Annotated in this window: 110 protein-coding genes (1 of these 110 cut by a window edge); 109 read left to right on the forward strand and 1 reads right to left on the reverse strand. The window is 46.0% G+C overall.

What is annotated here, in order from left to right; genetic code table 11:
• The 5 genes from pknB to spoVM all read left to right on the forward strand — a co-directional run.
• On the forward strand, positions 1-1,570 hold the 3' portion of the coding sequence (gene pknB, locus ACQCVH_RS05555; protein ID WP_426834802.1) for a Stk1 family PASTA domain-containing Ser/Thr kinase. Its footprint begins 407 nt before the window's first position; only the last 1,570 of its 1,977 coding nucleotides appear in the window; the start codon falls outside the window, past its left edge; the stop codon is at positions 1,568-1,570.
• A 20-nt stretch (positions 1,571-1,590) separates the two neighbouring features.
• Positions 1,591-2,472, forward strand: coding sequence for a ribosome small subunit-dependent GTPase A (gene rsgA / locus ACQCVH_RS05560; protein WP_426834803.1), 882 nt, complete (start codon positions 1,591-1,593; stop codon positions 2,470-2,472).
• 1 nt (position 2,473) lies between these two features.
• On the forward strand, positions 2,474-3,118 hold the full coding sequence (gene rpe, locus ACQCVH_RS05565; protein WP_426834804.1) for a ribulose-phosphate 3-epimerase: 645 nt from the start codon (positions 2,474-2,476) through the stop codon (positions 3,116-3,118).
• Positions 3,119-3,209: 91 nt separating this feature from the next.
• Positions 3,210-3,860, forward strand: coding sequence for a thiamine diphosphokinase (locus tag ACQCVH_RS05570; protein ID WP_426834948.1), 651 nt, complete (start codon positions 3,210-3,212; stop codon positions 3,858-3,860).
• 105 nt (positions 3,861-3,965) lie between these two features.
• Positions 3,966-4,046, forward strand: coding sequence for a stage V sporulation protein SpoVM (spoVM, locus tag ACQCVH_RS05575; protein WP_022543708.1), 81 nt, complete (start codon positions 3,966-3,968; stop codon positions 4,044-4,046).
• 238 nt (positions 4,047-4,284) lie between these two features.
• Here spoVM and rpmB read toward each other — a convergent pair whose 3' ends face one another.
• Positions 4,285-4,473: a 50S ribosomal protein L28 gene (rpmB, locus tag ACQCVH_RS05580; RefSeq protein ID WP_009795956.1), complete on the reverse strand. Its 189-nt coding sequence runs from the start codon at positions 4,471-4,473 to the stop codon at positions 4,285-4,287.
• A gap of 314 nt (positions 4,474-4,787) precedes the next feature.
• Here rpmB and ACQCVH_RS05585 point away from each other — a divergent pair, with 314 nt between their 5' ends.
• The 104 genes from ACQCVH_RS05585 (at position 4,788) to dapA (ending at position 114,975) form a co-directional block, all read left to right on the forward strand.
• Positions 4,788-5,150 carry an Asp23/Gls24 family envelope stress response protein gene (locus ACQCVH_RS05585; RefSeq protein WP_009795954.1) on the forward strand — a complete coding sequence of 121 codons (363 nt, stop codon included), beginning with the start codon at positions 4,788-4,790 and terminating at the stop codon, positions 5,148-5,150.
• Between the two features lie 16 nt (positions 5,151-5,166).
• The gene (locus tag ACQCVH_RS05590) at positions 5,167-6,849 is read left to right on the forward strand and encodes a DAK2 domain-containing protein (RefSeq protein WP_426834805.1); all 1,683 of its coding nucleotides are present in this window, start codon (positions 5,167-5,169) and stop codon (positions 6,847-6,849) included.
• A 155-nt stretch (positions 6,850-7,004) separates the two neighbouring features.
• Positions 7,005-9,044 carry an ATP-dependent DNA helicase RecG gene (gene recG / locus ACQCVH_RS05595; protein WP_426834806.1) on the forward strand — a complete coding sequence of 680 codons (2,040 nt, stop codon included), beginning with the start codon at positions 7,005-7,007 and terminating at the stop codon, positions 9,042-9,044.
• Positions 9,045-9,152: 108 nt separating this feature from the next.
• Positions 9,153-9,722 carry a transcription factor FapR gene (fapR, locus tag ACQCVH_RS05600; RefSeq protein ID WP_426834807.1) on the forward strand — a complete coding sequence of 190 codons (570 nt, stop codon included), beginning with the start codon at positions 9,153-9,155 and terminating at the stop codon, positions 9,720-9,722.
• Positions 9,723-9,759: 37 nt separating this feature from the next.
• Positions 9,760-10,761, forward strand: a complete 1,002-nt coding sequence (gene plsX, locus ACQCVH_RS05605; protein WP_426834949.1) for a phosphate acyltransferase PlsX — start codon at positions 9,760-9,762, stop codon at positions 10,759-10,761.
• Positions 10,762-10,793: 32 nt separating this feature from the next.
• The gene (fabD, locus tag ACQCVH_RS05610) at positions 10,794-11,738 is read left to right on the forward strand and encodes an ACP S-malonyltransferase (protein ID WP_426834808.1); all 945 of its coding nucleotides are present in this window, start codon (positions 10,794-10,796) and stop codon (positions 11,736-11,738) included.
• On the forward strand, positions 11,738-12,481 hold the full coding sequence (fabG, locus tag ACQCVH_RS05615; RefSeq protein ID WP_426834809.1) for a 3-oxoacyl-[acyl-carrier-protein] reductase: 744 nt from the start codon (positions 11,738-11,740) through the stop codon (positions 12,479-12,481). The genes fabD and fabG overlap by 1 nt, the downstream gene beginning before the upstream one ends.
• A 93-nt stretch (positions 12,482-12,574) precedes the next feature.
• Positions 12,575-12,808 (forward strand): acyl carrier protein, encoded by a 234-nt coding sequence (locus ACQCVH_RS05620; RefSeq protein ID WP_009795947.1) that lies wholly within the window; start codon positions 12,575-12,577, stop codon positions 12,806-12,808.
• 229 nt (positions 12,809-13,037) lie between these two features.
• Entirely contained in the window at positions 13,038-13,817 is a 780-nt protein-coding gene (gene rnc / locus ACQCVH_RS05625) for a ribonuclease III (protein WP_426834810.1), read from the forward strand.
• A 13-nt stretch (positions 13,818-13,830) separates the two neighbouring features.
• Positions 13,831-17,397, forward strand: a complete 3,567-nt coding sequence (gene smc / locus ACQCVH_RS05630) for a chromosome segregation protein SMC (protein ID WP_426834811.1) — start codon at positions 13,831-13,833, stop codon at positions 17,395-17,397.
• Between the two features lie 80 nt (positions 17,398-17,477).
• Entirely contained in the window at positions 17,478-18,467 is a 990-nt protein-coding gene (ftsY, locus tag ACQCVH_RS05635) for a signal recognition particle-docking protein FtsY (RefSeq protein ID WP_148973882.1), read from the forward strand.
• Between the two features lie 545 nt (positions 18,468-19,012).
• Positions 19,013-21,382: a hypothetical protein gene (locus ACQCVH_RS05640; RefSeq protein WP_426834812.1), complete on the forward strand. Its 2,370-nt coding sequence runs from the start codon at positions 19,013-19,015 to the stop codon at positions 21,380-21,382.
• Complete coding sequence (locus ACQCVH_RS05645; protein ID WP_426834813.1) at positions 21,379-22,314, forward strand: ABC transporter ATP-binding protein; 936 nt, start codon at positions 21,379-21,381, stop codon at positions 22,312-22,314. Before ACQCVH_RS05640 ends, ACQCVH_RS05645 begins: the two co-directional genes overlap by 4 nt.
• Positions 22,311-23,150 (forward strand): ABC transporter permease, encoded by an 840-nt coding sequence (locus tag ACQCVH_RS05650; protein WP_426834814.1) that lies wholly within the window; start codon positions 22,311-22,313, stop codon positions 23,148-23,150. The genes ACQCVH_RS05645 and ACQCVH_RS05650 overlap by 4 nt, the downstream gene beginning before the upstream one ends.
• Before the next feature lie 13 nt (positions 23,151-23,163).
• On the forward strand, positions 23,164-24,762 hold the full coding sequence (locus ACQCVH_RS05655; RefSeq protein WP_426834815.1) for a hypothetical protein: 1,599 nt from the start codon (positions 23,164-23,166) through the stop codon (positions 24,760-24,762).
• Between the two features lie 5 nt (positions 24,763-24,767).
• Positions 24,768-25,784: an AAA family ATPase gene (locus tag ACQCVH_RS05660; protein ID WP_426834816.1), complete on the forward strand. Its 1,017-nt coding sequence runs from the start codon at positions 24,768-24,770 to the stop codon at positions 25,782-25,784.
• Positions 25,777-26,643: a DUF58 domain-containing protein gene (locus ACQCVH_RS05665; RefSeq protein ID WP_426834817.1), complete on the forward strand. Its 867-nt coding sequence runs from the start codon at positions 25,777-25,779 to the stop codon at positions 26,641-26,643. Before ACQCVH_RS05660 ends, ACQCVH_RS05665 begins: the two co-directional genes overlap by 8 nt.
• Before the next feature lie 11 nt (positions 26,644-26,654).
• The gene (locus ACQCVH_RS05670; protein ID WP_426834818.1) at positions 26,655-28,421 is read left to right on the forward strand and encodes a vWA domain-containing protein; all 1,767 of its coding nucleotides are present in this window, start codon (positions 26,655-26,657) and stop codon (positions 28,419-28,421) included.
• Complete coding sequence (locus tag ACQCVH_RS05675; RefSeq protein ID WP_426834819.1) at positions 28,405-31,173, forward strand: VWA domain-containing protein; 2,769 nt, start codon at positions 28,405-28,407, stop codon at positions 31,171-31,173. Before ACQCVH_RS05670 ends, ACQCVH_RS05675 begins: the two co-directional genes overlap by 17 nt.
• Before the next feature lie 108 nt (positions 31,174-31,281).
• Positions 31,282-31,614, forward strand: coding sequence for a putative DNA-binding protein (locus tag ACQCVH_RS05680; protein ID WP_426834820.1), 333 nt, complete (start codon positions 31,282-31,284; stop codon positions 31,612-31,614).
• A 12-nt stretch (positions 31,615-31,626) separates the two neighbouring features.
• A complete protein-coding gene (ffh, locus tag ACQCVH_RS05685) occupies positions 31,627-32,976 on the forward strand; it encodes a signal recognition particle protein (RefSeq protein WP_224903388.1) in 1,350 nt (449 codons plus the stop codon).
• Between the two features lie 169 nt (positions 32,977-33,145).
• Entirely contained in the window at positions 33,146-33,418 is a 273-nt protein-coding gene (gene rpsP / locus ACQCVH_RS05690; protein ID WP_009795931.1) for a 30S ribosomal protein S16, read from the forward strand.
• A gap of 11 nt (positions 33,419-33,429) precedes the next feature.
• Positions 33,430-33,660 carry a KH domain-containing protein gene (locus ACQCVH_RS05695; protein WP_426834950.1) on the forward strand — a complete coding sequence of 77 codons (231 nt, stop codon included), beginning with the start codon at positions 33,430-33,432 and terminating at the stop codon, positions 33,658-33,660.
• Positions 33,661-33,780: 120 nt separating this feature from the next.
• Positions 33,781-34,167 carry a YlqD family protein gene (locus ACQCVH_RS05700; RefSeq protein ID WP_426834821.1) on the forward strand — a complete coding sequence of 129 codons (387 nt, stop codon included), beginning with the start codon at positions 33,781-33,783 and terminating at the stop codon, positions 34,165-34,167.
• A gap of 15 nt (positions 34,168-34,182) precedes the next feature.
• On the forward strand, positions 34,183-34,701 hold the full coding sequence (gene rimM / locus ACQCVH_RS05705) for a ribosome maturation factor RimM (protein WP_426834822.1): 519 nt from the start codon (positions 34,183-34,185) through the stop codon (positions 34,699-34,701).
• Entirely contained in the window at positions 34,698-35,447 is a 750-nt protein-coding gene (gene trmD / locus ACQCVH_RS05710; protein WP_426834823.1) for a tRNA (guanosine(37)-N1)-methyltransferase TrmD, read from the forward strand. The genes rimM and trmD overlap by 4 nt, the downstream gene beginning before the upstream one ends.
• Before the next feature lie 129 nt (positions 35,448-35,576).
• Positions 35,577-35,921, forward strand: a complete 345-nt coding sequence (gene rplS, locus ACQCVH_RS05715) for a 50S ribosomal protein L19 (protein ID WP_224903403.1) — start codon at positions 35,577-35,579, stop codon at positions 35,919-35,921.
• Positions 35,922-36,435: 514 nt separating this feature from the next.
• Positions 36,436-36,987 (forward strand): signal peptidase I, encoded by a 552-nt coding sequence (gene lepB / locus ACQCVH_RS05720; protein WP_426834824.1) that lies wholly within the window; start codon positions 36,436-36,438, stop codon positions 36,985-36,987.
• 32 nt (positions 36,988-37,019) lie between these two features.
• Positions 37,020-37,892: a ribosome biogenesis GTPase YlqF gene (ylqF, locus tag ACQCVH_RS05725; protein ID WP_426834825.1), complete on the forward strand. Its 873-nt coding sequence runs from the start codon at positions 37,020-37,022 to the stop codon at positions 37,890-37,892.
• A 164-nt stretch (positions 37,893-38,056) separates the two neighbouring features.
• Positions 38,057-38,824: a ribonuclease HII gene (locus ACQCVH_RS05730; RefSeq protein WP_426834826.1), complete on the forward strand. Its 768-nt coding sequence runs from the start codon at positions 38,057-38,059 to the stop codon at positions 38,822-38,824.
• 12 nt (positions 38,825-38,836) lie between these two features.
• Complete coding sequence (locus ACQCVH_RS05735) at positions 38,837-40,717, forward strand: hypothetical protein (RefSeq protein ID WP_426834827.1); 1,881 nt, start codon at positions 38,837-38,839, stop codon at positions 40,715-40,717.
• Entirely contained in the window at positions 40,714-41,013 is a 300-nt protein-coding gene (locus tag ACQCVH_RS05740) for an EscU/YscU/HrcU family type III secretion system export apparatus switch protein (protein ID WP_426834828.1), read from the forward strand. The genes ACQCVH_RS05735 and ACQCVH_RS05740 overlap by 4 nt, the downstream gene beginning before the upstream one ends.
• A gap of 325 nt (positions 41,014-41,338) precedes the next feature.
• Complete coding sequence (gene sucC / locus ACQCVH_RS05745) at positions 41,339-42,499, forward strand: ADP-forming succinate--CoA ligase subunit beta (protein WP_009795918.1); 1,161 nt, start codon at positions 41,339-41,341, stop codon at positions 42,497-42,499.
• A 16-nt stretch (positions 42,500-42,515) separates the two neighbouring features.
• Positions 42,516-43,418 (forward strand): succinate--CoA ligase subunit alpha, encoded by a 903-nt coding sequence (sucD, locus tag ACQCVH_RS05750; protein ID WP_224903421.1) that lies wholly within the window; start codon positions 42,516-42,518, stop codon positions 43,416-43,418.
• Positions 43,419-43,516: 98 nt separating this feature from the next.
• Positions 43,517-44,347, forward strand: coding sequence for a DNA-processing protein DprA (gene dprA, locus ACQCVH_RS05755; protein ID WP_426834829.1), 831 nt, complete (start codon positions 43,517-43,519; stop codon positions 44,345-44,347).
• 455 nt (positions 44,348-44,802) lie between these two features.
• On the forward strand, positions 44,803-46,878 hold the full coding sequence (gene topA / locus ACQCVH_RS05760; RefSeq protein ID WP_426834830.1) for a type I DNA topoisomerase: 2,076 nt from the start codon (positions 44,803-44,805) through the stop codon (positions 46,876-46,878).
• Between the two features lie 230 nt (positions 46,879-47,108).
• Positions 47,109-48,416, forward strand: coding sequence for an FADH(2)-oxidizing methylenetetrahydrofolate--tRNA-(uracil(54)-C(5))-methyltransferase TrmFO (gene trmFO, locus ACQCVH_RS05765; RefSeq protein ID WP_257990607.1), 1,308 nt, complete (start codon positions 47,109-47,111; stop codon positions 48,414-48,416).
• Positions 48,417-48,478: 62 nt separating this feature from the next.
• On the forward strand, positions 48,479-49,381 hold the full coding sequence (xerC, locus tag ACQCVH_RS05770) for a tyrosine recombinase XerC (RefSeq protein ID WP_426834831.1): 903 nt from the start codon (positions 48,479-48,481) through the stop codon (positions 49,379-49,381).
• A 22-nt stretch (positions 49,382-49,403) separates the two neighbouring features.
• Positions 49,404-49,946: an ATP-dependent protease subunit HslV gene (gene hslV, locus ACQCVH_RS05775; RefSeq protein WP_009795911.1), complete on the forward strand. Its 543-nt coding sequence runs from the start codon at positions 49,404-49,406 to the stop codon at positions 49,944-49,946.
• Between the two features lie 111 nt (positions 49,947-50,057).
• Positions 50,058-51,464, forward strand: a complete 1,407-nt coding sequence (gene hslU / locus ACQCVH_RS05780) for an ATP-dependent protease ATPase subunit HslU (protein ID WP_009795910.1) — start codon at positions 50,058-50,060, stop codon at positions 51,462-51,464.
• 116 nt (positions 51,465-51,580) lie between these two features.
• Positions 51,581-52,360, forward strand: coding sequence for a GTP-sensing pleiotropic transcriptional regulator CodY (codY, locus tag ACQCVH_RS05785; RefSeq protein WP_148975396.1), 780 nt, complete (start codon positions 51,581-51,583; stop codon positions 52,358-52,360).
• A gap of 545 nt (positions 52,361-52,905) precedes the next feature.
• Positions 52,906-53,295 (forward strand): flagellar basal body rod protein FlgB, encoded by a 390-nt coding sequence (gene flgB, locus ACQCVH_RS05790; RefSeq protein WP_426834832.1) that lies wholly within the window; start codon positions 52,906-52,908, stop codon positions 53,293-53,295.
• 2 nt (positions 53,296-53,297) lie between these two features.
• The gene (gene flgC, locus ACQCVH_RS05795; protein WP_426834833.1) at positions 53,298-53,756 is read left to right on the forward strand and encodes a flagellar basal body rod protein FlgC; all 459 of its coding nucleotides are present in this window, start codon (positions 53,298-53,300) and stop codon (positions 53,754-53,756) included.
• A gap of 12 nt (positions 53,757-53,768) precedes the next feature.
• Positions 53,769-54,077 carry a flagellar hook-basal body complex protein FliE gene (fliE, locus tag ACQCVH_RS05800; RefSeq protein WP_426834834.1) on the forward strand — a complete coding sequence of 103 codons (309 nt, stop codon included), beginning with the start codon at positions 53,769-53,771 and terminating at the stop codon, positions 54,075-54,077.
• Positions 54,078-54,168: 91 nt separating this feature from the next.
• Positions 54,169-55,755, forward strand: a complete 1,587-nt coding sequence (gene fliF / locus ACQCVH_RS05805) for a flagellar basal-body MS-ring/collar protein FliF (protein WP_426834835.1) — start codon at positions 54,169-54,171, stop codon at positions 55,753-55,755.
• 11 nt (positions 55,756-55,766) lie between these two features.
• A complete protein-coding gene (fliG, locus tag ACQCVH_RS05810) occupies positions 55,767-56,780 on the forward strand; it encodes a flagellar motor switch protein FliG (protein WP_426834836.1) in 1,014 nt (337 codons plus the stop codon).
• Positions 56,773-57,537: a flagellar assembly protein FliH gene (gene fliH / locus ACQCVH_RS05815; RefSeq protein WP_426834837.1), complete on the forward strand. Its 765-nt coding sequence runs from the start codon at positions 56,773-56,775 to the stop codon at positions 57,535-57,537. The genes fliG and fliH overlap by 8 nt, the downstream gene beginning before the upstream one ends.
• Complete coding sequence (fliI, locus tag ACQCVH_RS05820; protein WP_426834838.1) at positions 57,538-58,866, forward strand: flagellar protein export ATPase FliI; 1,329 nt, start codon at positions 57,538-57,540, stop codon at positions 58,864-58,866.
• Positions 58,856-59,299: a flagellar export protein FliJ gene (fliJ, locus tag ACQCVH_RS05825; RefSeq protein WP_426834839.1), complete on the forward strand. Its 444-nt coding sequence runs from the start codon at positions 58,856-58,858 to the stop codon at positions 59,297-59,299. Before fliI ends, fliJ begins: the two co-directional genes overlap by 11 nt.
• A gap of 8 nt (positions 59,300-59,307) precedes the next feature.
• Positions 59,308-59,925, forward strand: coding sequence for a MotE family protein (locus ACQCVH_RS05830; RefSeq protein WP_426834840.1), 618 nt, complete (start codon positions 59,308-59,310; stop codon positions 59,923-59,925).
• Positions 59,926-59,938: 13 nt separating this feature from the next.
• Positions 59,939-61,267 (forward strand): flagellar hook-length control protein FliK, encoded by a 1,329-nt coding sequence (locus ACQCVH_RS05835; protein WP_426834841.1) that lies wholly within the window; start codon positions 59,939-59,941, stop codon positions 61,265-61,267.
• An 8-nt stretch (positions 61,268-61,275) separates the two neighbouring features.
• Complete coding sequence (gene flgD, locus ACQCVH_RS05840; RefSeq protein ID WP_426834842.1) at positions 61,276-61,911, forward strand: flagellar hook assembly protein FlgD; 636 nt, start codon at positions 61,276-61,278, stop codon at positions 61,909-61,911.
• A gap of 17 nt (positions 61,912-61,928) precedes the next feature.
• A complete protein-coding gene (locus tag ACQCVH_RS05845) occupies positions 61,929-62,318 on the forward strand; it encodes a TIGR02530 family flagellar biosynthesis protein (protein WP_426834843.1) in 390 nt (129 codons plus the stop codon).
• Between the two features lie 78 nt (positions 62,319-62,396).
• On the forward strand, positions 62,397-63,326 hold the full coding sequence (flgG, locus tag ACQCVH_RS05850; RefSeq protein WP_426834844.1) for a flagellar basal body rod protein FlgG: 930 nt from the start codon (positions 62,397-62,399) through the stop codon (positions 63,324-63,326).
• A gap of 49 nt (positions 63,327-63,375) precedes the next feature.
• Positions 63,376-63,591: a flagellar FlbD family protein gene (locus tag ACQCVH_RS05855; RefSeq protein WP_257990625.1), complete on the forward strand. Its 216-nt coding sequence runs from the start codon at positions 63,376-63,378 to the stop codon at positions 63,589-63,591.
• Positions 63,581-64,009 (forward strand): flagellar basal body-associated protein FliL, encoded by a 429-nt coding sequence (gene fliL, locus ACQCVH_RS05860; RefSeq protein WP_257990626.1) that lies wholly within the window; start codon positions 63,581-63,583, stop codon positions 64,007-64,009. Before ACQCVH_RS05855 ends, fliL begins: the two co-directional genes overlap by 11 nt.
• A 38-nt stretch (positions 64,010-64,047) precedes the next feature.
• On the forward strand, positions 64,048-65,046 hold the full coding sequence (gene fliM / locus ACQCVH_RS05865; protein ID WP_094767452.1) for a flagellar motor switch protein FliM: 999 nt from the start codon (positions 64,048-64,050) through the stop codon (positions 65,044-65,046).
• Positions 65,036-66,253 (forward strand): flagellar motor switch phosphatase FliY, encoded by a 1,218-nt coding sequence (gene fliY, locus ACQCVH_RS05870; protein ID WP_426834845.1) that lies wholly within the window; start codon positions 65,036-65,038, stop codon positions 66,251-66,253. Before fliM ends, fliY begins: the two co-directional genes overlap by 11 nt.
• Positions 66,254-66,274: 21 nt before the next feature.
• Positions 66,275-66,637, forward strand: coding sequence for a chemotaxis protein CheY (cheY, locus tag ACQCVH_RS05875; protein WP_094767450.1), 363 nt, complete (start codon positions 66,275-66,277; stop codon positions 66,635-66,637).
• Between the two features lie 22 nt (positions 66,638-66,659).
• Positions 66,660-67,313 (forward strand): flagellar biosynthetic protein FliO, encoded by a 654-nt coding sequence (locus ACQCVH_RS05880; RefSeq protein WP_426834846.1) that lies wholly within the window; start codon positions 66,660-66,662, stop codon positions 67,311-67,313.
• A complete protein-coding gene (fliP, locus tag ACQCVH_RS05885) occupies positions 67,306-67,971 on the forward strand; it encodes a flagellar type III secretion system pore protein FliP (protein WP_094767449.1) in 666 nt (221 codons plus the stop codon). The genes ACQCVH_RS05880 and fliP overlap by 8 nt, the downstream gene beginning before the upstream one ends.
• Positions 67,972-67,983: 12 nt before the next feature.
• Positions 67,984-68,253 carry a flagellar biosynthesis protein FliQ gene (fliQ, locus tag ACQCVH_RS05890; protein ID WP_094767448.1) on the forward strand — a complete coding sequence of 90 codons (270 nt, stop codon included), beginning with the start codon at positions 67,984-67,986 and terminating at the stop codon, positions 68,251-68,253.
• A 4-nt stretch (positions 68,254-68,257) separates the two neighbouring features.
• Positions 68,258-69,034 carry a flagellar biosynthetic protein FliR gene (fliR, locus tag ACQCVH_RS05895; protein ID WP_257990630.1) on the forward strand — a complete coding sequence of 259 codons (777 nt, stop codon included), beginning with the start codon at positions 68,258-68,260 and terminating at the stop codon, positions 69,032-69,034.
• Entirely contained in the window at positions 69,034-70,119 is a 1,086-nt protein-coding gene (flhB, locus tag ACQCVH_RS05900; RefSeq protein WP_426834847.1) for a flagellar biosynthesis protein FlhB, read from the forward strand. Before fliR ends, flhB begins: the two co-directional genes overlap by 1 nt.
• Before the next feature lie 41 nt (positions 70,120-70,160).
• Positions 70,161-72,197: a flagellar biosynthesis protein FlhA gene (gene flhA / locus ACQCVH_RS05905; protein ID WP_257990632.1), complete on the forward strand. Its 2,037-nt coding sequence runs from the start codon at positions 70,161-70,163 to the stop codon at positions 72,195-72,197.
• Entirely contained in the window at positions 72,194-73,309 is a 1,116-nt protein-coding gene (gene flhF, locus ACQCVH_RS05910; protein ID WP_426834848.1) for a flagellar biosynthesis GTPase FlhF, read from the forward strand. Before flhA ends, flhF begins: the two co-directional genes overlap by 4 nt.
• A complete protein-coding gene (locus ACQCVH_RS05915; RefSeq protein ID WP_426834849.1) occupies positions 73,306-74,175 on the forward strand; it encodes a MinD/ParA family protein in 870 nt (289 codons plus the stop codon). Before flhF ends, ACQCVH_RS05915 begins: the two co-directional genes overlap by 4 nt.
• 7 nt (positions 74,176-74,182) lie before the next feature.
• A complete protein-coding gene (locus tag ACQCVH_RS05920) occupies positions 74,183-75,277 on the forward strand; it encodes a protein-glutamate methylesterase/protein-glutamine glutaminase (protein WP_426834850.1) in 1,095 nt (364 codons plus the stop codon).
• Between the two features lie 21 nt (positions 75,278-75,298).
• The gene (locus tag ACQCVH_RS05925) at positions 75,299-77,341 is read left to right on the forward strand and encodes a chemotaxis protein CheA (RefSeq protein WP_426834851.1); all 2,043 of its coding nucleotides are present in this window, start codon (positions 75,299-75,301) and stop codon (positions 77,339-77,341) included.
• Positions 77,342-77,371: 30 nt separating this feature from the next.
• Positions 77,372-77,833, forward strand: coding sequence for a chemotaxis protein CheW (locus ACQCVH_RS05930; protein ID WP_426834852.1), 462 nt, complete (start codon positions 77,372-77,374; stop codon positions 77,831-77,833).
• On the forward strand, positions 77,830-78,471 hold the full coding sequence (locus tag ACQCVH_RS05935) for a chemotaxis protein CheC (RefSeq protein ID WP_426834853.1): 642 nt from the start codon (positions 77,830-77,832) through the stop codon (positions 78,469-78,471). The genes ACQCVH_RS05930 and ACQCVH_RS05935 overlap by 4 nt, the downstream gene beginning before the upstream one ends.
• Positions 78,464-78,961, forward strand: coding sequence for a chemotaxis protein CheD (locus ACQCVH_RS05940; RefSeq protein ID WP_426834854.1), 498 nt, complete (start codon positions 78,464-78,466; stop codon positions 78,959-78,961). The genes ACQCVH_RS05935 and ACQCVH_RS05940 overlap by 8 nt, the downstream gene beginning before the upstream one ends.
• 151 nt (positions 78,962-79,112) lie before the next feature.
• Positions 79,113-79,877, forward strand: coding sequence for a FliA/WhiG family RNA polymerase sigma factor (locus tag ACQCVH_RS05945; RefSeq protein WP_426834855.1), 765 nt, complete (start codon positions 79,113-79,115; stop codon positions 79,875-79,877).
• A gap of 24 nt (positions 79,878-79,901) precedes the next feature.
• Positions 79,902-80,180, forward strand: coding sequence for a hypothetical protein (locus ACQCVH_RS05950; protein WP_426834856.1), 279 nt, complete (start codon positions 79,902-79,904; stop codon positions 80,178-80,180).
• An 11-nt stretch (positions 80,181-80,191) separates the two neighbouring features.
• Positions 80,192-80,866, forward strand: coding sequence for a hypothetical protein (locus ACQCVH_RS05955; RefSeq protein WP_426834857.1), 675 nt, complete (start codon positions 80,192-80,194; stop codon positions 80,864-80,866).
• Between the two features lie 147 nt (positions 80,867-81,013).
• Complete coding sequence (gene rpsB / locus ACQCVH_RS05960; RefSeq protein WP_009795872.1) at positions 81,014-81,715, forward strand: 30S ribosomal protein S2; 702 nt, start codon at positions 81,014-81,016, stop codon at positions 81,713-81,715.
• A 91-nt stretch (positions 81,716-81,806) separates the two neighbouring features.
• Complete coding sequence (gene tsf, locus ACQCVH_RS05965; protein ID WP_224903530.1) at positions 81,807-82,688, forward strand: translation elongation factor Ts; 882 nt, start codon at positions 81,807-81,809, stop codon at positions 82,686-82,688.
• A 105-nt stretch (positions 82,689-82,793) separates the two neighbouring features.
• Positions 82,794-83,519 (forward strand): UMP kinase, encoded by a 726-nt coding sequence (gene pyrH / locus ACQCVH_RS05970; protein ID WP_009795870.1) that lies wholly within the window; start codon positions 82,794-82,796, stop codon positions 83,517-83,519.
• Positions 83,519-84,076 carry a ribosome recycling factor gene (frr, locus tag ACQCVH_RS05975; RefSeq protein ID WP_009795869.1) on the forward strand — a complete coding sequence of 186 codons (558 nt, stop codon included), beginning with the start codon at positions 83,519-83,521 and terminating at the stop codon, positions 84,074-84,076. Before pyrH ends, frr begins: the two co-directional genes overlap by 1 nt.
• Before the next feature lie 289 nt (positions 84,077-84,365).
• Positions 84,366-85,142 (forward strand): undecaprenyl pyrophosphate synthase, encoded by a 777-nt coding sequence (locus tag ACQCVH_RS05980; protein WP_426834858.1) that lies wholly within the window; start codon positions 84,366-84,368, stop codon positions 85,140-85,142.
• Between the two features lie 19 nt (positions 85,143-85,161).
• Complete coding sequence (locus tag ACQCVH_RS05985; RefSeq protein ID WP_426834859.1) at positions 85,162-85,959, forward strand: phosphatidate cytidylyltransferase; 798 nt, start codon at positions 85,162-85,164, stop codon at positions 85,957-85,959.
• A gap of 43 nt (positions 85,960-86,002) precedes the next feature.
• Positions 86,003-87,145 carry a 1-deoxy-D-xylulose-5-phosphate reductoisomerase gene (locus ACQCVH_RS05990; RefSeq protein ID WP_426834860.1) on the forward strand — a complete coding sequence of 381 codons (1,143 nt, stop codon included), beginning with the start codon at positions 86,003-86,005 and terminating at the stop codon, positions 87,143-87,145.
• A 248-nt stretch (positions 87,146-87,393) separates the two neighbouring features.
• Positions 87,394-88,671: an RIP metalloprotease RseP gene (gene rseP, locus ACQCVH_RS05995; RefSeq protein WP_426834861.1), complete on the forward strand. Its 1,278-nt coding sequence runs from the start codon at positions 87,394-87,396 to the stop codon at positions 88,669-88,671.
• A 129-nt stretch (positions 88,672-88,800) separates the two neighbouring features.
• The gene (locus tag ACQCVH_RS06000; protein WP_426834862.1) at positions 88,801-90,507 is read left to right on the forward strand and encodes a proline--tRNA ligase; all 1,707 of its coding nucleotides are present in this window, start codon (positions 88,801-88,803) and stop codon (positions 90,505-90,507) included.
• 981 nt (positions 90,508-91,488) lie between these two features.
• Positions 91,489-95,811: a PolC-type DNA polymerase III gene (locus ACQCVH_RS06005; RefSeq protein ID WP_426834863.1), complete on the forward strand. Its 4,323-nt coding sequence runs from the start codon at positions 91,489-91,491 to the stop codon at positions 95,809-95,811.
• A gap of 337 nt (positions 95,812-96,148) precedes the next feature.
• Entirely contained in the window at positions 96,149-96,622 is a 474-nt protein-coding gene (rimP, locus tag ACQCVH_RS06010; protein ID WP_426834951.1) for a ribosome maturation factor RimP, read from the forward strand.
• 42 nt (positions 96,623-96,664) lie between these two features.
• Entirely contained in the window at positions 96,665-97,849 is a 1,185-nt protein-coding gene (nusA, locus tag ACQCVH_RS06015; RefSeq protein ID WP_426834864.1) for a transcription termination factor NusA, read from the forward strand.
• A gap of 16 nt (positions 97,850-97,865) precedes the next feature.
• Positions 97,866-98,147 carry an RNase P modulator RnpM gene (rnpM, locus tag ACQCVH_RS06020; protein ID WP_035403514.1) on the forward strand — a complete coding sequence of 94 codons (282 nt, stop codon included), beginning with the start codon at positions 97,866-97,868 and terminating at the stop codon, positions 98,145-98,147.
• Positions 98,147-98,449 carry a YlxQ family RNA-binding protein gene (locus tag ACQCVH_RS06025; protein ID WP_009795854.1) on the forward strand — a complete coding sequence of 101 codons (303 nt, stop codon included), beginning with the start codon at positions 98,147-98,149 and terminating at the stop codon, positions 98,447-98,449. Before rnpM ends, ACQCVH_RS06025 begins: the two co-directional genes overlap by 1 nt.
• 19 nt (positions 98,450-98,468) lie before the next feature.
• The gene (gene infB, locus ACQCVH_RS06030; protein ID WP_022543721.1) at positions 98,469-100,715 is read left to right on the forward strand and encodes a translation initiation factor IF-2; all 2,247 of its coding nucleotides are present in this window, start codon (positions 98,469-98,471) and stop codon (positions 100,713-100,715) included.
• Positions 100,715-100,996 (forward strand): DUF503 domain-containing protein, encoded by a 282-nt coding sequence (locus ACQCVH_RS06035; RefSeq protein WP_009796000.1) that lies wholly within the window; start codon positions 100,715-100,717, stop codon positions 100,994-100,996. The genes infB and ACQCVH_RS06035 overlap by 1 nt, the downstream gene beginning before the upstream one ends.
• Positions 100,997-101,010: 14 nt before the next feature.
• Complete coding sequence (rbfA, locus tag ACQCVH_RS06040) at positions 101,011-101,382, forward strand: 30S ribosome-binding factor RbfA (protein WP_022543722.1); 372 nt, start codon at positions 101,011-101,013, stop codon at positions 101,380-101,382.
• 102 nt (positions 101,383-101,484) lie between these two features.
• On the forward strand, positions 101,485-102,402 hold the full coding sequence (truB, locus tag ACQCVH_RS06045) for a tRNA pseudouridine(55) synthase TruB (RefSeq protein ID WP_426834865.1): 918 nt from the start codon (positions 101,485-101,487) through the stop codon (positions 102,400-102,402).
• Between the two features lie 32 nt (positions 102,403-102,434).
• A complete protein-coding gene (gene ribF / locus ACQCVH_RS06050) occupies positions 102,435-103,391 on the forward strand; it encodes a bifunctional riboflavin kinase/FAD synthetase (protein WP_426834866.1) in 957 nt (318 codons plus the stop codon).
• A gap of 118 nt (positions 103,392-103,509) precedes the next feature.
• Positions 103,510-103,779 (forward strand): 30S ribosomal protein S15, encoded by a 270-nt coding sequence (gene rpsO, locus ACQCVH_RS06055; protein ID WP_009795996.1) that lies wholly within the window; start codon positions 103,510-103,512, stop codon positions 103,777-103,779.
• A gap of 240 nt (positions 103,780-104,019) precedes the next feature.
• A complete protein-coding gene (gene pnp / locus ACQCVH_RS06060) occupies positions 104,020-106,140 on the forward strand; it encodes a polyribonucleotide nucleotidyltransferase (RefSeq protein WP_426834867.1) in 2,121 nt (706 codons plus the stop codon).
• A 231-nt stretch (positions 106,141-106,371) separates the two neighbouring features.
• Positions 106,372-107,373, forward strand: a complete 1,002-nt coding sequence (locus tag ACQCVH_RS06065; protein ID WP_426834868.1) for a polysaccharide deacetylase family protein — start codon at positions 106,372-106,374, stop codon at positions 107,371-107,373.
• A gap of 46 nt (positions 107,374-107,419) precedes the next feature.
• A complete protein-coding gene (locus ACQCVH_RS06070; RefSeq protein ID WP_426834869.1) occupies positions 107,420-108,658 on the forward strand; it encodes a M16 family metallopeptidase in 1,239 nt (412 codons plus the stop codon).
• Positions 108,659-109,476: 818 nt separating this feature from the next.
• Positions 109,477-109,722: a YlmC/YmxH family sporulation protein gene (locus ACQCVH_RS06075; protein ID WP_022543725.1), complete on the forward strand. Its 246-nt coding sequence runs from the start codon at positions 109,477-109,479 to the stop codon at positions 109,720-109,722.
• A 286-nt stretch (positions 109,723-110,008) separates the two neighbouring features.
• Positions 110,009-110,917 (forward strand): dipicolinic acid synthetase subunit A, encoded by a 909-nt coding sequence (gene dpaA, locus ACQCVH_RS06080; protein ID WP_426834870.1) that lies wholly within the window; start codon positions 110,009-110,011, stop codon positions 110,915-110,917.
• Positions 110,907-111,506: a dipicolinate synthase subunit B gene (locus tag ACQCVH_RS06085; protein WP_426834871.1), complete on the forward strand. Its 600-nt coding sequence runs from the start codon at positions 110,907-110,909 to the stop codon at positions 111,504-111,506. Before dpaA ends, ACQCVH_RS06085 begins: the two co-directional genes overlap by 11 nt.
• Positions 111,507-111,764: 258 nt before the next feature.
• Positions 111,765-112,814, forward strand: coding sequence for an aspartate-semialdehyde dehydrogenase (gene asd, locus ACQCVH_RS06090; RefSeq protein WP_426834872.1), 1,050 nt, complete (start codon positions 111,765-111,767; stop codon positions 112,812-112,814).
• Positions 112,815-112,843: 29 nt separating this feature from the next.
• Complete coding sequence (gene dapG, locus ACQCVH_RS06095; protein ID WP_426834873.1) at positions 112,844-114,088, forward strand: aspartate kinase; 1,245 nt, start codon at positions 112,844-112,846, stop codon at positions 114,086-114,088.
• Positions 114,089-114,105: 17 nt separating this feature from the next.
• Complete coding sequence (gene dapA / locus ACQCVH_RS06100) at positions 114,106-114,975, forward strand: 4-hydroxy-tetrahydrodipicolinate synthase (RefSeq protein WP_426834874.1); 870 nt, start codon at positions 114,106-114,108, stop codon at positions 114,973-114,975.
• Positions 114,976-115,343: the final 368 nt, after the last annotated feature.

The raw sequence follows: 115,343 nt of genomic DNA on the forward strand, positions 1-115,343 counted from the left end.
GCCGCATAATATCCTGGTTGACCGGCTCGGGAATGTGAAAATTACAGATTTCGGGATCGCCATGGCCCTGAGTTCAACGAGCATCACCCAAACCAACTCTGTGCTTGGCTCCGTACATTATCTTTCCCCTGAACAGGCAAGGGGAGGGATGGCCAATAAGAAATCTGATATCTATTCCCTCGGAATTGTGATGTTCGAGCTGCTGACCGGCAGGCTGCCGTTTTCAGGAGAATCTGCAGTTTCCATCGCGCTTAAGCATCTTCAGTCCGAAACCCCTTCATTAAGAAGGTGGAATCCGTCTATTCCCCAAAGTGTTGAAAATATCGTATTGAAGGCAACTGCGAAAGACCCCTTTCACCGGTATGAAAATGTAGAGGATATGGAGGAAGATATCAGGACCGCTCTAGAACCGGGCAGGATGAATGAGAAGAAATTTTCGGTGCCGGATGATGATGATGCTACAAAAGCAATTCCGGTGATCACCAGTGACCACCCTTATCAGAATATGGACGAAACGCGCGTACATGAAAAGGATGATAAAGGCTCTTCTTCGGGTCCGGCTCCTGCTGCCAAAAAACAAAAAAAAGATAAGAAAAAGAAGAAGAAGTGGCCGATTGTCCTTGTTTCTCTTTTTCTCTTCTTTGTTGTCTTGGGAGTACTGGCCCTGACAGTCCTTCCTGAGCTGTTTCTGCCAAAGGAAATCGAGGTTCCTGATGTGGCAGGGGAAACAATTGAGGATGCCACATCCATACTGACAAAAGCAGGTTTTGAGGTGGAAGATCCGGTCGAGATTAATGATGAAGAGGTAGAAGAGGGACTCGTTATCAAAACCGATCCGAAAGCCGGCAGGATGGCGAAGGAAGAATCCAGTATAACGATATATTTAAGTTCCGGGAAAGAGAAGTTTGAAATGTCGGACTATACCGGAAGATCCTTTGAAGAGGTCGAAAGCCTCCTTGAGAAAGAGGGCTTTACACAAATCACCCGGGAGGACGCCAATAATGAGGAAGAACCTGAAGGAACAATCCTTGAGCAGTCTATCGATGAAGGGGAAGAAGTAATCCCTGGCGAAACCGAGATCGAGTTCACCGTAAGCAGTGGACCAGCACCCATTGTCCTGAAGGATCTTACTGGTCTCAATCTAAAGGGCGTGCAGGATTATGCCGAATCAACGGGACTGAAGATCGATACATCGAAAGAAGAGTACCATGATACAGTTGAAAAAGGCCTCGTCATCAGCCAGTCGCAGCCCGCAGGAACTGAGCTTGGCAAAGGTTCAGGCCTGTCAGTCACCTTCTCAAAAGGCAAGGAAGAGATTCCTCCAAAAACAGTGCCCGTAGAAATCACGATACCATATGAGCCTGAGGAAGAAGGGGAGCCGCAGGAGATCCAGATCCTTGTGGAAGATATGAATAATAAGATGACAGCGCCTTTTGATACCTTCTACATTACGGAAGAACGTAAGTATAATTTGGAACTATTGATACAGGAAGGCAGCAAAGCGTATTATAAAGTTCTGAGAAACAGCCAGCAGATTATTGATGAAGAAGTCGATTATCCCGGGAACTAAAAAGAATTAGGAGTGTTTGTATGCCTGAAGGCAAAATCATTAAGGCATTAAGCGGATTCTATTATGTGCTTAGCGGCGAAAGAACTGTGCAATGCAGGGGCAGGGGAGTGTTCAGGAAAAACAAGATCACCCCCCTTGTCGGAGACAATGTCGTATATCAGGCAGATAACGACAGTGAAGGATATATCCTTGAAGTGAAAGAAAGAAAAAATGAACTGGTCAGGCCTCCGATTGCCAATGTGGACCAGGCAATCCTCGTCTTTTCAGCTTCTGAGCCGGATTTCAGTACAGCTTTGCTGGACCGTTTCCTTGTGCTGGTTGAATTCAACCATATCCAGCCGGTTATCTGCATCTCAAAAATGGATCTGGTAAATGAAGAAGAGAGAATGAAGATAGAGGACTATGCAGCTTCTTACAGGGACGCAGGCTATGATGTGCTGCTGACTTCTTCAGAAAATGGGATCGGGATTGATGAACTGCTTCCTTTCCTTGAAAGAGGAATTTCAGTTTTTGCCGGGCAGTCGGGAGTAGGGAAATCTTCTCTCCTCAATGCCCTCAGGCCAGAGCTGGAACTCAAAACGGACAACATTTCCTCACATCTGGGAAGAGGGAAGCATACAACCCGCCATGTAGAGCTGATTGAAATCGGCCAGGGATTTGTTGCTGATACGCCGGGATTCAGCTCCCTTGAATTCACCGATATTGAAGCAGAAGAATTGAATTTCTGCTTCCCGGATATCAGGGAAAAAAGCGAAGCCTGCAAATTCCGTGCCTGCCTGCATATTTCTGAGCCGAAATGTGCGGTGAAAGCAGCGGTCGACAACGGAGAAATTCCGCAGTACAGATATGAGCATTACAAAGATTTCCTCCAGGAAATAAAAGATAGAAAGCCGAGGTATTAATATGGTTAAGATTGCACCATCGATATTATCTGCAGATTTTTCCCGGCTGGGAGAAGAAATCAAGGATGTAGAAAGGGGAGGGGCCGACTATATCCATGTGGATGTAATGGATGGCCATTTTGTCCCGAATATCACGATCGGCCCGCTGATTGTAGAGGCAGTCAGACCGATTACAAAGCTTCCCCTTGATGTGCATCTGATGATTGAAAATCCAGATCAGTATATCGAAGCCTTCGCCAAGGCAGGCGCCGATTATATTACAGTCCATGCAGAAGCATCCAGGCATCTGCACCGGACGATCCATCTTATCAAATCTTATGGTGTAAAAGCAGGCGTCGTCCTGAATCCGGCGACTCCGGCTGAAGCTCTTAAGCATATCATCCAGGATATCGACATGGTCCTTCTGATGACAGTGAATCCTGGTTTTGGAGGCCAGAAATTCATTTCTTCGGTGCTTCCGAAAATCAGACAGGTAAAAGAAATGGCTGCAGAGCAGAAGCTGGATCTTGAAATTGAAGTTGATGGCGGTGTGAATGAAGAGACGGCAAAGCTCTGTATAGAGGCAGGCGCAAATGTCCTTGTGGCCGGTTCTGCCGTATATAATCAGAAAGACCGCGCGAAAGCAATCGCTGCACTTAGGGGATAAAGAATAAGAATAAGAAAAAGAAAAAGAAAAGCCAGCTGATGATTCGGCTGGTTTTTCTTTAAGCAATTACAGATAAAGGCAGGTGTTACCGCTGATTATTCATATTTTAGCAGGAGGGCCAGTGGATCTTCTTCCGGAACTTGAAGCTGGAGGAGAAGGGGAGATCTGGGCAGGAGTGGACCGGGGAGTCTTCACCCTGATTTCAAAAGGAATTGTTCCACAGGCTGCATTCGGTGATTTTGATTCCGTATCCCTGGAAGAAATGGAGCTAATTAAGCAATCAGTAAAGGAAATCAAGCTGTTCAATCCCGAGAAAGATGAAACAGATATGGAGCTTGCCATCATCTGGGCACTGAAGCAGGAACCGGAAGCCATTAAAATATATGGAGGAACCGGCGGGAGGCTCGACCACTTCTTTGCCAATGTACAGCTCCTGATCGGGCCGCACCTGAAAGGGGGAAGCACCCATACCCATATCGAGCTGATAGACAGCAGGAATATCATATATGTCAAAGGCCCCGGGGCTTATTCTGTCCTGCCAATGGAGAATATGAAATATGTCTCCTTTGTCCCTGTGACGAGCCATATAAAGGAGCTGACGCTCAAAGGCTTTAAATATCCGCTGAAAGATAAATACGTACCGCTCGGCTCCACCCTGTGCATTAGTAATGAACTTATTGATGATTATGGTACTTTTTCATTTACCGAAGGCATAATAATGGTGATAAGGAGTCATGATTAAAAGTCTTAAAACAAAGTGTACTCATCTTAATCTTTTGAATATGATGTTAAGGGCGCAAAAGAGGACAGAGAGATTTGCGGTTAGATGGCGAGGAGGGACATATCCATGAAGTTTTATACGATTAAATTGCCGAAGTTTTTAGGCGGACTTGTCCGCGCGATGCTAGGAACCTTCAAAAAGGAATAAAAGTGATAGATCCATAGCAGAACGTACAAAAAACAGTCACACCTTCATCAGCATCCGGACGCCGGGTGCTGTTTTTTTTCAAAAACAAAGCTTGTTAAACATTAATGTTGATTTGATAAGCACGAAAATCATCCTGGAACACTAACAAGAAAAGATGAGCTGGATATCTGGATGCAGTGGCAGTTATCTCCCTGTAAAATATAAAAAAGGACATCCGCGGGATGTCCTTTTCGAGCTGTTACACTCGTTCTACTTTACCTGATTTAAGCGCTCTTGCAGAAACCCAAACACGTTTAGGCTTACCGTCTACAAGGATGCGAACTTTTTGAAGGTTAGCTCCCCAAGTACGCTTGTTTGCATTCATAGCGTGGGAACGCTTATTGCCTGAAGTTGTTTTTCTACCTGTTACGACACATTTGCGTGGCATGTATATTTCCCTCCTAACTCACAAAGCTTGAAACTATTTTTTCATGCTTTCATTTGCAATGATCATATTGCTCAATCTAAGTAATGGAAAAACAGTAACGAGTATGTTTTTCGGCATTAAAAGATACTTTAATAATTTATCATACAACCCAAATGAATGCAATAGTTGTGATGCAACCTTTCAAGAAAATTTCCTTGACATAGTATACGGGAAGCTGCCCTATAATAAGAAAGGGGAAGTATAGCTTTTAAATTTACCCTTGATATAGTAAAATGACTTTAGTCAAGGAGCAATTTCCAAAGGGGGAACGACTCATGTCCATTGAATTAAAAACGAAATTCGGGCAAATTGATATATCTAATGATGTGATCGCTACTATTGCCGGAGGCGCAGCTGTTGACTGCTACGGCATTGTAGGGATGGCTTCCAAGAATCAGATTAAAGACGGGCTTACGGATATTCTGCGCAAGGAAAACTTTACACGCGGTGTGATTGTGCGCCAGGAAAGCGAAGAAGTACATATCGATATGTATATTATTGTGAGTTATGGAACGAAAATTTCCGAGGTTGCCCACAACGTGCAATCAAAAGTAAAGTACACCCTTGATAAAACTGTTGGACTTGCCGTTGACTCGGTTAATATTTACGTTCAGGGAGTTCGTGTAACGAACCCGTAGTGAGGAGGAAAGATTTGTGTCAATTACAGTTTTAGATGGAAAGCGTTTCGCGGAAATGGTGATGCAGGGTGCAAACCACTTATCCTCTAATGCCAAATATGTAGATGCGCTAAACGTTTTCCCGGTTCCTGATGGAGATACAGGAACCAATATGAATTTATCGATGACTTCCGGAGCGAAGGAAGTCAGAAATAATGTCCAGGCGCATATTGGAAAAGTGGGCACTGCCCTTTCAAAAGGATTATTGATGGGTGCCCGCGGGAATTCGGGTGTCATCCTGTCACAGCTGTTCCGCGGCTTCTCTAAAGCAATTGAGCAAAAGTCTGAAATAACAGCAAGCGAGTTTGCAGACGCACTGAATACGGGTGTTGAGACCGCCTATAAAGCTGTCATGAAGCCGGTTGAAGGGACGATCCTGACCGTTGCAAAGGATTCTGCCCGGAGGGGCGTGCAGGCTGCGCAAAATGAGGATGATATTATCAAAGTCCTTGAGGAAGTCCTGAAGGAAGCAAAAGCTTCGCTGAACCGGACCCCTGACCTGCTGCCTGTACTGAAGGAAGTCGGTGTTGTGGACAGCGGCGGGCAAGGTCTTGTTTTTGTTTACGAAGGCTTTCTTGCTGAGCTGAAGGGCGAAAAGCTCCCTGACGCACCTGCCTCTCTCCCGAGCATGGATGAAATGGTAAATGCCGAGCATCATAAATCTGTTCAGGGGCATATCAATACGGCAGATATCGAATTCGGCTATTGCACTGAATTCATGGTTAAGCTTGAAGAAGAAAAGCTGAGCGGAAAAAGCTTTTCTGAAGATCAATTCCGTCAGGATCTTAGCCGTTTCGGTGATTCTCTTCTCGTGATTGCCGATGAAGAACTGGTGAAGGTACATATTCATTCTGAGCAGCCCGGAGATGTGCTGAGCTATGGCCAGAGATATGGCAGCCTGGTGAATATGAAGATTGAAAATATGCGCCAGCAGCACACAAACATAGTGGGCGAGACACATACCCCGCTAAGGACCGGAGAACCGGCCAAAACAAATGAGAAGCTAGAGTACGGCATTGTAGCTGTGTCAATGGGCAGCGGCATTGCGGATCTCTTCAGAAGCATCGGCGCCCATGTTGTCATTGAAGGCGGACAGACAATGAATCCGAGCACCGAGGACATTGTGAAGGCAATAAAGGATGCGAACGCCAAAAAGATCATCATCCTGCCAAACAACAAGAACATCATTATGGCTGCCCAGCAGGCTGCCGAGGTAGCAGAGGAAGACGTTGTTGTCATTCCATCCAAAACTGTGCCGCAGGGTATGGCTGCACTGCTCGCATTCAATCCGGGTACAGGCCTGGAGGACAATGAAAGCGGCATGAGCGAGGCTCTAAGCCATGTCAAGACAGGACAGATCACTTTTGCTGTCCGTGACACGAGCATCGACGGCCTTGAAATTGAAAAAGAAGATTTCATGGGCATCGCGGATGGCAAAATCGTTGTCAAAGACAAGGATAAGACCGAATCGGCCAAAAAGCTCCTCACCCATATGATTGATGAGGATGCTGAAATCATTACAATCCTTAAGGGCGAGGATGCATCCGAGGAAGAACTGAAGGTTATTGCAGACTTCCTGGAAAAAGAATACGAGGACATTGAAGTTGAAGTGCATGATGGCAAACAGCCATTGTACGCTTTCATTTTTTCAATCGAATAGCAGTACAAGGAAATAGAAGGGGATGCCCCTTCTATTTCTATCTATGCAGGCAGGCAATGCCCCCGAAACCCGCCGAAGCTTCCAAAAAGAGATCCCCGGTGCATCCACAGCCAAATTCTCCTATAAAGTAAAATCGAAATCAGGTGATTAAAAATATGTTGAACGAACCAGTTACAAGTATAAAAGGAATAGGTGCAGAGACCGCTGAAGCACTGGCAGATATGAATATTTCTACTGTCGGCGACCTTATGGAGCATTTCCCGTTCCGCTATGAGGATTACCGGCTTAAAGACCTGTCTGAAGTCAAGCATGAGGAAAGGGTTACAGTGGAAGGGAAAATTCACAGCGAGCCTTTGCTTACTTATTATGGAAGAAAACGGTCGCGCCTGACGATAAGAGTCCTTGTCGGCCGTTATTTGATCCAGGCGGTATTTTTTAACCAGCCTTATTTAAAAAAGAAATTTGCCATCAATGATTCAGTCACGATAACAGGAAAGTGGGACCAGCACCGCCAGATGATTTCCGCCAGTGAGATCCATCTGGGGGAGAATACAGCTTCCAAGGATTTTGAACCTGTATACGCTGTGAAAGGCAGCATTACTGTCAAAGGCATACGCAGGTTCATTGGACTGGCGTTCAGCCAGTATGCTGGCAGCATTGTGGAGACGCTGCCTGAGCGGCTTCTTGAGCAGTATAAGCTCCTGAACAGGAAAGATGCCCTCAGGGCGATGCATTTTCCGGGAGGGCCCGAGGATTTGAAGCAGGCAAGGCGCAGGTTTGTTTATGAAGAATTCTTATATTTCCAGCTCAAAATGCAGGCGCTCAGAAAATTCGAGCGTGAGCAGTCAAAAGGGATCGTCCAGACTTATGATTTGAAAAAGCTGAAAGAATTCATCGGCTCGCTTCCTTTTCCTTTGACTGGAGCCCAAAAAAGAGTAGTGAACGAAATCCTGTCTGATATGAAATCCCCGTACCGGATGAACAGGCTTCTTCAAGGGGATGTAGGCTCCGGCAAGACGGTCGTAGCCGCAATCGGTTTATATGCAGCAGCAACAGCAGGCTATCAGGGGGCACTGATGGTCCCTACAGAGATACTGGCAGAGCAGCATGAGAAATCGCTCAAAGAGCTGCTTGAGCCGCACGGCCTTTCGTGTGAGCTGCTGACGAGCTCTGTGAAGGGGAAAAAGAGAAAAGAGATCCTCGCCAGGCTGGCGGAAGGAGAAATCGATGTCCTGGTCGGGACACACGCCCTTATCCAGCAGGAGGTCGAGTTCAAGCGGCTCGGATTTGTCATAACAGACGAACAGCACCGGTTTGGCGTAGAGCAGCGCCGGGTGCTCCGTGAAAAGGGTGAAAGCCCTGATGTACTGTTCATGACGGCAACTCCGATCCCAAGGACGCTTGCCATAACGGTGTTCGGGGAAATGGATGTATCTATTATTGATGAAATGCCTGCAGGCAGGAAGACAATCGAAACTTACTGGGCGAAGCAGGAAATGCTCGACCGGATCCTCCAATTCATGGAGAAGGAGCTTTCGAAAGGCAGGCAGGCGTACGTTATTTGCCCGCTGATTGAGGAATCGGACAAGCTTGATGTCCAGAATGCAATTGATGTCCACAGCAATCTGACATTCTATTATCAGGACCGGTATAAGGTAGGGCTGATGCATGGCAGGCTCCACCCGGAGGAAAAGGATGAAGTGATGAAAAGCTTCAGCCGCAATGAGATCCAGGTTCTTGTTTCTACAACTGTCGTTGAAGTTGGGGTCAATGTGCCTAATGCTACCATTATGGTAATCTATGATGCCGAGAGATTCGGTTTATCCCAGCTGCACCAGCTGAGGGGAAGGGTCGGACGGGGAAGCGAACAGTCTTACTGCATCCTCCTTGCTGATCCAAAATCAGAGGTCGGGAAAGAACGGATGAAAATCATGTCTGAGACAAACGATGGCTTTGTTCTCAGTGAAAAGGATTTGGAACTGAGGGGGCCGGGAGACTTTTTCGGCCGCAAGCAAAGCGGCATGCCTGAGTTCAAGGTAGCTGATATGGTCCATGACTACCGTGCTCTGGAAACGGCTCGAAATGATGCATCGAAGCTGATACAATCCAGCATCTTCTGGGAAGGCCCGGAATATATGATGCTGAGGGAATATCTTAAAAATACAGGCGTGTTCCAAGGAGAAAAGCTTGATTGAAGCGGGAAGCAGACGAAGACAGAACGGGAAAGTTCTGCCTTGCGCTCTGCTTTTTTTTTATATATACTACTATTAGTACCTAGTCTTAATATCTCGGCGGTGGAGGATATGAGAAAAAACAAAAAAGAACGCCAGCAGATGCTGGTTGAAACGATAAAGGAGAACCCCTTCATTACAGACGAGGATCTGGCCGACCGTTTTTCAGTCAGCGTCCAGACCATCCGGCTCGACCGTCTCGAGCTTTCCATTCCCGAGCTTAGGGAAAGGATCAAAAATGTTGCGGAGAAATCCTTCGAGGATGAAGTTAAATCACTTCCCATTGAAGAAGTCATTGGAGAAATCATTGACATAGAACTTGATAATACGGCGATTTCTATATTTGACGTAAAAGAAGAGCATGTATTCAAAAGGAACCGGATTGCCCGCGGCCACCACCTTTTTGCACAGGCCAACTCACTGGCTGTCGCTGTCATAAATGACGAGCTGGCGCTAACAGCTAAAGCAAGCATACAGTTTACCCGATCAGTACACCAGAATGAAAGGGTAATCGCAAAAGCAAAAGTCGTTAAGATCGACAACTGCTCCGGCAGGACACTTGTAGAGGTTTCAAGCTTTGCGAACAATGAACTGGTTTTCAAAGGCGAGTTCGACATGTTCCGTTCCCATAGAGAAGCATGAAAATAATCCGTTAACAAGCAGGGGATGATGCAGAATGATTAAGATTGCGATAGATGCAATGGGCGGGGACAACGCCCCAAAGGAAATTGTACTCGGGGCCATGAAGGCTGCAGCAGAATTCAAGGACATACATATTACACTTGTCGGTGACGAAAAGAGAATCAGGGAGCATCTGGCAGAGAGTGAGAGAATTGAAATCATCCATACAGAAGAGGTGATCCTTGGCACCGATGAACCAGTCAGGGCAGTGCGGAGGAAGAGGGATGCTTCAATGGTCCTGGCTGCAAGGCAGGTCGCTGATGGCAATGCGGATGCCTGCATTTCAGCCGGCAATACAGGCGCACTGATGGCAGCTGGATTATTCGTTGTAGGAAGGATCGAGGGCATTGAAAGGCCGGCATTATCGCCTACGCTGCCGACAATAGATGGCAAAGGTTTTCTGCTCCTTGATGTTGGTGCAAATGTCGATGCCAAACCTGAACATCTTCTGCAATATGCGGTCATGGGCTCTATATATTGTGAAAAAGTCAGGGGCGTCTCTAACCCCCGCGTAGGCCTTTTAAATATCGGCACAGAAGAGAAAAAAGGAAATGAACTGGCTAAAAATGCATTTGGATTGATTAAGGATGCCGGACTTAATTTTGTCGGGAATGTAGAAGCAAGAGACCTTCTTGAAGGTGCGGCAGATGTAGTCGTTACCGACGGCTTTACAGGGAATATGGTTCTAAAGACGATAGAAGGCACCGCCTTATCCGTCTTTAAAATGATGAAGGAAGCCATGACAGGCAGCCTGAAGAGCAAGCTGGCAGCAGCAGTGCTGAAGCCTGATCTTGTCCAGCTGAAATCAAAGATGGACTATTCGGAGTACGGCGGGGCAGGTCTGTTCGGACTGAACGCTCCTGTCATCAAGGCCCACGGGTCCTCTGACAGCAATGCGCTCTACAGCGCAGTCAGGCAGACACGTGAAATGGTGCAGAATAATGTGGCGGAAACAATAAAAGCAGCTGCGGAAAAGCTGCCTGGAGCAGGCAGGGAATAACCTGCAGATTTCTTTGAAAAGGAGAAGGGAAAATGGGGAAAATTGCATTTCTATTTCCTGGCCAGGGTTCACAGACTGTTGGCATGGGGAAATCTTTGGCAGAATCAGATGATAAAGTAAAAGCTGTCTTTGACCAGGCAGACCAAAGGCTGAATGATAAGCTTTCAAGCCTGATATTTGAAGGGCCGCAGGAGACACTGACATTAACAGTCAATGCCCAGCCGGCACTTTTGACGACAAGCATTGCCCTTCTTGCGAAGTTCCGTGAATCTGGAATCAAGGCTGATTACACAGCCGGACACAGCCTTGGTGAATACACTGCCCTTGTTGCTGCAGGCAGCATTTCTTTTGAAGATGCGGTGCATGCGGTAAGAAAAAGAGGCGAGTTCATGGAAGCAGCTGTTCCAAACGGTGAAGGCACAATGGCAGCAGTCCTCGGCCTCGGCAGGGATGAACTGCGTGCAGTAACAGAGAAAGTTTCAGAGGAAGGGCATCCGGTACAGCTGGCAAACCTTAATTGCCCCGGGCAGATCGTAATTTCCGGTTCGAGGGAGGGCGTAGAGCTGGCTTCCGCAAAAGCGAAAGAAGCAGGCGCCAAGAGGGTCCTTCCGCTGGATGTCAGCGGACCGTTTCACTCATCTCTCATGAAGCCGGCAGCAGAGAATCTGCGGGATGTCCTGGACAGCATCACGGTTTCTGATGCACAAATTCCAGTCATCTCCAATGTTAGTGCTTCAGAAATGACGGAATCAGGGGATATTAAAGAAAAGCTTGTCCAGCAGCTTTATTCCCCTGTGCTGTGGGAGGATTCCATTGAAAGGATGTTCGGCCTCGGAGTCGATACATTCATTGAAATTGGCCCGGGAAAAGTCTTATCAGGGCTTGTGAAAAAAATTAACCGCTCAGCCAAAACATATGCTGTTTCAGATGAAGCAAGCTGTGCGGCTGCAATTGAGGCGTTAAAGGGGGAACAGTAATGAAGCTGGATGGCAAGTCAGTGATCGTAACAGGTGCTTCGAGGGGAATTGGCCGCGAAATTGCATTGGAGCTTGCGAGGCAGGGAGCCAATGTGGCAGTCAATTATTCGGGGAGCGAGGCAAAAGCGAACGAGACTGTTGAAGAAATCAAGGCGCTCGGACGTGATGCTTTTGCTGTAAAGGCAGATGTGTCGGACAGTGAGGCTGTAACGGCTATGATGAAAGAGACGCTTGAAAAATTCGGAAGCATTGATATTCTTGTCAATAATGCCGGCATCACCCGGGATAATCTTCTTATGAGAATGAAAGAGGAAGAATGGGATGAAGTCATCAGCATCAATCTTAAAGGTGTCTTCCTTTGCACGAAGGCGGCTACCAGGCAGATGATGAAGCAGCGCAGCGGGAGGATCATCAATGTATCCTCGATTGTCGGTGTCAGCGGCAACCCTGGCCAGGCCAACTATGTTGCCGCTAAAGCAGGCGTCATCGGCCTGACAAAAACTTCTGCAAAAGAGCTGGCTTCAAGAGGAATCACTGTCAATGCCATTGCCCCTGGCTTCATCTCGACTGATATGACGGACAAGCTCAATGAAGAAGTGAAAGAACAGATGCTGTCAGGGATCCCGCTCGGACGGCTTGGCGAACCTTCAGACATTGCAAAGGTGGCTTTGTTCCTGGCTTCAGAGGACAGCCGCTATATGACTGGGCAGACCCTTCATGTTGACGGCGGAATGGTGATGTAGAGCCTCTTCTGCAGATAAAAGAAAAAATTGTTCTGCTGAACATTTATTAATCCGCAAAAATGCTCTATAATGTCTTGAGGGGAGGTGACAAGCATGGCAGATGTGTTAGAACGTGTAACAAAGATCATCGTAGATCGTCTTGGTGTTGAAGAGTCTGAAGTAACATTGGAAGCTTCTTTCAAAGAAAATCTTGGCGCAGATTCCCTGGATGTAGTTGAACTGGTTATGGAACTGGAAGATGAATTCGATATGGAAATCTCTGACGATGATGCAGAAAAGATCGCAACAGTCGGCGACGCTGTGAATTACATAAAAGCTAATGTGTAATCGTTAGATTGAGCAAAGCTCCGTTTTGAACGGGGCTTTCTTCTATAAAGGCGGATACAGGGATCATTTAAATGCCGGCAGAGCCCGGTTAAATTAATGAAATGGCCCATTGATCCAAAAGGCTGGAAGCGGTCTGGAATATTCAGGATGCTTTCAGGTTTTTTTGCGTTTTTAAGATTTATTACGTAAACTGATAATGTATGTAAACTATTAGCAAGGTGGAGGCATTATGCGCAAGAACAATAAAGACCAAGAGAAAAAAGCATACCGCGCGGCAGAAATGCAATTCAGGGAGTTCCAGAAGAAAATCGGGCTTTCCTTTGAGAATGAAAAGCTGCTGAAGCAGGCTTTTACACATTCATCGTATGTGAATGAGCATCGGAGAAAGCCGTATGAAGATAATGAACGGCTTGAATTTTTAGGGGACGCCGTACTTGAACTGACTGTATCCCAATTTTTATATAAGAAATATCCCATGATGAGCGAAGGAGAGCTGACAAAGCTGAGAGCGGCAGTTGTATGTGAGCCATCCTTGGTTGCTTTCGCCAATGAGCTTGAGTTCGGGAAGCTCGTCCTTCTTGGCAAAGGGGAGGAAATGACAGGCGGAAGAGAGCGTCCGGCTTTGCTTGCAGATGTGTTCGAAGCATTTATCGGTGCATTATACCTGGAAAAAGGGATAGATACAGTCATCGGATTTTTAGAGCAAACGGTCTTTCCAAAAATCAATTCGGGTGCTTTTTCTCATGTGATGGATTTCAAGAGCCAGCTTCAGGAGCTCGTCCAGCGTGACGGAGCGGGTTCAATTGAGTATAAGATTCTTCAGGAAAAAGGCCCTGCACACAGCAGGGAGTTTGTCTCGCGTGTTTCCTTGTCAGGTAATGAGCTCGGGACAGGGACAGGCAGATCGAAAAAAGAAGCAGAACAGCACGCGGCCCAGATGGCGCTGGAGATTTTAAAATCCCATTTGCAGAATGACCCAACATCCCAAGAAAACCAACCGAGAAGCTAGGAGGGATATATCAGTGTTTCTGAAACGGCTAGATATAGCAGGCTTTAAATCCTTCGCCGAGAAATCCTCTGTCGATTTTGTCCCTGGCGTAACAGCTGTTGTCGGCCCGAATGGGAGCGGCAAAAGCAATATTACTGACTCCATCCGCTGGGTGCTTGGCGAGCAGTCCGCAAAGTCCCTGAGAGGATCTAAAATGGAGGACATCATCTTTGCCGGAAGCGACAGCAGGAAATCGCTGAACTTTGCAGAGGTGACACTGACCCTTGATAACGAAGACCAGTTCCTCCCGCTTGATTATAATGAAGTGAGTGTAACGAGGAGGGTTTACCGCTCAGGGGACAGTGAATTTTATATAAACAGCCAATCGTGCCGCTTGAAGGATATCATCGATCTGTTCATGGATTCCGGCCTTGGGCGGGAGGCATTCTCCATTATAAGCCAGGGGAAGGTAGAAGAAATCTTAAACAGCAAGGCGGAAGACCGGAGGAGCATATTTGAAGAAGCGGCCGGTGTCCTGAAATATAAAACAAGAAAGAAAAAGGCAGAGGCCAAGCTTCTTGAAACGCAGGAGAACCTGAACAGGGTGAATGATATCGTCTATGAGCTCGAAAGCCAGGTGGAGCCGCTGAAGATCCAGTCTTCCATCGCAAAGGACTATCTGCAGCAAAAAGAAGAGCTGGAAAAAATTGAGGTTGCCCTTACAGCCTTTGAGATTGAGGACCTTCACGGAAAATGGGAGGCTCTTTCCGCTGTGCTTGAAAAGCTGAAAAAGGAAGAAGAGGCTTTGGGCGGTGCAATCGGGGAAAAGGAAGCTGAAATCGAGGTGGCAAGGGCAGGCATTGCAGACCTTGATGAGTCCATCAATGATCTGCAGGGTGTGCTGCTTAACGCCAGCGAGGAGCTGGAAAAGCTCGAGGGCAGGAAAGAGGTCCTCAAAGAGCGAAAGAAAAATGCTTCCCATAATAAAGAGCAGCTGAAGAGAAATATAGAAGAGCTTGGGGCAAAGGAAGCTTCTCTTAAAGAAAGAAAAGCAATGCAGCAGGAGATTGCCGATGTCCTTCAGAAAGAGGCAGCTGAGCTTCAGAAAAATCTGAGAGAAAAGCAGGCTGAGCTGAAGCTTTATAGTGAAAATACAGAAGAAAAAATCGACTCTCTCAAGAGTGACTATATTGAACTCCTGAACAGGCAGGCTGCTTTTAAAAATGAGTTTCAATATATCGGCCAGCAGCTGGCCCAGCAGGGTGCAAAATCAACCCGGCTTGAGTCTGACAATGAAAAGTTTCTCGCAGAACGAAAGCAGATAGAAGATCAAAAGAAAGAAATCATCGGCAGGCTTGCACAGATACAAGGCGAGCTTGAGGAGCAGGTCCGCCTATTCAAGACTGAGCAGGCCAAGACCGAATCGCTGAAAACGAACTATCAGAAGCAGGAAACCACTCTTTACCAGGCTTATCAATATCTTCAGCAGGCCAAGTCCCGCAAAGATATGCTGGAAGAGCTGGAGGAGGACTATTCCGGCTTCTTCCAGGGAGTCAAAGAAGTACTGAAGGCAAGGGGCGGTGCGCTAAAAGGCATTGAAGGTGCGATTGCTGAGCTGATTGGAGTGCCGAAGCAGTATGAGACAGCGATTGAAACCGCGCTTGGAGGAGCAATGCAGCATGTTGTGGTAGCGAACGAAGAGAATGGCCGCAGCGCCATCCAGTTCCTGAAGAAGCATTCATACGGCCGGGCGACCTTCCTGCCGCTGAATGTCATTAAAGGGAAGTCGCTGTCACAGAGCCAGCTTCAATCCCTCAAACAGCATGCATCCTTCATTGGTGCTGCCGCTGACCTGGTCTCTTTTGATTCAAAATATGAAGAGGTCATCAAAAACCTTCTCGGAAATGTTATCGTTTCAAAGGATCTAAAGGGAGCCAATGAAATGGCAAAGATCCTCAATTACAGAAGCCGGTTTGTTACAATGGAAGGCGATGTCGTAAACCCGGGCGGCAGCATGACAGGCGGCGCCGTCAAGCAGAAATCCTCTTCTTTGCTCAGCAGGAAGACAGAGCTTGAAGAGCTGAAAGAACGTTTGGCTGAAATGGATTCCAAGACACAGCTGGTGGAAGAGCAGGTTAAAAGGGTTAAGGGAGACATAAATAAGCAGGAAGAACTGATCGAAAACCTGCGCAGATCCGGGGAAGAACTGAGACTGAAGGAAAACTCCCTGAAGGGCGATCTCCGGGAAGTGGAAATGGCTGAGAAAAACATAAATGAACGACTATCCTTGTATGATATGGACAAGTCGCAATCTGCCGAAGAGTCCCTGAAGCTTTCAGCCAGGAAAGCTGAACTCGAGCTTGAGCTTGAGAAGATGCAAAAAAGCATCTCAGGTCTGGAGGAAGAAATCGAGGTGCTGACACAGCAGAAAAACACTCAGATGACCTCCAAGGAAACGCTTATGGACATGATCGGCGAGCTTAAGATAACACTTGCGTCCAAAAACGAACAGCTGAACTTTGCTAAAGATACTTTCGCATCCATTGAGGGGGAGCTGGCGGAGACATCCGAGAAGCTCCAGACCTTTAGGGAAGATTTGTCGCTGCTGTCATCAGAGCTGACCAGCAGCTCTTCAGGCGAAGAAGTGCTTGAGGAGGCGGCAAGGAAAAAGCTGAAGGACAAGCAGGAAGCCATCGACCTTATCTCCTCCAGGAAAGAGGAGCGCCTTAAGCTTCAGGAAGCACTTGAAGACCTGGAGCTCTCAGCCAAAGAGCTTCGCCGCCTTCATAAAGGCATGACTGAAAGCATGAAGGATGAGGAAGTGCGGCTGAACAGGCTGGATGTAGAACTGGATAACCGCCTGGCCCATCTGAGGGAGGAATATCTGCTAACCTTTGAAGCCGCAAGGGAAGAGTATCCGCTCCACATCCCTGCTGAGGAGGCGCGGAAAAAGGTTAAGCTTATTAAATTGTCGATCGAGGAGCTTGGGACAGTGAACCTTGGATCCATCGAAGAATATGAACGCGTATCAGAGCGATATGAATTCCTTTTGGCACAGAAGGATGATTTGCAGGAAGCGAAGGACACTCTCTTCCAGGTGATTGATGAAATGGATGAAGAAATGAAAAAAAGATTCCGGCAGACATTTGAAGGAATCAGATTCCATTTTGAATCTGTATTCCAGGCTCTGTTTGGCGGAGGCAGGGCAGATCTAAAGCTGACTCAGCCTGACGATCTCCTTAATACAGGGGTTGACATCGTCGCCCAGCCGCCAGGCAAAAAGCTGCAGAATCTGGGGCTTTTATCAGGCGGGGAGAGGGCGCTTACGGCAATTGCGCTGCTATTCTCAATCCTGAAGGTGCGCCCCGTTCCGTTCTGCATCCTTGATGAAGTGGAGGCTGCGCTCGATGAAGCCAACGTCCAGCGCTTTAGCCAATATTTGAAGAGATACAGTGAGGAAACACAGTTTATCGTCATCACTCACCGCAAAGGGACGATGGAAGAAGCAGACGTCCTGTATGGTGTAACGATGCAGGAATCAGGTGTTTCTAAGCTTGTCTCAGTCAGACTTGAAGAAACCCGCGAGCTTGTCGCGCAATAGACAGGCAGGAGGCTGCCGGAAAAGGGGTGCCAGCTCTTTTTCCGGCGATACATACTGATGAATGAGAAGGAAGTGAACAGATGAGTTTCTTTAAAAAACTGAAAGATAAAATTACGAAGCAAACTGATACAGTGACTGAAAAATTCAAGGATGGCCTGACAAAAACGAGGGATAATTTTTCCGGCAAGGTCAATGATCTTGTTGCCAGGTACAGAAAGGTCGATGAGGACTTCTTCGAAGAGCTCGAGGAAATTCTCATTCAGGCCGACGTGGGTTTCGATACGGTCATGGAACTTGTTGAAGAGCTGAGAATGGAAGTGAAGCGCAAAAACATCCAGGATCCGCAAGGCGTGCAAAGCATCATTTCCGAGAAGCTGGTTGAAATATATGAGGGAAGCGGGGAAGCATCTTCCGCTTTGAATATCCAGGAAGGCGACCTGACAGTCATCCTGTTCGTCGGTGTCAATGGGGTCGGCAAGACAACCTCCATCGGCAAGCTGGCACATAAGTTCAAGCAGGAAGGAAAAACCGTTCTCATGGCCGCAGGGGATACCTTCCGGGCCGGGGCAATCGAGCAGCTTGAAGTATGGGGAGACCGTGTCGGCGTCGACGTCATCAAGCAGGCAGAAGGATCTGATCCGGCAGCTGTTATGTTTGATGCCGTCAGGGCGGCAAAATCAAGGAATGCAGATATCCTTCTTTGTGACACAGCAGGTCGCCTGCAGAACAAGGTCAACCTGATGAAGGAACTTGAAAAAGTCAAGCGGGTAATCGAAAGGGAAATCCCCGGCGCCCCGCATGAAGTATTGCTCGCCCTTGATGCAACAACAGGCCAGAATGCCATGATCCAGGCAAAAACCTTCAAGGAAGCAACAGATGTGAGCGGAATCGTCCTCACAAAGCTTGATGGAACCGCAAAAGGCGGCATCGTGCTGGCCATCCGCAAGGAACTTGACATCCCCGTCAAATTCGTCGGTCTCGGAGAAAAAATGGACGACCTGCAGGAATTCGACGCAGAACGATATGTCTACGGCCTATTCGCTGACATGGTTGAGAATGCGGAAGAGTAAATTCTAAGAGGTAAGCAGCTGCATATGCAGCTGCTTTTATTTTGGAGAGAAAGGGTACGGTTTGGGTTAGCATCCTATTGTAGTATCAAAAGTCCATAGTGCTGCCATTCGCCTTTTATTTAATAAGCATAAACTTGCTGCAAAAAAAATTGGAACCCGTTGATTGGAGTGGAAGGCACGTAGACTCCTGCGGGATTGCAGCGGCAGAGCTGAGACCCCGCAGGAGGTACGACGAGAAGGCTTAGCGCCGCCCCGCGGAAAGCGAAGTGCCTGGAGCGGAAATCAACATACTTCATTTGCGAGCAAAACTCTTTTAAAATGTTCTGGCAGTCTGCAAAACGCAGCCTGTTTTTTTGTGCTTTAAAATGGTTTTTTTTCTCAATCCCTGTAGGGGAATCCTGATTTATTTCGTCTATTATACATGAGCCGGCACCGCTTGCCGGAAAAGCAAAGTCAGCAATAGATTTATATTTTCAAAGAATTGCAAACTTTTGCCGGCTCCTGTTCGTCTATTGTAGTGGAATAATTATCTGGGGGGAGTTTTTTTGCGTAAACATACAAAAGCAATCATCGCTGTAATTGCAGCACTGCTGCTGTTTCTCATTTTAAACCAGCCTGCACATGCTGCACCGGCAGCCATCAGCATTTCAGTAGAGGCAGGCCTGGACGGAAAAGTAAAAAGGGGAAAAGGCTTTCCCTTGACTATCAAAGCTGAAAATACAGGGGAGGCGTTCAGCGGGGATCTGCTGATTGATTTCCACCCTTCCTATAATTCCGGCGGTGCCATGAGCATCAAGGCAAATCTGCCGGAAAATGCTTCGAAAACCTTTCATATAACAATACCAGGCAATTCCGAGGACCACCCATCATCTTATCAGAACCTCCCTGCTATTCACCTTTACAAAGGGAGCTGGAAGGACGGGAAAAAAGTAAAGTTCTCCGGTGACACCAAGCTGAAGGCGAAATATATAGAAGGCGGAGAAATGACGATGGGCATCCTGAGCGAGGACTATGACCGGCTCAAGGAGCTGAGGATCCTCCCCTCTGCAGCGGTAGAGACGCTGGAGCTGAAAAAAGAACAGCTGCCCGAAGAGGGGCTCGGGCTTGAAATGCTCGACTATCTCCTCATCGACGAATTTGCCGTCTCAGACCTTGCAGAGGCCCAGCAAAATGCCATCAAGGAATGGGTCGGGAACGGTGGAATTCTGATTGCCGGCGCTGCTCCTGATGCCGGCCAGTCTTTAGGTGTCCTCTATTCGCTCCTGCCGATGAAGCCGGATACAGAAGGAAAGTCTTCTGCATCCTTTCTTATGGAAAAAGGAGAGAAAGAGCTTCCGTTCAAGGAGCTGCCTATGTTTTACGGCCCTGTGAAAAATCAGGCAGAGATCCTCTCTTTAAGCGGGAATGTCCCTGCAGCAGTGAAGGCGGACTATGGAAGCGGTACAATACTGCAGACTGCCTTTTCACTCGGCGATGAGCCGCTGTCTTCCTGGACTGGCTACAGCAGATGGTTTGACGGGATTCTGCAGTCAGTTCCGGCCCCAACTATGGCAGGAAGCCAGTATGGATCGGATATTTATGATCCGCTGACCTATGAATTCGCTGAAGCTAATGAATATTTCCCTGCTTCCAGCTTTTCAATCGGCCAGCTTTTGCTGCTGCTCATCGGCTATGTAATCGTCATTGTTCCGATCCTTTATTTTATTTTGAAGAAGCGGGACAAACGCGAGCATGCTTGGTGGATCATCCCTTCTTTAGCCGTGCTGATGTCAGGGGCCATTTTTGGCATTGGAGCAAAAGACAGGCTTGGCAAGCCTCAGGTCAACCAACTGGGCGTCTATAAAGCGGAGGACAGCCGGCTTGTCGGTATTCAGGCAGCAACCCTGCTTTCAAACACAAGCGGTGAATATGCATTTTCGGTTCCGCGCGGGGAGTTCAATGCGATTCCCAGCACCTTGAATAGACCGGGGTCCGATCATACAGGCGGCGCTGTCATTGAACAGAGCCGCAAGGATACCAGGATTATTTTTAATGCCGTAGAATACTGGTCATCCAGGACCATATTCGGCAAATCGCAAAAAGAAAAGGACGGCGGCCTGAAGGCTGATCTGACGCTTAAAGACAAACGGCTGTCAGGCACTGTGACAAACACCTTCCCATATGATTTTGAAGAGCTGTATTTATGGACCGGCTCGAATAAGATCAATGTCGGCAGTCTGAAAAAAGGTGAAACACTGAAAGTCGACGAAAAAGTAAAGACTGACTTTCTTACTGCTCCGTATATGTCCGGCGCCGGCTATGGCCACCCGGGGCCAGGCCGGGATCTTGACCAAATGAAAAAAGAAAGGCTTGAATATGCAGCTTCTGCATTCCTTTTTTCAGGAAGCGGGACTGCTGAAGGCCCGGTGCTGGCCGGATTTACGAGGGACAGTGTCATTGAGGCAGATCTTCTGTCCAAAAAAGAAAAAATTTCAGACCTGAATCTCATTTTTGAACCATTTGAAGCGAAGGTTGATTTTACAGGCCGGTTCTCCCTGTCCAATGAGGTGCTTAGTACCGAGCTTGAGGCGGTGCAGGGCATGGTTTACGAAAAGAATGTCAATGGCAGCAAAGATCAAATGATGGCTGAAGATGGAGAATATCATTTTATTGCAGCCCTTCCCGCACAAATGAAAGGGAAATCCCTTGCATTTAATGAACTGTCCATAGTAACGAAAGCCAAATTTGCAGAATATGCGATCCTGAACCACGAATCCGGCGAAATGGAGCCCTTCGACTCAAAGCTTACTATCCAGGAAAAAATCGTCCGCTATATTGGCAAAGATGGAAAAGTGGTTGTCCGCATTGTTAAAACATCGAAGGACCCTCAGATCACGATGCCGAAAATTACGATTAAAGGGGAGGCATCCTCATGATAGAGATAATTGATTTAACGAAGAGGTATGGTAAATTTACAGCCCTGAACAGCTTGAACCTCCAAATTGAGAAAGGTTCGGTCTTCGGGTTTGTCGGCCAGAACGGCGCCGGCAAATCGACCACCTTCTCTATTCTGGCGACACTATTGGCGCCTACATCAGGCACCGCCTATGTAAATGGCTATAATGTCGCTAAGGAGCCGAAAATGGTGCGCCGGCAAATCGGCTATATGCCAGATTTTTTTGGGGTCTATGACCAGCTGAAGGCAGAAGAATATCTGCATTTTTACGGAGCCAGCTATGGGCTTGATTTTAAGGAAAGGGAAAAGCTGATTCCCCAGCTCCTGGATCTGGTAAACCTTGAGCATAAACGCGATTCTTACGTTGACCTCCTTTCAAGGGGAATGAAGCAGAGGCTGTGCCTGGCAAGGAGCCTTATCCATGACCCGGAAGTCCTGATTCTCGATGAACCGGCTTCAGGATTAGATCCGAGGGCGCGCGTAGAAATGAGGGAGATACTGAAGGAGCTGAAGAATATGGGGAAGACCATACTCATATCCTCCCATATTCTCCCTGAGCTGGCGGAAATGTGCGACACGATCGGGATCATCGATCAAGGGATGCTGGTAGCTGAAGGGTCAGTCACAGAAATACAGGCAAAGCTGCGCGGGGAGAAGTTGATTATGGTGAAAGTCCTTAAGGATCTACATAAAGCCTTTTCATTTTTTGAGGACAATCCCGGCGTGAGCGGGCTGAAGCCCGGGGAAGCGGAAAATGTACTCCAGTTTGTATACAAAGGCGATGATGCCGGCCAGATTGCTCTCCTGAAAAACGCGATAGGAGCCGGTCTTTCGATTGCAAGCTTTGCAGAAGCAGAAACCGACCTTGAGGATGTATTCATGGAAATTACGAAAGGAGTGGAACTTTCATGAAAAATTTTGCCGTCAATCCTGTGCTGAATAAAGAAATTAAACTTCGGTTCCGCTCGTTCAAGAGCTTTCTCGGCGTATTATTTTACCTGCTGGCTTTAAGCGTCATTATTTTGGGCTTTATTTTTATTAATATGCTTTCGAACAGCCAGGGGTATTTTAAGCCCGACCAGAGCAGGGAGATGTTCATTGTTCTGTCCTTCCTGCAGCTTGCCCTGATATTGTTCATTACACCCGGACTGACAGCAGGGGTCATCAGCAGTGAACGGGAGAGGCAGACCCTTAATATCATGCTGACGACGACACAGAGCTCCGCGAGCATCATCATCAGCAAGCTCGTATCAGCCATTTCCTTCCTGCTTCTGCTTATCATTGCCAGCCTTCCGCTGTATAGCATAGTCTTCCTTTTTGGAGGGGTCTCGCCTGGACAGGTGGTCATGACACTCGGGTTTTACATTTTTACGATCATAGTTTACGGCAGCCTTGGCGTATTGTTCTCAACGCTGATCAGGAAAACAGTCGTTTCCATGGTTACAACCTATGGGGCCACGCTTTTTCTGGCAGGGGGAACGGCATTTCTGACGATGATTTTGATGCAGTTAGGAAATATGAATCCAAATGTGCAGACAGACAGCCCGTTTGCTTATTTTACAGCCATGCTCAATCCGGCCATGGTCCTTCTAGGAATCTTTAATCCTGAATTTCTGCGGGAGGTTGCAAATGTGACGGGCATTCAATTTCCGCTCTGGATCGCCCACCTGATCGCAAGCTCGGTGATTTTCCTGCTGGCGCTGCTGATCAGCATAAGAAAGCTAAGGCCAAATATGAAAAAGGGATAGGAGTTGTCAGCGTATGGCCAAACAAAACCGGGAGCAGTTCTTAAACCTGCTGAAGCCTGTCCGGCGCCAGCTTCTCTTTGCAGCTGCACTGAAGGAGCTTCAGCTTCTCCTCTTTTACGGAGGTGCCATAATACTCATTGTCCTGCTTATGGCGCGGACGGTGGTCATCCCGGATCTGCCGGTATATCTTTTCTCAGCTGTTCTTGTGTCCCTAACTTTATCTTTCTGGAGGTTCTGGATCAGGAAGCCGGGCTTTCGGGAGGCAGCAGCCGTTTACAACCGCTTTGTACCTGATGACAGGGTGCTTACGGCATACTCGCTTTTGGACAGCGAGGGACTTGTAGAGCAGCTGCAGCTGGAAGAGGCCTTATCTTATCTGAAGAAGAACCATGAGTCTGTATTGAAGAGGAAAAAGCAATTCTTATACCCTAAATGGGTCCTCGGAGCGCTGGCTGTCCTTCTGGCAGTTTCAGCCGCTGCTTATCTTCCCAGCACGACAATGGAAAAGGCAAGCCAGCTTGAAGAAGAAAAAGAAATGGTAGAATCCGCTGAAGAAGAGCTCAAGGAAAAAGCAGAGAAAGAGAAGGATCCGGAAACACGGAAGCTGATTGAAGAGGCGGCAAAGGAAATCAGCAAGCTTGCCTCTGCCGCAGAGGCTTTAAAAGAGCTTGAAAAACAGAACAAGTCGCTGGAGCTGCAGAAAATGAAGGAACTGGAAAGGCAAAGGATGCTTGAAGAAACCAAAAGCCGGCTTAATAATGCCGGTTTAAGCTCGCTTGCAGCTGCACTCGATAACAATGAACTGAACAAAGCCATGAAGGAGCTGAAAGAATTGCAGAAAAATCCTGCAGAGCTTTCAGATGGCCAAAAAGAGGCTCTCCAGGAGCTGGCACAAAAGGGCGGTCCTTTGACAGATGAAGAGATTGCCAGGCTGGCAGAACAGCTGGAGCAGGCATTGAACTCCTCCGGCACATTGTCCAGGCTCGCTGCCGCACAGCAGGCAGTCGGCCAGACAGGGACAAAACTCCACAGCCAAATGACTGCTAATGGAATGAACCCCGGCCAGCTGGCTCTCTCAGGATCCTCCGGACAGACAGCTTCCGGGCAGAATCCCGGGCAGAACGCCGGCAGCGGCGGCCAGCAGCCTGGCAAAGGAAACTCAGGGAATGGATCCGGAAGCGGATCAGGTTCAGGATCTGGGTCAGGTTCAGGATCTGGGTCAGGTTCAGGGTCAGGATCGGGCACTGGTGGTTCAGGATCAGGCTCTGGAGGGGCTGGTTCTGGCACCGGGTCCGGCAGCGGCTCAGGAGGGAAAGGATCAGGGGCCGGAGCCGGGCTTGGCCAGGGTTCAAGGGAGCTTCTGACTGTACCGGAAAGGCTTGCTGGCCAGGTTAATACGGAAACTGATTCAGGCCAATTAGGCGATGGAGGGCCGGCAAGACAAAGCGAGGGAGCCGGGCCCATCCTGCGGGGGAGCGCCAGGCCGTACAGCGAAGTCTATGAATCTTATGAAAGATCTTACCGGGAAAGCTCCGAGCGCTACAAGATGCCTGATGAACTGGCAGAAATCGTAAAGAATTATTTTACAAGCATAGATCCTGATGGGGAGTGAGGAATATGGCGTCAATAGAAGAGAAAGCAGACCAATTTAAAGAAGCGGCCGCTATCATGGATAAAGTGAAGGAAGAAATCAGGTCGTTTATCGTCGGGCAGGAGGATGTGATCGATCAGGTCCTGTGGAGCATCGTGGCCGGCGGCCATGTGCTGCTTGAGGGCCTTCCCGGCATGGGGAAGACCATGCTGGTCAAGACAATATCGGAAAGCATGGATCTGAAATTTTCGCGGATCCAGTTCACACCGGATCTCATGCCATCAGATATAACAGGAACCATGCTTCTGCAGCCTGACGGGAGCGGGAAGCAAGCCTTTGTTTTTCATGAAGGGCCTTTATTCGGGAATATCATCCTCGCAGATGAAATCAACCGTGCGACACCGAAAACACAAAGCTCGCTGCTGGAAGCGATGGGGGAAAAAACAGTAACAATCATGGGTGAAACAAAAATGATGGACCGCCCATTCTTTGTTCTGGCCACCCAGAATCCGATAGATATGGAAGGAACCTACCCGCTGCCGGAAGCACAGCTTGACAGATTCATATGCAAAATTCAGGTCTCATACCCGTCGAAGGAAGAATTGAAAGAGATTGTATTAAGGACGACAGGGATCCGGCCTGCCGCTGTCCACAAAGCGGCGGCAAAAAAAGATGTATTGGAGATCCAGGCTTTGGCAAAGGAGATCCTGGTCAGTGAAGAAATGATTGATGCAGCTGTATCGATCATTTCAGCCACGCATCCAGAGTCGCCTGATGCAACGGAGATGGTGAGGCAGTACATCCAGTTCGGGAGCGGTCCAAGGGGACTGCAAAGCCTGATCATGATGGCAAAAGCAAGGGCGATGTCACAGGGAAGATACCATGTTTCCATGGGAGATTTAAGAAAGACAGCTCTCCCGGTGCTCCGCCACCGCCTTATAGTCAACTTTGAAGCTGACAGCAGCGGCATTACGGCAGACGAAATTATCCGGGATCTGGCCGAATCCAGGAATCCTGTCCGGGATGGCCGTCAGCATGCATAAAGGAGGCGTACTTCTTTCAAGGCTGCAGAAAAAGCGCCTTCAGGTGAAAACGAAAAAGCGCGGCGCCCATAAAGGGACACGGCAGTCCAGCAGCTTTGGTTCCTCTCTTGAATTTTCCGACTTCAGGCTCTATCAGCCGGGAGACGATGTCAGGCAAATCGACTGGAATGTTTACGGACGCACCCAAAAGCATTATATAAAGCGGTTCCTCGATGAACAGGAGATTTCAGCTGCTGTTTATCTGGACACATCTTCTTCCATGCAAAGCATCGATCAAAAATGGAAGCTGGCAAAAGAATTGGCCGCTTCGCTCTGCTATATTGCCCTTTCAGGAGGCGACAGGCTCTATTTCGCATCTTTGCCTTCTGGAAGTACAGTCCCTCTAAGAAGAAAAGGAGCCAATTACAGCAAGCAGGTATATACAGAAATCCTCCAGATGGAAGGTGCCGGAATCAATGAGGGTTATTCAGAGCACTTAAGCCGTGCCCTGCAAAAAAACCAGCAGCTGTCCATCCTCATTACCGACACTATGGAGCCGCTCAGCAGTCTTGAGTCTGCAATGAAGAGGATAGGGGCCATGAAGCAGGATTTCTGGCTGCTGCAGATTCTGGCTAAGGAGGAAGCCGAGCCGTTTTACAGTGGAGATATCAGGCTGATTGACAGCGAAAGCAGTACTTCTGTTAATGTCAGTATGAATCCCGTGATTGTTGATAGATATAAGAAGAGGCTTGAAGAGCATGGCAGGCAGCTTGAGGCGGCTTGCAGGAAATATGGAGGGCATTTTGTACCGATTACAGCTGACACAGACATCCAGACCATTTTATTGCGCATCCTGCCTGGTAAAGGCATGTTGAATTGAGGTGAAACACGATGCTCTTTTTTAGCCCGATCTATTTTTTATTAGGCTTTTTTATCATCGCCTTTATATTATTCTACTTCTTCCGGAAGCAATTTGATGAGAAAATCATTCCTTCCAATATGCTTTGGATGGAGGCAGTGAATGAATGGCAGGCATCGCCATGGCTGAAGAAGCTTCAGCAGAATCTATTATTCTGGCTGCAGCTTCTTGCCCTTCTGCTGCTGCTGTTTGCGCTGGTCCGGCCTTACTGGTTAGGAGAAGAATTAAAGGGGAGCCGCCTGATATTTGTTGTCGATCCCTCTGCATCCATGCTTGCTGAAAGAGATGGCGAACCGATCTTTGAGAAGGCAAGGGAGAAGATGCTTTCGCTGGCCGGCAGCCTGGCCGGCCAGGAGGTTACTCTGATAAGAGCCGGGGAGAATCCGGAAATCCTCCTTTCAGGGGAAAAGGAGAAAGCGGCGGTTAAAAAGTCAATCAGTGCTCTAGAAATTACTTATGAGCATGAAAACATGACTAAAGCGCTGCAGCTGGCCAACTCTTTGGCAGATGCAGAGAATTCAGCTATATACATATTTTCTGATGGGCTTGAAAAAGAAGAAGCCGCAGCCCTGGATGAAGGAAATTACACAGAAGTCCATAATTTCGGTAAAGAAGGGCAGAATCTTGCACTTTTATCTTTTGGTGTTGTCCGGGAAGAAGAGGGGATTGCCGGTGGCGCTGCCGTTGAGAACCAGTCACCGGAGGAAGCCGCTTTTTCCTTCCGGGTTGTATATGAGGGCCAGGTGCTTTATGAGCAGGAAGTGGAGATTGAAGGAAACGGCCAATCTGTGATCCAGATTCCCGGCCTCCCCAAGCATCCTTACTATAAGGCAGAAATAAAGGCGGATGATCCTTATCAAGCCGACAATGAGCTGACAGCGATCTTTAATGAACCGAGCCGAAAGGTGGTTGCCGTAGGGAGCATCAGTCCATTTGTGCTGAAAGGCTTTGAAACATGGGGGGCTGAACTGGTTCAGGCTGAACCTTCATCGTCTGCAGCCGCGGGAGAAGGGATATACCTGACAGATGGCAGCAGCCTTGAGGCAGCAGAGGGAAGGCCTGTAATCATCTTCAATTCGGAAACAGGCAAGAAAAAGCTGGAAGAACCGCCGGAGGCCGCCAATGATCCGATTCTTGAACATGTAGGGGCTGAAAATATCTTCATTGATTCCTCCTACGAGCCGCTTAAAGGTGATTGGGAAACCCTCCTGCAGTCAGGCGGGCGGCCTCTGATTCAGAAGGGAACACAGGATGGGACTCCGGCTTTGGCGATCAATTTTGCTTTAGGCGATTCTGATTGGCCATTGCAGCCCGGTTTTCCGGTCTTCCTGTATAATGCCTATCAATGGCTGGCCGCCCAGTCTGATTTTCTTGGCTATTTTTCACCAGGGGAAGAGAAGTGGCTTAATGCAGGAGCGGGCTCTTCTTCGTTCGAGATATACGATGATGAAAACGAAAATCTGTATTCACTGGATCTGGCGAAGGAAAACTTTGCTGCTCCCTATAAGCCGGGAGTCTACCAGGCTGCTGCTGGGGAAGAACATTATTTTTTCTCTGTCCTGCTCGATGACAGGGAAAAAGCCGCCAGGCATGCCTCTTCCTTTACGATGAATGATAAAATTGCTTCAAATGGCTATGAGGAAAAAGAGCAGAACGGACTTTGGTTTTGGCTCGCATTATTCGCTCTCATCCTGATAGCAGCAGAATGGGAGGTGTTCAGGCGTGGGAATAGAATTTAAACACCCTTTTATGCTTTTGCTCATCATTCCTTCCATGCTCCTGGTATTCTTGTTTATCAAGACAGCAAAGGGGAGAGGAAATAGGAAGGGAGCAGCTGTGATGAGGGCCATCGTGTTCATTTTGCTTGCCTTTGCGCTGGCTGTCCCTTCAATCAGACTGCCTGCTCCAGGAGAAGCAGTGGTTTTCATCGCCGACCGCTCTGCCAGTGTGCAGGGCAGGGAAGGAGAGTTGCTGGATTTCATCGATGCCGGAATTCAGTCCAAAGGAAAGGAAGATTCCTATGCCGTGATATCGGCTGGAGAAACAGCTGCTGCTGAAAGCTCGCTGTCCAGTATGAAGGGAGAGTTCCGGGAGTTCAGTACTGACACCGGGAAGGGTGAAACGAATCTCGAGGCAGGCATTCAGCTGGCTTCGACTCTCATGCCGCAGGAAACCCCTGGGCGGATTGTCCTTTTATCAGACGGAAGGGAAACGGCTGGAAGCAGCCGTGAAGCGGCAAAGCTTTTAAAGAATCGGGGGATAGAGCTTGATTATGTCCTGCTGGACAGCAGCAGGAAAGAGGACATGTCCATTTCCAGCCTGGAAGTCCCCCCCGCCTTATATGAAGGCGAAGAAGCATCCATTACCATTGCGATTGACAGCAATTCTGCAAAAGAAGCTGATTTAAGGCTTTCTGTTAACAGCAGGGAAGTCTTAAAAGAGAGAATTACGGTCAAAGAAGGAAAGAATGTCTACACCTTCAAGCACAAAATGGACGAAACCGGCTTATCGGCAATCAAGGCTGAAATTTCCGCTGAAGGAGATGGATTCATAGAAAACAATGCATTGCAGTCTGCCGTCAATATTAAAGGAACCCCCAGGGTTTTGATTGTAGAGCAGGAAAAAAGCCAGCTTGAAACCATACTGGACGGGTCCGGACTTCTGGCGGATTCCATCGTGCCGGAAAAACTGCCTGCCTCACTTTCCGGGGTCCTTCCATATCAGTCCATCATTTTCAATAATATACCGGCAACGGTGGTTTCCGAGAATCAGATGATGCTTATCGAGAAGGCTGTAAAGGAATTTGGCTCAGGATTTATTATGGCGGGGGGAGAGAACAGCTTTGGTCTTGGCGGCTATTTCAAAACGCCGATAGAAAAGCTGCTGCCTGTCAGCATGGATATTAAAGGGAAGAAGGAAATGCCCTCCCTCGGCCTTGTGATTGTAATGGACCGTTCCGGAAGCATGGCAGGGAGCAAGCTGGAACTGGCAAAAGAGGCGGCAGCAAGATCAGTTGAACTCTTGCGCGAGAAAGATACTTTGGGATTCATAGCATTTGATGACCGCCCGTGGGTTATCGTGGAAACCGGACCGCTTGACAATAAAAAGGACGCGGTGGACAAAATTGGCTCCGTCACTCCCGGGGGAGGGACGGAAATTTTTACCTCCCTCGAAAAAGCGTACGAAGAGCTGGAGGACCTTAAGCTCCAGCGGAAGCATATCATCCTCCTTACAGACGGGCAGTCTGCCAGAAGCGCTGATTATGAAAGCATGATAGAAACGGGGAAAGAAAACAATATTACTCTATCGGCGGTGGCGCTTGGGAGCGACGCGGACCGGAATCTGCTGGAAGAGCTGGCTGAACTCGGTGCCGGGCGCTTCTACGATGTTACGGACTCCTCAGTGATTCCAAGCATTTTATCAAGGGAAACCGTCATGGCGACTAGAACTTATATTGAAGACAATCCTTTTTATCCGTCTATACAGGCGTATCCGGAATGGGGCGATTTTTTTGCAGGCGGCGTTCCGCAGATGAATGCCTATATTGCTTCTGAAGCCAAACAGGGTGCAGAGGTTCCCCTTCTCAGTGAAAAAGAGGATCCAGTCCTGGCTGAATGGCAGTATGGCATCGGTCATACAATCGCCTTTACTTCGGATATCAGCGGAAAATGGTCTGGAGACTGGGCCCGGTGGGAAAAGTGGCCGCAGTTTATGAATAAACTCGCCAGCATCTCGCTGCCGAAATATGAGAGCGAAGCTTACAGCCTTTCAGTCCGAAGGGAAAACGAAGAAACGGTCGTTTTGCTTGAAGGTAACAGCAAAACTGCCCTTCCTGCAGAAATAGCAGTTGTTTCAGATAATGGGGAAAAAGTGGATGCCAGCACTAAACTGGCAGCTCCCGGCAAGTACGAAATTAAAATGCCTTCAGAGCCTGGCATGTTTTATGTCAATATCAGCCAGAAAACCCTGACAGGAGAAACAAGGACCTATAAAACCGGCTTTACTCTCCCATATTCAGAAGAATATTTATGGCAAAAACAAAATGAAGGACTCCTTAAGGAAATATCTTCCTTGACGGGAGGGAAGCGGCTGGAAGAAGGCAAGGAGGCATTCCGTCCGCTGAAGGCAGGAAATTTTGAAAGGGCCTCAATCAGCGAATGGCTCCTTCTTGCGGCATTCCTCCTCTTCTTTGCCGAGATAGCGGCCAGGAGGTTCGGGCTCAAGCTGATTCCGAAGGGACAAAAGGCTAAGAAGGCTGCAGCGTCCGATAAAAAAAGGCTAATAGAGAAAACAGCCTCCGCCAGGCGGAGGGCGGCTGACAGGCAGAAAGGTGTCCAGGTACCGGAGACCCGCGTGCAGGAAGCAGAATCTGCCGGGCGGCAGGCTGAGATCCGTAAACCAAAAGGGCGCTCCGGAGCACCAAGCGTCAGCCCGGATGAGCGGGAAGAGAGAATGAAGCGCCTTCTGGAAGCCAAAAAGAGGAAAAGCTGACAAATGCCGAAGGAGCGGCGCCGGGCCCGGATTTCCTTGACACAGTTTGGGGTTCTGTGTAAACTGTTTTATTGTAAAGGCTTTTCACTTAACAAGGGGGAATGAGCTATGCTGGAGAAGACGACGAGGATGAACTATCTGTATGACTTTTATCAGTCGTTGTTGACGCCGAAGCAGCGGAGCTATATGTCCCTGTATTATCTGGATGATTATTCGCTCGGTGAGATTGCCGAGGAATATGACGTCAGCCGGCAGGCAGTGTACGATAACATCAAGCGTACCGAAGCAATGCTGGAGGAATATGAAGAAAAGCTGCTGTTATTTAATAAATTTCAACAGCGCAGCAAACTTATTCGCGACATGAGAACTTTTCTTGAAGAAGGCAGTCCTTCCCATCAAAGTCTGATGGAAGCAGTGGCTGAGCTAGAGAAATTAGATTAGGAGGCGGCATATATGGCATTTGAAGGATTAGCCGACCGACTGCAAAATACGATACAGAAGATCCGCGGCAAAGGGAAAGTATCCGAGGCGGACGTTAAAGAGATGATGCGCGAAGTACGCCTGGCCCTTTTGGAAGCAGACGTCAACTTTAAGGTTGTCAAAGAGTTTGTGAAAAAGGTCAGCGAACGTTCAATCGGCCAGGAAGTGCTAAAGAGCCTGACGCCGGGCCAGCAGGTTATAAAGGTTGTTAAAGAGGAGCTTACCGAACTGATGGGCGGAGAGCAGAGCAAAGTGGCGGTATCCAATCGCCCGCCGACCGTGATCATGATGGTCGGTCTCCAGGGTGCCGGTAAAACGACCACCACCGGAAAGCTTGCGAACCTGCTCCGGAAAAAACATAACCGCAATCCGCTGCTTGTGGCCGCGGACATCTACCGTCCGGCTGCCATCAAGCAGCTTGAAACGCTCGGAAAACAGATCAATATGCCTGTATTCTCTCTCGGCGACCAGGTATCGCCTGTTGAAATAGCAAGGCAGGCCATCGCCAAGGCGAAGGAAGACCACCATGATTATGTGCTGATCGATACGGCAGGGCGCCTCCATGTGGATGAAGCCCTCATGGATGAGCTCAAAGAAATCAAAGAGCTTTCTAAGCCGGATGAGATCTTCCTTGTCGTAGATGCAATGACAGGCCAGGATGCAGTGAATGTCGCCCAAAGCTTCAACGAGCAGCTGGGGCTGACAGGTGTCGTCCTGACAAAGCTTGACGGCGATACACGGGGGGGAGCTGCTCTTTCCATCCGTTCTGTCACCAGCACGCCGATCAAATTCGTCGGACTCGGGGAAAAGATGGATGCAATTGAAGCCTTCCATCCGGAAAGAATGGCGTCCCGGATACTCGGTATGGGAGATGTCCTCACCCTGATCGAGAAGGCCCAATCCAACGTTGATGAAGAAAAGGCAAAAGAGCTCGAGAAGAAAATGCGGACAGCTTCCTTTACGTTTGATGACTTCCTTGACCAGCTGGGCCAGGTCCGAAATATGGGGCCGCTGGATGAAATCCTGAAAATGATGCCCGGTGCCAACAAAATCAAGGGACTTAATAACATGCAGATCGATGAAAAGCAGATCGCGCATGTTGAGGCCATCATCAAATCGATGACAAAGGAAGAAAAGACGCATCCTGAAATCATCAACTCTAACCGCCGGAAGAGGATTGCTAAGGGCAGCGGCAGGACCGTACCCGAAGTGAACCGTCTCCTCAAGCAGTTCGAGGATATGAAAAAAATGATGAAGCAGATGACAGGAATGCAGCAGAAGGGCAAGAAAAAAGGCTTCAAGCTGCCTTTCAATCCGTTCTGATCTTTGTCCATCTGTGCCCGGAAATACTGTCCCGGCGTGCTCTGAAGCACAGCGGGACAGCCGTGGAAATCAAGTTTTTATAACATGTAAAGAAAAAACACTTTACAAACCATTTATCTATTGATATTATACTATCTTGTGTGAAACTATTCGGAGGTGCTTATTTAACATGGCAGTAAAAATTCGCTTAAAACGTATGGGAGCTAAAAAATCCCCTTTCTATCGTATTGTAGTAGCAGATTCTCGTTCTCCTCGTGACGGACGATTCATTGAAACAGTTGGAACTTACAATCCAGTTGCACAGCCTGCTAAGGTTGAAATCAACGAAGAGCTTGCTCTTAAATGGATGAACGATGGCGCTAAGCCTTCTGACACAGTACGCAACCTGTTCTCAAAAGAAGGCATTATGGAGAAATTCCATAACGCTAAGAACGGCAAGTAATTCTGCGCGTGATGAAAGAGCTTATCGAAACGATCGTTAAGCCCCTGGTTGATTTTCCCGATGATGTCCGGGTGGATGTCCGGGAAGATGACCACCGCGTTACCTATCAGCTTTCTGTCAACAAGAGTGACATGGGAAAAGTGATCGGGAAGCAAGGGCGCGTCGCTAAATCGATACGGACTGTTGTATATGCAGCAGGATCATCACAGCAAAAAAGAATTTTCATGGAAATAACTGAATGAGCTTTTCCCGAGGCATAGCCGGAGGAATTAGAAAAAGGAGGGGGATCCCCTCCTTTTTTTCCCATTCAGAAAAGCTTTTATAAGTAGGTTCGGTACCAGGATGCTGAAGGAGGCTTAAGGGTGAAAATACTTCAAACCGCCACAGTTAAACAGATCTTAACCGAAAAAAGCAAAAGGAAGCTTCTTGAAACCTATATGGAAAGAAAAACGCAGCTTTTGAAAGAATGCGAACAGCTTCGCTTTGAAGTGAAAAAGATTGAGAAGTCGAAAAATTTCCAGCAGGCAAGTCTGTCTGCCAATTTTGAAAAAGAAACAGGCAGGCGCAAAGAAAAGATCAAGCTGCTGGAGTTTCAAATAGAACAACTACATATGCTACCATTAGGCAGTGAACTGAAGGAAAAAGAAGTTCAGGCTGTCGTGGAGATCGGCATTGGCGACGCCTGGGATGAAGTATCGGCAAACAAAACCATCATCATCGAGGATGGAGTCATTAAAGAAATTCGCTAGAGGTGATCGGCAAAGATGGAAAAGTGGTTCAATGTAGGGAAGATTGTCAATACACACGGTGTCAGGGGCGAAGTAAGGGTCGTATCACGCACCGATTTTCCGGAAGAGCGCTATAAGGCAGGCAGCCATTTATTCTTGTTCCTGGCGGGGTCCAAGGAGCCTGTGAAGCTGACTGTAAAAACACACAGACAGCATAAATCGTTTGATCTGCTTACTTTTGAAGGCCTGGACAGCCTGGATGAGGCGGAAAAGCTTAAAGGCAGCCTATTGAAGGTCTCAGAAGATCAGCTGGGGCAGCTGGAGGAGAATGAGTATTATTTCCATGAAATTCTCGGCTGCACCGTGAAAACAATTGATGAAGAAGAAATAGGGCAAATAACGGAAATCCTGACCCCTGGCGCCAATGATGTATGGGTGGTCAGCAAAAAGGGGCAGAAAGATATATTGATCCCTTATATTGAGGATGTTGTCAAGAAAGTGGATGTGAAAGAAAAAGTCATCATCATTGAACCGATGGAAGGCTTGCTGTCATGATGAAAATTGATGTACTTACTTTATTTCCTGAAATGTTCGGCGGTGTTTTCGGCCATAGCATCCTGAAGAAGGCGGAAGAAAATAACGCCGTCAGCTACAATGTAGTCAATTTCAGGGACTATGCCGACAATAAGCATAAAACGGTTGACGATTATCCTTACGGCGGGGGAGCCGGCATGGTGCTGAAGCCCCAGCCGATATTTGACGCGGTTGCCGACTTAAAGGGGAAGGCAGGCGGCGGAGAGCCGAGAGTCGTCCTCCTATGCCCCCAGGGTGAGCGGTATACCCAGAAAAAGGCGGAGGAGCTTTCATCCCTCGATCATTTGATTTTTGTGTGCGGCCATTATGAAGGCTACGATGAACGGATAAGGGAGCACCTTGTGACAGACGAGATTTCCATCGGAGACTTCGTGCTTACCGGGGGGGAGCTTGGGGCCATGGTGCTGATTGACAGCATCGTCCGCCTTCTCCCGGGTGTCCTCGGAAATGAGGAGTCCCATATGAAGGATTCGTTCAGCACCGGTTTTCTGGAGCATCCGCATTATACACGGCCGGCGGACTTCAGGGGGATGAAAGTGCCTGATATCCTAACCTCAGGCAACCACCGCCTTGTTGATGAGTGGAGGATGAAAGAGTCTCTGAAAAGGACCTATCTCCGCCGCCCGGATCTCTTTGAAGGGGCAGAGCTGACAAAAGAGCAGCTCCGCCTTCTCGAAGAAATAAAAAAAGAGCATAATAGCTATTGATGACAGGCATTGTTTATGTTATGATAGTTTTTGTGGCTTGGGCTGAGTGATCGGCCGGGTCTTATAACGATGTTCCGCTGCAATAAAGAAAGTCTGTGCAAGAGCATCTGTTGGAAGGAGTTGAAAACGATGCATAAATTAATCGAAGAAATTACAAAAGAACAGCTTCGCGCTGATGTTCCTGCGTTCCGTCCTGGTGATACTGTACGTGTACACGTTAAAGTTATCGAGGGTACCCGCGAACGTGTTCAGGTGTATGAAGGTGTTGTAATTAAGCGTCGTGGTGGTGGAATCAGCGAAACTTTTACAGTACGTAAAGTTTCTTATGGTGTAGGCGTTGAGCGTACATTCCCTGTACACACACCAAAAATTGCGAAGCTTGAAGTTATCCGCCGCGGTAAAGTACGCCGTGCGAAACTTTACTACCTGCGTAACCTGCGCGGTAAAAAAGCTCGTATCAAAGAAATCCGATAATAGTAAAGCGGCGGTGCACTCTGCACCGCCAATTGCGAAGAAGGAGCTTGTATATCAAGCTCCTTTTTCACATAAAAGCGTTAAGTATGAAGTGCTAATCAGCCGGATCCGGCCTTGGCCAAACTCGGCGCCAGCCGGGTTTTTTCGTTTGGCTTTTTTAAAGATAAGAAAATGTATTTTTGTAGTTTGATTATTGTCTAGCAGCAGCGCCTCCCCCCCTCGAGATCACAAGCCAATGACGTGGCGGTCTTAGTCTGCGTTCCTTAAGGGTGACCAAGGCGCTTGCGCATTTCTTACACCCGATCTCCTTTTGCAGCTGCACGGCCTGACTTCCGGATTTTATCAGGCTCTGGAAGCGCCGGGCGCTTAAATGGCAGAAAATAGGCCAATACTAGGAATTATACATCCCATCGTGTTTAGTGCAGTGAAATAATGTAAATGTAAAGAATGAACCATGCAGATTATCAGCAGGACGCTGGATTATATTTTTTAGCAGAGATTGGTGGGAACTAACATGGGAAAGAGCAAAAGTGAATTCTGGGAATGGACAAAGGCGCTGATCATCGCTGTGCTCCTTGCGGCCGTCATCCGCTATTTCTTATTCGCCCCGATCGTGGTGGATGGACTGTCGATGATGCCGACGCTGCACGATACGGACAGGATGATCGTGAATAAGTTCTCGTATAAGCTTGGTGAACCAAAGAGATTTGACATCATCGTCTTCCGCGCCCCGGAAAATAAGGATTACATAAAAAGGGTAATCGGCCTGCCGGGTGACAGGATCGAATACAAAGATGATATTTTATACGTAAACGGCGAAGCGGTCGAGGAGCCTTATCTGGATGAATACAAGAAAGAGGTCATCGACGGGCCGCTGACAGAGCCTTTTACACTTGAAGATAAGATCGGGCAGGAGACCGTGCCTGAGGGCCATCTCTTCGTAATGGGCGATAACCGGCGCTACAGCAAGGACAGCCGCCATATCGGCACCATCCCGATGGAAAAGGTGCTTGGGGACACAAATATCATCTATTGGCCCCTTGAGGACTTCCGCATCGTAAAATAACAATTATTCTTAGTCAGGAAAGGGTGGCAGCCTTGACAATACAATGGTTTCCAGGGCATATGGCAAAAGCCCGCAGGCAGGTCACAGAAAAACTGAAGCTTGTTGATATAATCTTTGAGCTTGTCGACGCGCGCCTGCCGCAGTCTTCAAGAAATCCGATGATCGACGAAATCATCCAGCATAAACCAAGGCTTGTGCTCCTCAATAAGGCTGATATGGCTGATAAAGAAGCCACCAGGGCCTGGATCCGCTATTTTAGCGATAGAGGGATCAAAGCGCTGGCCATCAACTCACAGGCAGGGTCCGGCATGAAGGATATCTCCTCTGCAGCACAGGAAATATTGAAGGAAAAGTTTGACCGGATGAGAGCTAAAGGTGTAAAGCCAAGGGCAATCAGGGGAATGATTGTTGGAATCCCGAATGTCGGCAAATCAACGCTCATCAACCGCCTTGCAAAGAAAAATATTGCCAAAACAGGCAATATGCCCGGGGTGACAAAAGCACAGCAGTGGATTAAAGCTGGCAAGGAAATGGAACTCCTGGATACACCGGGGATTTTATGGCCGAAATTTGAAGATCAGGAAGTGGGCCTCAAGCTGGCTCTTTCAGGTGCGATAAAAGATACGATATTAAATCTTCATGACATCGCCATTTATGCACTGAAGTTTCTTGAAAAACACTATCCTGAAAGACTGCTGGAAAGATACAGCCTTGAAGAATTCCCGGAGGAAGCGGTAGAAGCCTTCGATAAAATCGGAAGGCTTCGGGGCTGCTTAATGGGCGGGGGCGAAGTCGATTATGATAAAGTCGCAGAGCTGATCATCCGGGAAATCAGGACAGAGAAGCTTGGCCCTTTATCATTCGAACATCCATCAGATTTTACAGACGGCGGACCGGCTGAATAAATCGCCTATTTTTGTCCGCAATACTGTTTTAAAAATGTTAAAATAAAATAGCAGCAATGAATAAAGGCCTCTGCATGGGGCCTTTATTTTTTGATATATATCCGGAAGGGCCCTGGCATGGCGACTGGCCCTTCCTTCTACATAACGGCATAAGGGTGGATGGAATGAAACAGCTTACAATCAGTGAAATCAGCGAGAAGCTGAAGGACCTGAAAGACAACAAAGACCCATTCTTGGGAGAGCTTAAATCGGATGAACGCAAAGGGGTACAGCAGCTGCTCGCGAGATGGGACAGACAAAGGGCCGAGGAGGCCAGGCTTTACGGCCGGTACCAGGAAATGACTGTATACGAACGAAGGCTGAAGAAAAGCGGATGGACAATCATCGCAGGTACGGATGAAGCTGGCAGAGGGCCGCTGGCCGGCCCTGTTATCGCAGCAGCAGTCATATTGCCGGAAGGTTTCTATCTTCCGGGCCTTGATGACTCCAAGAAGCTGTCTGAAGCAAAGAGGGAAGAGTTTTATAAAGAAATCATGTCCGGCGCCGCTGCTGTCGGAGTGGGCCGGATCGGGGCGGGGGAAATCGACCGGATTAACATTCTTCAAGCTTCCAGGAAAGCAATGCTTCTGGCCTTGGCAGATATGGGCAGCACACCGGATTATTTATTGACAGATGCGGTCGATCTGGATGTCCCCTATCCTGCAGAGGCAGTCATAAAAGGCGACAGTAAAAGTGTGACGATCGCTGCCGCATCTGTTATAGCCAAGGTAACGAGGGACCGGTATATGAAGGAACTTGACGAACTGTATCCTCACTACGGCTTCGGCCGGAATATGGGCTACGGCACCCGGCAGCATCTTGAGGCAATTGAAAAGCACGGGATCGTCAATGAGCATCGAAAAAGCTTTGCCCCGATCAAGGGCATGTATTAGAGGTGAAGAGGAATGGATCCGCTGAATATTGTCGGTTCAATACTGCAGAACAGAAACAGCGGCGGTCCTAAGCCGCTTGCCTTGAACCCCGGGCAAATTGTAAGCGCAAAGGTCATCAAGCTTCATCCCAATCAGACAGCAGAGGTCTTAATTGGAGGGCAGAAGGTGATAGCGCAGCTTGAAACAGCATTGTCTGTAAATGAGCGGTACTGGCTGCAGGTCCTGCCGGGGGATGGGGCTCCGCGGCTGAAGCTTCTACCTGGTGCTGAAGCACAAAAGGGAATGAACGCTGAAGAAGTATTGCTTAATAAGCTGGCAATTGCAGCCGCCAAGACGAATATTGATTTGGTCTCTTTTTTGGTAAAAGAGCAGCTGCCGATTACAAAAGAGGGCTTGTCCGCGATTGCAGAATGGCTCGGCGGCAGCCGTCCTTCAGAGAATCAGCTTGAAGCAATCAAGCAGGCCCTGGCAAGACAGCTGCCGGTTTCAGGCAAGGTTTTGGATTCTTTGATGGCTGCACAGGGGGGGAAGCCCATCCAAGCCCTTCTCACAGAGCTTGTGGACCTGCTGGAACAGCCTGGTATTAGCACTTCAGGAAAAGCGCTTCTCCATATAGCAGCAGACCTTGGTGCTTCATTGAAGATGAAGCGGGGGGAAGAATCACTCGCCTTCTTAGTGAAAGAATGGCTGGGCAGCCAGGACGGGAAGCGGGCCGAAGGGGCAAGGCACCTGCTGGAGGCAGCCGGCGCCCTGCCAAAAGGGCTGAAGGAGCCTGACCTTCTTCAGCGGATTCTTCTAGCCGGCGGACAGGCTGGCAGGCCGGCAGGCTCCCTGGAAGACCTCTTTAAGGCTTTTGCCGGCAGATTGAAGGGGAATATGCCTTTATCCTTTACGGGGGCAGGAGAGGGGACGGAGGGGGCGAAAACTGCACAGAATGTCTCATTATCAAATTCGAATGGAGAAAACCAGCCTGCAGGCCGCCCTGCTCCAGCTTCTCTGCAGCCGGAACAAACTGCGGGAGCATGGAAGGAACAGCTTTTTTCCGCGCTTGCCAGCAGAGGCATGAAGCCGGCAGAAGCCATTCAGCTTCTGCGGATTTTGCATCCGCAAATGCCTGAACTTGAAAAGGTGTCCGAAAACATCAGGCTATTATCTGAAGGGAACCCAGAAGAGCAAGGAGATCAGAGTATGGACGCCAGGCAGGCGCTGCTGGGCGAAATCTCGGCAAAAACAGCCGCGGCTGCCGGAGCCGGGGACGGACTGCTGCAATCAAGGCTAACGCACATACTTAAAAGCCTTGGCTATTCCCATGATCATGCAGTGCTCAGCTTCCTGTCGGGCGGGGATGAAAGCGGCTTAAAGAATGAAACACTTAAAATGATGCTTTTGCAGTTCCTGGAGGAAGGTCCTTCCATCCAGCACAAAGAGGCAGCAGAACAGCTGCTGAATAAATTGACAGGAAACCAGCTATTGGCTCAAGAAACAGGGCCGCTGCAGCAGTATATATTCCAGCTGCCTGTCCCGCTGTGGAACAGGACAGCGGAAATGACCATGCAGTGGAGCGGAAGGAAGCTGTCTGATGGGCAGATCGATCCTGCCTATTGCCGAGTCATTTTCTACCTGGACTTAGACCATTTAAAGGAAACGGCAGTCGATGTACAGGTCCAGAACAGGATCGTGCAGATAAAGGTCTTTAACGGGGACAGCCGGATCAGGGAATGGGCAGCCCCTTTTATAGGCGGTCTGAAAGAAGGGCTGGAAGGCCTGGATTACCGGCTTTCTTCGGTAGTCTTTGAAGAAAGCGGCGGGATCCATGCGAATTCGAAAGGTCCGGCTCAATACCGGCCATTGTCCGATTCAGGGAAATACAGCGGAGTTGATATTAAGATATGAAACAGAATGACCGGAACATCAGGAAGGAAGCGGTCGCCCTATCTTATAAAGAAGGGCATGATGCCCCGAAGATTACGGCAAAGGGCAAAGGGCTGACAGCCGAGAATATCCTTGAAAAAGCGAAAGAGCATAATATTCCCATCCAGGAAGATCCGTCGCTGGTCGAATTGCTGGGAAAGCTGAACATAAATGAAAATATCCCTGAGGAGCTGTACCAGGCAGTGGCCGAAATTTTCGCCTTTGTTTATAAAGCTGACCGCCGGGCAGGAGAGCACAGCAGGGGACAGGGATCATAGCCTGTCCTCCCCGTTTTGGGCAGTTAAAGTCATCCTGTGGGAAGAGCGCTTTTCAAAGTCCAATATTTTCTCTTAGAGAGCGGCGGTAAAGACCGGACCAGAGCGGTGAATGATCATCATTTCTTAAATATATTTCTATGCTGCAAAAATAATTTATTAATCCAAAATATGAAAACGCTTTAATTTACAGGGATTTTTATAGATACAAATTTTCAAATTTTTAAAGAAATATAATATTTTAGTCATAATTGTAGACAAGGTTGGACTCATTTTATAAAATGAAAGCGCAGTCTATTTTTTGAAGAGTTTGATAGGAGGATGGGAAATGAATATTCATGAGTACCAGGGAAAAGAAGTCCTCAGAAAATACGGGGTAACGGTTCCGAATGGAAAGGTCGCTTTTACAGTAGAAGAAGCAGTAGAAGCAGCCAAAGAACTTGGCACAGAGGTAGTTGTAGTTAAAGCGCAGATCCATGCCGGCGGACGCGGAAAAGCGGGCGGCGTCAAGGTTGCGAAAAACCTCGATGAAGTACGTACATATGCATCTGAAATCCTGGGGAAAACATTGGTCACGCACCAGACAGGCCCTGAAGGGAAAGAAGTAAAGCGCCTCCTTATTGAAGAAGGCTGTGATATCCAGAAAGAATATTATGTCGGCCTTGTGCTTGACCGTGCAACTTCCCGCGTAGTGCTGATGGCATCTGAAGAAGGCGGCACAGAAATCGAAGAAGTTGCTGAAAAAACACCAGAAAAGATTTTCAAGGAAGAAATCGATCCGGTCATCGGCCTGACAGCTTTCCAGGCGCGCCGCATCGCTTTCAATATCAATATTCCGGGCAAGCTTGTCAACCAGGCAGCAAAGTTCATGCTCGCGCTTTATAATGCTTATATTGAGAAGGACTGCTCTATTGCAGAAATCAATCCGCTTGTTGTCACTGGCGACGGTAAGGTAATGGCGCTTGATGCAAAATTGAATTTCGATTCAAATGCGCTTTACCGCCAAAAAGATATTCTTGAGTACCGCGATTTGGAAGAAGAAGATCCAAAAGAAATCGAAGCTTCAAAGTATGACCTCAGCTACATTTCCCTTGATGGAAACATCGGATGCATGGTCAACGGTGCAGGCCTGGCAATGGCGACGATGGATATTGTCAAGCATTACGGCGGCGACCCTGCCAACTTCCTTGATGTTGGGGGCGGTGCAACAGCAGAGAAAGTAACGGAAGCATTCAAAATCATCCTTTCTGATCCGAATGTAAAAGGAATCTTTGTCAACATCTTCGGCGGCATCATGAAATGCGATGTTATTGCAGAAGGCGTTGTTGAGGCTGCAAAGCAGGTTGGCCTGAAAGTGCCGCTTGTTGTACGCCTTGAAGGCACGAACGTAGACCTTGGCAAAAAGATTCTCGCAGAATCCGATATTGATATTATCGCAGCGGATTCCATGAGTGACGGGGCAGAAAAAATCGTTTCACTAGTAGGTTAAGAAAGGGGAATTTGACGTGAGTGTATTCATTAATAAAGATACAAAAGTAATAGTTCAAGGGATTACAGGTTCAACTGCCCTTTTCCATACAAAGCAGATGCTGGAATACGGCACACAAATCGTCGGGGGCACAACTCCAGGCAAGGGCGGCATGGAAGTGGAAGGAGTACCTGTATTCAATACAGTTCAGGAAGCTGTTAAAGAAACAGGTGCTACTGCCTCTGTTATTTATGTTCCTGCTGCTTTTGCTGCAGATGCCATCCTTGAGGCGGTTGATGCAGAGCTTGACCTGGCCATCTGTATTACAGAGCATATTCCTGTTCTTGATATGGTTAAAGTGAAGCGTTATATGGAAGGCAAGAAGACCCGCCTGGTCGGCCCTAACTGCCCTGGCGTCATTACGCCTGATGAGTGCAAAATCGGGATCATGCCAGGATATATCCATACAAAAGGGCATGTTGGCGTAGTGTCCCGCTCCGGTACACTGACTTATGAAGCTGTTCATCAGCTTACACAGGCTGGAATCGGCCAGTCCACTGCAGTAGGCATCGGCGGAGACCCGGTCAACGGAACAAACTTCATCGATGTTTTAAAAGCATTCAATGAAGATCCGGAAACAAAAGCGGTCATCATGATCGGTGAAATCGGCGGAACGGCTGAAGAAGAAGCGGCTGAATGGGTAAAAGCTAATATGACGAAGCCTGTAGTCGGCTTTATCGGTGGCCGTACAGCACCTCCAGGGAAGCGTATGGGCCATGCCGGCGCCATCATCTCAGGAGGAAAAGGAACTGCTGATGAAAAAATCCGTGTTATGAACGAATGCGGAATCCAGGTTGCTGACACTCCGTCCGTAATGGGTGAAACCCTGATTAAGGTCCTGAAAGAAAAAGGCCTTTACGACGAATGCAAAACGCACTAAACCTATAGATTAGTTTTTTCGGTCCCCTTGCTTCAAGGGGACTATTTCTCCTTCTTCTAACTCCCCACCCAATAAAAATCCTATCAGGAGGTCCCCAAATGGACGAATTCAAGCTTAAATTTATCTCCCTCCACCACACAAGTTCCTGGAGCAGCATTTATCATTACCTAAAGAAAGATCCCCACATGAAAACCCCTCTTTCAGCAGACCATAAACTTCTATTCCCGAATAAAAGCAGCCTGGAGAAAACGGTAGAGAGAATCAGACAATACGAGAAAAATGGGATTCACTCTATCACCATATTTGACCCGGAATATCCCCCGCTTCTTAAGGAAATTTATCAGCCTCCCTGGGTCATATATGCAAAAGGTGACATCCGCTTTTTGCATATAGATCCAAAGCTTGCTGTCGTGGGCTCCAGGCAGATAACAGGATACGGAAGAAGCGCTATCAAAAAAGTTTTTCCAGGGCTGATGGAAAAGGGCGTGCTCGTCGTAAGCGGACTGGCAGCCGGAGTGGATGCCGAGGCGCATGAAGCAGCTATTTCTCTCGGTGGCCGGACAATCGGTGTCATTGCTGGCGGCCTTCACCATATTTACCCAAAATCCAATGAACAGCTGGCCAAAAGGATGATGGAGGATCAGCTTGTCATTTCTGAATATCCGCCTGATGTGAGGCCGGACAGATGGCAGTTCCCAATGAGGAACAGAATCATCAGCGGGCTTTCACAAGGGACCTTTATAATAGAAGCAAAAAGCAAGAGCGGCTCGCTGATTACGGCAAACTATGCCGTCAATGAGGGAAGGGATGTGTTTGCCTTGCCGGGAAGCATATTCAGCCCTGCTTCCGCAGGCACGAATGAATTGATTCAGCAGGGAGCAAAGCTGATTGCGAATGCAAGTGAAATCCTTGAAGAAATGAATTTTTAAGAAAAAAGCCGTTTTCTTGAACAAAGAATTTCTTAGAAAAAGGCATAAAAGTATGCTTTTGAATTGTATAATTCATCACAGTCCATTTTCGATGAAAAAGTCTGAAATTAGAAAATTTATGTCAAAAAGGTTGAAATTATTTAAAATCTGTTATACATTGTGCAACAGACGCAATGCAAAGGCTGCGAAACAGGTTGAAACCGTTTGCGTGTCCCGCCAGTCATATTTGGCATTCAATATGCTGCTTTCAGAGATTTGACAACCAATGGCAGCATGGACAATAATAATGGAATATTTCGCCCCTGCAGGATTGCAGGATAAAAAATATATAAAAAAGAAATCTGCAGCTGCTGAGCTTCTGCAGAATATCAGTCAAAAAATAAAATAATTCCAGCGCCGCCCGTACACAAAAGACAGCAGGCGGCCAATCTTATCCCTCTTAAGGAGGATGTTTAATGGCAGATTATTTAGTAATCGTAGAGTCGCCGGCGAAGGCGAAGACAATTGAAAGATACCTGGGAAAAAAATATAAAGTAAGAGCATCCATGGGGCATATAAGGGATCTCCCGAAAAGCCAGATGGGCGTAGATGTTGAAAACCGTTTTGAACCAAAATACATCACCATACGCGGCAAGGGCCCTGTATTAAAAGAGCTTAAAACAGCTGCAAAGAAAGCCAAGAAAATCTATCTCGCGGCTGACCCGGATCGCGAAGGGGAAGCCATTGCCTGGCATTTGGCGCACAGCCTGGACATGGATGTCCATTCTGACTGCCGTGTGGTTTTCAATGAAATCACAAAGGATGCCATCAAAGAATCTTTTAAAACTCCGCGGCCGATAAATATGGATCTGGTGGATGCCCAGCAGGCGCGCAGGATCCTGGACAGGCTCGTAGGCTATAATATAAGCCCGTTATTATGGAAGAAAGTGAAAAAAGGATTGAGCGCCGGAAGGGTTCAGTCAGTGGCAGTCCGGCTGATCATTGACCGGGAAAAGGAAATCAAAGAATTTGTCCCGGAAGAATACTGGTCGATTGATGGTGAATTCCTGAAAGGAAAGTCCGTGTTCGAAGCGTCCTTCTACAGTGCGCAGGGAAAGAAGACGGATTTGAAATCAGAGCAGGATGTAAAAGAGATCCTTGGTATGATGAAGGGGAACAAGTTCACTGTTGCCTCCGTCTCGAAAAAGGAACGGAAACGGAATCCGGCTGCTCCCTTCACAACATCTTCCCTTCAGCAGGAGGCAGCCAGGAAATTAAACTTCAGGGCCAAGAAGACGATGATGCTTGCCCAGCAGCTGTACGAAGGTATTGACCTTGGATCAGAAGGGACAGTCGGTCTCATCACCTATATGAGGACAGACTCGACCCGGATATCTGAAATCGCACAAACCGAAGCGGCAGGATACATCACAGAGTCTTATGGCAAGGATTATCTTCCTGGGGAGAAGAAAAAAGAAACGAAGAAATCCAATGCACAGGATGCGCACGAAGCCATCAGGCCGACAAGCACCCTGCGCGAGCCGGCAAGTCTTAAAGAGTTTTTATCAAGGGACCAGCTCCGCCTGTATAAACTGATATGGGAAAGATTTGTGGCAAGCCAGATGGCATCAGCAATCATGGATACAATGAGCGTGGACTTGAAGAACGGGGAAGTTGTCTTCCGGGCAACCGGTTCTAAAGTGAAATTCCCGGGTTTTATGAAAGTCTACGTCGAAGGCAGCGACGACCAGGCTGAGGAAAAGGATAAAATGCTTCCGGATTTGAAGGAAGGCGACGAGGTCTTAAAGAAGGATATCGAGCCGAAGCAGCATTTCACTCAGCCGCCGCCGCGCTATACAGAGGCAAGGCTCGTCAAGACGCTTGAGGAGCTCGGAATTGGAAGGCCATCAACCTTTGCCCCGACATTGGACACGATCCAGAAGCGCGGCTATGTAGCGCTTGATAATAAACGCTTCATTCCTACAGAACTGGGAGAAATAGTCCTGGAACTGATCCTGGAGTTTTTCCCGGAAATACTGGATGTTGAGTTTACAGCCAAGATGGAGCAGGATCTGGATGACGTTGAAGATGGCAAAGAGAATTGGAAAAGCATTATAGAAGAATTTTATAAAGACTTCGAAAAGCATCTCGCCATAGCTGAAAAAGAGATGCAGGAAGTTGAAATCAAGGATGAGCCGGCAGGAGAAGATTGTGAAAAATGCGGCCACGAAATGGTCTTTAAAATGGGCCGCTACGGCAAATTTATGGCTTGCTCCAATTTCCCTGAGTGCAGGAACACAAAAGCGATTGTGAAAGAAATCGGTGTGAAATGCCCGAACTGCAAGGAAGGGAATATAATAGAAAGAAAAAGCAAAAAACGCCGCATCTTCTATGGCTGCGACCGGTTCCCGGAATGCGAATTCATCTCATGGGATAAGCCGCTTGCCAGACAGTGTCCGAAATGCGATAATGTCCTGGTTGAGAAAAAGCTTAAAAAAGGCGTACAGGTTCAATGCATCGAATGTGACTATAAGGAAGAAAAGCAAGGCTAAGGGTGGGCTTTATGCTCACTCTTTTCTGTTTTGCTGAAAAATGCGGCAGTGTAAGCCTTGAAACTTTTTTATTTTTCATACGTATTGTACAATGCAGATTGGATATGAATGAATGCCGTCCATTTTGGGAAGAAAATTAAAGATTGGACAGGCCTGTGAAAGAGATAAGAAATCCAGCTGGATCAATAAACCAGTTTAACTATTCATAAGAATACCTGGAGGTTCGTAAAATGAAAGAAGCAGTAATCAATGTTATCGGTGCAGGGCTCGCCGGAAGTGAAGCAGCCTGGCAGATCGCCAAAAGGGGAATAAAGGTAAATTTGTATGAAATGAGGCCTGTAAAACAGACCCCGGCCCACCATACTGATAAATTTGCCGAGCTTGTCTGCAGCAATTCACTGCGGGCCAATAATCTGACAAACGCAGTCGGCGTGCTGAAAGAGGAAATGAGGATGCTTGACTCTGTTATCATCCAGTCTGCTGATGCATGTGCTGTACCGGCTGGGGGAGCCTTGGCTGTCGACCGCCATGAGTTTGCCGGCAGGGTGACAGAGCAGGTCAGAAACCATCCTAATGTAACTGTAATGAATGAAGAGGTGACCGAAATTCCAGAGGGGATCACTGTCATTGCAACCGGTCCTCTGACGAGTGAATCATTGTCCAAGCAGCTGAAGGAGCTGACAGGCGAAGATCATTTATATTTTTATGATGCAGCAGCGCCGATCATTGAAAAAGACAGCATCAACATGGAAAAGGCATATCTTAAATCAAGATATGATAAAGGGGAAGCAGCTTATATCAACTGCCCGATGACGGAAGAAGAATTTGAAACATTCTATAACGCCCTCATCAGTGCTGAGACGGTTCCATTGAAAGAATTCGAAAAGGAAATTTTCTTTGAAGGATGCATGCCGATCGAGGTTATGGCAAACAGGGGAAAGAAAACCATGCTGTTTGGTCCGATGAAGCCTGTAGGCCTGGAAGACCCGCGGACAGGCAAGCGCCCATATGCAGTTGTCCAGCTGAGGCAGGATGATGCGGCAGGAACTCTTTATAATATAGTAGGTTTCCAAACGCATCTGAAATGGGGCCCTCAAAAGGAAGTGCTGAGGCTGATACCGGGATTGGAAGAAGCAGAGATTGTACGCTATGGCGTCATGCACCGCAACACTTTCATCAACTCGCCGAAAGTGCTGGAGGCAACTTACCAATTCAGGAACCGTGAAGGCCTGTTCTTTGCCGGGCAGATGACAGGTGTGGAAGGATATGTAGAATCAGCAGCAAGCGGCCTGATCGCAGGCATTAACGCAGCGAGGCTGGCAGAGGGCAAAGAACTCCTGGAATTCCCTCATGAAACGGCCATCGGCAGCATGGCAAGATATATCACGACAACGAACTCTAAAAACTTCCAGCCGATGAATGCCAATTTCGGCCTGTTCCCTGAACTGCCGGTTAAGATCAAAGGCAAACAGGAGCGCAATGAGCAGCATGCCAACAGAGCACTGGAAACAATTCAGAACTTTGTGAAAAATATGTAAATTTTATTGCACGAGCTATTAAATTGTGATACTATTTAGTAGCTCTTGTGAGGTGAATCATTTTGAGCCCAAATGTGAACGATTCGTTACAATCATTTATTGAATATTTACAAATAGAAAGAAATTATTCACAATATACTATTGAACACTACCAGCATGATATTAAAGAATTTTTCTTGTTCATGTCTGAACAAGCCATTCAATCAGTTAATGATGTTGAATATTTTGATGTCAGGCTTTATTTGACCAAGTTATACGACCAAAAGCTTTCCAGGAAATCGGCAGCCCGCAAAATATCCAGTCTCAGGAGCTTCTATAGGTTTCTGGCAAGAGAGAAACTGGCAAATGACAATCCTTTTTCTGCCGTTTCGCTCCCGAAGCTGGAAAAAAGGCTGCCTGAATTTTTTTATGAAGAAGAGCTGAACTGCCTTTTTGAAAGCTGTGAAACAGATAGCCCCCTTGGCAAAAGGAATAAGGCTCTCCTGGAACTGCTGTATGCCACAGGCATGCGAGTCAGTGAATGCAGCCAGATCTGCCTGAAGGACATCGATATGGCTTTATCGACTGTGCTTGTGCACGGGAAGGGGCAGAAGGACAGATATATCCCTTTCGGAAGCTTCGCGCAGGATGCTCTGGAGCTATACATAACTGAAGGCAGGAAAGAACTTTTAACAGGCAGGGAAAGCCACGACAGACTATTTGTCAATTTCCGGGGCGGTCCCCTGACACCGAGGGGCATCCGGGAAATATTAAATAAAATGATCCAGAAATCTTCTTTGGAAGGCACTATTCACCCGCACATGCTTCGGCACTCCTTTGCTACGCACCTTTTGTCAAACGGTGCTGATATGAGGACTGTACAGGAGCTCCTGGGGCATGCCTTCCTTTCATCCACCCAGGTATATACACATGTTACAAATGAATATTTGCGCAAGACCTATTTGAACACCCACCCGCGGGCATAAGCTCCAAAAGGAGGAATAATCAATGTCTCAATTTCATGCTACAACTATTTTTGCCGTACAGCATAACGGGAAGTGCGCCATGGCAGGGGATGGCCAGGTCACATTCGGAAATGCCGTCGTCATGAAGCATACAGCAAGAAAAGTCAGGAAATTGTTCAACGGAAAAGTGATCGCAGGCTTCGCAGGATCGGTTGCGGATGCATTCACCCTGTTCGAGTTGTTTGAAAGCAGGCTTGAGGAGTATAATGGCAACCTGCAGAGGGCGGCCGTTGAGCTTGCGAAAGAGTGGAGAAGCGATAAGGTCCTGAGAAAGCTTGAAGCCATGCTTATCGTCATGAACGAATCCGATCTTCTTCTCATTTCCGGTACAGGGGAAGTGATTGAACCTGATGACGGGATATTGGCAATCGGTTCAGGCGGCAATTATGCGCTGGCTGCTGGAAGGTCCCTGAAAAAATATGCGGGGGAACACCTGACAGCAAAGGAAATCGCCAGGTCATCGCTTGAGGTGGCAGCTGAAATCTGTGTATATACGAACGAAAATATAATAGTGGAAGAGCTGTAGAAGGCTGCTCTCCTGCAGCGGATATTCAGTCCGCGGGACAGGCGCCTGAAATTTGAGGCTGACGCCACAGGCTTGATTGTCTTGGCCGGCTAATAAAAAGGAGTGCTGAATATGAGCTTAAGTACTAATTTAACACCCAGACAAATTGTTGAACGGCTTGACCAATATATCATTGGACAGAAAGATGCAAAGAAAGCAGTGGCAGTTGCTTTAAGGAACCGCTACCGCCGCGGCCTGCTCGAGGAAGCTATCCGCGATGAAATCAGCCCGAAAAATATCCTTATGATCGGCCCCACCGGTGTAGGGAAGACGGAAATTGCCCGCAGGATGGCTAAGCTTGTCGGTGCTCCGTTTGTAAAGGTCGAAGCCACGAAATTTACAGAGGTCGGCTATGTCGGCCGTGATGTAGAGTCAATGGTGCGTGATCTGGTGGAGACATCGGTCCGCCTTGTGAAGGAAGAAAAAATGCAAAGCGTGAAAGAGAGGGCAGAAGAGAATGCGAACCGCCGTATTGTAGATATGCTCGTCCCTTCAGGCAAAAAAGCTGCTTCCTACAAAAATCCGCTGGAAATGCTGTTTGGCGGCGGAGGCGGCCAGCAGGATCAGGAAAATGAACCAGCGGAGGATTACAGCCTTACAGAAAAACGGAAGATCGCCAGGGAAAAACTCGCTATGGGCGAGCTTGAAAATGAATTGATTACCGTCGAGGTAGAAGAGCAGCAGCCGTCCATGTTTGATATGCTTCAAGGCTCCGGGATGGAGCAGATGGGCATGAATATGCAGGATGCGCTGAGCGGACTTATGCCAAAGAAAAGGAAGAAGCGCAAGCTGACTGTCCGGGAAGCGCGTAAAGTCCTTTCAAATGAAGAAGCCCAGAAGCTTATCGATATGGATGAAGTGACCCAGGAGGCTGTCTTCAGGGCAGAGCAGAGCGGCATCATTTTCATTGACGAAATTGATAAGATCGCCAGCAAATCAAGCGGGGGATCAAATGCCGATGTATCAAGGGAAGGCGTACAGCGTGATATCCTTCCTATTGTTGAAGGCTCAACGGTCGTTACGAAATACGGCTCTGTCAAAACAGATCATGTCCTTTTCATGGCAGCAGGGGCATTCCATATCGCCAAGCCGTCTGACTTGATCCCGGAGCTTCAGGGAAGGTTCCCGATCCGGGTAGAGCTCACAAAGCTGACAGTAGAAGATTTTTATAAAATCCTGGTTGAGCCTGATAATGCCCTGACAAAACAATATACTGCATTATTGGAAACAGAAGGTATACAAATTGAATTTTCTGACGATGCTATTCGTAGAATCGCTGAAGTGGCATACGAGGTTAATCAGAATACAGACAACATCGGCGCAAGAAGACTTCATACAATCCTTGAGAAGCTGCTTGAGGATCTGTCTTTCGAAGCACCGGAAATTTCAATGGGCAAGGTGACCATCACCCCTCAATATGTTGAGGAGAAACTTGGTGCCATCTCCCGCAATAAAGACTTGAGCCAGTTTATCTTATAGTTTTAACAAAAAGGTGTTAGGGTACAACAAACACATACGTACCAATGCCACTTAGGGATGAACACAGGTTGTATCATTTAATAAGCAGTGTGTCACAGCCAATAGGAGGAAGAACAATGGATTTATTAACGAAAACAAGAAAAATTAATGCAATGCTGCAGAAAGCTGCCGGAAAACCGGTAAACTTCAAAGAAATGTCCGAGACGCTTAGTGAAGTGATCGAAGCGAATATCTTTGTGGTAAGCCGCCGCGGAAAGCTGCTTGGCTTTGCAGTAAACCAGCAGATCGAAAATGAGCGCATGAAAAAAATGCTTGAAGACCGTCAATTCCCTGAAGAATACACCAAGAGCCTGTTCAACATCCAGGAAACGTCTTCAAATCTTGATGTAGAAAGCGATTATACTGCATTCCCTGTTGAAAACAAGGAGCTGTTCAAGAACGGTCTGACAACGATCGTACCAATCATCGGGGGCGGAGAGCGCCTAGGTACGCTGATCCTGGCAAGGCTTCAGGAGCAGTTCCATGACGATGATCTGATTCTTGGCGAATACGGTGCGACAGTTGTCGGTATGGAAATCCTGCGTGAAAAAGCGGAGGAGATCGAAGAAGAGGCACGCAGCAAGGCTGTTGTACAAATGGCTATCAGCTCCCTTTCATACAGCGAGCTGGAAGCGATCGAGCATATCTTTGAAGAGCTTAACGGCAAAGAAGGCCTGCTTGTTGCTTCAAAAATTGCCGACAGAGTCGGAATTACGCGGTCTGTCATCGTAAACGCATTAAGAAAGCTGGAAAGTGCAGGAGTTATTGAATCGCGTTCACTTGGCATGAAGGGAACATATATTAAAGTCCTGAACGATAAATTCCTCGTTGAACTGGAAAAACTGAAAACAAGCTAAACTAAAAGAATCCGCACACGTGCGGGTTCTTTTTTTTTGGGACTACTAAGAAAGGGAAAGAAAAAAGGCCGCAGGATGGGGGAAATGATCACCACCTGTGCTCAGTTATGATAAAAGCGTTTAAGCGGGTTCTTACGGAGGTATTTCAAATGTGTCTATTTTTTTACAAGAAAATACAAGAACTAACAAGAAATTAGCAGAAATTCCATTTACAAACCAAAATTATTACCGTATATTTTTCTTTGTGTGTTTTTTATTGTGTAAAAAGGGATGGGAAAAATAACCTAGTTAAAAGAGGGTTGGTGGATTGTATACATAATTTTTTTAGTGGTTCAATTATTTATTAGCATTAAATAGGGAATTTCATCATCTCATATACCTTTAATTAAAATAGGACAAATGTAGTATTAATTTTTCTTTAAGTACATAGACATATTATTTCAAATTCATTACAATAGTGATTAGATTATAAAAAACGTCCAGATTCATCAAAAATCAACATTTTTTAACAATAGAATCAAATGTATGTCGGGGAGTTGAGAATTTTGAGTTTGTTTTCGGGTACGATCGGTACACTAGAAAGTGCAGTAAATTATTCTGCTGTTAAGCAGAAAGCTATATCGCAAAATATTGCGAATGTAGATACTCCAAACTACAAGGCGAAAAATGTAAGTTTTAAAGCTGAGCTAGATAACGAGTTAGGGAAGATTGCCACGAAAAAAACAGATTACAGGCACTTCGATTTAACTGGAGAAGGCCAAAACGGCATTCAGATCAGACAAATGGCAACATCCTTTAATCATAATGGGAATAATGTAGACCTGGATAAAGAAATGACAGAACTTGCAGAAAACCAAATCTATTACAATGCTATTGTCGAAAGGCTAAACGGAAAATTCTCAAGCTTACAAAATGTTATTAGAGGAGGCAAATAGATATGGGGATGTTCCATAGCATGAATGTAACTGCTTCAGCATTGACTGCACAAAGACTTAGAATGGATGTTATTGCATCCAATATGGCAAATGCTGATTCAACCCGCGGGAAGATAGTAGATGGGCAATGGCAGCCCTACCGCCGGAAGGAAGTCGTGATGCAGCAGCAGGGCCAGACATTCTCCTCGATGTTTCAGACGGCAGTCAATAATCGGTCAGCCGGCAGTACAGGGAGCGGAGTTAAGGTATCAAGGATTATCGAGGATGAAACTCCATTTAAAATGGTTTATGACCCGGAACATCCAGATGCAAATGAAGAGGGCTATGTACAGTTGCCGAATGTAGATCCTTTGAAAGAAATGGTGGACCTGGTTAGTTCTACTAGATCTTATGAAGCAAACGTCACAGTTTTGAATGCTTCTAAATCAATGCTGATGAAGGCATTGGAAATTGGTAAATAAGGGGCGGAATAAATGAACGGAATTAGTTTTCAGCCAGTAAGCAATATTTTTCAGCAGGGCGGCATCAAAGAAACTGCTCTAACAACTCCAGCAGATTCACAAAAAAGTTTTGCGAATTTCTTAAAAGCTTCCATCAATGAAGTCAATAGTGCCCAGCAAGAGTCTGACCTGATGACACAAAAGCTGGCAAAAGGTGAAAAGGTTGAGCTTCATGACGTTATGATCACTTCGCAAAAGGCAAGCATTACAATGCAGGCTGCAATGGAAGTAAGAAATAAAGTGATCGAAGCTTATCAAGAAACAATGAGAATGCAAGTATAAGGGTGTTAACAATAAGAGATTAAAAAGCTACTAAGAATGGAAGTTAGCGGATTAATCCTGCCGAAATAAACAGACTAACCGGGGGATTGTAATGAAAGAGTCGTTTCAAAAATACTTAAATCCTATAAAAGAATACTGGCAGAGCCGGTCAAAAAAACAAAAAACTCTTTTGCTGGGGTCTATCTTATTGTTATTTGGTCTTATTGCAGCAGGAGTTCTATTAGCATCCAGAACAACGATGGTTCCGCTATACAGCAATTTATCACCATCCGAAACCGGAGCAATTAAAGAGAATCTGGATGGAAGAGGCATCTCCTCCGAAATCTCGGATGGAGGGACAACAATCAATGTTCCTGAAGAAATGGTCGATACCCTGAAAGTTGAACTTGCAGCTGAAGGGATACCTAAATCAGGGAGTATTGATTACTCATTTTTCAGCCAGAATGCCGGAATTGGGATGACAGAAAATGAATTTAATGTTTTAAAGCTTGATGCCATGCAATCAGAGCTCTCGAACCTTATAAAAGGCATAGATGGCATAAATGATGCAAAAGTAATGGTTAACCTTCCCGAAAAAGGCATTTTTATCGCAGACCAAACTGAAACAGCTTCTGCATCAATAGTGCTGAACACAAAACCAGGATACCAGTTTGAGGAATCACAAATAAAGGCCTTATATCATCTTGTATCTAAAAGTGTTCCTAATCTTCCTACTGAGAATATCGTCATCACCAATCAGTTCTTTGAATATTTCGATCTGAAAGATGGCGGGAATGATACATCAGGATCAACCTTTGCTGCTCAGCATGAAATTAAAAAGCAAATTGAACGAGATGTACAGCGGCAGGTACAAAGTATGCTTGGGACACTGATGGGGCAAGAAAAGGTTGCTGTTTCTGTTACCGCCGATATTGACTTTACCCAGGAAAACAGAGAAGAAAACCTCGTTCAGCCTGTGGATGAAGAAAATATGGAAGGAATTGCAGTGAGCGCTAAAAAAATCACTGAAACTTTCACTGGAAATGGCGCAGCCGCAGCTGGAGTTGCCGGAGCAGGGGAAAATGAAGTAGCAAATTACCCTGAAGGTGCAGAAGGTTCTAATGGCGATTATGAAAGAATAGAAGAAACGATCAATAATGAAGTAAATAAAATCCGAAAAGAAATAATAGAAAGTCCATACAAAGTGCGGGATCTTGGAATCCAGGTTATGGTTGAGCCGCCAGAAGCAGATGATCCAACCTCCCTGCCGCAGGATCGGGTCGACGATATTACCCAGATGCTCGGTTCAATTGTCAGAACTACGATTAATAAAGACACGATGGAAAACGAATTGACCGATGAAGAATTACAGAACAAGATAATGGTATCTGTTCAGCCATTTAATGGAAAAGTTGAATTTGCGGAATCTCCTGAAGCATCCATCCCTTGGTGGATATACGCAATAGGTGCGGCACTTCTGATTATCATAATCATTTTGGTCATTTTATTTATCCGCTCAAGGAAAAAATCTGATGCTATTGAAGATATTGAAGAAGTATACGACCCTATCACGGTTCCTGACGTTAATGAGGAACAAGAAACTGAAGGAAGCATGCGCCGCAAGCAGCTTGAAAAAATGGCAAGAGAAAAACCGGAAGATTTCGCCAAACTTTTAAGATCATGGATAGCTGAGGATTAGGAGGAAGAGAAGTGGCAAAAAACCAAAAAGAACTCACTGGTAAGCAAAAAGCTGCAATACTTCTAATCTCGCTAGGTCCGGATGTTGCTGCTTCCGTTTATAAACACCTTAGTGAGGAAGAAGTAGAAAAGCTGACGCTAGAAATTTCAGGGGTAAGGACAGTGGAATCTCAGTCAAAAGAGAGTATATTGGAAGAGTTTCACAATATAGCACTTGCTCAGGATTATATCTCCCAAGGGGGGATTGGATATGCAAAAACGGTACTTGAAAAAGCACTGGGACAGGATCAAGCCTCTATAATCATTAACCGGCTTACTTCCTCCCTTCAGGTGCGGCCGTTTGATTTTGCAAGAAAGGCAGATCCTGCCCAGATTCTGAACTTTATTCAGAACGAACACCCGCAAACCATTTCACTTATCCTTTCTTATCTGGACTCTGCCCAGGCAGGACAGATATTATCAGAGCTGCCGCAGGAAATGCAGGCTGATATAGCGAGAAGGATTGCTGTAATGGACAGCACCTCACCGGAAATTATCAATGAAGTTGAGCAAATTCTGGAAAGGAAGCTCTCAGCCACTGTTACGCAGGATTATACCCAGACTGGCGGAATAGAAGCTGTCGTAGATGTGCTGAATGGTGTTGACAGAGCAACGGAGAGAACAATTCTGGATGCGCTTGAAATCCAGGATCCTGAATTGGCAGAAGAAATTAAGAAAAGAATGTTTGTATTCGAAGATATTGTTACCCTGGACAGCCGTGCCATTCAAAGAGTTATTCGTGATTGTGAAAGTGAAGACCTGATGCTTGCTTTGAAAGTTTCCAGTGATGACGTTAAAGATATTGTCTTCAAAAATATGTCGACACGTATGGTAGAAACGTTTAAGGAAGAAATGGAATTCATGGGACCTGTCAGGCTTCGGGATGTTGAGGAAGCCCAATCAAGAATAGTGGCTATCATCCGCCGCCTGGAAGAGACCGGAGAAATAGTGGTTGCCCGCGGCGGAGGGGATGACATCATTGTCTAGGCTAATAAAATCATTCAGGGCTGAACCGGAAGTATCGGATCAGAAGGTAATTTCCATTAAGAGTATAACGGGAATTACAGCCAATAAAAATGAAGCAGAATCACCAGCGGAAAACAGTAAGGACTATTTAAAAATAATAAATGATGCCCAGGCTGAGGCTGAGAACATTGTAGAAAAAGCAAAAAGACAGTCTGAAGAAATTTTATCTGCTGTCTATGATGAAAAAGCAGCCTTTGAAAATGAAAGGCAGCAGGCTTTTATGAAAGCCTCAGAAGAAGGATTCAACTATGGAAGAGAAGAAGGGCACAAAGCAGGATTTAAGGAGTATACAGATAAGATCCTGGATGCAGAGAAAATAATCGATGCGGCAAAAACGGATTATTTATCATATATAGAGTCGGCGGAAGAAGTAATTCTCAGGCTTGCATTAAAGGCGGCTGAAAAGGTAGTAGGGAAATCACTTGAAGAAAATCAGGATTTGTTTATCTCCTTTATAAAAAACTCTTTGTATGAAGCAAGAGAAGCGGAACGCGTTAATTTGCTGGTGCATCCGGATCAGTATCAGTTGCTTCTCGAAAGCAAACAAGAACTGGAAGCTGTCTTTCCGCGGGAAACCTCGCTGCACATTTATCCTAATACGGAAGTGAAGGCGGACGGCTGTATTTTAGAAACGCCTTCTGGAAGGATTGACGCTGGTGTAACGAGCCAGCTGGAAGAGCTTAAAATAAAATTGGTTGAGATGCTGGAGCGTGAATAGATGAAGGCAGCAGATCTCATAGATCGCATAAATGAAATCAGTACGTTTAAGAGATATGGAAAAGTCAAAAGGGTTATAGGTTTAATGATCGAATCGCAAGGGCCTGAAAGCTCTATCGGAGATGTCTGCTATATACACGCCAGCAGCCGTGGAAACAAAATAATAAAAGCAGAAGTTGTAGGGTTTAAAGAAGAAAACATAATCCTCATGCCCTTTACGTCCATCACGGAAATTTCACCTGGAAGCCTCGTGGAGGCTACACTCAAGCCATTGGAAGTTAAAGTGGGGGCCGGTTTGGTTGGAAGTGTGATAGACGCATTGGGGCTTCCGCTGGATGGATCTCCGCTGCCAAAGGGACTTTCTAATGTACAAACAGAGCAGGAGCCTCCCAACCCGCTTGAGAGACCGCCAATTACAGAACCCATAGAGGTTGGTGTAAGGATGATTGATAGTTTGCTGACCGTTGGGAAAGGCCAGAGGGTCGGTATCTTTGCTGGAAGCGGCGTTGGGAAAAGTACTTTATTGGGAATGGCAGCGAGAAACACAACTGCTGACCTGAATGTTATTGCTCTGATTGGTGAGCGGGGCCGTGAAGTAAGGGAATTTATAGAAAAGGATTTAGGCCCTGAGGGTTTAAAGAAATCGATAGTGGTCGTAGCAACGTCTGATCAGCCCGCATTAATGAGAATTAAAGGAGCATATACTGCCACTGCAATAGCAGAGTACTTTAGAGATAAAGGCCTGAATGTAATGCTGATGATGGATTCGGTTACAAGGGTTGCGATGGCCCAGAGAGAAGTCGGCCTTGCAATTGGAGAGCCGCCAACAACAAAAGGATACACTCCATCTGTATTCTCAATCCTGCCTAAGCTTTTGGAGAGGACAGGCACTAATAAAAAAGGATCCATTACCGCCTTATATACAGTACTGGTTGATGGCGATGATATGAATGAACCTATTGCCGATACTGTGCGGGGCATCCTCGACGGCCACTTTGTACTGGATCGGAACCTTGCCAACAAAGGACAGTATCCAGCAGTCAATATTCTAAAAAGTGTAAGCCGCGTCATGAATGGGATTGTATCACACCAGCATACCCAGTCTGCGGAACAATTAAGGGCCAAATTAAGCACATATATCAACTCCGAGGATTTGATCAACATTGGTGCTTACAAAAAGGGTACATCAAGAGAAATAGACGAAGCTATCAATTTATACCCGCAAATTCTCTCTTTCTTTAAGCAAGGTACGCACGAGCCAGTTTCCATGGAGCAAAGCATCCGGCAACTGCATCAATTAATGGGCAATGGTGATGGATATGACTTATAATTTCCGTTTTGACAAAATTCTCTCCGTAAAAAATAGAGAAAAAGAAGAAGCATTGGATGTTTATAACCAGTCTGTGAAACGGTTTGAAGAAGCGGCAGAAGCTTTATTCGAACTGTTAAAGAAAAAAGAGGATTTAGAAGGCTACCAGAATGAAAGACTGTTGAATGGCCTCCCTGTACAGGAAATAAGGCACCATCAATTTTTTATCAATAACCTGGAAAAGACTATAGATCACTATCAAAAAATGGTTATAAACACGAGGACGCATATGGTATATCACCAGGAAAGACTGGTAGAGAAAAATATAGAAGTGAAGAAATATGAAAAAATAAAAGAAAAAGATTTATATTCCTTTATTGAAGATATGAAGCTTACAGAAAGCAGGTTAATGGATGATATCTCAATTCAATCATATATGAATCGAGAGAGGTAGTGGCTGACATGGCAAAAACTTTGGAAGACAAAGAGGAGAAAAAGGGAAGCAAATTCCAAACGTTTATAATTATCATTTTTATACCGATTCTCTTTGCAGTTGCATTAACATTAATCATTTTAACCGTTTCAGGCATAAACGTATTTGATTCGGCTAAAGAAATCAGCGGGAAAATACCATTTGTTTCTTCCTACTTTGAAGCGGAAGAAACTGCTACTCCGGAGGAAACCGAAGCAAAAATAGTCGATCTTCAGGCTGGCATACAAGATAGAGAGGCAAAGTTAGAACAGCTTGAAAAGCAAATGCAGTCAAAAGAAGATGAAATCAGCCAGTCGGCGGCAGAGAAAGAGCAGCTTCAGCAGCAGATTGACGAGCTCCTGGCCATTCAGGAGGAAAATAAAAAGGCTTTTAAAGAGATCATTGCAACCTATGAGCAGATGTCAGCTAAAAAAGCAGCCCCTATCATCGAAAATTTAAATGATTCAGAAGCATTGAAAATCATGTCCAGTATGAAGCCAGATACACTCGCTTCCATCATGGAAAATCTAGAACCGGAGAATGCTGCCAGATATACTGAACTTTTAACCAATGAAACTGAAGGAGCCGCCTCAGGCGGACAGAATTAAAGGAGGTGAAAATGTGCAGATTGAACGATTAGGGGCTCTTGCTGCTTTATTGGGAGAGCCAAAGGGAGCGGCTGCTGAAAATAATCTGTTTAAGGGGTTAATGGAAGCAAGCTTGAACGGGGCATTGCCTGGAGAAAGCATAAAAACCAAGGATCCTGCAAGTTTATTTCTGTCCCAGGCTGAAACGGAATCACTCAGCCGATTGCTCTCAGCTGAAGACGTAATCGAACTGGAAGATGGAGTTTCTATTTTGGACAGAATTATGGATGGGAATGAAGAAGATTTTGCATTAATCCTGGATATCCTGAACCTTGATGATAGCCAGCTAAAAGATTTGGCTGGCAAACTTCAATCGCTGCTGGCAGAAATGAATGAAGACTTTCAGTCTATTGTTAAAAAAACTCAGGCAGATATAGCTGAAAAAGGACTTAAGCAAACAGAAGCGGTAGAGGCTGAAGAATCTTCTGTAAGTGATTCTGGCGAAAACGTTATTTCAAGCCTGCTCAGTTCATTGAGTTTATTGCTTCAGAGCAAACCTGAGAAAATTTTCAACAAACTTGAGGCGGGTGATCTTTCAAATGCCCTGAAATTTCTAAAGGCATATGATTTGGTAGCACAAGCGAAAGGGGATTTTCCTCTTGAATCAAAGCTGAACAGTATGCTAAAAGAAATGGTGCCAGTAGCCCAGCAGCTGATTGTTCCAGCAAACAATCAGGGAAGAAATACTTATGTGCAAAACCTTTTTACCCAGGTTTCCAGAGAATTAAACGCTAATCTGAAAATAAATTCCACAGAATCCTCTGGATCCGGCCAATCAAATGTTCAAGTGAAAGAAGTAAATGCAGGATTGCCTTTCTTTCAGCTGAACCAGATGACAAAACCTGAACAGCTCTCATTAATGCTGGAAAAGCAAGGAAAGCAGGTATCTGCTGACGACTTGATCCAGCAATTTGAAAGCATATTATCAAAAAGCCAGTTTACCAGATCAGGAGGAATTCAAAAGCTATTCCTGAAATTGTATCCTGAACACCTGGGATCTATCCGGATTGAGCTGATACAAAAGGACTCTACAGTGATGGCAAAGATCCTTACGTCTACAGGAAGTGCTAAAGACCTGCTTGAATCGCAAACTGCTTCTTTAAAGCATGCTCTAGGTTCACAGAATATACAGGTGGACAAAATTGAGATAGCCCTGCAGACAGGCAACGGAGAAAGAGCGTATAACCGTGAGGGCAGCGGCAGCCAGCAAAACAGGCAGCACCAAAAGGAGTCAGAAGCAAAAGAACAAAACGAGAATTTTAATGATGCTTTAGAGGAAGTGTTATTAAATACTGAGGTATAGGTGATGAAATGGCAAATACAATCGATCCTTCTCTGATGCTGGCAAACTACCAAAAACCGGAGAGGAAGACGGGAAATGATATTTTAGGCAAAGATGACTTTTTAAAAATCCTAATGGTTCAGCTTCAGAATCAGGATCCGACAAATCCTCTTCAGGACAAAGATTTTATTGCCCAAATGGCTACTTTTTCCTCATTGGAGCAAATGACCAATATGAGCAAATCAATGGATAAATTTGTTCAGATGCAAGAACAGAATACTATAGTTTCATACAGCCAATTTGTAGGCAAGGAAGTTACATGGCACAAGCTGGATGAAACACAAGATCCAACTTCAGAAGATGCCGTTCAGACAGGTACTGGTGTAATAGACTCAGTTAAGTTTGTAAATAACAGTGTTGTGTTTGTAATGGAAGACGGCAGCACACTGGAGCCGGCTAATATTTCCGAGGTGAATTCCTCCTCAAGGACGAATAGTATGCTTGAATCCAGCATGCTGATCGGTAAAACAGTCAATTATCTGGACGATGCGGGCAATGAAGCTGCAGCTGTCGTAAAAGCTGTTTCATTTAAAGATGGAAAGACAATGTTCCATCTTGACAACGATGCTTCCATTGCAGCTAAACAAATTTCCAGAATCGAGTAGACAAGGGAAGTGAGTGGATGGATAAGCCGATCTTCCGGCCGCTTCAATCACATCTTTCCACAATAAATGAGATAGCCGGAAAAAAAAGCGCCGTTCCATTCAATAAGAACAGCTTTTCGCAGCATCTCCATAACGCGTTAGGTTCCGGGAAACAGCTGTCGATCAGTAAACATGCACAAGAACGGATAACCCAAAGAGGCATTGTCATTGATAAAGGCGTGTGGCAGAAGATTGAAGGCAAGGTGCAGGAAGCAAAAAGCAAGGGCGTAAGTGAATCCCTGGTTTTGTTAAAGGATGCGGCCCTGATTGTAAGCGCGAAGAATAATACAGTTATCACTGCTATGAAAAGAAAAGAAGCTGCTGATCAGATTTTCACGAATATAAATGGAACCATTATTATTGACTAATAATTTTCAGCTGGACCTTAAATGGAGGCTGAGGCTGCGGAATGATCGAAGCAGCCAATAAGAAGGGAGCAATCAACTATGTTGCGTTCAATGTATTCAGGTATAAGCGGTATGAAGAATTTTCAAACCAAGCTGGATGTTATAGGAAACAATATTGCCAATGTAAATACTTACGGGTTTAAAAAAGGAAGGGTCATCTTCAAGGATATGATGAGCCAGACTATTTCCGGTGCCAGCGGCCCGACTGCTGCAAGAGGCGGTGTAAATGCTAAACAGGTAGGACTAGGCGCTCAAATGGCAGCCATAGATACCATGCATGAAGGCGGAAGCCTCCAGACTACCAACAGGGTGCTTGACTTGGCGGTTTCAGGAGACGGATTTTTCCAGGTGGGGAATGCTGATGCGGCTGCCGGTTTCAATAATATTAGCTTTACAAGGGCTGGGAATTTTTATATGGACGAAAATGGAAGTCTAGTTAACAGCGATGGTCTTTATGCTGTCGGATTTTCAGCTGCTGCCGGTCAGGCTGACCCAACTCAAGTAGCTTATCCGGAACCAGATCAAATGAATGGTACAATTGACAATACTAACCAGCCGCCACAGTATACAGGTGGCAGTGCAACTCCCCAATATGGGCCTATCACAATCCCTACTGATGCAAAAAGCATGAGCATTGGTAAAGATGGTTCTGTGACTTTTGTTGACAAAGATGGAGAACTGAAATGGGCAGGACAGCTAGTGCTCGCAAAATTTCCTAATGCAGGCGGTTTGGAGAAAATCGGAAACAATATGTTCCGTCAGACAAACAACTCTGGAACTCCTATACTGAACTTTGCAGGCAAGGACGGAATCGGCACAACAGAATCAGGTTTCCTTGAAATGTCCAATGTTGACCTTTCAGAAGAATTCACTGAAATGATCGTAGCGCAAAGAGGATTCCAGGCCAACACGAAAATTATTACAACTTCCGATGAAATACTCCAGGAGCTTGTAAATTTAAAACGTTAAGCTAAAGGGGGATAAGGGTTAAAGATCAATTTTCTTTAACCCTCTAAATTTGATTAAATTAACTAGATTAAACGGAAAGCCATTTACCATCAATGCATTATTTATTGAAGTAATTGAATCCTTTCCAGATACAACCATTACCCTTACAAATGGAAGGAAATATGTTGTCAAGGAAACGGAAGCTGAGGTAGGCAGGCTGTCAAAAGCCTTCTATCAATCTGTAAGTCTTTTGGGCAGGGATTGCGAGGAAGAAGATGAAAAATAATAAACTGGTAATGATTATGCTGATCATATTAATTGCGATAACCCTTGTCGGGGCAGTAGCCCTGGTTGTTGTCATGAAGTTTACGGGCGAGGAGAAGGATAAGGAACCTTCTATTGAAGAAGTACTGGAAGCCTCTGTCGATATAACGGAAATAACCACCAATCTGGCGAGCGATGATTTGATTCGCATTTCTTTCAAGGTACAGACTGACAATAAGAAAGCTAAGGAAGAGCTCGAAAAACGGGATTTTCAGGTAAAGAATATCATTATCGAAGAGCTGTCAGAAAAAAATGCAGATGAACTCCAGGGCAAGGAAGGGAAGCAGAGTCTGCAGGACGATTTAAAAACAAAAATTAATTCATTAATGCAGGAAGGTAAAGTAGAGAAGGTGTATATTACTGAGTCTCTCCTCCAATAACAGAAAAGCTTGGATTAATGAGTAGGAGGTGAGGTTTTTTGGCGGGAGAGGTATTATCTCAAAATGAAATTGATGCATTGCTCTCAGCAATAAATACTGGCGAGATGGATGCAGATGAACTCAAAAAAGAGCAATTCGAGAAAAAAGTGAAAGTTTATGATTTTAAGAGGGCACTGAGATTCTCCAAAGATCAGATCCGAAGCCTGACAAGGATCCATGAAAATTTTTCAAGGCTTTTAACGACCTTTTTCTCTGCTCAACTGAGAACACATGTACAAATATCGGTCGCTTCGGCAGATCAGATTCCATATGAAGAGTTTATCAGATCGATACCAAAAATGACGATTCTGAATGTATTGGAAGTTCCTCCTCTTGATGGAAGAATGATCATTGAAGTGAATCCCAATATAGCTTATGCTGTCATGGACCGGTTGATGGGCGGGAAGGGATCCAGCCTTAATAAGGTGGATACGCTCACTGAAATTGAAACTAAAATCATGTCCAATACTTTCGAGAGGGCCTTTGAAAGCCTCAGGGAGGCATGGCTCAACATAACGGAAATAGATCCGATTTTAGCAGAGTTCGAGGTTAACCCTCAATTCCTTCAGATGGTTTCTCCAAATGAAACAGTAGTCGTCATTTCCTTGAATACTACAATTGGCGAAACAAGCGGGATGATCAATATTTGTATACCGCATGTAGTGCTGGAACCGATCATTCCTAAGCTCTCAGTCCATTATTGGATGCAGACAGAGAAGAAAGAAAGAGAGCCGGAAGAGCTGAACCGTCTGGAGAAGAACCTGGAAAAAGCTGAGCTGCCGCTATCTGTTGAGCTGGGCATTTCAGAAATAACAGTTCAGGATTTCCTGATGCTGGATGGCGGGGATGTTATTGAGCTCAACCAGGCAATTGATGCACCATTGCGGATTAAAATCGGGGATATTCCTAAATTTTATGGCCAGCCTGGTAAAGTAAATAAGAAATTAGCCATTCAGATACTTGATACATTTAAGGGGGGAGACAGCAATGATGAGTGATGACATGCTTTCACAAGATGAAATAGATGCCCTGTTAAAAGGGACTGACGATGATAGTTCCGATACTGTTTTTAACGTTGAGGACTATTTGACTGGCATGGAGCAGGACGCGCTGGGAGAAATAGGGAATATTTCATTTGGCAGTTCAGCCACTGCGCTTTCCACACTTCTGAGCCAAAAGGTGGATATTACTACACCAGCGGTCACTGTGCTGGATGTGACATCACTTAAGGATGAATTTCCACATCCTTATGTTGCCATACAGGTCAGCTACACGGAAGGCTTTTCAGGCAGCAATCTTCTGGTTATTAAACAGGAAGACGCGGCTATAATAGCAGACTTGATGCTTGGAGGCAGCGGTAAAGATCCAGCCGACTTATTAGGGGAAATCCAGCTTAGTGCAGTACAGGAAGCGATGAATCAAATGATGGGTTCAGCTGCAACCTCAATGTCTACGATTTTCAGCAAGAAAGTTGATATTTCGCCTCCTTCAATAGATATCCTGAATGTTGAAGCGGGTGAAGGAACCGATAGAATCCCGGATGATGATATGATTGTAAAGATCTCTTTCCGGCTGCGTATCGGGGATTTAATAGATTCTAATATCATGCAGGTGCTTCCGCTCAACTTTGCGAAAAGCCTGGTGCATGAGCTTATGAATCCAGAGAGTATGCAAAAAGATGAGACTGTGGAGCTTAAAAAGGAACAAGCACCGGCAGCCGGCAGCAATTCAGGCATGCAGCATAACGGGCAAAGCACCTCCCCATTACAGGGACATCAAATGCCTGAGAACCGGGATGTATACAGGCAGCCAGAGCAGCAGGCCCAAGTTCAGCAGCCGAGCAGCCCTCAGCACTTTGGTGCAGCATACCCGGGGACCCAGCAGCCGCAGGTTCAACCCGCAGCTTTCTCAAATTTTGAAACTCACCAGCTGCAGGAAACTGAGACCAAGAACCTTGATATGCTTCTGGACATCCCGCTCCAAGTCACAGTAGAACTTGGAAGAACCAAGCGTTCTGTAAAAGATATTCTTCAGCTTTCAGCAGGATCGATTGTTGAACTGGATAAGCTGGCAGGAGAGCCTGTTGATATCCTGGTTAACAGCAGATTGATTGCAAAAGGTGAGGTTGTAGTTATAGAAGAGAACTTTGGCGTAAGAGTTACAGACATTATAAGCCAGAGCGATAGAATAAAAAAATTAAGATAAAAGCTGGAGGTTGTGTAAAAAATGGCGAACAAAATCCTTATCGTAGATGATGCAGCATTCATGAGAATGATGATTAAAGATATCCTTACCAAAAATGGTTTTGAAGTTGTGGGAGAAGCTGCTGATGGTGCCCAGGCAGTTGAAAAATATAAAGAAAGCCAGCCAGACCTGGTGACGATGGATATTACAATGCCAGAAATGGATGGCATCACTGCACTGAAGGAAATCAAAAAAATCAATCCTGGAGCTAAAGTCATCATGTGTTCCGCCATGGGTCAGCAGGCGATGGTAATTGATGCGATTCAGGCAGGAGCTAAAGACTTCATTGTAAAGCCATTTCAGGCGGACAGAGTCTTGGAAGCTATCAACAAAACGCTGGGATAAAGAAATAGAGGGTGCTTTATTAGTGTCAAATAAATATAAACTAATAGTAATGCTATTAATGGCTGTATTCGTTCTGCAAGGCTTTCATTCCAAAGCCTTTGCAGAGCAGCTGAATAAAAGTGTAAACGAATGTATTTCTAATCCTGAAAGCTGCTCTCAGCCGGAATCTTCCCGGGAAAAGACTCCTGGAGCAGAAGCAGGAAAGGTCGGCATCGGAGTATGGGATACCGTTAAAATGCTCACAGCGACAGCATTTGTAATCGCATTGCTCTATTTAATGCTTAAATTCATCAATTCTAAATCCAGAAGCCTGAAATCCTCTCAAATAGTTGAAAATCTTGGCGGTACTTCCCTCGGTTCAAACAAAAGCATTCAAGTGGTCAAAGTTGGAAAACAGCTTTTGATTGTGGGAGTAGGAGAAGATATAAGGCTTCTGAAAGAAATCCAGGAAAAAGATGAGTATGAGGAAATTCTTGCTGAATATAACAGAAAAACAGAACAACTGATCCAGCCAAGCGATATTGTGACAAGAGTTATCAAAAGAACGAAAGCTAAAAAGGAAATAAATGTGCAAAAAAGCTTTAAATCTGAACTCAAAAGCCAGCTGGAAGATATGAAGAAGGAAAGAAATAGTTTATATAAAGAACTTCAGAAGGGCCAGAATAAAAATGAATGAAGTAATGGAGATTTTTAATACAAGTTCACCTGAAAATGTGTCAACTTCAGTTAAGTTACTGCTGCTTTTGACTGTCCTTTCACTGGCGCCAAGCATTCTAATTTTAATGACTTGTTTTACAAGAATTATCATTGTTCTTTCTTTTGTCAGAACTGCGCTTGCAACCCAGCAAATGCCTCCCAATCAGGTCCTGGTAGGCTTATCACTATTCCTGACATTCTTTATTATGGCACCAATATTTCAGCAAGTGAACGAACAGGCGTTAACTCCATTATTTAATGAGGAAATCACCCTGGAGGAGGCTTATGACAAAGCTTCCGTACCATTCAAGGAATTCATGAGCGTCCATACAAGGCAGAAAGACCTTGCATTATTTTTAGAATACTCTAATGCAGAAACGCCGGAGTCCATCGAAGATATACCGCTTACAACTTTGGTTCCGGCATTTGCCATCAGTGAAATCAAAACTGCTTTTCAAATCGGTTTTATGATTTTTATACCTTTTTTGGTCATTGATATGGTGGTTGCCAGTGTGCTAATGTCCATGGGTATGATGATGCTTCCGCCGGTAATGATATCATTGCCATTTAAGATATTGTTGTTTGTACTTGTTGACGGATGGTACTTAGTTGTCAAATCTCTACTACAAAGTTTTTAAGCAGGTGTAATAATGACTCCCGAAACAGTTATATCAATAGCAGAGCGCGGCATCATGAGTGTACTCTTGGTATCAGGCCCATTGCTGATTTTAGCTTTGGCTGTCGGATTAATTGTCAGTATTTTTCAAGCTACAACCCAAATCCAGGAACAAACGCTTGCTTTTGTCCCAAAGATTGTTGCGGTCCTATTGGGGATTGTCTTTTTTGGCCCCTGGATGCTCAGTCATATACTTTCTTATACTAATGAAATTTTCTCGAATTTAACGAGATTTGTAGGCTGATTGTATGCAAGAAATACTTCAAGGATTCCCAGTATTTCTCCTGGTTTTTATCAGAGTGACGTCATTTTTCCTGCTGCTGCCGCTTTTTTCTTACCGATCGATACCGAATTCCCATAAAATTGGACTCGGATTCTTTCTTGCCTGGACCATATTTTATACGATAGATGCTCCCCTGATAGAAATAAATGAAGCATTTTTTTTATTAGCTATAAAAGAAGCGCTCGTCGGTTTAGCTGTTGGCTTTTGTGCATATTTGATGCTTTCAGCAATCCAGATTGCAGGAGGTTTCATCGATTTTCAAATGGGTTTTGCCATTGCCAATGTTGTTGATCCCCAAACCGGAGCCCAAAGCCCGCTGACTGGCCAATATTTATATACAGTTTCGCTGTTCTTCCTGCTTATGGTTAATGGCCATCATCTTCTGCTGGACGGAGTCTTTTACAGCTATCGGGTCATCCCGCTTGATAGCGGATGGATCCCTTTTGGGAGCAGCGGCATGGCAGAATATCTAATTCGTTCCTTTAATTCCATGTTTATCATTGCGTTTCAATTATCAGCCCCTGTGGTGGGAAGTCTTTTTCTTGTCGATATCGCATTAGGCATTGTGGCAAGGACTGTGCCCCAGCTTAACGTTTTCGTGGTGGGCCTTCCATTGAAAATCGGTGTAGGATTTGTAGTGCTGATATCTGTTATGAGCATATTGATGCTTGTCGTTTCCCAGCTCTTCGGTACAATGGCTGTAACAATGAGAGGGCTTATGGACATAATTGGAGGACCATGATGACTGCATATATAAAGTTGGATCTGCAATTCTTTGCAGGTGAAAAAACGGAAAAGGCTACACCTAAGAAGCGGCAGGATTCCAGGAAAAAAGGGCAGGTCGCGAAGAGCCAGGATGTCAATACCGCAATCGTGCTTCTGGCAGTGTTTCTCATATTAACCTTTACCGGCGGTTATTTGAAGAATATTATTATGTTCCTGCTCACTCATTCCTTTCAGGAATTTATGCATATGGAACTGACCCAAAGCAATGTACAGACTATCTATTTAACGATTTTGAAAGAGCTTTTCTTATTTTTGGCTCCTATTATGATCGCAGCGGTCATTGCCGGGGTGGCTGCAAATTATATGCAGGTAGGCTTTTTGTTTTCCACTGAATCGATTCAGTTTAAGCTGGAAAAAATTGATCCTATCAAAGGGTTCAAAAGAATATTTTCGGTTCGGGCCATTGTTGAGCTGCTGAAATCGATTTTAAAAATATCATTCGTTGGAGCTATAACATTTGCAGTTTTATGGTTCAGGAAAGAAGAGATTCTTCTCCTTTCCCAGAAACCGGTTGGAGCTTCCTTGGAAACGGTGGCTAGCTTGACTGTCCAAATGGGCTTAACCGCTTCTGCCGCACTTTTATTCTTATCCATACTGGATTATTTATATCAAAAGTACGATTTTGAAAAAAACATCAGGATGTCAAAACAGGATATAAAAGACGAGTATAAAAATGTTGAGGGCGATCCTCTGATAAAATCGAAAATTAAGCAGAGGCAGAGAGAGATGGCTATGAGGAGAATGATGCAGGAAGTCCCTCAAGCTGACGTTGTCATTACAAATCCGACTCACTTTGCCGTGGCTTTAAAATATGATGATACCAAAAATGATGCCCCGTATGTTGTGGCTAAAGGTACAGACCATGTTGCTCAAAAGATTAAATTAATTGCAAAAGAAAATGATGTGGCGACGATTGAGAACAGGCCATTGGCCAGGGCTCTTTACAGCCAGGCAGACATAGGCAGTGCGATTCCTGAGGAGTTTTTTAAAGCGGTCGCTGAAATTCTGGCTTATGTATACAGACTCAAGAATAAAATATAGGCCGGATTAATGATTAATGTACAGGTTAAGGGGAGAGCGTAATGTCAGGAAGAGATTTATCAGTAGTCTTTAGTGTTATTTTGATAGTTGCCATGCTTATTATCCCTTTTCCATCCTGGCTATTGAGCATATTGATTATCATGAATATATCATTAGCGCTGCTAGTACTTTTAATATCGATGAACATGAGTGAACCGCTTCAATTTTCCATCTTTCCCTCCCTCCTGCTCCTTTTGACCCTGTTCAGATTAGGATTGAATGTATCGACCACTCGTTCCATTCTATCAAAGGGAGAAGCTGGAGGAGTTGTCGATACATTCGGGACGTTTGTTGTTGGCGGCAATATCATTGTTGGGATGGTTGTATTCTTAATTTTGATTATTATTCAGTTCATTGTCATCACCAAAGGTTCTGAGAGGGTATCTGAAGTAGCTGCAAGATTTACGCTTGATGCTATGCCAGGGAAGCAGATGAGCATTGATGCCGACCTGAATGCAGGGATGATTTCAGAGCATGAGGCGAGAGAACGCAGAGAAAAGGTTAGCCGGGAAGCTGACTTCTATGGCTCCATGGATGGTGCCAGTAAATTTGTTAAAGGGGATGCCATTGCCGGTATTATCATTGTCCTAATCAATTTAATTTTTGGTATAGTGATAGGCATGATGCAGCAAGGGCTGAGCATAGCAGATGCGGCAAGCAGGTATTCCCTTCTTACAGTTGGCGACGGGATCGTAAGCCAGATTCCAGCGTTATTAATTTCGACAGCTACAGGTATCGTAGTTACCCGTGCTGCCTCTGATGGGAATCTTGGCAGCGATATTACAAGGCAAATGCTTGCCTATCCTAAGATGCTCTACGTTACAGGGGGAACGATTTTTCTTTTGGGTCTTTTCACACCCATCAGTAATCTTTTAACCTTCCCTATTGCAGGTTTATTCATTTTTGGAGGCTATATGTTTTCCAGAATGCCTGATGATGATAAAGAACAGCTGTTAGATTTGGAAGAGGGAGAGGAAACAGCAGAATTGAAGAGTCCTGAAAGTGTGGTCAATCTTCTGAATGTCGATCCAATTGAATTTGAATTTGGCTACGGGCTGATACCTTTAGCTGATACAAATCAGGGCGGAGACCTCCTTGATCGGATTGTAATGATCCGCAGGCAGCTGGCGATAGAACTCGGACTGGTCATTCCCGTGGTAAGGATCAGGGATAATATACAGCTGCAGCCAAATGAGTATAGACTGAAGATCAAGGGAAATGAAGCAGCAAAGGGAGAATTGCTCCTTGATCACTATCTTGCTATGAGCCCTGGTATAGAAGATGATTCGATTGAAGGTATTGATACTGTTGAGCCTTCATTTGGATTGCCTGCGAAATGGATAACCGAGGAGGTAAAAGAGCAGGCAGAAATATTTGGCTACACGGTTGTCGATCCTCCATCTGTCGTATCCACTCATATTACGGAGATTATTAAAAATAATGCTCATGAGCTTTTAGGCAGACAAGAAACAAAGCAGCTGATTGATCATTTGAAGGAAAGCTATCCAATTTTAGCAGACGAAGTTACACCTGCCCCTCTTTCGGTCGGTGAAGTACAAAAAGTGCTAGGAAAGCTTTTAAGAGAAAATGTTTCTGTCAGAAATCTTCCAATTATTTTTGAAACTCTGGCTGATTATGGAAAAGTGACCTCTGATACAGATTTGCTTGCAGAGTACGCCAGACAGGCGCTTGCAAGACAAATAACCAATCAGTACTCCCAGGAAGGGGAGGCATTGAAAGTGATAACTGTTTCAGGAAGGATTGAAAAGCTGATCGCAGAAGGAATTCAGCAGACTGAGCATGGAAATTATCTATCCATTGACCCGGCAGAATCGCAGAGAATACTAGAATCAATTGCTGGAAATATTGAACAGCTGTCATTGATGGAACAGACACCTATAATTTTATGCTCGCCGGCAGTCAGGATGTACGTACGCCAGCTGACCGAAAGATATTTCCCTCATGTTCCTATTCTTTCATATAATGAACTCGAAGCAAATGTTGAGGTTCAAAGCATAGGGGTGGTGAATTTAGATTGAGAGTCAAGAAATTTACAGCAGATACAATGAACGAGGCAATGGATCTTGTAAGTAAAGAGCTTGGCAAGGATGCAGTCATACTTAATTCCAAAGTTGTCGAAACCAGCGGCTTCCTGGGTTTTTTTAAAAAGAAAAAAGTAGAGTTATTTGCAGGCATTGACCCTATGAACCGCATGGAACAGCCTAAACAGAAGGAAAAGTTCAATTTGGATGCAAAGTTCTCAGACTCAAATGCTTCCAGACCAAAAAAGAAGTTTGCGAATATGGAAAAGGAAGTGCCAGCACCGGTCATTAAACATTCGAGCGGAGAGTTCCGGATTCCAGAACCATTGGCTGAGATTAAAGATAAACTCTATCGCCAAGGTCTTGAACCTGAGTTTATCCAGCCTTTGCTGGATAAGCTTATGGCCAAATGGTATGCAGAAAACGGCCAGGATTCAGAGCTTTTAAGGGAGTGGCTTAAAGAGACCCTGATTTCTTCAATGGCCGGAATAGATTTTGGCGGCACCGATTTCACCAAGAAATTTATACACATTGTCGGCCCCACTGGAGTGGGGAAAACCACTACCATCGCCAAGCTGGCTGCAGAAAGCATCATGAAATATAACAAAAAAACCGCTTTTATCACAACAGACACCTACCGGATAGCAGCTGTTGAACAGCTTAGAACATATGCTCAAATCCTTAATATACCTTTAGAAGTCTGTTATACCGCGGAAGATTACAGGGGAGCGTCAGAAAGATTGGCTGAATACGATGTAATATTAGTCGATACGGCGGGAAGAAACTTTAGAAATTCTGAATATGTAGAAGAGCTGAAGGAACTCTTTGACTTAAAGGCGCAAACAGAAACCCTCCTGGTGCTTTCACTTGCTTCTAAATTTGAGGATATGGAAGAAATCTTCAAACAGTTCTCTCTGCTTGGAATTGATAGGCTGATTTTTACAAAGCTGGATGAAACCGCAACTTATGGATCAATGTTCAATCTGATGGCTAGGCATAAAATCGGAGCTGCGTATATGACTAATGGACAAAATGTCCCAGATGATTTATTGGAAGCCAATGCCGCCTTAACAGCGGATATCTTAATCAAGGCATTGATGAAAGAATGAAGGACCAGGCCGAAAATTTAAGACGTCAACTCTCCAGGGGACCGGAAACAAGAATTGAGTCCAAAACCCTGGCCGTAATCAGCGGCAAGGGAGGAGTCGGCAAGACAAACTTTACATTGAATTTTGCTTTATCGCTGGCGGCAAAAGGCCATTCTGTTTTAGTAATGGATATGGATATTGGAATGGGTAATTTAGATATTCTTCTGGGAAGCTCATCAAGATTCAATATCACCGATTTTTTTCAAAAGAATGTACCTCTTTCCGAAGTGATTACCAGAGGGCCAGAAGGGCTGGATTACGTTACCGGAGGGTCTGCGCTTGGTTCTTTGATGAAGTTAAGCAGCGCGGATTTAACTCGTTTTGAGGAGCAGTTCACAGCTCTCATAGGCAGGTATGATTATATCTTGCTTGATATGGGAGCGGGTATTTCAGAAGAATCGCTGCAATTTATTCTGTCAGTAAATGAAATCATTGTGATTGTAACTCCAGAGCCAACTTCTATTATGGATGCTTATTCAGCAATAAAGTATATTAATATCCAAGACTCGGAAATCCCTGTGAGCCTTGCCATTAATAGATCATTTTCTGCTGCAGAAGGGAGAAGCATCTATGCGAGGCTTAATAACGCGCTGGAAAAATTTCTTGGTAAATCTGCAGGCCTCCTGGGAATAATCCCGGACGATAAAAAAGTCCAGGAAGCGGTTATAAAACAAGTTCCCTTTCTGCTCTACAGCCGCAATTCTCCTGCATCAAGGGCCATCAGCAATATTGCAGAGGACTATACGGGAAAATCAACAGAACGCGCTGCCAAGCCGGCTTCGCATTTTGTGTCAAAACTAAAGCAACTTTTTTTATTAAGGCAGTGATACAGATTTGAAAAAGATAAAGGTTCTCATAGTAGATGATTCAGCTTTTATGAGGAAATTGATTTCCGATTTTCTGAGTGAATCACCATATATTGATGTCATCGGGACTGCAAGGAACGGTTTGGACGCTTTGGATAAAATAAAGCAGCTGATGCCTGATGTTATTACAATGGATATAGAGATGCCTGTAATGAACGGGATGGAAGCGTTAAAGCAAATTATGAAGCAGCATCCCATTCCGGTCATCATGCTGTCGAGCACCACTCAGGAGAGTGCAGACAATACTTTGCTGGCCCTTCAGTATGGTGCATTAGATTTTATAGCCAAGCCTTCAGGCTCAATATCGCTTGATCTTTACAAGGTAAAAGAGGAATTATGTGAAAAAGTTATATCAGCAAGCAAGGTTCAGCTAAAAAGACTAAATTATTTTCCTGATCAAGGAAATAATAATATCAATAGATTAAATGATTATAGTAAAATAGAACTAAGTAGAATTTCTCATATCAACCTGGCTAAAAGAAATCAGCAGGGAAAAAAGAAAATAATCTGTATAGGAACCTCTACTGGCGGACCGCGTGCTCTTCAGCAGGTACTAAGAGATATGCCGAAATCTGTTCAGGCGCCAATCTTAATTGTACAGCATATGCCAGCCGGCTTTACAAAATCCCTGGCTTCCCGTTTGGATATGTTATGTGAAATAAAAGTGAAGGAAGCTGAACATAACGAGCTGCTGCAGGATGGAACAGCATATATTGCACCTGGCGGATATCATCTCAGAGTAAGCCAGCTTGATTCAGGCGTAAGAGTTGAGCTTGATCAGGATCTTCCCCGCAACGGCCACAGGCCATCTGTTGATGTCTTATATGAATCCATCAGCCGGTTAGAAGGGTATGAAAAAGTTGCAGTCATCATGACAGGCATGGGAACTGATGGAGCCAAAGGGCTGTCTCTTCTGAAGGAATCCGGGACAGTGAAAGCAATTGCTGAATCCAGGGAAACTGCAATAGTATATGGGATGCCAAGGGCAGCTGTTGAGACAGGTCTGATCGATGAGGTTCAAAATATCGAGAATATTACTACATCTATATTGAAATATGTTTAATTTCAAGGGGCGTGCCATAATATGGATATGAATCAGTATTTAGAAGTGTTTATTGAGGAAAGTAGAGAACATTTGCAGTCCTGCAATAAATATTTGCTGGAATTAGAAAGTAACCCAAATGACTTATCAATTGTTAATGAAATTTTTCGTTCTGCCCATACACTTAAAGGTATGTCGGCGACTATGGGGTACGAAGATCTTGCTAGTCTGACACATCAGATGGAAAATGTGCTGGATGCCCTTCGAAACCATAAAATAACTGTTACTCCTGAAATATTGGACGTTGTTTTTCTTGCGGTTGATTATCTGGAGGAGATGGTTCAATCCATCGCTGATGGCGGCAGCGGAAAAAAGGATGTTACGGATGCTGTTTCAAAATTGACACTCATCGAAAAAGGAGAGTCAATTGAGCCTTCTACTTCTTCAAGAGTAGAATCAGCAAGCGCTATTGCGGAGGCACCGGTTAAATCAAAAAGTTCATATGATGAATTTGAGCTTACTGTTTTGGAGCAGTCTGCAGAACAAGGTTTTCAGATTTTTGAAATTACTGTCGGCCTTCGCCCGGATTGCCTTTTAAAGGCAGCAAGAGTCTTCATGGTTTTCGAGGTTCTGGAGAAAATCGGCGAAGTGATTAAGTCTGCACCTTCTGTCGATCAGCTTGAGGAAGAGCAGTTTGACAGCGAATTTCTGGTGACTATTGTGACAAAGGAAACGAGCGAAGACGTTAAAAGCAAAGTGTTGAAGGTTTCTGAAGTTGAGTTGGCAGAAATTCAGCCGATCACTCTTGAGTCCATCAGGGGCGTTGACAAAAAAGAAGAAACTTCCGGCGATGCACTGGAGGTTAGCACTGTTCCAGCTGCTTCTTCTGCGGATGAACCAGTAGAGAAGAAGGAACAAAACAATTCTAAACAGTCCAGCAGTAAAACAATAAGAGTCAATATTGAAAGACTCGATATCCTTATGAATCTGTTTGAAGAGCTTGTAATTGACAGGGGCAGGCTTGAACAGATATCAAAGGAACTTAAAAACCAGGAACTGCAGGAAACAGTCGAGAGAATGTCAAGAATTTCAGGTGATTTACAGAATATTATCCTGAATATGAGAATGGTTCCGGTTGAGACAGTCTTCAATCGTTTCCCAAGAATGGTGCGCCAGCTGGCGAGAGATTTGAACAAGAAAATCGACCTTCAAATTCAAGGTGCTGAAACCGAGCTGGATAGGACAGTCATTGATGAGATTGGAGATCCGCTTGTTCACTTAATCCGCAATGCACTGGACCATGGTATTGAAAATCCGGAATCCCGGAGGGCAGCAGGCAAAGACGAAACGGGTACAGTAATCTTGAAGGCTTATCACAGCGGAAACCATGTTTTCATTGAGATCGAGGATAATGGAGCAGGAATAAACAGGGAAAGAGTACTTAATAAAGCTTTGAAAAATGGAATTGTTACTGAACAGATGGCTTCTGTCCTTTCTGATAAAGAAGTATATGAGCTGATTTTTGCCTCAGGCTTTTCTACCGCCGAAACGATATCTGATGTATCAGGCAGAGGTGTAGGGCTTGACGTTGTTAAAAGTAAAATTGAATCTCTTGGAGGAACAGTTTCAATTGATTCAACAGAAGGAAAAGGTTCTATTTTTTCAATTCAATTACCGTTAACACTTTCCATCATTTCTGTGATGCTTATTGAGATCCAGAGAGAGAAATTCGCTATACCGCTGTCTTCTATCATTGAGACGGCCATCGTAAAAAAAGAAGAGATACTGAAAGCCCATAATCAGAGTGTAATAGATTTCAGAGGAAAAGTTGTTCCGCTGATTGACTTGAAGAGTACTTTTGATGTGCCTGTATACAAAGAAGATGATGAGTATTATTCTGTTGTTATTGTCAGAAAAGGCGATAAAATGGCTGGGCTGATCGTTGATTCTTTCATAGGCCAGCAGGAGGTAGTGCTGAAATCGCTTGGTGATTATCTTACTAATATTTTTGCAATCTCCGGGGCTACAATTCTTGGAGATGGACAAGTTGCATTGATTGTCGACTGCAATGCTTTAATTAAGTGAAAAACAATTACAGGTTAAAGGAGCAATAAAATGACAGGCACTGCTGAGGATTTAAAGCTGATCATTTTTCAACTTAAAGATAAAGAATACGCCATCCAGGTGAATCAGGTCCGTTCAATAGAAAAGGTCCTGCATATCACAAGGGTCCCTGGAACACCTGAATTCGTAAATGGTGTAATTAATCTGCGTGGAGTAGTTACGCCGGTAATAGATTTAAGAAGCCGCTTCGGTTTGCAGCCCGAACCTTATTCTGATAACACAAGGGTGATTATAGCGGGAATAAATGATTTGGAAGTGGGCTTGATCGTTGATGGAGCAAATGACGTAATAGATGTTAATCCGGAGATTATCGAGCCGCCGCCATCCGTTGTGGGCAGCATAGATATCGAATATATCAGCGGAGTGATTAAGGTAGAGAAAAGGCTTCTGATTTTAATTGATTTAGAAAAAATTCTAGAAGGTGAAGACCTTTTGGTTAAAGCAGAAAAATGAAGGATGACTATATATCAAGGATAAAATCACTTCATTTAGATATCCTAAAGGAAATCGGGAATATTGGTGCTGGGAATGCAGCTACTGCCCTCTCCGCCCTGCTGGGCAGCAAGATTGAAATGAAAGTTCCGAGTGTACGGATTGTTTCCTTTGATGAAATGATGGATATGGCAGGGGGAGCTGAAAAAGTTGTTGCGAGTGTCTACCTCCGGATCGAAGGGGAAGCCCCTGGCAATATGTTTTTCATTCTCCCTGTAGAATATGCTGTCAGTTTCATCCGGCACATGACAGGAAACCATTCTTTCAGCTTCAGCCAGCTTTCAATGGATGAATTATCTGCTTCTGCTTTTCAGGAACTGGGAAATATTCTGGCTGGCTCATATCTTTCTGCTTTGTGTGATTTTACTAAAATGGACTTGTATCCTTCTGTGCCTTCTTTAAGAATAGATATGTTCGGGGCAATTATCAGCTTTGGATTAATTGAAATATCGCATGAAAGCGATTATGCCATAGTGATTGATACTGCGCTAAAAGATTCTTCTTTGCCGGACGATGTCAAGGGCCACTTCTTTTTGCTCCCGGATCCAGGTTCATTCAGCAGCTTTTTTGAATCTCTTGGAGTAGGATTACGTGACTAATATTCAGGATATTATAAAAGTCGGCATAGCAGATATGAATATCGTCAAATGTCCCCAAAAAATTAGAACTACCGGCTTAGGCTCGTGTGTTGGTGTAGTATTATATGATGAGTCAAAATGCTTGGCCGGCATGGCTCATATTATGCTTCCTGACTCTTCACTCGCCAGAAACAGCAGCTTCAAGCCGGCTAAGTATGCAGATACTGCATTGACTGAACTGGTTCAGAAGCTTAGGATCATGGGGGCAAGACCGAGTTATCTAAGGGCAAAGATTGCAGGAGGGGCCCAGATGTTCCAGTTTTCCACTGGGCCCGATAAGATGAGGATAGGTCCGAGGAATGTTGAAGCTGTGAAGTGTGCACTTTCAGAATTGAGGATTAAAATCATTTCAGAGGATACAGGAGGAGGCAGCGGGAGATCAATAGAATTTGATCCTCGAACCTCTGAACTATTGATCAGAACAGTCAATAAAGGGACTATGTGCATTTAATAGTAAATCCTCCAAAAAAATCAGCCTCTAGTAAAGATGGCTGATTTTTTTTGCCTGACCTTGTTTTTAGTATACTTGCTGTGTTTTTCAAATGTGTTTTTGATATAATTAAATAATTGATAATTTGGTTAATGGTTTAAGGAGGGTTTCCATGGATCTAGAATCAGCAGGAGAGGAACAAGTATACTGGGAAAAATGGACACATTTTCGTGACGCTTCTGCGGGGGACTATTTGATCAAAAAGTATATGCCTCTGGTCAGCTACCATGTTCAGCGCATTTCTGCTGGACTCCCCAAGAGTGTTTCCAGGGATGATCTCCGAAGCTTCGGCCTTATCGGGCTATACGATGCTATTGAAAAATTCGACCATAGCAGAGATTTGAAATTTGATACTTATGCCTCCTTTCGGGTGCGGGGCGCAATAATCGATGGATTAAGAAAAGAAGATTGGCTGCCAAGAAGCGCCAGGGAAAAAGCCAAGAAGATAGAGGCCGCCTCGGTGCAATTGGAGCAGAAGCTAATGAGAAATGTGACAGCAAAAGAAATAGGGGCTGAACTCGGTATAACAGAAGAAGAAGTATATGCTGCAATGACAGAGAACTTCTACGCCAATGTTCTATCAATGGATGAGAATCCTGCAGAACACGATGATAAAGAGGGACCTTCTTATAATCTAAGGGATGACAATACATTAACTCCTGAAGAAAATGTAATGAAAGAAGAGTTAATTTCTGATATGACTGCGCTCATCACCACATTGAACGAAAAGGAACAGCTTGTCATCAGTTTATTTTACAAAGAAGAGTTGACGCTTACTGAAATAGGGCAAGTCATGGGGCTATCCACTTCCAGAATCTCGCAAATTCATTCCCGTGCAATCTATAAATTGCGTGAATGCTTGGAAAAGGTAATGTAGAAATCCGGAAAAGGAGAATAGAAGATGAGCCTTCGACTTGTTGAACTGCAGGTAGCTCTCCCAAGAACCCTTGATGCCTCTAAAATGCAGCAGAAAATCGACCAATCGCCTTCTGTCGCCCATAATTTGGCTGCCGCAGCAATTAAGCAGACTGACAGAAAAAAGAAGGAGACTGTCTTAAAGTCTGAAAAGAAATCGAATTCAGGTTTGGGCATGGAATACAACAGGAATACGGATCTAAAAAAAGAATCAGAGATTGACCTACACCCTTATAAAGGGAAGTTATTTGACTTAAATGGATAGGTGTTTTGATGGTGAGTTTAATTATTGGTATAAGCATTATATTAAATGTCCTTGCACTGCTTGCAGTTGTTGTTTTGTATCAGCGTCAAAACAGACTGATTGAAATGGAAGAGAAGCAAAAAGAGACGATAAAGGATCTGGAAGAAACAATCTCAATGTTTATTCTGGAACTAAAGGAAGACAACGAGAAACTGATTTTTAAATTAAGAGAAATGCTCCCCTTACAATCAGACAGTCCTGAGGTAACACAAAAGGGCCATGTTCATCCAGGCAAAGAAGAGCCGGCCGGCTATAAAGGGAAACCCGGGCTGCTTAGTGCAGTCAAAGCATATAAAAATGCCGGAAAGTCTTATGAGGAAGGAAAAGCTGGATTCTCTCCAAACGGCCGTATTAGTGCAGAAGATTTGCCGGCAGGAAAAGAGGCACCGGTTAAAACTGAAGAACTTCAGGACATTCAGTTCCCTGAAGATATTGTCGAGTTTGGCGGGAACCTCATCCCCGATAATGAAGAGCCGCCTGCAGTTCCTGACGCAGGCAGCCAGTCCGGACAAGCGGCCGAAACTTTACTTGAACAGGCTCAAACCCTTCAGGAGCAGGGGTTTGCCGAAGAGGAGATAGCCAAAAAACTCGGCAGGGGAAAAACTGAAATATCACTATTATTGAAATTTCGTCAAAATCGGCAGTAATAACTTGATTGTAAAAGTCACTTGTGCTATATTTACTCATGGTGTTAATACACACGCCTATGGATTCAGGCAATTGGTGCTGTTTTGTACAGTTTTTGACTGAAGATGATATGGGCGGAGGCAAACAAACCATTAGGAGGAACTAACATGTCAGTAATTTCAATGAAACAGCTGCTTGAAGCTGGTGTACACTTCGGTCACCAGACTCGCCGCTGGAACCCTAAGATGAAGAAATATATCTTCACTGAGCGTAACGGCATCTACATCATCGACCTTCAGAAGACGGTCAAGAAAGTAGAAGAAGCTTATAACTACGTGAAAGAACTTGCTGGTAACGGCGGAACAATCCTTTTCGTTGGTACAAAGAAGCAAGCTCAGGATTCTGTTAAGGAAGAAGCTCTCCGTTCTGGTATGTACTTTGTAAACCAGCGCTGGTTAGGCGGAACTTTAACTAACTTTGAAACAATCCAAAAGCGTATCACTCGCTTGAAGGACATCGAAAGAATGTCTGAAGACGGAACTTTCGAAGTGCTTCCTAAGAAAGAAGTTGTACAGTTAAGAAAAGAACAAGAACGTCTTGAGAAATTCCTTGGCGGAATTAAAGATATGAAGACTCTTCCAGACGCTCTATTCATCATTGACCCGCGCAAAGAGCGCATTGCTGTTGCAGAAGCTCACAAGCTGAACATCCCTATCGTCGGCATCGTTGATACAAACTGCGATCCGGACGAAATCGATGTTGTTATCCCTGCAAACGATGATGCAATCCGCGCTGTTAAGCTTCTGACAGGTAAAATGGCTGATGCTATCCTTGAAGCTAAGCAAGGGGAAGAAGTAACAACTGCTTAATGTCTGTAAAGGTGATAATAGGGAGCACCCTTTATCACCTTTTTTTAAAGAAAATATGAAATGATTACATATATTTAAGGAGGATTTCAATATGGCAATTACTGCTCAACTCGTTAAAGAATTGCGTGAAAAGACTGGCGCTGGAATGATGGACTGCAAAAAGGCGCTTCAGGAAACAGATGGTGATATGGAAAAAGCAATCGATTTCCTTCGCGAAAAAGGAATCGCTAAAGCTGCTAAGAAATCTGACCGCATCGCGGCAGAAGGGACAACTTACATCCTTGCAGAAGGCAATGAAGCTGTCATCCTTGAAGTGAACTCTGAAACAGATTTCGTTGCGAAAAACGAAGGCTTCCAGGTTCTTGTAAAAGAATTGGCAGAGCACCTTCTTAAAAACAAGCCTGCTTCTGCTGAAGAAGCTTCTTCACAAACAATGGAAAACGGTGCGACTGTTGAAGCGCACATCAATGCTGCGATCGCTAAGATCGGGGAAAAGCTTTCCCTTCGCCGTTTTGAAGTGAAAAGCAAGACTGACAGCGACGCTTTCGGTGCTTACCTGCACATGGGCGGCCGCATTGGCGTTCTGACTGTTCTTGAAGGTTCAACTGATGAGCAGGCTGCTAAAGACGTAGCTATGCACATCGCTGCATTGAACCCTAAATATGTGTCACGCGATGAAGTTTCTGCTGAAGAAGTAGAGCGCGAGCGCCAGGTTCTGACTCAGCAGGCTTTAAACGAAGGCAAGCCTGAAAACATCGTTGCTAAAATGGTAGAAGGCCGTTTGAGCAAATATTTTGAAGACGTCTGTGTCCTTGACCAGGCATTCGTTAAGAATCCTGACCAAAAGGTCCGTGACTTCGTAAAATCAACTGGCGGAACTCTTCGCGAATTCGTTCGCTATGAAGTAGGGGAAGGCATTGAAAAGCGCGAAGACAACTTCGCGGAAGAAGTTATGAACCAGGTGAAAAAATAATAGATAAAAGCCGTTAAATCTGCTTTTTATGAAGGTAATCGGGGAACACATTGTGTTCCCTCTTTTTCAAGAAATCATGTAATTCCAATACATATGGAGGTTCTTATGAGCAGCCCTAAATACAAACGAGTTGTCTTAAAATTAAGCGGTGAAGCTTTAGCAGGAGAGCAGGGCTTTGGCATTAATCCTTCTGTCATCAAGTCGGTTGCACAGCAGGTGAAGGAAGTTTCCGATCTTGGAGTCGAAGTGGCGGTCGTCGTGGGCGGCGGCAACATCTGGCGCGGGAAGATCGGGGAAGAGATGGGGATGGACAGGGCGAATGCAGACTATATGGGCATGCTTGCAACTGTCATGAATTCCCTTGCCCTTCAGGACAGCCTTGAAATGCTGGATGTTGAATCACGCGTTCAGACATCCATCGAAATGCGCCAGGTTGCAGAGCCTTATATCCGCAGGCGTGCAATCCGCCATCTGGAAAAAAAGCGTGTCGTAATCTTCGCAGCCGGCACTGGCAACCCGTATTTTTCAACAGATACTACGGCAGCATTGCGTGCTGCTGAAATCGAAGCAGAAGTTATCTTAATGGCGAAAAATAATGTAGATGGGGTATACTCCGCGGATCCTCGGTTAGATGTAAACGCGGTTAAATATGAAGAATTGTCTTATCTTGATGTCCTGAAAGAGGGGCTTGCCGTAATGGATTCTACAGCTTCCTCCTTATGCATGGACAATAATATTCCGCTTATTGTATTCTCAATTATGGATAACGGCAATATTAAGCGTGCCGTATGCGGTGAAAAAATCGGAACGATCGTCAGGGGGAATAAATAATGCCAAAACAAGTTATTTCAAACTCGAAGGAACGTATGACAAAAGCAATCCAGGCGTATTCACGGGAGCTTGCAAGCATCCGTGCAGGCCGGGCAAGCGCTTCGCTTCTTGACAGGATTACTGTGGATTATTATGGGGCGCCTACACCGGTCAACCAGCTTGCTGGAATCTCCGTGCCTGAGGCCCGCCTTCTTGTCATCCAGCCTTATGATAAGAGCATTCTGGGAGAAATCGAAAAGGCGATCATCAAATCTGATCTTGGTCTTAATCCTACTAATGACGGGAATCTGCTCCGCCTTGCCATCCCTGCCCTGACTGAGGAACGCAGGAAAGAGCTTGTGAAGGTAGTCAAAAAAGAATCAGAAGATGCAAAGGTCGCAATCCGCAATATCCGCCGCGATGCCAACGATGATCTGAAGAAGCTGGAGAAAAACGGCGAGATTACAGAAGATGACCTTCGCGGCTACTCAGATGACATCCAGAAGATGACAGATGAGCATATCACTAAGGTCGACAGCATCACAAAAGACAAAGAAAAAGAAATTCTTGAGGTTTAATTCTTTTTCTGGTGTTATATCAGCTAAATATACAAGAACCCTCTATGTATATAGGGGGTTCTTTTGCTCATATGGCGAAATGAAGCACCATTATGGCATCCTGCAATAATTGCGCTGCTTTCTTGTATTCTTATTTTTATTATGTTTACATATTCTTTTTTATAGAGATATCTTCATTTATTTTTGGTATGATAAGAACGTGCGGATTTTGGGAATAGGCAAATCGTACATTTTGGGGAAAGATCTTTTTTCGGAGGATAAGAGAAACGCATTTTGAAGGAGCCGTCTTATGTTAAATAAAATTAGAAAATGGAAGAACCAAGCACCTTCTTCCGATCTCCGAGAGCGCATAATAAAAATAAGGGAACAAAAAGTACCTTCTCATGTAGCGATAATAATGGATGGGAATGGCCGCTGGGCCAAAAAGAGGGCCTTGCCGAGAATAGCGGGGCACCATGAAGGGATGAAGGTGGTCAGGAGGACGACTAAGCTTGCCAACGAGCTCGGAATCAAGACTCTGACCCTTTACGCTTTTTCAACTGAGAACTGGAAACGGCCGAAGCTTGAAGTGGATTATCTCATGAAGCTTCCGGAAGAATTCCTGGGGACCTTCCTGCCTGAACTGGTTGAGGAAAATGTCCGTGTCCAGATGATAGGCTATAAAGATAAGCTTCCGGGCCATACACTCAGAGCGATTGAAAGGGCAATGGAAGAAACAAAGGACAATGATGGCCTCATTCTGAATTTTGCTCTCAATTACGGCAGCCGGGCAGAAATACTCGAAGCTGTCAAACGGGTCTTAAATGATTGCCAAAGTGGCATAATGGAAGAAAGCGAATTAAATGAAGAAGTCTTTTCAGCCTACTTAATGACTGAAGGGCTGGAAGATCCCGATCTTCTGATCCGGACAAGCGGAGAAATCCGCCTGAGCAATTTCATGCTGTGGCAGCTGGCTTATACGGAGTTCTGGTTCACAGATGTATTATGGCCGGACTTCACTGAGGGAGAATTACTCGAGGCCATTGAGGTGTTCCAAAACCGTCAGAGGCGGTTCGGAGGAGTATAATAAAGGTGTTGAAAACTAGATGAAGCAAAGAATCATAACAGCGATCATATTTGGAGCTATACTAATTCCTGTTGTCATATACGGAGGGACACCGGTAGTGCTGCTTGCTTACGTGCTTGCCGCCGCGGCTTTGTTCGAAGTATTGAAAATGCGCAGGCTTAAGATGTTATCAGTGCCGGGCATAATTGCACTTGCCTTACTGTGGGGGCTGATGCTTCCTGATGGTGCAAAAGAATGGCCGGCATTGCAGTTTGCTGCCGGATCAAAAACGGAAATCGGCCTGCTTGCTGTCCTGCTTTTACTGACCTATACTGTAGGATCAAAGAACAGGTTCACTTTTGATGATGCAGCCTTTTCAATTCTTGCATCGGTATATGTGGGGATTGGCTTTTACTATTTTATTGAAACACGTGAAGCAGGCATTTTATTTATTTTTTTCTCTTTATTCATTGTATGGGCAACAGATTCCGGTGCCTATTTTATCGGAAAAGCCATGGGGAAAAACAAGCTTTGGCCTGAAATCAGCCCGAATAAAACGGTGGAAGGCTTTATAGGCGGGGTAGTATGTGCAGTCGTCGTTGCAGTTCTGTTCGTTCTGCTGACTGATATAGACGCAACACTGCTGCAGCTTACTTTGATCACGATCGTTCTGTCTATCTTCGGCCAAATAGGAGACCTGGCAGAATCTGCGCTCAAGAGGCATTATGAAGTGAAAGATTCCGGGACAATCCTTCCTGGGCACGGCGGCATCCTGGACAGGTTTGACAGCCTTTTATTCGTATGGCCGCTTCTGCATTTCTTTCAGCTGCTTAACTAGCCGGGAGAGTCTAGCTTGTTGAAACAATAGGAGTTGAACAATAGTGAAATATATTAGTTTAATGGGGGCAACCGGTTCTATCGGCACCCAGACCCTTGATGTCATAAGGGAGCATCCAGAGCAATTCACCCTGGCCAGCATGAGCATCGGCACGAACCTTGAACTTGGCAGGAAGATTATAGGGGAATTCAAGCCTGAGCTGGTGGCGGCTGCAGAGAAGCATGATGCAGACACACTTGCTGGCGAGTTCCCGGGAATTAAGTTTGTCTATGGCCAGGAAGGGCTTATTGAAACAGCCGTACATCCCAAAGCAGATATCCTCGTTAACGCGGTCCTTGGCAGCGTCGGCCTTCAGCCGACCCTGCAGGCCATTGAAGCAAAAAAAACGATAGCGATTGCCAACAAGGAAACCCTTGTCACTGCAGGCCATATCGTCATGGATGCAGCCAGGAGAAACGGTGTGGAGCTTCTTCCTGTCGACAGTGAGCACTCTGCTATCTTCCAGGCGCTTCAGGGGGAAAAAGAGAAGAATATTGATAAACTCATCCTTACAGCGTCAGGGGGCAGCTTCCGGGATAAAACAAGGGAAGATCTCAAAAATGTGACTGTCGAACAGGCCTTGAACCATCCAAACTGGTCCATGGGAGCAAAAATAACCATTGATTCTGCAACAATGATGAATAAAGGGCTGGAAGTAATTGAGGCCCATTGGCTGTTTTCCATGGATTATGAAAAAATTGAAGTTCTTCTTCATAAAGAAAGCATCATCCATTCTATGGTGGAATTTCATGACAGCTCTGTCATCGCCCAGCTGGGGACGCCGGATATGAGGGTGCCGATACAATACGCCCTGACATATCCGGACCGTCTTCCCCACAGGACAGGCAAGAAGCTTAACCTGGCAGAAATCGGACAGCTTCATTTCCAGGAGATGGACTACAGCCGATTCCGCTGCCTTCAATTCGCATTTGATGCCGGCAGGCGGGGAGGCACACTTCCTGCCGTCCTAAACGCAGCTAACGAAGCGGCGGTTGCAGCTTTCCTGAAAGGGAAAATCACTTTCCTCCAGATAGAGGATCTAGTCGAAACGGCTATGGAAAAGCATGCTGTTTCAGATAACCCGGGCCTCGAGGAAATCCAGGAAGTTGATCGTCAGACAAGGCAGCTGGTAAACTCGCTTCTATAAGCTGGTGTTCAGTACAGGAAAGAGGAGATTCCAAAGAGGGTTTTTGCGCTTGAAGATTGCCGGTTTTCCAGCTCTAGGCACCATCTGCTCCAGGGCATAACGAAATGGCCAAAAAGTCAAAGTGCAAGCCTTTTGGCCAGTATTATCCACTGAAGCCCGCTGGAAGCGAGCCAGGCAGACGCACGCACGAGGCGGACGCCCTTTCGCTTTTCTTACTGAACAACCTCTAAAAAAAGGTGGTTATATTTTTGGATACTGTGATAGCCTTTATTATCATTTTTGGAGCCCTTGTTTTTTTCCATGAGTTGGGGCATTTTGTATTCGCCAAAAGGGCCGGCATTCTTTGCCGTGAATTTGCCATAGGTTTCGGCCCGAAGGTGTTCTCCCATAAAAAAGGAGAAACTGTCTACACCATCCGACTGCTTCCGATTGGGGGCTTTGTAAGGATGGCAGGTGAAGATCCTGAAATGGTGGAAATCAAACCGGGCTATCGTGTTGGTTTGATTTTGGATAAAGACGAACGCGTCAGTAAAATCATTCTTAACAATAAAGATAAATATCCGGATGCAAGGCCGATTGAAGTGGAATATGCCGACATCGAGCATGATCTTGTCATCCGCGGCTATGCCGAGGGTGAAGAGGAAGAAAGGCTTGTTTCATATCCGATCAACAAGGATGCTCTCCTTGTCGAGGATGGTGTGGAAACACTCATCGCCCCGTATGACAGGCAGTTTGCTTCCAAGACGCTCGGGCAGAGGACTATGGCCATATTTGCCGGACCGATGATGAACTTCATCCTTGCATTTGTCGTCTTTGTACTGATTGGCCTTCTTCAGGGGATGCCGACAAACGAACCTGAGCTTGGCCGGCTGACGCCTGACGGAACTGCCAAGGAATCAGGCCTCCTTGAAGGAGATCAGGTTCAGAGCATTAACGGCGCTGAAATCTCAAGCTGGAACGATGTGGTGGAAATCATCCAGCAGAGTCCAGGTAAAGAACTGGATTTCATCCTTAGCCGCGATGGAGAAGAGCTTGAAATACCTGTAACCCCTGAGGCAAGGGAAGTTGAAGGAGAAAAAGGCAAAGAAACCATTGGCATAATCGGCGTATACAGCCCGATGGAGAAATCTCCGCTGAAAGCCATCGCTTATGGCGCAGAGGAAACATACACATGGACGAAAGAGATTTTCGTCATGCTTGGAAAGCTTGTCACAGGCCAGTTCTCCATTGATGCTTTATCAGGCCCTGTCGGCATCTATGTATCAACAGATACAGTGGCTAAATCAGGCATCTATTATCTGATGAAATGGGCAGGGATATTGAGCATCAACCTTGGAATCATGAATCTATTGCCGATCCCGGCGCTTGATGGCGGAAGGCTCATGTTCTTTGCAGTTGAAGCATTGCGGGGCAAGCCGATCGACCGCAACAAAGAAGGGATGGTCCATTTTATCGGATTTGCCCTCCTTATGCTGCTGATGCTTGTTGTCACATGGAATGATATCCAGCGATTCTTCCTGCAATAGAATAAAATGAAACATCTGCGGCTATCTCCAGAACCGGCGATAGCCCAGTTTTTTCTCCGGATACCCGGGAAACGGGACAAGCCCTTACCCTGATTAAGAATTAATATTTGAAACGAAGAGGTGCTGATAATGAAACAAAGCATGACACTTATACCAACTTTAAGAGAAGTACCGGCAGATGCCGAGGTCAGAAGCCACCAGCTTCTCCTCAGGGCAGGATTCATCCGCCAGAATGCAGCGGGTGTGTACAGCTATCTGCCAATGGCGCGCAAAGTGCTGCAGAAAATTGAAGCCATCGTCCGGGAAGAGATGGATGATGCAGGGGCAAGCGAACTGCTGATGCCGGCGCTCCAGCAGGCTGAGCTGTGGCAGGAATCAGGAAGATGGTATACATACGGGCCAGAGCTCATGAGATTAAAGGATCGTAATGACCGGGAGTTCGCTTTGGGTGCAACCCATGAAGAAGTAATCACCAGCCTGGTCCGTGACGAAGTAAAATCATACAAAAGACTGCCGTTGACGCTGTATCAGATTCAGACAAAATTCAGGGATGAACAGAGGCCGCGTTTCGGAATTCTGCGCGGCCGCGAATTCATCATGAAAGATGCGTACTCTTTTCATTCTTCACAGGAAAGCCTTGATGAAGTATACAGCAGGCTCTTTACAGCCTACTCCAATATCTTTACACGCTGCGGTCTGAACTTCAGGGCAGTTATTGCCGATTCAGGCGCAATGGGCGGAAAAGATACCCATGAATTCATGGTGCTTTCCGATATCGGTGAAGATACAATTGCCTATTCCGATTCTTCGGATTATGCTGCCAATATTGAAATGGCACCAGTGATCAGCAACTACGCAAAAAGTGGTGCCGTTCCAAAGGAAATGGAAAAGGTCCAGACGGAAAACCAGAAGTCGATTGAAGAAGTGTCTTCATTCCTGAATGTTTCAAGCGAGGAATGCATCAAATCGCTTCTTTTCAAGATTGATGACAAACATGTGCTGGTTCTTGTCCGCGGTGATCACGAGGTAAACGACATTAAACTGAAGAACCTCTTCTCAGCTGCATCGGCTGAATTGGCTTCTCCAGAAGAGACACGCAGCATCCTAGGCTGTTCTGTCGGATCACTGGGCCCGATCGGCGCTAAGGATGTTGAAATTGTTGCAGACCATGCTGTAGAAGCAGTAGTGAACGGCGTATGCGGTGCGAATGAAGAAGGATTCCATTATATTAATGTGAATGCCGGACGTGATTTTGAAGTCTCTCAATTTGCCGATCTCCGCTTTATCCAGGAAGGCGACCTCTCTCCGGATGGAAATGGAAAAATCCTTTTTGCAAAGGGCATTGAAGTCGGCCATGTCTTTAAACTTGGCACACGCTACAGTGAAGCAATGAACGCCGTTTACCTTGACGAAAACGGCCGCACCCAGCCGATGATCATGGGCTGCTACGGCATCGGTGTTTCCCGTATCCTTGCAGCAATCGCTGAACAGTACAATGATGACAAAGGCTTCACATGGCCGGCAGACCTCGCGCCACTCAAGATCCATGTCATTGCCGTAAACATGAAGGACGAATCACAGGCCAGCCTCGGAGAAGAGCTCTACAAAGAACTGCGGGGCAAAGGCTACGAAGTCCTCTTTGACGACAGGCCGGAAAGAGCCGGCGTAAAATTTGCCGACGCCGACCTCATCGGCCTTCCAGTCAGAGTAACAGCCGGCAAAAAAGCCTCCGAAGGCATCGTCGAAGTAAAAGTAAGAAGCACAGGCGATATGGAAGAAATCCATAAGGACCAGCTATTGGAGCATATCGCTTCCATCCTTTCTGCACAAAAGTAATGCAGACTAAAAACGGATCCCGTTGCGGGATCCGTTTTAATTTGTGGAAAGACTTTGGTGGTATTTTAGTTTAAGGGCTTTTTTCGTAAGGTTTGTTGATTTTATTTATATTCATATTACGATTTACATTTTGTGGTGTTGTATCCTAATTTGAGTGGCCAGCAAGCCTTTAAATAAGCGGAAAATTTCCGGTTAAACGGAGCGAAGTTGCGCATTTTCCTGTTTTTTGAGTCGATAGACGGAAATTCTCCGTCTATTTGAGCTGTTTTTAGAGCTTTTTTGAAATTAGGGGAATTTCTCCGCTTATTTTTCAACCTGTCAATGATTCCCTCAGTCAGGTCCGGAAAGGCCAGCTCTTTTATAAAGGGCGGGAACAAAACCCCTCCTGAAGAGGTATTTTATCATGTCTATAAGGATGACAAGATAGCAGCAATCCGTGCGAAAAGAGCCTTTTAAAAAGCCTCAGAAAGTTTATAAGCCTGTTGATTGGAGTGGAAGGCACGCAGACTCCTGTGGGAAATAGCGGCAAGGCTGAGACCCCGCAACGCGCAAGCGTGAGGAGGCTCAGCGTCGCCTCACGGAAAGCGAAGTGCCTGGAACGGAAATCAACACCCCATTTAATACCGGAACCAAATTACAGGAATACGAGCAGGAGGGATTTGATTTTTCAAAAATTAATTCGCAAAAAAAGTTCAAAGACCCTGTTGATTGGAGTGGAAGGCACGCAGACTCCTGTGGGAGATAGCGGCAAGGCTGAGACCCCGCAAGAGCTTGCTCTGAGGAGGCTCAGCGTCGCCCCGCGGAAAGCGGAGTGCCTGGAACGCAAATTAATAGCCCCCTTTAACAGCCAAAAACCCACTCCGTTTTCACACTATTTTCTTTTTCAAAACACACCCTCTCTTTATGGTATAATGACTAATGTTTCTAACCAAAAAAACAATCACATATAGAAAATAGATTTTAAGGATAGGAGAGAGAACGATGAGCGATGCCACAGGCAAAAAAGAGCGATTCCACCTCTTGCTCCAGCAGCTTCAACTCACAGAAGATGCCTTTGTAAAGCATTTTGAGAATGCGCAAATAGACAAAGTAGTAATAGAAAAGCAGGCAAAGAAATGGCATTTCTACTTCCTGTTTGACAGCATATTGCCATGCAGTGTTTTCAGCCGGTTTTCTGTCCAGCTGGAAAAAACATTTTCACATATAGCTAACACTTCTTTTACGATAGAAGTGGCAGACCAGAACTTCACAGAAGAGCTTCTCCTGGATTACTGGAAAAGCTGTATCCAGGAGATCGAGGGGATATCACCTCCGCTGATCAAGCTTCTGAATGAACAGACGCCAAAGGTGCAGGGGACGAAGGTCATATTGAACGTCCGCAATGAAATGGAAGGACTGGCGATCAAGCGAAAGTATGCCGGCATGATAGCGAATGTCTTCCAGACGTTTGGTTTCCCTATGCTGACTATCGATACAGAAATAAATGCCGATTCTTCTTCCAATGCTGAGTATGAGCAGTTCCTGAAGGCAAAGCAGCAGGAAGATCAGGAGCGGGGCCGCCAGGCAATGATCGATATGCAGAAAAAAGAAGCCGAAGGCGATTCAGGCTCAGGCGAACTGCAGGGACCGCTGTCTATCGGCCTTACCATCAAGGACGATGCAGACTTCAGGCGTCTTGAGGAAATTGTCGATGAAGAGCGCAGAGTTGCGGTTGAAGGCTATATTTTTGCAGCTGAAACGAAGGAGCTCCGAAGCGGCAGGACTTTGCTGACCTTTAAGGTCACAGACTACACAAGCTCCATCATGGTCAAAATGTTCTCGCGCGACAAAGAGGATGCAGCTCTGTTCCAGCATGTCCAAAAAGGCATGTGGGTGAAGGTCCGCGGAAGCATTCAAAACGATACGTTTGTACGCGATCTTGTCATGATCGGAAACGACATTAATGAGATTAAGCCGGTCCTGAGAAAGGACACGGCACCTGAAGACGAGAAACGGGTCGAGCTGCACCTCCATACCCCTATGAGCCAGATGGACGCAGTTTCATCGGTAAGTGCGCTGGTATCACAGGCGAAAAAATGGGGCCATAAGGCAATTGCCATTACAGACCACGCTGTGGCTCAGTCCTTCCCGGAGGCATTTAGTGCAGGAAAGAAAAATGATATTAAAATCCTTTATGGAGTCGAGATCAATCTAATTGATGACGGCGTTCCGATTGCCTATAATTCTGCCCCGATCCATCTGGCAGAAGGTACGTATATCGTCTTTGACGTGGAAACAACAGGGCTTTCCGCGGTTTATGATACAATCATCGAGCTTGCGGCTGTCAAAATACACGACGGCGAAATCATCGACAGATTCGAATCATTTGCCAACCCGCATCATCCTCTGTCAGCGACAACGATAGATTTAACCGGCATCACGGATGACGATGTCAGGAATGCCCCAGAGGTAGAAGAGGTGCTCCGCAGGTTTAAAGAGTGGTCCCAGAATGATATCCTGGTTGCCCATAACGCATCATTTGATATGGGCTTCCTGAATACAGGGTATAAAAGATATGGTCTCGACAAAGCCGCCAACCCTGTCATCGACACTCTGGAGCTTGCAAGATTCCTGCTTCCTGAGATGAAGAATCACCGCCTTAACACACTGACTAAAAAATTCGATGTGGAGCTTACACAGCATCACAGAGCCATTTATGATGCTGAAGCCACAGGTTATCTATTGATCAAGATGCTTAAAGAGGTTATGCAAAAAGGCATTGAATATCATAATCAGCTTAATGACAATATGGGCAAGGGCAATGCCTACCAAAGGGCGCGTCCGTACCATTGCACACTGCTGGCCCAGACGGAAGCCGGCCTTAAGAATCTATTCAAGCTTGTATCTATTTCACATATGAACTATTTTTACCGGGTTCCGAGGGTTCCCCGTTCATTGCTTGAAAAGTACAGGGAAGGTATCCTTGTCGGCTCAGGCTGCGACCGCGGCGAGGTTTTTGAAGCGATGATGCAGAAGGGGCCGGAAGAAGCTGAAGATCTGGCCGCCTTTTACGACTATCTTGAAGTCCATCCAAAAGCTGTCTATGCACACCTGATTGAATTGGAGCTGGTCAGGGATGAAAAAGCACTGGAAGAAATCATTTCGAATATCGTGAAGCTTGGTGAAAAACTGGACATCCCTGTCGCAGCTACCGGGAATGTCCATTACTTGAATCCTGTTGATAAAATATACAGGAAGATCCTGATCAATTCACAGGGCGGCGCCAATCCGCTGAACCGCCACCAGCTCCCGGATGTACATTTCCGGACAACAAATGAAATGCTCGACGCATTCTCCTTCCTCGGCAAGGAAAAGGCAAAGGAAATTGTTGTCGAAAACACGAATAAAGTTGCCGATATGATAGATTCCATTAAACCGATCAAGGACGACCTGTACACTCCGAAAATCGATGGTGCGGATGAAGAAATGCGCAATATGAGCTATGACATGGCAAGGCGGATTTATGGGGATGAACTCCCGGAAATCGTTGAGGCCAGGCTTGAAAAAGAGCTTAAGAGCATCATTGGCCACGGATTTGCCGTTATCTATCTCATTTCTCATAAGCTAGTAAAAAAATCGCTGAATGACGGGTACCTCGTTGGTTCGCGGGGATCGGTCGGTTCTTCCTTTGTCGCAACCATGACCGAAATCACGGAAGTAAACCCGCTGCCGCCGCATTATGTCTGCCCGGCCTGCAAGCATTCCGAGTTCTTTAATGACGGCTCTGTCGGATCGGGCTTTGATCTGCCTGACAAAAACTGCCCAACCTGCGATATTCCATTCCGCAAAGACGGCCATGACATCCCGTTTGAAACGTTCCTCGGATTCAAAGGGGACAAAGTCCCTGATATTGACTTGAACTTTTCAGGCGAATATCAGCCGAGAGCACATAATTACACCAAGGTGCTGTTCGGTGAAGACAATGTTTACCGTGCGGGAACGATTGGCACTGTAGCAGATAAGACGGCTTACGGGTATGTTAAGGCATATCAGCAGGACAACAACCTGCAGATCCGCGGTGCAGAGATTGACCGCCTTGCATCAGGCTGCACAGGCGTTAAGAGGACGACCGGCCAGCACCCTGGGGGCATCATCGTTGTCCCTGATTATATGGATATCTTCGACTTCTCGCCGATCCAGTTTCCGGCCGATGACAGAACATCAGAATGGAAGACGACCCATTTTGACTTCCATTCAATTCATGATAATCTCCTGAAGCTCGATATACTCGGCCATGATGACCCTACTGTCATCAGGATGCTCCAGGATCTGAGCGGAATCGATCCGAAGACGATACCGACTGATGATCCTGAAGTCATGAAGATTTTCTCCGGAACTGAATCATTGGGCGTCACTCAAGATCAGATCATGTGTAAAACGGGGACGCTTGGCATACCGGAATTCGGGACGCGCTTTGTCCGCCAGATGCTTGAGGATACAAAGCCGACCACCTTCTCTGAGCTTGTCCAGATCTCAGGCCTGTCGCACGGGACGGATGTATGGCTCGGCAATGCACAGGAGCTTATCCATAACAGCATCTGTACCCTGAGTGAGGTTATCGGCTGCCGGGATGACATCATGGTGTATTTGATCTATCAGGGCCTTGAGCCTGCCTTCGCCTTCAAAATCATGGAGTCAGTCCGTAAAGGGAAAGGGCTCTCTGATGAAATGGAAGAAGAAATGCGGAGAAATGAAGTGCCTGAATGGTATATTGATTCCTGCAAAAAGATAAAATACATGTTCCCGAAAGCGCACGCCGCCGCCTATGTTTTGATGGCTGTCCGGATTGCGTATTTCAAAGTACATCACGCCCTTCTATACTATGCGGCCTACTTTACGGTCAGGGCTGAAGACTTTGATGTAGAAGCAATGGTCCGCGGATCCCAGGCCATCAGGGCGAAGATCGAGGAAATCAACGCAAAGGGACTTGACGCTTCACCAAAGGAAAAGAATCTTCTGACTGTCCTGGAGCTGGCTCTGGAAATGAATGAACGCGGCTATAAATTCTCTAAAGTGGACTTATACCGTTCGGATGCAACAGATTTCATCATCGATGGCGACTCTCTGATTCCGCCATTCAATGCGATTCCAGGCCTGGGTACGAATGCCGCCCTTAATATTGTAAAAGCAAGAGGAGAAGGGGAGTTCCTCTCTAAAGAAGATCTCCAGCAAAGAGGGAGGATATCCAAAACGATCCTTGAGTACCTGGATAACCACGGCTGCCTGGAGTCACTCCCTGATCAAAACCAGCTGTCATTATTCTAAACCAGGGGCTTTGCTGCAGTTTCCGCCGGCATGGCAAACCCTTGCCGGCACGCCTGTTCCATTTGCATAAAAAATTTGGTTATGGTATAGTTTTATTGGAAATACTAAGGATAACTCTCGAAAAAGAGTGGGGCAACCCACTCTTTCGTGTTGTGTACGCTAATTTCTGAACGCTTCTCCAGGCATCTGCTCTGTGAAAGAAGCATGTTCCGGCTGAAAGCCCCCCCTTAGAGGGGGGTCTCTTTAAATGCCGGGGCCAGGCTTTTACAGGCATGGGCCTGAGCATCCCGGGATTTTACATACGGGTTTAAGGATGCCTTAACACCAAAGGAGGGAAATTATGAGCAAAGTGACTGAAACCGTCGAAGAGCTGGTCACCCCTATTGTGGATGAACTTAATCTGGAGCTGGTTGATATTGAATATGTGAAAGAAGGAAAAGAGTGGTTCCTTCGCGTATTTATTGATAAGGAGCAGGGTGTCGACATTGAAGAATGCGGCCTTGTCAGCGAAAGGCTCAGCGAAAAGCTCGACGAACTCGATCCTATTCCTTATAACTATTTCCTGGAAGTCTCATCGCCGGGTGCTGAACGCCCTCTGAAAAAAGAGAAGGACTATAAAAGTGCAATCGGAAAAAATGTCCTCATTAAAACGTATGAACCAATAGATGGCGAAAAAACGTTTGAAGGTAAGCTCACTCAATTTGATGGTGAGACAGTGACTGTGGAAGTCAGGGTCAAAACAAGAATAAAAACAATTTCCATTCCATTTGAAAAAGTGGCCAATGCCCGTTTGGCAGTTACTTTCTCATAAGGAAGAAACGAGATTTAGGAGATTAAAGGGGGATACAATCTCATGAGCAGTGAATTGCTGGATGCTCTGACGTTGCTGGAAAAAGAAAAAGGAATTTCTCGGGATATCATTATCGAGGCAATCGAAGCAGCCTTGATTTCAGCCTACCGACGCAACTTTAACCAGGCGCAAAATGTCCGCATCGACTTGAACCTTGGAAGCGGAACGATGAGGGTTTTTGCCCGCAAGGAAGTAGTAGAGCAGGTCTTTGACCCGCGCCTGGAAATCAGCCTTGACGAAGCCAAGGCCATCAACCCGAATTATCAGGTTGAAGATGTAGTTGAATTGGAGGTCACTCCGAAGGACTTCGGCCGCATAGCTGCACAGACTGCCAAGCAGGTTGTGACACAGCGTGTCCGCGAGGCAGAGCGCGGGATCATCTATTCAGAATTCATCGACCGCGAAGAAGACATCATGACTGGGATTGTCCAGAGGCAGGATCCTAAATTCATTTATGTCAGCCTCGGCAAGATTGAAGCCATCCTTCCGGCCAATGAGCAGATGCCTAATGAGCAGTATAAGCCTCATGACAGGATCAAGGTCTTTATCACGAAAGTTGAAAAAACGACTAAAGGACCGCAGATATTTGTATCCCGGACGCATCCCGGCTTATTGAAGCGCCTGTTTGAAATTGAAGTGCCTGAAATTTATGATGGCACCGTAGAAATTAAATCGGTTTCAAGGGAAGCGGGAGACCGTTCCAAGATCTCAGTTCATGCTGACAACAGCGAAGTCGACCCGGTAGGATCCTGCGTAGGTCCAAAAGGGACGCGTGTACAGGCAGTCGTCAATGAGCTGAAAGGCGAGAAAATCGACATTGTCAAATGGTCGCCGGATCCGGTTGTTTTTGTGGCAAATGCATTAAGCCCTTCCAAAGTGCTGGATGTAATTGTGAATGAAGAAGATAAGGCAACCACGGTTATCGTGCCGGATTACCAGCTTTCGCTTGCAATCGGAAAGCGCGGGCAGAATGCGCGCCTTGCTGCCAAGCTGACCGGCTGGAAAATCGACATTAAATCTGAGACTGAAGCCCGTGAATCAGGCATTTTCCCTCGTGAAGAGTCACTTCTTACTTTTGATGAAGAAGATTACGCTGATGATGCGGATTATGATACTGATACAGACTTCACTGCGGAAGAAGATGCTGATTTTGAATCTGATTATGACGCAGATGAAGACAGGGAGTAAGAAAGGGTGAATGATCGTGAACAAGAATAAAAAGGTTCCCATGCGTAAATGTGTCGCTACCGGTGAAATGAAGCCGAAAAAAGAACTGGTTCGCATCGTTCGCTCTAAGGAAGGCGAGGTCTCTTTGGATCTGACCGGGAAAAAGTCAGGCAGGGGAGCTTATCTTTCCAGAGATAAAGAAGCAGTCTTATCAGCACAAAAGAAAAATATACTCTCAAATCATCTCGATGCAGCAGTGGATGATTCTATATACGAAGAGCTTTTAGAGCTCATAGAGAAGGAGAAACGACTATCCTGATGAACTCAAATCAATGGATGTCATTGCTTGGCTTGGCCAATCGAGCACGCAAGATCATATCGGGTGAAGAGCTCTCCGTCAAAGAAATCAGAGGCGGAAAAGCGAAGCTCGTGCTGCTGTCAGCGGACGCATCTGCGAATACAGCAAAAAAAGTGACAGACAAATGTAAATCCTATAACGTTCCATATAAAATAGTGGAAAATCGTCACCTTCTTGGTCAAGCGATCGGAAAAGAAGCACGTGTAGTTGTGGCTGTCCTTGACAGCGGGTTTGCAAAAAAACTGTTGACGCTGCTCGATTAATTCTACCGGGGGTGAAAATATGAGTAAAATGCGCGTCTATGAATATGCAAAGAAATTCAATATTTCAAGCAAAGACGTTATTACAAAATTGAAAGACATGAACGTGGAAGTTTCAAACCATATGACAACGATTGAAAACGATGCTGTTAAAAAGCTGGATGAAATTTTCGGCAAAAAGGCCGACACTAAACCAGCCAGGCCTAATCAGTCAGCAGGAAATCAAAAGCCGCAGCAGAACAGCCAGCCAAGGCCAAAAGCTTCAGGCGAGCAGAACAGCAATAGCGGCAGCCGCGACAAAGCAAGGCCATCTGCACCGGCAAACCGTTCAGGCGGCGGCAATCAATCCAAGTCATTTGGAAACAATAACAACAATAACAGCAGCCGCGGCAATAACAACAATAACCGCAATAAGAACAACAACAATAACAATAATAAAAACCGCAACAACCGCAATAACCAGAATAAAGGGAAGCAGCATACTAACCATGCTCCTCAGCCCCGCAAAGAAAAAGAACTTCCGGCTAAAATCACCTTCAGTGATTCATTGACTGTGGCGGAGCTCGCTAAGAAGCTTCACCGTGAACCTTCAGAAATCATCAAAAAGCTCTTTATGCTTGGCGTAATGGCTACGATCAACCAGGATCTTGACAAAGATGCCATCGAGCTGATTGCCGGTGAATACGGCGTGGAAGTAGAGGAAGAAATCCTCATCGATACAACTGACCTTGAGGTTTACTTCACAGAAGATGAAAGTGCTGAACTGTCTGAAAGGCCGTCTGTCGTAACGATCATGGGCCACGTTGACCATGGTAAAACGACTCTTCTTGACAGCATCAGGAACACAAAGGTGACTGCAGGCGAGGCTGGCGGAATCACCCAGCATATCGGTGCTTATCAGGTAGAAGAAAACGGCAAGAAGATCACTTTCCTTGATACACCGGGACACGCCGCGTTTACGACTATGCGTGCCCGTGGAGCAAAGATCACGGATATTACAATCCTGGTTGTTGCAGCTGACGACGGAGTTATGCCTCAGACTGTAGAAGCAATCAACCATGCAAAGGCAGCCGAGGTGCCGATCATCGTTGCCGTCAACAAAATGGATAAGCCTGCTGCCAATCCTGACCGCGTGATGCAGGAACTGACAGAGCACGGACTTGTGCCTGAAGCGTGGGGCGGAGAAACGATCTTTGTTCCGCTTTCAGCCCTGACAGGAGATGGAATCGACTCCCTGCTTGAGATGATCCTTCTTGTCAGCGAGGTTGAAGAATACAAAGCTAACCCTGACCGCAATGCAGTCGGAACGGTCATTGAAGCACAGCTTGACAAAGGCAGGGGTTCAGTTGCTACCCTTCTTGTCCAGAATGGAACACTTAAGGTCGGCGATCCAATCGTAGTCGGCACGACGTTTGGACGTGTGCGTGCAATGGTCAATGATCTTGGCCGCCGCGTCAAAGAAGCAGGTCCATCCACACCGGTTGAAATCACTGGTCTGAATGATGTGCCGCTTGCAGGCGACCGCTTTGTCGTATTCAAGGATGAAAAAACAGCCCGCCAGGTCGGCGAAGTGCGTTCACAGCAGGCGATCCAGGCCCAGAGAAGCGAAAAGACGCGCGTCAGCCTTGATAACTTGTTTGAACATATGAAACAAGGGGAAATGAAAGATCTAAACATCATTATCAAAGCGGATGTTCAAGGGTCCGCCGAGGCGCTTGCAGCTGCCTTGAATAAGATAGATGTTGAAGGTGTCAATGTAAGGATCATTCATACAGCAGTCGGTGCGATCAATGAATCAGACATCACCCTTGCCGCTGCTTCAAATGCCATTGTCATCGGCTTTAACGTAAGGCCTGATAATAATGCGAAGCGTGCAGCAGATACTGAGGAAGTGGATGTTCGCCTCCACAGAATCATCTACAAAGTGATCGACGAGATCGAATCAGCCATGAAAGGCATGCTTGATCCGGAATTCGAAGAGAAAGTCATCGGCCAGGCTGAGATCCGCCAAACCTTCAAGGTATCAAAGGTTGGAACGATTGCCGGCTCCTATGTTACAGATGGAAAAATCACACGTGACAGCGGCATCCGCCTCATCCGAGACGGAGTGGTCATTTTTGAAGGCGAAATCGATGCCCTCAAACGCTTTAAGGATGACGCGAAAGAAGTCAGCCAGGGTTACGAGTGCGGAATTACCATCAAAAACTTCAATGATGTAAAAGAAGGCGACGTTGTCGAAGCATATATCATGGAAGAAGTGGAACGTTAATGGTAGTTGGCCTTGCAGCCTGCGAATGCATGATTTATGATGCACATTCTTTAAAAGAAAAAAGGGCTGTTCTGCAGAGGATCATCATGCGGCTCAGGCAGAGGCATAATCTGTCTGTTGCTGAAGTTGATTTCCAGGATACGTGGCAGAGGACTAAAATTGCCGTTGCGGCAGTTGCTTCTGCCCGTGTCTCCGCTGAAGCGGAGCTGCAGAACGCTCTCAAGCTAATCGATTCGTTTCCGGAAATAGAACGGACAATCACAGATATAGAGTGGCTTTAACAAGAGGTGATCATATGAGCCATAGAGCAAACAGAGTTGGAGAACAAATGAAGAAAGAGCTTGGTGAGATCATTGGCCGAAAGATCAAGGATCCCCGCATTGGCTTTGTGACTGTAACTGATGTTGCTGTTACCGGAGACCTGCAGCAGGCAACCGTGTATATCTCGGTTCTTGGAGATGAAGAGAAAAGGGAAAATACGCTTAAAGGACTTGCCAAAGCAAAAGGGTTCATCCGTTCAGAAATTGGACAGCGCATCCGCCTTCGCAAAACACCTGAAATCATCTTTGAGTTTGATGAATCAATCGATTATGGAAATCGCATTGATACGCTTCTTCATAAAATCCAGGAAGAAGGCCAATCTAAAGAAGAACAGGATAAAGAATAAGCTTCCGGAAAGGATAGACTCTGGTCTATCCTTTTTTTGGCTGCCCTGCAATAAAGAAGGCCGGGCAGCCAGCGTACATATAGTAAATGGAGGGGGATGGAAATGGAAGGAATCATACCGTTATTTAAACCTAAAGGGATGACATCACATGATTGTGTGTTCAAGCTTCGCAAAATCCTGAGGATGAAAAGGATCGGCCACACCGGCACACTTGATCCGGACGTGACCGGAGTCCTTCCCATCTGCATTGGCAGGGCCACAAAAGTCGCGGAATATATCACCGAGGCCGGAAAGGCTTATGAGGGCGAAGTCACACTCGGCTTTTCCACTTCAACAGAAGACGCATCTGGTGAAAAGATTGAAGAAAAACCTGTTGCCGGTTCAGTTGCAAGAGCACAAATCATTGATGTCCTAGAGAGTCTAAAGGGTGAAATCACCCAGACGCCGCCTATGTACTCGGCTGTAAAGGTGAATGGCAAAAGGCTTTATGAATATGCCAGAAAAGGAATCGAGGTTGAGAGGCCGGCACGGAAGGTCAGCATCTACTCAATCGAGCTGCTGAGCGGGGATCAGGAATTCGAAGGGCCCTATCCGTATTTCCGTTTCCGGGTTGAATCCAGCAAAGGGACCTATATCCGTACACTTGCTGTGATGATCGGGGAAGCCCTTGGTTATCCTGCCCATATGTCTGATCTTGAAAGAATCCGCTCTGCCTCTTTTGAGAAAGAGGAGTGCCTGACATTCGAAGAGATTGAAGCTCTTCAGGAAAGCGGGGAGCTTGCTGCAAAAATCAGGCCGCTCGAAGAGGGAATTTCTCATTTGCCGAAATACACGATTAGTGATACAGTTGCAGAGAAAGTAAAAAATGGAGCACTTCTGCATATACCGGATTTCCTGGAGAAAGAAACTGGCCCGATTGTCGTCCAGACAGAGGGCGGGACTGCCCTGGCCATCTATCTTCACCATCCGTCAAAGCCCGGCCTAATGAAGCCGTCCAAGGTGCTTAGAAATGAAGCATAGTATCCAGCAATAGAAAAAGGTGAGTATCATCAATGGAAGTCATTGCTATTAAACATCCCCATCAATTTGCCAGAACGGATTTTCCCGGGCTGTCCATGGCCCTGGGTTATTTTGACGGGGTTCATCTCGGACATCAGAAAGTCATTCTTGAAGCGAAAAAAGCGGCAGAGCAAAAAGGGCTGAAGAGCGCAGTCATGACCTTTGATCCGCACCCTTCTGTCGTACTGGGGAAAACCGAACAGCAAATAGAGTATATAACGCCTCTTGAAGATAAAATCAAAGAGATAGCAAAGCTTGGCGCAGATTATTTATTTGTCGTCGAATTCAGCAGCAGCTTTGCCAGCCTGCTGCCGCAGGAGTTTACAGACCAATACCTGATCGGCCTCAATGCCCGGCATGTAGTGGCTGGTTTCGACTACAGCTATGGCAGGATGGGCAAAGGCACAATGGAGACCCTTCCGTTTCATTCAAGGGAAGAATTTACATACACGGTGGTCGACAAGCTTACAGACGGCACAGAGAAAATCAGCTCAACCATCATCCGCCAAAAGATCAGGGAAGGCCAGACAGAGGAACTTCCGGGGCTGCTGGGCAGATACTATACAACGCGCGGCACTGTCATCCATGGGGATAAGCGGGGCAGGACGATCGGCTTTCCAACCGCCAATATCTACATCGGAACCAGCTATATCTATCCGCCGACAGGAGTCTATGCCGTAAGGATGTGCGTTGACGGGAGCTGGATAGAAGGCGTCTGCAATGTCGGCTATAAACCGACATTCAATAAGCCTGCTGCTGAACGGCCTTCAATAGAGGTTCACCTTTTTGATTTCAGCAGGGAAATTTACGGCTCTGAAGTTGAGATTGAATGGCACCGCTACTTGCGTTCAGAGAGGAAGTTCTCCGGCGTGGATGAACTGGTTGCCCAAATTTCGAAGGATAAAGACGCAGCTGTCGGCTACTTTGAAAATAATGAAGGTTTAACTTGATTTTTGTCCTGAAAAGCTGTATTCTTATAAACGTACCAAAAATAAGAACCTTTGCTTGGCAAGTCGAGTCACCGACGCTTGCTCAGTGACAGGGGATAAACATTAGGAGGTGAACAGGATGGCAATCACTCAAGAACGTAAAAATGAACTGATCAATGAGTATAAGACTCATGAGAACGATACTGGATCTCCAGAAGTTCAAATCGCTGTCCTTACAGAATCAATCAACAACTTAAACGATCACTTACGCACTCACAAGAAAGACCACCATTCACGCCGCGGTCTTCTTAAGATGGTAGGTAGACGCCGTAACCTATTGACTTACCTGCGTAACAAGGATGTTACTCGTTACCGTGAGTTAATCACTAAGCTTGGTTTACGCCGATAGTATTGAAAGCGGGATTTTTTCCCGCTTTTTTATCGTCTTTAAGTGATATTTACAGAAAGCCGGCTTATAAAAAAGCAGGCTTTCTGTATACATAGATTGATTTTTTACATAGAAATTGTGCATACTAAATACAACTATGTCTTTTTTTGATTTATAAAAGAATTTTACGATGGTTTAGGCTAATACAATAATTCGCTAAACCTCTAAAAAGTTTACACGCAGAGAGGGGTTTATAAAGCAATGGGACAAGATAAGAAGATTTATTCCTTGGACTGGGCCGGACGTACGCTTACAGTGGAAATCGGGCAGCTTGCAAAGCAGGCCAATGGAGCAGCGCTGATCCGTTATGGAGATACAGCAGTCCTCAGTACAGCAACAGCATCAAAAGAGCCGAAAAACCTTGACTTTTTCCCGCTGACAGTCAATTACGAAGAGCGTCTGTATGCCGTAGGGAAAATACCTGGAGGCTTCATTAAACGTGAAGGCCGCCCAAGTGAAAAGGCCATTCTTGCCAGCCGCCTGATCGACAGGCCGATCCGCCCGCTGTTTGCTGACGGTTTCCGCAATGAAGTCCAGGTTGTAAGTATGGTAATGAGCGTTGACCAGGACTGCTCATCCGAGATGGCCGCTATGTTTGGCTCATCTTTGGCACTGAGCGTTTCCGATATTCCTTTTGGAGGCCCGATTGCAGGGGTGACAGTGGGAAGAATCAATGGTGAATTTGTCATCAACCCGACAGTGGACCAGCAGAACGAGAGCGATATGCATCTTGTTGTAGCCGGGACAAAGGATGCCATCAACATGGTTGAGGCAGGTGCAGATGAAGTGCCTGAAGAAACGATGCTTGAAGCCATCATGTTCGGCCATAACGAAATCAAGCGTCTTATTTCCTTCCAGGAACAGATTGTTTCTGAAGTCGGAAAAGAAAAAACAGAAATTAAATTATATGAAATCGATGCAGACATCGAATCCCGTGTTCGTGAAACTGCTGAAAAAGATATGGTTACAGCCATCCAGGTGCAGGAAAAGCATGCCCGTGAAGCTGCCATTAAAACAGTGAAAGATGCTGTGCTGGCACAATACGAAGAGCAGGAAGCAGACGAAGATACCATCAAACAGGTGAAAAAGGTGCTGGACAAGCTTGTCAAAGCTGAAGTCCGCAGACTGATCACTGAAGAAAAGGTTCGCCCGGACGGCCGCGGCCTTGATGTAATCCGTCCTCTGTCTTCTGAAATCGGCCTGCTGCCGCGTACACACGGTTCTGGACTGTTTACAAGGGGCCAGACTCAGGCTCTGAGCATCTGTACGCTTGGCGCACTCGGCGATGTCCAGATCCTTGACGGCCTTGGCATTGAAGAAGAGAAACGCTTTATGCACCACTATAATTTCCCTAACTTCAGCGTAGGTGAAACAGGGCCGATGAGAGGTCCAGGACGCCGTGAAATCGGGCATGGAGCTCTTGGTGAACGCGCTCTTGAACCAGTTATCCCGAATGAAAAGGATTTCCCTTACACGGTCCGCCTTGTATCAGAGGTTCTTGAATCAAACGGCTCCACTTCCCAGGCAAGCATCTGTGCGAGCACACTTGCGATGATGGATGCGGGTGTTCCGATTAAAGCTCCAGTTGCAGGTATTGCGATGGGTCTTATTAAGTCAGGAGAGCATTACTCAATCCTTACTGACATCCAGGGTATGGAAGACCATCTTGGGGACATGGACTTTAAGGTAGCAGGTACATCCAAAGGTGTAACAGCTCTGCAAATGGATATCAAGATTGAGGGGCTTTCCCGCGAAATCCTTGAAGAAGCACTCCAGCAGGCCAAGAAAGGCCGGATGCAGATCCTTGATTCTATGCTTTCAACAATTGCTGAGCCGAAGAAGGAGCTTTCCAGGTACGCGCCTAAGATTCTTACGATGACGATCAATCCGGACAAGATCCGTGATGTTATCGGACCAAGCGGGAAGCAGATCAATAAGATCATCGAAGAAACCGGCGTTAAAATCGATATCGAGCAGGATGGAACAGTCTTCATTTCTTCTGTAGACCAGGAAATGAACGACAAAGCCAAGAAAATCATCGAAGACATCGTCCGTGAAGTGGAAGTCGGCCAGATGTACCTTGGCAAGGTCAAAAGAATTGAAAAGTTCGGCGCATTCGTTGAGATCTTCAACGGAAAAGATGGACTTGTGCATATTTCTGAGCTTGCCGAAGAGCGTGTAGGCAAAGTGGAAGATGTCCTGTCTCTAGGCGATGAACTGCTTGTAAAAGTAACAGAAATCGACAAGCAGGGCAGAGTCAACCTTTCCCGCAAAGCGGTCCTAAAGGAACAGCGTGAAAAGCAGGAGAAGGCACAGGATTAATATCCAGCCGATTTAGCATAAGATGAAGGCTTAGCCGGTATGCCGAGGAACGCAGACGAAAATGCAGCTTCCTGCTGGCTATGGCGGCAGCCGTATTTTGAAGCCAGGGAGATCCCTGGCTTTTTCTATACATAAAGAATCACCTGAATCGTGCAGGCAGCAGGATATTTCCAGCCGCTGTTCTACCCTGTCCACCCTTCACATAAAAATTAGTGAAGGAGGGCTGAACAAATGAAAAGACTAGCTGGTATGCTGATCATCGGTGCCATTTCGCTGATACTGGTCAATAACCCTTTTACAGATCATTATGTATCGCAATTAAAGATGGATAATCCCGCTGTCACTGCAGTGTCAGATCCTTTGATTCAAAGAATCGAGGAGGAATCCCCAAAATACTACATAGCTCCACAGGATGCGAAGATCGACCCGGTCTGGAAGGCAATACCCGGTTACAATGGGGTAAAGGTTGACACATTGGCATCATATAAAAGAATGAAGAGCGATAGGAAATTCGATCCTGATAAATTGGTGCTAAAGCAGATCGAGCCGGAAAAAAAGCTGGGTGATCTGCCTCCTGCCCCTGTTTATAAAGGGAATCCCGACAAGCCTATGGTCTCATTCATCATAAATGTTGCCTGGGGGAATGAGTATTTGTCCGGCATGCTTGCCACCTTGAAGAAACACAAGGTGACAGCAACTTTTTTCCTTGAAGGAAGATGGGTCCAGCAAAATCCTGATCTTGCCAAAATGATTACAGAAGCAGGCCATGAGGCCGGGAATCATTCCTTCACACACCCGGATATGAAAACCATATCCTCGGCCCGCATCAGGGAAGAAATTGAAAAGACCAACCAGGTCATTAAAGCAACAACCGGGCAGGAAGTTACCTGGTTTGCTCCGCCGAGCGGAAGCTACCGTGATGAAACGGTCCAAATTGCCGCTGAAAAGAAACTGAAGACAGTCATGTGGAGCCTTGATACGGTGGACTGGCGCAAGCCTTCCCCTGAAGAGCTGCTGAATAGGGTGGTCCCCAAAATACATAATGGCGCCATCATTTTGATGCATCCAACAGATTCCACAGCGAAATCCCTCGACAGGCTGATTATACAAATTAAAGAGAAAGACCTTGAAATTGCCTCAGTTTCAAGATTATTGAGCGAAGAGCGGATTATGGACAAAACATTGAAAGAAAAACAGGATTTTGGAAAAAATAACAATAATGAGATATACTAACTAAACCGCGATAAATGCACCAGGATAGAGAACAGGAGGAGTTGCTTTGATAAAGAAATATACATGCCAAAATGGTGTAAGAGTAGTTCTGGAAAATATACCGACGGTCCGTTCAGTGGCAATCGGTGTCTGGATCGGGACCGGTTCAAGGAATGAGCATCCCGGCAATAACGGAGTTTCTCATTTTCTGGAGCATATGTTCTTTAAAGGGACAAAAACAAGGACAGCCAGGGAGATAGCAGAATCCTTTGACAGCATTGGCGGTCAGGTCAATGCTTTTACATCAAAGGAATATACATGCTATTATGCGAAGGTCCTTGATACACATTCAAAATTTGCACTGGATGTACTGGCAGATATGTTCTTTAATTCCACCTTTGTGGATGAAGAATTAAATAAAGAGAAAAATGTTGTGCTCGAGGAAATCAAGATGTATGAAGATACGCCAGATGATATCGTCCATGATCTTCTTGGCAAGGCTATATATGAGAGCCATCCGCTTGGCTATCCGATCCTCGGGACTGAGGAAACACTGGAGACCTTTAAAGGGGACACATTAAGGGAATATATGCATGAAACTTATACTCCAGAAAATGTTGTCATCTCCATTGCTGGCAATATCTCCGATTCTTTCATCCAGGAAGTGGAGAAGCTGTTCGGCTCCTATGAAGCCGGAAAGCAGGAAAGAAATCAGGAAAAGCCTGTTTTTCATTCAAACCGGGTCTCACGGAAAAAAGAGACCGAACAGGCTCATCTATGTTTAGGCTATGAAGGCCTTCCGGTCGGGCATAAAGATATGTACAGCCTGATCCTTCTGAACAATATCCTCGGGGGAAGCATGAGCAGCCGCCTGTTCCAGGATGTAAGGGAACAAAGAGGGCTGGCGTATTCAGTCTTTTCTTATCACTCATCATTCCAGGATACCGGGATGGTCACGATATACGGCGGCACCGGGGCTAAGCAGCTGGATGTGCTGTTTGAAACAATCCAGGAAACGCTTGCTACATTAAAAAGGGACGGCATCACTGAGAAAGAGCTGAAGAACAGCAAGGAACAGATGAAGGGAAGCCTGATGCTGAGCCTTGAAAGCACAAACAGCCGCATGAGCCGCAATGGCAAGAACGAACTGCTGCTCGGAAGGCACCGTTCACTCGATGAGATAGTCGAACAAATTGATGCAGTCTCAGAAGCAGGAGTCAACGAAATGGCAAACTCCATCTTCTCAGACCAATTCTCTGTTTCATTGATCAGCCCTGACGGCGTACTGCCAAAGAATCTGGCTTAAATAGAGAAGTGACTTGAACCCGGCGTGAGTGCCGGGTTTTTGTTATATTTTGGCCAAAGCTCAGATGGAACTTTGGGGAAACTGGATAGAGGAGGCATCAACTGCGGCAAGCTGAGGTCCTATGAGTGATTGGTGGAATAGAGGGTGCCAGTTTGCTGGATAGAGGGTGTTAGTGGGACCGACTAAGGCCCTCTGAGAGCCAGAATGCCTGGATAGAGGGTGCTAGTGCGGCTGACTAAGGCCTTCTGAGAGCCAGAATGCCTGATAGAGGGTGTTAGTGCGGTTGACTAAGGCCTTCTGAGAGCCAGAATGCCTGATAGAGGGTGTTAGTGCGGTTGACTAAGGCCTTCTGAGAGCCAGAATGCCTGATAGAGGGTGCTAGTGCGGTTGACTAAGGCCCTCTGTGAGTCAGTTTGCTGGATAGAGGGTATTAGTGGGACCGACGAAGGCTCTCTGAATGTCATTTTGCGGGATAGAGGGTGCTAGTGCGGCTGACTAAGGCCCTCTGAGAGCCAGAATCCTGGATAGAGGGTGTTAGTCCGGACCGACTAAGGCCTTCTGAAAGTCATTTTGCGGGATAGAGGGTGTTAGTCCGGCCGACTAAAGCCTTCTGAGAGTCAATTTACAGAATAGAGGGTGTTAGTCCAGCCGACTAAGGCCCTCTAAAAGTCATTTTTCAGAATAGAGGGTGCCAGTGCCTCCAGCAAAAACCCTCAACCTTGCCCCCTAGGTTTTTATCAATCGAAAAGATGGAATGCTTCTAAAATCAATTTCCTGCCGTAAATATATATTGAGGACAAAGACTGGGGGGGATTTGCGTGAGACTCAGTGAGCTGAGCGGGAAGGAAATTGTTGATGCGAAAAAAGCTGAGCGCCTCGGAGTGCTGGGCCAGACTGACCTTGAAATAAATGAAAAGGACGGACAAATCAAGGCCCTCCTCATTCCGTCGCTGAAATGGTTCGGCCTGAAGCGTCAGGGAGGGGAAATTACAGTGCCCTGGCAGCATATCAAGAAAATCGGCAATGATATGATTATCATTGATATGCCTGATGATGACAGCTGAATCAAGGCGTGGCGGCCGTTAGTGAAGCGTGCGGCTGCTGGCAAAAGGGGTGCGGAATGATCTTTCATTCTGCACCCCTTTTGTTTTGCCATTATGGTCTTTTGATAGTGTTCTCTCAGACAAGCGTCCTCCGCATTGGTTTAGGTTTATTTTCCGCATTATCTGTCCGCCCATATTTCTGCCTTAAAAAACTCACCTTATCTGAGCTGCTGTCATAGGATGTTGGAGTAGTTATTTATGAGACTTTAGATTCCTGTAAGATTCTTTAGAAGAAGGTGAATATTTCATGCTGACAGGGATGCAAATAGCAGTAATGGGCGGGGATGCCAGGCAGCTGGAGATAATCAGCAAGCTGACGGAACTGGATGCGAAAACCCTGCTCATTGGCTTTGAGCAGCTGGATCATGCTTTTACCGGAGCATCGAAGGAGAAAGTGGATGAAGTCGATTTTTCAGCTCTGGATAGCATAATCCTGCCTGTGCCAGGCACCAACCTGGAAGGGCAGGTTGAGACTATATTTTCAAATGAGAAGGTTTTCTTAACAGAAGATATGATCGCCCAAACACAGCCGCACTGTACCATATATTCCGGCATTACAAATTCCTATCTGGATTCTATCACCAGTCAGAATGACAGAAGGCTGGTGCAGCTGTTTGAAAGGGATGACATTGCCATCTATAATTCGATTCCGACTGTTGAAGGGACAATCATGATGGCCATTCAGCATACTGATTTCACCATTCACGGATCCAACGTGGTGGTCCTTGGCATGGGCAGAGTCGGTATGAGCGTGGCAAGAACCTTTCACTCTTTAGGGGCAAAGGTAAAGGTTGGCGCAAGAAGGAGCGAGCATATTGCGAGAATTACTGAAATGGGGCTGACTCCGTTCCATTTGGATGATATTCAGTCATTTGTCAAAGACACGGACATTTGCATTAACACCATACCGCATCTGATTGTCAGTGCTTCGGTCATCAGCAAGATGCCTGTCCATACCCTGATCATTGACCTGGCATCAAAACCTGGAGGGACAGATTTCCGCTATGCTGAAAAGAGGGGCATAAAGGCATTGCTGGCCCCGGGCCTTCCGGGAATCGTTGCCCCGAAAACAGCAGGGCAGATTCTCGCCAATGTGCTGGCCCAGCTGCTTGCCGATGACTTTCAAAATAAAAGGGGGCAATACCATGACGCTTAAAGGTAAAAAGATCGGGTTTGGCCTTACTGGTTCACATTGTACTTATGATGCCGTTTTCCCTGAGATAGAAAAGCTTGTCAATGCAGGAGCAGAGGTGCTCCCAGTTGTAACAAGCACTGTTCAGAATACTGAAACGAGATTTGGAGCGGGGGAGGATTGGATTGAGAGAATCGAGAACCTGACTGGCAATAAGGTGATCGATTCGATTGTAAAGGCAGAGCCCCTTGGACCAAAGATACCGCTGGACTGCATGGTCATTGCGCCATTGACAGGAAACTCCATGAGCAAATTTGCCAATGCGATGACAGATTCCCCGGTTCTGATGGCGGCTAAGGCAACGCTCAGGAATCAAAGCCCTGTTGTAGTCGGCATCTCCACAAATGATGCCCTGGGGCTGAACGGAATGAATCTGATGAGGCTGATGGCAGTGAAGAATATTTACTTCATCCCATTCGGACAGGATGATCCGGTTAAAAAGCCCAATTCAATGGTTGCCAGGATGACCATGCTTTCAGAAACGATTGAAGCGGCCATCGCGGGAAAACAGCTCCAGCCGGTCATTGTTGAACGCTATAAAGACGGTAACTGATCTCCATGCCTTCCATCATAAAAAAGTTTATTTCTTTAACAGGTGAATATGTTAAAATGAAAATATTAAATATGAGATTGTCCACCTATTCAATCATTGGACCATCATCTCATATACTGGAAGCATAGTGAATGCTATACTACAATAAGAATGGCGGTGGCGAAGAAAACAACAGCTGCCGTCCTCTTATATTGCCTGCAAAAGATAAGCAGCTTAAAATCGATTAATCATTTTGTATGCTGGAAGGGGAAGTTTTGGATGGAGAACAAAAAAGGGTTTCACGTTGCAGTCGTCGGGGCTACCGGAGCTGTTGGACAGCAGATGCTGCAGACTTTAGAAAGCAGAGATTTCCCTGTATCGAAATTAACTTTACTATCTTCTGCCCGCTCAGCCGGCACAAAGGTAAGTTATAAAGGAAATGAATATATTGTGGAAGAAGCCAGGCCGGAGAGCTTTGCCGGTGTGGATATCGCTTTATTCTCAGCAGGCGGCGGCGTTTCAAAAGAACTGGCTCCGCATGCTGTTGAGCATGGCGCCATTGTGGTTGATAATACAAGCGCCTTCCGTATGGCAGAAAATGTGCCCCTCGTTGTCCCTGAGGTGAATGAAGAAGACCTCAGGAAGCATAATGGGATTATCGCCAATCCTAACTGCTCTACCATCCAGATGGTTGCAGCCCTTGAACCGCTGCGGAAGAAGCATGGCTTAAGCAAGGTCATCGTTTCTACGTATCAGGCTGTTTCCGGTTCTGGCGCTGCGGCAGTTGATGAGCTGTACAGCCAGACTAAGGCGATCATTAATAATGAGGAGCATGAACCGAAGATCCTTCCGGTCAAAGGCGACAAAAAGCATTATCAGATTGCCTTTAATGCTATCCCTCAAATTGATATGTTTCAGGAAAACGGATTTACATTTGAAGAAATGAAAATGATCAACGAAACAAAGAAAATCATGCATATGCCTGATCTTCAGGTGGCAGCTACCTGTGTCCGCCTTCCTGTAGCTACCGGCCACTCGGAGTCAGTATACTTTGAGCTGGAAGCCGGAGGAGTGAATGCACAGGAAATCAAAGACATTCTTAAGGATGCCCCTGGTGTTGTGCTTCAGGATGACCCGGAAAATCAAATCTACCCGATGCCTGCAGATTGTGTAGGCAAAAATGATATCTTTGTCGGCCGGATCCGCAAAGACCTTGACAATGACAAAGGCTTCCACATGTGGGTAGTCTCTGATAATCTCTTAAAAGGCGCAGCGTGGAATTCAGTCCAGATCGCCGAAAGCTTAATCAAGCTGGAATTGGTAAAATAAGTGGAAACGGATATTTTTGAGGTGTTACGATGAAGATAATCGTCCAGAAGTTCGGAGGCACATCCGTACGGGATGACAGCAGCCGGGCGCACGCAAAAAGGCATATTAAAAAAGCTTTGTCAGAAGGCTATAAAGTAGTGGCAGTCGTTTCTGCGATGGGGCGCCAGGGCGATCCCTATGCAACAGATACCCTCTTATCGCTGATCGGCGGAACCGGCAGCAAAATCAGCAAGCGGGAAAATGACCTTCTTTTATCATGCGGTGAAACCATTTCAAGCATTGTGTTCACCAACATGCTGAGGGAGGAAGGCATCGAGGCCGCAGCACTGACCGGTGCACAGGCCGGATTCAGGACCAACAGCGATTTCACGAACGCGAAGATCATTGAAATGAAATGCGACAGATTGCTAAGGGAGCTTGAGGAATCCGATGTAGTCGTCGTGGCAGGCTTCCAGGGAGCAGCAAAGAATGGCGATATCACAACCATCGGCAGAGGCGGGAGCGACACTTCAGCCGCTGCGCTCGGGGCTGCGCTTCAGGCAGAGTGGATTGATATCTTTACAGATGTAGAAGGCATCATGACGGCCGATCCGCGCATCGCCGAGAATGCAAGGGCGCTTTCAGTCGTCACCTATACAGAGGTCTGCAATCTTGCCTATCAGGGAGCGAAGGTCATCCATCCCCGGGCAGTGGAGATCGCTATGCAGGCCAAGGTGCCGATCAGGATCAGGTCCACTTATTCCGACGGACTTGGAACATTGGTCACAGCCATCAATAAAAACAGCCGGGGCAGCGACATTAAAGAGCGGCCTGTAACAGGCATCGCGCATTTATCCAATGTTACTCAGATCAAGGTCTTTGCCAAAAAGGACCAGTACAACCTGCAGGCAGAGGTCTTCAAGGCGATGGCCAATGAACAGATCAGCGTTGATTTTATCAATATTTCGCCGAATGGCGTTGTATATACCGTTTCGGAGGATATGGCTGACAAAGCGGTCAAAACGCTTGAGCAGCTGGGCCATGATCCTGTTCTGGAGCGACACTGCGCCAAGGTTTCCGTTGTAGGAGCCGGGATGGCAGGAGTGCCGGGTGTCACTTCAAAGATTGTCACAGCACTTTCAGAGGAGAGCATCAGGATCCTCCAGTCAGCGGACAGCCATACAACCATCTGGGTGCTGGTCAAGCAGAAGGATCTTGTCAAGGCAGTCAATGCCCTTCATGATGCCTTCCAGCTTGAGCAGGAGTCATTGGAATTCGAACAGACAGATATATAGGCAGGGAGTTGTAAAGAATGGTTCTATTTGGAAGAGTTTCTACAGCAATGGTGACGCCTTTTGATAAAAAAGGCCATATAGATTTTACAAAAACAACGCAGCTTATCAACCATTTAATCGAGAACGGAACAGATTCACTCGTGGTTGCCGGCACAACAGGGGAATCGCCGACACTGACAAAAGAAGAAAAGCTGGCGCTGTTCAAGCACGTCGTCAAGGTTGTCGACAAAAGGATCCCCATCATTGCAGGAACAGGCAGCAATGATACGTATGCTTCTGTTGAAATGACAAAGAAGGCGGAGCAGATCGGCGTGGATGCTGTTATGGTCGTAGCTCCCTATTATAATAAACCAAATCAGGAAGGTTTGTACCAGCACTTCAAAACGGTTGCTGAAAGCACATCCCTGCCTGTCATGGTTTACAATATCCCGGGAAGATCTGTAGTCAATATCACTCCGGAAACAGTGATCAGGCTGTCGAAGATTCCTAATATCAAGGCTGTCAAAGAAGCAAGCGGCGACTTGAACAGCATGACAGCGATCATAGCGGGCACTGATGAAGACTTCCTTCTGTATTCAGGAGACGATGGACTGACGCTTCCGGCAATGGCGATTGGCGCAGCGGGAGTGGTTTCTGTAGCTTCGCACGTGATTGGAATCGAAATGCAAAGCATGATTGCTTCTTTCCTTGATGGCAATGTTGGAGAAGCTGCTGTTAAGCATCAGAAGCTCCTTCCGCTTATGGAAGGCCTTTTTGCCGCACCAAGCCCGGTGCCAGTCAAGACTGCCCTTCAGCTGAAGGGCATTGACACCGGTTCAGTAAGGCTGCCGCTGGTTCCTCTTACAGAACAGGAAAGAGCTGCACTGCTCAGCTTGTTCCAAAACTAATTAAAACGATCCTTATCAGGCCGGAGAGCACCTGCTCCCGGTCTTTTCCTATAGGGCTGACTGATTCCTGCAGATACGAAAAAATTAAATTGGTTGTCATAAAATTCATAAATCAAGTATAATGGGTGTAACTGAACTCGTCCGATTATGCAATACATTTTTTGAATATTCTTTCATAGATAAAAGCGGCCTTGAATAGGGGCTGCTTTACAATAAAGCAGGCCAGCTGGAAGGCCAGAAATCAGTGTGGGCTGCTCCGGATTCAGGAAGGAAGAGTGATGGCTATCCTAGGAAATAGGTTTGCCTGTCAGATCCGTTCCTAAGCCGGTCCCGGCTTTAGGCCGCCATCATGCTTTTTTGCTGAACCA

It is taken from the genome of Bacillus infantis (genome assembly GCF_050107595.1).
Classification (GTDB): Bacteria; Bacillota; Bacilli; order Bacillales; family Cytobacillaceae; genus Bacillus_AB; species Bacillus_AB infantis_C.

What these genes read in the sequence shown, in the direction of transcription:
- rsgA (WP_426834803.1), top strand. Translation starts at nt 1,591, where the DNA reads ATGCCTGAAGGCAAAATCATTAAGGCATTAAGCGGATTCTATTATGTG.
- rpe (WP_426834804.1), top strand. Translation starts at nt 2,474, where the DNA reads ATGGTTAAGATTGCACCATCGATATTATCTGCAGATTTTTCCCGGCTG.
- spoVM (WP_022543708.1), top strand. Translation starts at nt 3,966, where the DNA reads ATGAAGTTTTATACGATTAAATTGCCGAAGTTTTTAGGCGGACTTGTC.
- rpmB (WP_009795956.1), bottom strand. Translation starts at nt 4,473, where the DNA reads ATGCCACGCAAATGTGTCGTAACAGGTAGAAAAACAACTTCAGGCAAT.
- ACQCVH_RS05585 (WP_009795954.1), top strand. Translation starts at nt 4,788, where the DNA reads ATGTCCATTGAATTAAAAACGAAATTCGGGCAAATTGATATATCTAAT.
- recG (WP_426834806.1), top strand. Translation starts at nt 7,005, where the DNA reads ATGTTGAACGAACCAGTTACAAGTATAAAAGGAATAGGTGCAGAGACC.
- fapR (WP_426834807.1), top strand. Translation starts at nt 9,153, where the DNA reads ATGAGAAAAAACAAAAAAGAACGCCAGCAGATGCTGGTTGAAACGATA.
- fabD (WP_426834808.1), top strand. Translation starts at nt 10,794, where the DNA reads ATGGGGAAAATTGCATTTCTATTTCCTGGCCAGGGTTCACAGACTGTT.
- fabG (WP_426834809.1), top strand. Translation starts at nt 11,738, where the DNA reads ATGAAGCTGGATGGCAAGTCAGTGATCGTAACAGGTGCTTCGAGGGGA.
- ACQCVH_RS05620 (WP_009795947.1), top strand. Translation starts at nt 12,575, where the DNA reads ATGGCAGATGTGTTAGAACGTGTAACAAAGATCATCGTAGATCGTCTT.
- rnc (WP_426834810.1), top strand. Translation starts at nt 13,038, where the DNA reads ATGCGCAAGAACAATAAAGACCAAGAGAAAAAAGCATACCGCGCGGCA.
- ftsY (WP_148973882.1), top strand. Translation starts at nt 17,478, where the DNA reads ATGAGTTTCTTTAAAAAACTGAAAGATAAAATTACGAAGCAAACTGAT.
- ACQCVH_RS05645 (WP_426834813.1), top strand. Translation starts at nt 21,379, where the DNA reads ATGATAGAGATAATTGATTTAACGAAGAGGTATGGTAAATTTACAGCC.
- ACQCVH_RS05650 (WP_426834814.1), top strand. Translation starts at nt 22,311, where the DNA reads ATGAAAAATTTTGCCGTCAATCCTGTGCTGAATAAAGAAATTAAACTT.
- ACQCVH_RS05655 (WP_426834815.1), top strand. Translation starts at nt 23,164, where the DNA reads ATGGCCAAACAAAACCGGGAGCAGTTCTTAAACCTGCTGAAGCCTGTC.
- ACQCVH_RS05660 (WP_426834816.1), top strand. Translation starts at nt 24,768, where the DNA reads ATGGCGTCAATAGAAGAGAAAGCAGACCAATTTAAAGAAGCGGCCGCT.
- ACQCVH_RS05665 (WP_426834817.1), top strand. Translation starts at nt 25,777, where the DNA reads ATGCATAAAGGAGGCGTACTTCTTTCAAGGCTGCAGAAAAAGCGCCTT.
- ACQCVH_RS05670 (WP_426834818.1), top strand. Translation starts at nt 26,655, where the DNA reads ATGCTCTTTTTTAGCCCGATCTATTTTTTATTAGGCTTTTTTATCATC.
- ACQCVH_RS05680 (WP_426834820.1), top strand. Translation starts at nt 31,282, where the DNA reads ATGCTGGAGAAGACGACGAGGATGAACTATCTGTATGACTTTTATCAG.
- ffh (WP_224903388.1), top strand. Translation starts at nt 31,627, where the DNA reads ATGGCATTTGAAGGATTAGCCGACCGACTGCAAAATACGATACAGAAG.
- rpsP (WP_009795931.1), top strand. Translation starts at nt 33,146, where the DNA reads ATGGCAGTAAAAATTCGCTTAAAACGTATGGGAGCTAAAAAATCCCCT.
- ACQCVH_RS05695 (WP_426834950.1), top strand. Translation starts at nt 33,430, where the DNA reads ATGAAAGAGCTTATCGAAACGATCGTTAAGCCCCTGGTTGATTTTCCC.
- rimM (WP_426834822.1), top strand. Translation starts at nt 34,183, where the DNA reads ATGGAAAAGTGGTTCAATGTAGGGAAGATTGTCAATACACACGGTGTC.
- trmD (WP_426834823.1), top strand. Translation starts at nt 34,698, where the DNA reads ATGATGAAAATTGATGTACTTACTTTATTTCCTGAAATGTTCGGCGGT.
- rplS (WP_224903403.1), top strand. Translation starts at nt 35,577, where the DNA reads ATGCATAAATTAATCGAAGAAATTACAAAAGAACAGCTTCGCGCTGAT.
- lepB (WP_426834824.1), top strand. Translation starts at nt 36,436, where the DNA reads ATGGGAAAGAGCAAAAGTGAATTCTGGGAATGGACAAAGGCGCTGATC.
- ACQCVH_RS05730 (WP_426834826.1), top strand. Translation starts at nt 38,057, where the DNA reads ATGAAACAGCTTACAATCAGTGAAATCAGCGAGAAGCTGAAGGACCTG.
- ACQCVH_RS05735 (WP_426834827.1), top strand. Translation starts at nt 38,837, where the DNA reads ATGGATCCGCTGAATATTGTCGGTTCAATACTGCAGAACAGAAACAGC.
- ACQCVH_RS05740 (WP_426834828.1), top strand. Translation starts at nt 40,714, where the DNA reads ATGAAACAGAATGACCGGAACATCAGGAAGGAAGCGGTCGCCCTATCT.
- sucC (WP_009795918.1), top strand. Translation starts at nt 41,339, where the DNA reads ATGAATATTCATGAGTACCAGGGAAAAGAAGTCCTCAGAAAATACGGG.
- dprA (WP_426834829.1), top strand. Translation starts at nt 43,517, where the DNA reads ATGGACGAATTCAAGCTTAAATTTATCTCCCTCCACCACACAAGTTCC.
- topA (WP_426834830.1), top strand. Translation starts at nt 44,803, where the DNA reads ATGGCAGATTATTTAGTAATCGTAGAGTCGCCGGCGAAGGCGAAGACA.
- trmFO (WP_257990607.1), top strand. Translation starts at nt 47,109, where the DNA reads ATGAAAGAAGCAGTAATCAATGTTATCGGTGCAGGGCTCGCCGGAAGT.
- hslV (WP_009795911.1), top strand. Translation starts at nt 49,404, where the DNA reads ATGTCTCAATTTCATGCTACAACTATTTTTGCCGTACAGCATAACGGG.
- hslU (WP_009795910.1), top strand. Translation starts at nt 50,058, where the DNA reads ATGAGCTTAAGTACTAATTTAACACCCAGACAAATTGTTGAACGGCTT.
- codY (WP_148975396.1), top strand. Translation starts at nt 51,581, where the DNA reads ATGGATTTATTAACGAAAACAAGAAAAATTAATGCAATGCTGCAGAAA.
- flgC (WP_426834833.1), top strand. Translation starts at nt 53,298, where the DNA reads ATGGGGATGTTCCATAGCATGAATGTAACTGCTTCAGCATTGACTGCA.
- fliE (WP_426834834.1), top strand. Translation starts at nt 53,769, where the DNA reads ATGAACGGAATTAGTTTTCAGCCAGTAAGCAATATTTTTCAGCAGGGC.
- fliF (WP_426834835.1), top strand. Translation starts at nt 54,169, where the DNA reads ATGAAAGAGTCGTTTCAAAAATACTTAAATCCTATAAAAGAATACTGG.
- fliI (WP_426834838.1), top strand. Translation starts at nt 57,538, where the DNA reads ATGAAGGCAGCAGATCTCATAGATCGCATAAATGAAATCAGTACGTTT.
- fliJ (WP_426834839.1), top strand. Translation starts at nt 58,856, where the DNA reads ATGACTTATAATTTCCGTTTTGACAAAATTCTCTCCGTAAAAAATAGA.
- ACQCVH_RS05830 (WP_426834840.1), top strand. Translation starts at nt 59,308, where the DNA reads ATGGCAAAAACTTTGGAAGACAAAGAGGAGAAAAAGGGAAGCAAATTC.
- flgD (WP_426834842.1), top strand. Translation starts at nt 61,276, where the DNA reads ATGGCAAATACAATCGATCCTTCTCTGATGCTGGCAAACTACCAAAAA.
- ACQCVH_RS05845 (WP_426834843.1), top strand. Translation starts at nt 61,929, where the DNA reads ATGGATAAGCCGATCTTCCGGCCGCTTCAATCACATCTTTCCACAATA.
- flgG (WP_426834844.1), top strand. Translation starts at nt 62,397, where the DNA reads ATGTTGCGTTCAATGTATTCAGGTATAAGCGGTATGAAGAATTTTCAA.
- fliL (WP_257990626.1), top strand. Translation starts at nt 63,581, where the DNA reads ATGAAAAATAATAAACTGGTAATGATTATGCTGATCATATTAATTGCG.
- fliY (WP_426834845.1), top strand. Translation starts at nt 65,036, where the DNA reads ATGATGAGTGATGACATGCTTTCACAAGATGAAATAGATGCCCTGTTA.
- cheY (WP_094767450.1), top strand. Translation starts at nt 66,275, where the DNA reads ATGGCGAACAAAATCCTTATCGTAGATGATGCAGCATTCATGAGAATG.
- fliP (WP_094767449.1), top strand. Translation starts at nt 67,306, where the DNA reads ATGAATGAAGTAATGGAGATTTTTAATACAAGTTCACCTGAAAATGTG.
- fliQ (WP_094767448.1), top strand. Translation starts at nt 67,984, where the DNA reads ATGACTCCCGAAACAGTTATATCAATAGCAGAGCGCGGCATCATGAGT.
- fliR (WP_257990630.1), top strand. Translation starts at nt 68,258, where the DNA reads ATGCAAGAAATACTTCAAGGATTCCCAGTATTTCTCCTGGTTTTTATC.
- flhB (WP_426834847.1), top strand. Translation starts at nt 69,034, where the DNA reads ATGACTGCATATATAAAGTTGGATCTGCAATTCTTTGCAGGTGAAAAA.
- flhA (WP_257990632.1), top strand. Translation starts at nt 70,161, where the DNA reads ATGTCAGGAAGAGATTTATCAGTAGTCTTTAGTGTTATTTTGATAGTT.
- ACQCVH_RS05915 (WP_426834849.1), top strand. Translation starts at nt 73,306, where the DNA reads ATGAAGGACCAGGCCGAAAATTTAAGACGTCAACTCTCCAGGGGACCG.
- ACQCVH_RS05925 (WP_426834851.1), top strand. Translation starts at nt 75,299, where the DNA reads ATGGATATGAATCAGTATTTAGAAGTGTTTATTGAGGAAAGTAGAGAA.
- ACQCVH_RS05930 (WP_426834852.1), top strand. Translation starts at nt 77,372, where the DNA reads ATGACAGGCACTGCTGAGGATTTAAAGCTGATCATTTTTCAACTTAAA.
- ACQCVH_RS05935 (WP_426834853.1), top strand. Translation starts at nt 77,830, where the DNA reads ATGAAGGATGACTATATATCAAGGATAAAATCACTTCATTTAGATATC.
- ACQCVH_RS05945 (WP_426834855.1), top strand. Translation starts at nt 79,113, where the DNA reads ATGGATCTAGAATCAGCAGGAGAGGAACAAGTATACTGGGAAAAATGG.
- ACQCVH_RS05950 (WP_426834856.1), top strand. Translation starts at nt 79,902, where the DNA reads ATGAGCCTTCGACTTGTTGAACTGCAGGTAGCTCTCCCAAGAACCCTT.
- rpsB (WP_009795872.1), top strand. Translation starts at nt 81,014, where the DNA reads ATGTCAGTAATTTCAATGAAACAGCTGCTTGAAGCTGGTGTACACTTC.
- tsf (WP_224903530.1), top strand. Translation starts at nt 81,807, where the DNA reads ATGGCAATTACTGCTCAACTCGTTAAAGAATTGCGTGAAAAGACTGGC.
- pyrH (WP_009795870.1), top strand. Translation starts at nt 82,794, where the DNA reads ATGAGCAGCCCTAAATACAAACGAGTTGTCTTAAAATTAAGCGGTGAA.
- frr (WP_009795869.1), top strand. Translation starts at nt 83,519, where the DNA reads ATGCCAAAACAAGTTATTTCAAACTCGAAGGAACGTATGACAAAAGCA.
- ACQCVH_RS05980 (WP_426834858.1), top strand. Translation starts at nt 84,366, where the DNA reads ATGTTAAATAAAATTAGAAAATGGAAGAACCAAGCACCTTCTTCCGAT.
- ACQCVH_RS05985 (WP_426834859.1), top strand. Translation starts at nt 85,162, where the DNA reads ATGAAGCAAAGAATCATAACAGCGATCATATTTGGAGCTATACTAATT.
- ACQCVH_RS06000 (WP_426834862.1), top strand. Translation starts at nt 88,801, where the DNA reads ATGAAACAAAGCATGACACTTATACCAACTTTAAGAGAAGTACCGGCA.
- ACQCVH_RS06005 (WP_426834863.1), top strand. Translation starts at nt 91,489, where the DNA reads ATGAGCGATGCCACAGGCAAAAAAGAGCGATTCCACCTCTTGCTCCAG.
- nusA (WP_426834864.1), top strand. Translation starts at nt 96,665, where the DNA reads ATGAGCAGTGAATTGCTGGATGCTCTGACGTTGCTGGAAAAAGAAAAA.
- ACQCVH_RS06025 (WP_009795854.1), top strand. Translation starts at nt 98,147, where the DNA reads ATGAACTCAAATCAATGGATGTCATTGCTTGGCTTGGCCAATCGAGCA.
- infB (WP_022543721.1), top strand. Translation starts at nt 98,469, where the DNA reads ATGAGTAAAATGCGCGTCTATGAATATGCAAAGAAATTCAATATTTCA.
- ACQCVH_RS06035 (WP_009796000.1), top strand. Translation starts at nt 100,715, where the DNA reads ATGGTAGTTGGCCTTGCAGCCTGCGAATGCATGATTTATGATGCACAT.
- rbfA (WP_022543722.1), top strand. Translation starts at nt 101,011, where the DNA reads ATGAGCCATAGAGCAAACAGAGTTGGAGAACAAATGAAGAAAGAGCTT.
- truB (WP_426834865.1), top strand. Translation starts at nt 101,485, where the DNA reads ATGGAAGGAATCATACCGTTATTTAAACCTAAAGGGATGACATCACAT.
- ribF (WP_426834866.1), top strand. Translation starts at nt 102,435, where the DNA reads ATGGAAGTCATTGCTATTAAACATCCCCATCAATTTGCCAGAACGGAT.
- rpsO (WP_009795996.1), top strand. Translation starts at nt 103,510, where the DNA reads ATGGCAATCACTCAAGAACGTAAAAATGAACTGATCAATGAGTATAAG.
- pnp (WP_426834867.1), top strand. Translation starts at nt 104,020, where the DNA reads ATGGGACAAGATAAGAAGATTTATTCCTTGGACTGGGCCGGACGTACG.
- ACQCVH_RS06065 (WP_426834868.1), top strand. Translation starts at nt 106,372, where the DNA reads ATGAAAAGACTAGCTGGTATGCTGATCATCGGTGCCATTTCGCTGATA.
- dpaA (WP_426834870.1), top strand. Translation starts at nt 110,009, where the DNA reads ATGCTGACAGGGATGCAAATAGCAGTAATGGGCGGGGATGCCAGGCAG.
- ACQCVH_RS06085 (WP_426834871.1), top strand. Translation starts at nt 110,907, where the DNA reads ATGACGCTTAAAGGTAAAAAGATCGGGTTTGGCCTTACTGGTTCACAT.
- asd (WP_426834872.1), top strand. Translation starts at nt 111,765, where the DNA reads ATGGAGAACAAAAAAGGGTTTCACGTTGCAGTCGTCGGGGCTACCGGA.
- dapG (WP_426834873.1), top strand. Translation starts at nt 112,844, where the DNA reads ATGAAGATAATCGTCCAGAAGTTCGGAGGCACATCCGTACGGGATGAC.
- dapA (WP_426834874.1), top strand. Translation starts at nt 114,106, where the DNA reads ATGGTTCTATTTGGAAGAGTTTCTACAGCAATGGTGACGCCTTTTGAT.